Origin of the sequence: Hoylesella pleuritidis, from assembly GCF_963541955.1 — a bacterium.
GTDB classification, from domain to species: domain Bacteria; phylum Bacteroidota; class Bacteroidia; order Bacteroidales; family Bacteroidaceae; genus Prevotella; species Prevotella pleuritidis.
Window position 1 is genome coordinate 1 of the sequence record NZ_CAUTUT010000002.1, and the last position, 115,343, is coordinate 115,343.

The 115,343-nt window shown below is 47.2% G+C and carries 88 protein-coding genes, 3 tRNA genes and 2 pseudogenes (1 of these 93 running past the window's edge); 52 read left to right on the plus strand and 41 right to left on the minus strand.

The genetic code is table 11. The features are described 5' to 3' along the window. From RWY97_RS00765 to RWY97_RS00800, 9 genes and pseudogenes are all read left to right on the plus strand, one after another. Window positions 1-566: pseudogene (locus RWY97_RS00765) on the plus strand (hypothetical protein); the annotation flags it as partial. Window positions 567-693: 127 nt separating this feature from the next. Further along, the gene (locus RWY97_RS00770; protein WP_036931361.1) at window positions 694-1,755 is read left to right on the plus strand and encodes a DUF2931 family protein; all 1,062 of its coding nucleotides are present in this window, start codon (window positions 694-696) and stop codon (window positions 1,753-1,755) included. Window positions 1,756-1,759: 4 nt separating this feature from the next. Continuing rightward, window positions 1,760-3,244: a T6SS phospholipase effector Tle1-like catalytic domain-containing protein gene (locus RWY97_RS00775; RefSeq protein ID WP_315564990.1), complete on the plus strand. Its 1,485-nt coding sequence runs from the start codon at window positions 1,760-1,762 to the stop codon at window positions 3,242-3,244. A 57-nt stretch (window positions 3,245-3,301) separates the two neighbouring features. Beyond that, window positions 3,302-4,021, plus strand: a complete 720-nt coding sequence (locus tag RWY97_RS00780) for a hypothetical protein (protein WP_315564991.1) — start codon at window positions 3,302-3,304, stop codon at window positions 4,019-4,021. 2 nt (window positions 4,022-4,023) lie between these two features. Beyond that, window positions 4,024-4,443 carry a PAAR-like protein gene (locus tag RWY97_RS00785; protein ID WP_315564992.1) on the plus strand — a complete coding sequence of 140 codons (420 nt, stop codon included), beginning with the start codon at window positions 4,024-4,026 and terminating at the stop codon, window positions 4,441-4,443. A 211-nt stretch (window positions 4,444-4,654) separates the two neighbouring features. Continuing rightward, window positions 4,655-5,053: a DUF2931 family protein gene (locus RWY97_RS09895; protein WP_390883238.1), complete on the plus strand. Its 399-nt coding sequence runs from the start codon at window positions 4,655-4,657 to the stop codon at window positions 5,051-5,053. A 52-nt stretch (window positions 5,054-5,105) separates the two neighbouring features. Then, a complete protein-coding gene (locus RWY97_RS00790) occupies window positions 5,106-5,300 on the plus strand; it encodes a hypothetical protein (RefSeq protein ID WP_315564993.1) in 195 nt (64 codons plus the stop codon). Window positions 5,301-6,056: 756 nt separating this feature from the next. After that, window positions 6,057-6,515 (plus strand): type VI secretion system contractile sheath small subunit, encoded by a 459-nt coding sequence (locus tag RWY97_RS00795; protein ID WP_024991364.1) that lies wholly within the window; start codon window positions 6,057-6,059, stop codon window positions 6,513-6,515. Window positions 6,516-6,533: 18 nt separating this feature from the next. Then, window positions 6,534-7,916, plus strand: coding sequence for a DUF5458 family protein (locus tag RWY97_RS00800; protein ID WP_315564994.1), 1,383 nt, complete (start codon window positions 6,534-6,536; stop codon window positions 7,914-7,916). Between the two features lie 106 nt (window positions 7,917-8,022). On the opposite strand, the gene RWY97_RS00805 is transcribed toward RWY97_RS00800, so the two are convergent. Together RWY97_RS00805 and RWY97_RS00810 are read right to left on the minus strand one after the other, a co-directional pair. Continuing rightward, window positions 8,023-9,249, minus strand: a complete 1,227-nt coding sequence (locus RWY97_RS00805; protein ID WP_021584912.1) for an anaerobic sulfatase-maturation protein — start codon at window positions 9,247-9,249, stop codon at window positions 8,023-8,025. Window positions 9,250-9,264: 15 nt separating this feature from the next. Next, the gene (locus RWY97_RS00810) at window positions 9,265-9,732 is read right to left on the minus strand and encodes a nucleoside deaminase (RefSeq protein ID WP_024991367.1); all 468 of its coding nucleotides are present in this window, start codon (window positions 9,730-9,732) and stop codon (window positions 9,265-9,267) included. 647 nt (window positions 9,733-10,379) lie between these two features. Here RWY97_RS00810 and dapB point away from each other — a divergent pair. The 4 genes from dapB to RWY97_RS00830 all read left to right on the plus strand — a co-directional run bounded on the left by dapB (window position 10,380) and on the right by RWY97_RS00830 (window position 13,870). Continuing rightward, entirely contained in the window at window positions 10,380-11,135 is a 756-nt protein-coding gene (dapB, locus tag RWY97_RS00815) for a 4-hydroxy-tetrahydrodipicolinate reductase (RefSeq protein WP_315564995.1), read from the plus strand. Between the two features lie 103 nt (window positions 11,136-11,238). Beyond that, window positions 11,239-12,684, plus strand: a complete 1,446-nt coding sequence (gene lepB / locus RWY97_RS00820; protein WP_315564996.1) for a signal peptidase I — start codon at window positions 11,239-11,241, stop codon at window positions 12,682-12,684. 77 nt (window positions 12,685-12,761) lie between these two features. After that, complete coding sequence (gene lepB / locus RWY97_RS00825; RefSeq protein WP_315564997.1) at window positions 12,762-13,229, plus strand: signal peptidase I; 468 nt, start codon at window positions 12,762-12,764, stop codon at window positions 13,227-13,229. Next, window positions 13,220-13,870, plus strand: a complete 651-nt coding sequence (locus tag RWY97_RS00830) for a WbqC family protein (RefSeq protein ID WP_273176511.1) — start codon at window positions 13,220-13,222, stop codon at window positions 13,868-13,870. Before lepB (RWY97_RS00825) ends, RWY97_RS00830 begins: the two co-directional genes overlap by 10 nt. Window positions 13,871-14,041: 171 nt before the next feature. Here the strand turns inward: RWY97_RS00830 and rnc are convergent, their stop codons facing one another. The 4 genes from rnc to RWY97_RS00850 form a co-directional block, all read right to left on the minus strand. Continuing rightward, window positions 14,042-15,085 carry a ribonuclease III gene (gene rnc / locus RWY97_RS00835; protein WP_315564998.1) on the minus strand — a complete coding sequence of 348 codons (1,044 nt, stop codon included), beginning with the start codon at window positions 15,083-15,085 and terminating at the stop codon, window positions 14,042-14,044. After that, window positions 15,075-16,337 (minus strand): beta-ketoacyl-ACP synthase II, encoded by a 1,263-nt coding sequence (gene fabF / locus RWY97_RS00840; protein ID WP_315564999.1) that lies wholly within the window; start codon window positions 16,335-16,337, stop codon window positions 15,075-15,077. Before fabF ends, rnc begins: the two co-directional genes overlap by 11 nt. A 107-nt stretch (window positions 16,338-16,444) precedes the next feature. Continuing rightward, entirely contained in the window at window positions 16,445-16,681 is a 237-nt protein-coding gene (locus RWY97_RS00845) for an acyl carrier protein (RefSeq protein WP_021584835.1), read from the minus strand. Window positions 16,682-16,930: 249 nt separating this feature from the next. Further along, window positions 16,931-17,962, minus strand: coding sequence for a lysophospholipid acyltransferase family protein (locus RWY97_RS00850; RefSeq protein ID WP_315565000.1), 1,032 nt, complete (start codon window positions 17,960-17,962; stop codon window positions 16,931-16,933). On the opposite strand from RWY97_RS00850, the gene RWY97_RS00855 reads away from it, so the two are divergent. After that, window positions 17,945-18,208 carry a hypothetical protein gene (locus RWY97_RS00855; protein WP_021584825.1) on the plus strand — a complete coding sequence of 88 codons (264 nt, stop codon included), beginning with the start codon at window positions 17,945-17,947 and terminating at the stop codon, window positions 18,206-18,208. The genes RWY97_RS00850 and RWY97_RS00855 overlap by 18 nt on opposite strands. A gap of 90 nt (window positions 18,209-18,298) precedes the next feature. Here the strand turns inward: RWY97_RS00855 and RWY97_RS00860 are convergent, their stop codons facing one another. Further along, complete coding sequence (locus RWY97_RS00860) at window positions 18,299-19,492, minus strand: FprA family A-type flavoprotein (RefSeq protein ID WP_315565001.1); 1,194 nt, start codon at window positions 19,490-19,492, stop codon at window positions 18,299-18,301. 309 nt (window positions 19,493-19,801) lie between these two features. On the opposite strand from RWY97_RS00860, the gene RWY97_RS00865 reads away from it, so the two are divergent. From RWY97_RS00865 to RWY97_RS00880, 4 genes are read left to right on the plus strand one after another with little or no spacing between them, the layout of a single operon-like run. Next, window positions 19,802-21,121, plus strand: a complete 1,320-nt coding sequence (locus RWY97_RS00865; protein WP_315565002.1) for a hypothetical protein — start codon at window positions 19,802-19,804, stop codon at window positions 21,119-21,121. A 54-nt stretch (window positions 21,122-21,175) separates the two neighbouring features. After that, window positions 21,176-22,183, plus strand: a complete 1,008-nt coding sequence (locus tag RWY97_RS00870) for an SPFH domain-containing protein (protein ID WP_315565003.1) — start codon at window positions 21,176-21,178, stop codon at window positions 22,181-22,183. A 25-nt stretch (window positions 22,184-22,208) separates the two neighbouring features. After that, on the plus strand, window positions 22,209-22,499 hold the full coding sequence (locus RWY97_RS00875; protein WP_021584913.1) for a hypothetical protein: 291 nt from the start codon (window positions 22,209-22,211) through the stop codon (window positions 22,497-22,499). Beyond that, on the plus strand, window positions 22,489-23,742 hold the full coding sequence (locus RWY97_RS00880) for a M16 family metallopeptidase (RefSeq protein WP_315565004.1): 1,254 nt from the start codon (window positions 22,489-22,491) through the stop codon (window positions 23,740-23,742). Before RWY97_RS00875 ends, RWY97_RS00880 begins: the two co-directional genes overlap by 11 nt. Before the next feature lie 511 nt (window positions 23,743-24,253). On the opposite strand, the gene RWY97_RS00885 is transcribed toward RWY97_RS00880, so the two are convergent. Together RWY97_RS00885 and RWY97_RS00890 are read right to left on the minus strand one after the other, a co-directional pair. Beyond that, window positions 24,254-25,153, minus strand: a complete 900-nt coding sequence (locus RWY97_RS00885) for a helix-turn-helix transcriptional regulator (protein ID WP_315565005.1) — start codon at window positions 25,151-25,153, stop codon at window positions 24,254-24,256. 19 nt (window positions 25,154-25,172) lie between these two features. Further along, the gene (locus tag RWY97_RS00890) at window positions 25,173-25,967 is read right to left on the minus strand and encodes an ADP-ribosylglycohydrolase family protein (protein WP_315565006.1); all 795 of its coding nucleotides are present in this window, start codon (window positions 25,965-25,967) and stop codon (window positions 25,173-25,175) included. A 288-nt stretch (window positions 25,968-26,255) separates the two neighbouring features. Here RWY97_RS00890 and RWY97_RS00895 point away from each other — a divergent pair, with 288 nt between their 5' ends. The 4 genes from RWY97_RS00895 (at window position 26,256) to RWY97_RS00910 (ending at window position 34,435) form a co-directional block, all read left to right on the plus strand. Then, window positions 26,256-29,417, plus strand: coding sequence for a SusC/RagA family TonB-linked outer membrane protein (locus RWY97_RS00895; RefSeq protein WP_315565101.1), 3,162 nt, complete (start codon window positions 26,256-26,258; stop codon window positions 29,415-29,417). A 23-nt stretch (window positions 29,418-29,440) separates the two neighbouring features. Then, on the plus strand, window positions 29,441-31,168 hold the full coding sequence (locus RWY97_RS00900; RefSeq protein WP_315565007.1) for a RagB/SusD family nutrient uptake outer membrane protein: 1,728 nt from the start codon (window positions 29,441-29,443) through the stop codon (window positions 31,166-31,168). A 91-nt stretch (window positions 31,169-31,259) separates the two neighbouring features. Next, a complete protein-coding gene (locus RWY97_RS00905; RefSeq protein WP_273176529.1) occupies window positions 31,260-32,297 on the plus strand; it encodes a DUF5017 domain-containing protein in 1,038 nt (345 codons plus the stop codon). A 326-nt stretch (window positions 32,298-32,623) separates the two neighbouring features. Further along, entirely contained in the window at window positions 32,624-34,435 is a 1,812-nt protein-coding gene (locus RWY97_RS00910) for a DUF4955 domain-containing protein (RefSeq protein WP_315565008.1), read from the plus strand. Between the two features lie 16 nt (window positions 34,436-34,451). Here RWY97_RS00910 and RWY97_RS00915 read toward each other — a convergent pair. Continuing rightward, window positions 34,452-34,523, minus strand: a tRNA-Arg gene (locus RWY97_RS00915). Between the two features lie 150 nt (window positions 34,524-34,673). Between RWY97_RS00915 and RWY97_RS00920 the strand changes: the two genes are divergently transcribed. From RWY97_RS00920 to RWY97_RS00930, 3 genes are read left to right on the plus strand one after another with little or no spacing between them, the layout of a single operon-like run. Further along, window positions 34,674-37,379, plus strand: a complete 2,706-nt coding sequence (locus tag RWY97_RS00920; protein ID WP_315565009.1) for a calcium-translocating P-type ATPase, PMCA-type — start codon at window positions 34,674-34,676, stop codon at window positions 37,377-37,379. 17 nt (window positions 37,380-37,396) lie between these two features. Further along, window positions 37,397-38,323, plus strand: coding sequence for a bifunctional riboflavin kinase/FAD synthetase (locus RWY97_RS00925; RefSeq protein ID WP_315565010.1), 927 nt, complete (start codon window positions 37,397-37,399; stop codon window positions 38,321-38,323). An 11-nt stretch (window positions 38,324-38,334) separates the two neighbouring features. Further along, window positions 38,335-39,180: a CPBP family intramembrane glutamic endopeptidase gene (locus tag RWY97_RS00930; protein ID WP_315565011.1), complete on the plus strand. Its 846-nt coding sequence runs from the start codon at window positions 38,335-38,337 to the stop codon at window positions 39,178-39,180. Window positions 39,181-39,249: 69 nt separating this feature from the next. On the opposite strand, the gene RWY97_RS00935 is transcribed toward RWY97_RS00930, so the two are convergent. Both RWY97_RS00935 and RWY97_RS00940 read right to left on the minus strand, forming a co-directional pair. Next, complete coding sequence (locus RWY97_RS00935) at window positions 39,250-39,663, minus strand: Hsp20/alpha crystallin family protein (protein ID WP_273176542.1); 414 nt, start codon at window positions 39,661-39,663, stop codon at window positions 39,250-39,252. 545 nt (window positions 39,664-40,208) lie between these two features. Beyond that, a complete protein-coding gene (locus RWY97_RS00940; protein WP_315565012.1) occupies window positions 40,209-42,251 on the minus strand; it encodes a TonB-dependent receptor in 2,043 nt (680 codons plus the stop codon). A gap of 306 nt (window positions 42,252-42,557) precedes the next feature. Here RWY97_RS00940 and RWY97_RS00945 point away from each other — a divergent pair, with 306 nt between their 5' ends. The 3 genes from RWY97_RS00945 to RWY97_RS00955 all read left to right on the plus strand — a co-directional run bounded on the left by RWY97_RS00945 (window position 42,558) and on the right by RWY97_RS00955 (window position 48,585). Beyond that, window positions 42,558-45,950, plus strand: coding sequence for a SusC/RagA family TonB-linked outer membrane protein (locus RWY97_RS00945; RefSeq protein ID WP_021584854.1), 3,393 nt, complete (start codon window positions 42,558-42,560; stop codon window positions 45,948-45,950). Between the two features lie 13 nt (window positions 45,951-45,963). Continuing rightward, entirely contained in the window at window positions 45,964-47,877 is a 1,914-nt protein-coding gene (locus RWY97_RS00950) for a SusD/RagB family nutrient-binding outer membrane lipoprotein (protein WP_021584865.1), read from the plus strand. A gap of 243 nt (window positions 47,878-48,120) precedes the next feature. Further along, window positions 48,121-48,585: a MaoC family dehydratase gene (locus RWY97_RS00955; protein ID WP_021584918.1), complete on the plus strand. Its 465-nt coding sequence runs from the start codon at window positions 48,121-48,123 to the stop codon at window positions 48,583-48,585. Between the two features lie 138 nt (window positions 48,586-48,723). On the opposite strand, the gene rnr is transcribed toward RWY97_RS00955, so the two are convergent. From rnr to RWY97_RS00970, 3 genes are all read right to left on the minus strand, one after another. Continuing rightward, entirely contained in the window at window positions 48,724-50,919 is a 2,196-nt protein-coding gene (gene rnr / locus RWY97_RS00960; protein WP_314738909.1) for a ribonuclease R, read from the minus strand. Window positions 50,920-51,123: 204 nt separating this feature from the next. Then, on the minus strand, window positions 51,124-51,861 hold the full coding sequence (locus RWY97_RS00965) for a NigD1/NigD2 family lipoprotein (protein WP_273177775.1): 738 nt from the start codon (window positions 51,859-51,861) through the stop codon (window positions 51,124-51,126). Between the two features lie 149 nt (window positions 51,862-52,010). Further along, window positions 52,011-52,358: a DUF1893 domain-containing protein gene (locus tag RWY97_RS00970; RefSeq protein WP_024991393.1), complete on the minus strand. Its 348-nt coding sequence runs from the start codon at window positions 52,356-52,358 to the stop codon at window positions 52,011-52,013. A 580-nt stretch (window positions 52,359-52,938) separates the two neighbouring features. Here RWY97_RS00970 and RWY97_RS00975 point away from each other — a divergent pair. Next, window positions 52,939-56,178, plus strand: a complete 3,240-nt coding sequence (locus RWY97_RS00975; protein WP_315565013.1) for a S41 family peptidase — start codon at window positions 52,939-52,941, stop codon at window positions 56,176-56,178. Window positions 56,179-56,391: 213 nt separating this feature from the next. Beyond that, window positions 56,392-57,912: a 2,3-bisphosphoglycerate-independent phosphoglycerate mutase gene (gpmI, locus tag RWY97_RS00980; protein WP_315565014.1), complete on the plus strand. Its 1,521-nt coding sequence runs from the start codon at window positions 56,392-56,394 to the stop codon at window positions 57,910-57,912. Between the two features lie 206 nt (window positions 57,913-58,118). On the opposite strand, the gene recO is transcribed toward gpmI, so the two are convergent. Next, a complete protein-coding gene (gene recO, locus RWY97_RS00985) occupies window positions 58,119-58,844 on the minus strand; it encodes a DNA repair protein RecO (protein ID WP_315565015.1) in 726 nt (241 codons plus the stop codon). 343 nt (window positions 58,845-59,187) lie between these two features. Between recO and RWY97_RS00990 the strand changes: the two genes are divergently transcribed. The 5 genes from RWY97_RS00990 to RWY97_RS01010 all read left to right on the plus strand — a co-directional run bounded on the left by RWY97_RS00990 (window position 59,188) and on the right by RWY97_RS01010 (window position 63,192). Next, window positions 59,188-59,259 (plus strand) — tRNA-Glu (locus RWY97_RS00990). Between the two features lie 26 nt (window positions 59,260-59,285). Further along, window positions 59,286-59,540, plus strand: a complete 255-nt coding sequence (gene rpsT, locus RWY97_RS00995; RefSeq protein WP_021584922.1) for a 30S ribosomal protein S20 — start codon at window positions 59,286-59,288, stop codon at window positions 59,538-59,540. A gap of 191 nt (window positions 59,541-59,731) precedes the next feature. Beyond that, window positions 59,732-61,705, plus strand: coding sequence for a DNA topoisomerase (ATP-hydrolyzing) subunit B (gyrB, locus tag RWY97_RS01000; protein ID WP_315565016.1), 1,974 nt, complete (start codon window positions 59,732-59,734; stop codon window positions 61,703-61,705). A gap of 197 nt (window positions 61,706-61,902) precedes the next feature. Further along, entirely contained in the window at window positions 61,903-62,568 is a 666-nt protein-coding gene (gene ung, locus RWY97_RS01005; protein WP_315565017.1) for a uracil-DNA glycosylase, read from the plus strand. 3 nt (window positions 62,569-62,571) lie between these two features. Next, on the plus strand, window positions 62,572-63,192 hold the full coding sequence (locus RWY97_RS01010) for a DUF3109 family protein (RefSeq protein ID WP_314078322.1): 621 nt from the start codon (window positions 62,572-62,574) through the stop codon (window positions 63,190-63,192). A 276-nt stretch (window positions 63,193-63,468) separates the two neighbouring features. Here RWY97_RS01010 and RWY97_RS01015 read toward each other — a convergent pair whose 3' ends face one another. Both RWY97_RS01015 and RWY97_RS01020 read right to left on the minus strand, forming a co-directional pair. Continuing rightward, window positions 63,469-64,374, minus strand: coding sequence for a ComEA family DNA-binding protein (locus RWY97_RS01015; RefSeq protein WP_315565018.1), 906 nt, complete (start codon window positions 64,372-64,374; stop codon window positions 63,469-63,471). 47 nt (window positions 64,375-64,421) lie between these two features. Further along, a pseudogene (locus tag RWY97_RS01020) lies at window positions 64,422-64,642 on the minus strand (sodium-dependent transporter); the annotation flags it as partial. Between the two features lie 891 nt (window positions 64,643-65,533). Between RWY97_RS01020 and sucC the strand changes: the two are divergent. From sucC to RWY97_RS01060, 8 genes are all read left to right on the plus strand, one after another. Beyond that, window positions 65,534-66,673, plus strand: coding sequence for an ADP-forming succinate--CoA ligase subunit beta (sucC, locus tag RWY97_RS01025; RefSeq protein WP_021584903.1), 1,140 nt, complete (start codon window positions 65,534-65,536; stop codon window positions 66,671-66,673). Window positions 66,674-66,714: 41 nt separating this feature from the next. Then, a complete protein-coding gene (sucD, locus tag RWY97_RS01030) occupies window positions 66,715-67,584 on the plus strand; it encodes a succinate--CoA ligase subunit alpha (RefSeq protein ID WP_315346704.1) in 870 nt (289 codons plus the stop codon). Between the two features lie 94 nt (window positions 67,585-67,678). Then, window positions 67,679-68,629, plus strand: a complete 951-nt coding sequence (locus RWY97_RS01035; protein WP_314739111.1) for a glycosyltransferase family 2 protein — start codon at window positions 67,679-67,681, stop codon at window positions 68,627-68,629. A gap of 488 nt (window positions 68,630-69,117) precedes the next feature. Next, window positions 69,118-70,398 (plus strand): peptidase U32 family protein, encoded by a 1,281-nt coding sequence (locus RWY97_RS01040; RefSeq protein ID WP_315565019.1) that lies wholly within the window; start codon window positions 69,118-69,120, stop codon window positions 70,396-70,398. Between the two features lie 18 nt (window positions 70,399-70,416). Next, window positions 70,417-70,893 carry a SufE family protein gene (locus tag RWY97_RS01045; RefSeq protein ID WP_314078312.1) on the plus strand — a complete coding sequence of 159 codons (477 nt, stop codon included), beginning with the start codon at window positions 70,417-70,419 and terminating at the stop codon, window positions 70,891-70,893. A 1-nt stretch (window position 70,894) separates the two neighbouring features. Continuing rightward, entirely contained in the window at window positions 70,895-71,434 is a 540-nt protein-coding gene (locus tag RWY97_RS01050; protein ID WP_024991396.1) for an RNA methyltransferase, read from the plus strand. 125 nt (window positions 71,435-71,559) lie between these two features. After that, on the plus strand, window positions 71,560-71,985 hold the full coding sequence (locus RWY97_RS01055) for a PIN domain-containing protein (RefSeq protein ID WP_315565020.1): 426 nt from the start codon (window positions 71,560-71,562) through the stop codon (window positions 71,983-71,985). Between the two features lie 74 nt (window positions 71,986-72,059). Further along, window positions 72,060-73,886 (plus strand): ABC transporter ATP-binding protein, encoded by a 1,827-nt coding sequence (locus tag RWY97_RS01060; RefSeq protein ID WP_314738921.1) that lies wholly within the window; start codon window positions 72,060-72,062, stop codon window positions 73,884-73,886. Between the two features lie 246 nt (window positions 73,887-74,132). Here RWY97_RS01060 and RWY97_RS01065 read toward each other — a convergent pair whose 3' ends face one another. The 16 genes from RWY97_RS01065 to rsmH form a co-directional block, all read right to left on the minus strand. Further along, window positions 74,133-75,011: a helix-turn-helix domain-containing protein gene (locus RWY97_RS01065; protein WP_021584892.1), complete on the minus strand. Its 879-nt coding sequence runs from the start codon at window positions 75,009-75,011 to the stop codon at window positions 74,133-74,135. A 51-nt stretch (window positions 75,012-75,062) separates the two neighbouring features. After that, complete coding sequence (locus RWY97_RS01070) at window positions 75,063-75,986, minus strand: alpha-L-rhamnosidase N-terminal domain-containing protein (protein ID WP_315565021.1); 924 nt, start codon at window positions 75,984-75,986, stop codon at window positions 75,063-75,065. Then, window positions 75,983-78,373 (minus strand): glycosyl hydrolase family 95 catalytic domain-containing protein, encoded by a 2,391-nt coding sequence (locus RWY97_RS01075; RefSeq protein WP_315565022.1) that lies wholly within the window; start codon window positions 78,371-78,373, stop codon window positions 75,983-75,985. The genes RWY97_RS01070 and RWY97_RS01075 overlap by 4 nt, the downstream gene beginning before the upstream one ends. 340 nt (window positions 78,374-78,713) lie before the next feature. Then, complete coding sequence (locus RWY97_RS01080) at window positions 78,714-79,169, minus strand: GatB/YqeY domain-containing protein (protein ID WP_315565023.1); 456 nt, start codon at window positions 79,167-79,169, stop codon at window positions 78,714-78,716. Window positions 79,170-79,265: 96 nt separating this feature from the next. Then, entirely contained in the window at window positions 79,266-80,597 is a 1,332-nt protein-coding gene (gene ftsZ, locus RWY97_RS01085) for a cell division protein FtsZ (RefSeq protein WP_021584887.1), read from the minus strand. A gap of 14 nt (window positions 80,598-80,611) precedes the next feature. Beyond that, complete coding sequence (gene ftsA, locus RWY97_RS01090) at window positions 80,612-82,039, minus strand: cell division protein FtsA (protein WP_021584897.1); 1,428 nt, start codon at window positions 82,037-82,039, stop codon at window positions 80,612-80,614. 28 nt (window positions 82,040-82,067) lie between these two features. After that, entirely contained in the window at window positions 82,068-82,868 is an 801-nt protein-coding gene (locus tag RWY97_RS01095; RefSeq protein WP_021584832.1) for a cell division protein FtsQ/DivIB, read from the minus strand. Next, on the minus strand, window positions 82,869-84,245 hold the full coding sequence (gene murC, locus RWY97_RS01100; RefSeq protein WP_315565024.1) for a UDP-N-acetylmuramate--L-alanine ligase: 1,377 nt from the start codon (window positions 84,243-84,245) through the stop codon (window positions 82,869-82,871). A 157-nt stretch (window positions 84,246-84,402) separates the two neighbouring features. Then, on the minus strand, window positions 84,403-85,503 hold the full coding sequence (gene murG, locus RWY97_RS01105) for an undecaprenyldiphospho-muramoylpentapeptide beta-N-acetylglucosaminyltransferase (RefSeq protein ID WP_311441526.1): 1,101 nt from the start codon (window positions 85,501-85,503) through the stop codon (window positions 84,403-84,405). Window positions 85,504-85,961: 458 nt separating this feature from the next. Next, window positions 85,962-87,215, minus strand: a complete 1,254-nt coding sequence (locus tag RWY97_RS01110; RefSeq protein WP_021584826.1) for an FtsW/RodA/SpoVE family cell cycle protein — start codon at window positions 87,213-87,215, stop codon at window positions 85,962-85,964. A 29-nt stretch (window positions 87,216-87,244) separates the two neighbouring features. Further along, window positions 87,245-88,576, minus strand: a complete 1,332-nt coding sequence (gene murD / locus RWY97_RS01115; protein WP_273175099.1) for a UDP-N-acetylmuramoyl-L-alanine--D-glutamate ligase — start codon at window positions 88,574-88,576, stop codon at window positions 87,245-87,247. Window positions 88,577-88,583: 7 nt separating this feature from the next. After that, a complete protein-coding gene (gene mraY, locus RWY97_RS01120; RefSeq protein ID WP_021584801.1) occupies window positions 88,584-89,852 on the minus strand; it encodes a phospho-N-acetylmuramoyl-pentapeptide-transferase in 1,269 nt (422 codons plus the stop codon). A gap of 117 nt (window positions 89,853-89,969) precedes the next feature. Then, on the minus strand, window positions 89,970-91,424 hold the full coding sequence (locus tag RWY97_RS01125; protein ID WP_315565025.1) for a UDP-N-acetylmuramoyl-L-alanyl-D-glutamate--2,6-diaminopimelate ligase: 1,455 nt from the start codon (window positions 91,422-91,424) through the stop codon (window positions 89,970-89,972). A 23-nt stretch (window positions 91,425-91,447) separates the two neighbouring features. Continuing rightward, complete coding sequence (locus RWY97_RS01130) at window positions 91,448-93,610, minus strand: penicillin-binding transpeptidase domain-containing protein (RefSeq protein WP_314078305.1); 2,163 nt, start codon at window positions 93,608-93,610, stop codon at window positions 91,448-91,450. Beyond that, window positions 93,607-94,110 (minus strand): FtsL-like putative cell division protein, encoded by a 504-nt coding sequence (locus tag RWY97_RS01135; RefSeq protein ID WP_315565026.1) that lies wholly within the window; start codon window positions 94,108-94,110, stop codon window positions 93,607-93,609. Before RWY97_RS01135 ends, RWY97_RS01130 begins: the two co-directional genes overlap by 4 nt. Then, entirely contained in the window at window positions 94,107-95,021 is a 915-nt protein-coding gene (gene rsmH, locus RWY97_RS01140) for a 16S rRNA (cytosine(1402)-N(4))-methyltransferase RsmH (RefSeq protein ID WP_315565105.1), read from the minus strand. The genes RWY97_RS01135 and rsmH overlap by 4 nt, the downstream gene beginning before the upstream one ends. A gap of 729 nt (window positions 95,022-95,750) precedes the next feature. On the opposite strand from rsmH, the gene RWY97_RS01145 reads away from it, so the two are divergent. The 8 genes from RWY97_RS01145 (at window position 95,751) to RWY97_RS01180 (ending at window position 103,703) form a co-directional block, all read left to right on the plus strand. Continuing rightward, the gene (locus tag RWY97_RS01145; RefSeq protein WP_315565027.1) at window positions 95,751-97,847 is read left to right on the plus strand and encodes a glycoside hydrolase family 97 protein; all 2,097 of its coding nucleotides are present in this window, start codon (window positions 95,751-95,753) and stop codon (window positions 97,845-97,847) included. A gap of 426 nt (window positions 97,848-98,273) precedes the next feature. Further along, on the plus strand, window positions 98,274-99,530 hold the full coding sequence (metK, locus tag RWY97_RS01150) for a methionine adenosyltransferase (protein ID WP_315565028.1): 1,257 nt from the start codon (window positions 98,274-98,276) through the stop codon (window positions 99,528-99,530). Window positions 99,531-99,546: 16 nt separating this feature from the next. Next, window positions 99,547-100,542: a DUF4271 domain-containing protein gene (locus RWY97_RS01155; protein WP_315565029.1), complete on the plus strand. Its 996-nt coding sequence runs from the start codon at window positions 99,547-99,549 to the stop codon at window positions 100,540-100,542. A 9-nt stretch (window positions 100,543-100,551) separates the two neighbouring features. Beyond that, entirely contained in the window at window positions 100,552-101,301 is a 750-nt protein-coding gene (locus tag RWY97_RS01160) for a uroporphyrinogen-III synthase (protein WP_021584855.1), read from the plus strand. 12 nt (window positions 101,302-101,313) lie between these two features. Continuing rightward, window positions 101,314-101,730, plus strand: coding sequence for a ribonuclease P protein component (locus tag RWY97_RS01165; RefSeq protein WP_315565030.1), 417 nt, complete (start codon window positions 101,314-101,316; stop codon window positions 101,728-101,730). After that, entirely contained in the window at window positions 101,721-101,972 is a 252-nt protein-coding gene (yidD, locus tag RWY97_RS01170) for a membrane protein insertion efficiency factor YidD (protein ID WP_036931348.1), read from the plus strand. The genes RWY97_RS01165 and yidD overlap by 10 nt, the downstream gene beginning before the upstream one ends. Before the next feature lie 192 nt (window positions 101,973-102,164). Beyond that, a complete protein-coding gene (gene tyrS / locus RWY97_RS01175) occupies window positions 102,165-103,463 on the plus strand; it encodes a tyrosine--tRNA ligase (RefSeq protein WP_315565106.1) in 1,299 nt (432 codons plus the stop codon). Window positions 103,464-103,632: 169 nt separating this feature from the next. Then, window positions 103,633-103,703 (plus strand) — tRNA-Gln (locus tag RWY97_RS01180). 369 nt (window positions 103,704-104,072) lie between these two features. Here RWY97_RS01180 and RWY97_RS01185 read toward each other — a convergent pair. The 3 genes from RWY97_RS01185 to ychF form a co-directional block, all read right to left on the minus strand. Continuing rightward, window positions 104,073-106,496, minus strand: coding sequence for a glycoside hydrolase family 2 TIM barrel-domain containing protein (locus RWY97_RS01185; RefSeq protein WP_315565031.1), 2,424 nt, complete (start codon window positions 106,494-106,496; stop codon window positions 104,073-104,075). 65 nt (window positions 106,497-106,561) lie between these two features. Beyond that, complete coding sequence (gene lgt, locus RWY97_RS01190) at window positions 106,562-107,410, minus strand: prolipoprotein diacylglyceryl transferase (RefSeq protein ID WP_025064942.1); 849 nt, start codon at window positions 107,408-107,410, stop codon at window positions 106,562-106,564. A 165-nt stretch (window positions 107,411-107,575) separates the two neighbouring features. Beyond that, window positions 107,576-108,676 (minus strand): redox-regulated ATPase YchF, encoded by a 1,101-nt coding sequence (gene ychF / locus RWY97_RS01195; RefSeq protein WP_315565032.1) that lies wholly within the window; start codon window positions 108,674-108,676, stop codon window positions 107,576-107,578. Window positions 108,677-108,884: 208 nt separating this feature from the next. Here ychF and RWY97_RS01200 point away from each other — a divergent pair, with 208 nt between their 5' ends. Then, complete coding sequence (locus tag RWY97_RS01200; protein ID WP_315565033.1) at window positions 108,885-109,817, plus strand: acyltransferase family protein; 933 nt, start codon at window positions 108,885-108,887, stop codon at window positions 109,815-109,817. A gap of 521 nt (window positions 109,818-110,338) precedes the next feature. Here RWY97_RS01200 and RWY97_RS01205 read toward each other — a convergent pair. The 4 genes in view from RWY97_RS01205 to RWY97_RS01220 are tightly spaced (at most 5 nt apart) and all read right to left on the minus strand, a layout consistent with a single transcriptional unit that may run on beyond the window. Then, entirely contained in the window at window positions 110,339-111,544 is a 1,206-nt protein-coding gene (locus tag RWY97_RS01205; protein ID WP_315565034.1) for a glycosyltransferase family 4 protein, read from the minus strand. 4 nt (window positions 111,545-111,548) lie between these two features. Beyond that, window positions 111,549-112,322, minus strand: coding sequence for a lipopolysaccharide kinase InaA family protein (locus RWY97_RS01210; protein WP_315565035.1), 774 nt, complete (start codon window positions 112,320-112,322; stop codon window positions 111,549-111,551). Further along, complete coding sequence (locus RWY97_RS01215) at window positions 112,322-113,899, minus strand: S41 family peptidase (RefSeq protein WP_315565036.1); 1,578 nt, start codon at window positions 113,897-113,899, stop codon at window positions 112,322-112,324. The genes RWY97_RS01210 and RWY97_RS01215 overlap by 1 nt, the downstream gene beginning before the upstream one ends. Before the next feature lie 5 nt (window positions 113,900-113,904). Next, window positions 113,905-115,343, minus strand: the 3' portion of a protein-coding gene (locus RWY97_RS01220; protein WP_021584810.1) for a DNA topoisomerase IV subunit B. Its footprint extends 529 nt past the window's final position; the window shows 1,439 of its 1,968 coding nt (coding positions 530-1,968); the start codon falls outside the window, past its right edge — the gene reads right to left on this strand; it ends in the stop codon at window positions 113,905-113,907.

A 115,343-nucleotide genomic window follows, 5' to 3' on the forward strand; every position in this document is an offset into this window, starting at 1 on the left:
CGGGAAGACCTTATGTGATGGGAAGTCTGTTTAATGGTACCACCGCGGGAGGGGGATTTGCCGAAAATCACAAGAAAAGCCTTACGACCCGAAGCGGCTCTACGATCACTTTTGACGAGACAGCTCATACAATCCTTTTGCAAACGACACACGCCAATAAGATATTCATAGACGAGAAATACGGTACGATCTCTATCTCTTCAGCTGAGGAAGTGAATGTCAACACGAAAGAAGTGAACATCAATGCTTCCGAAAATATGAATGTGAATGTAGGAAAGAATTTCAGTATGTCAGTTGGAGAAGATGCAAATGTAAGTATTGGTGGTAATGCATCCATTAGTGTACAGGGAGGACTGACATCCGATGTCTCTAAGGACCTCAATTCAAGAATAGCTGGAGATGCTGTTCATCATATACAGGGAAATTTGGAAACTGTCTCAGAAAGACACATCAATATACATTCACTGTCGGAAATCAATATGGAGTCGGATGGTGAGACAAGTATCGCTTCAAAACAAAATATGTATATAAAAAGTAATGTCAAGGTTGATATCGCAAAAGGGTAAAAGATAGATAAATAGGAATATGAAAAAAGGAAGTATGCTGAAAGCTGCAATATTCTGTTTGGTAATATTTATAAATCCGTTTTATAGTTGTTCAAGCAATAGAAATTCAAATAGTAAAGATAAAAGTATGGATACAACTTTTTGTTGGGAACCACTCATTGCATCTCCCAGATTCTATCCGATGGAGACGAAATATGCAAGGGTCGGGATTGGCAATAGTGGAAATTGGGTGAGTGTTATGGAGAAATTTACGGGTATGGGTCTTGGTAATGCCGATGGCACCATCGATATGAGTAGTGTGACAGAAGATGGCAAGCTCGAAGTCCCGAGTAGCATTGATGTACTTTGGCTTTCCTACACGGAAAAGAAATTCTATCGAGTCAAGGCACAACTTCCACTGTATTTACAAAGTAAGATGCTAACGATGTTTAGAACGGGATACCGCCAGACGCGCCCCGAAGAACATTTGACGTATGATGGTTTCGTTATCAATATGTTGCCTAAGGGGCGTGTCTGGCTATATCTCACAGGAACAGGGCGTAGCGAGTTGGTCTGTGATTCCTTGCAAGGGGAGGAAGTACAGATGTCTCTGAAAGATTTTGATGAGGAGGGTTATGAATATCACAAAACTTTGGATGCTTTTTGCAAAGGAAGACTTTCTGATTATCCTGATGCCGTCGTAGAGAGTCTGAAGAGAAACGGTATTCCTGAGCATCTTTGGGAACAATACAAGTTAAGATATTCCTATAATATCACTTATTTTTTTGAAAATGAAAAGACGGTATTGGGGAATGACTATCTTTATCGTTTTCTTACCGGAGAATATTTCCATAGGGATGATAATGTAAAGCATCCAACATTGCCTTGCGTAAGGGAAATCCAATGTATTTGGAAAGTAGGAACAACAGAATATGACGGGTTTTTCTTTTTTGATGAGAACGAGATTATTAAGAAATATGCAGAAGCTTTCGGTTCTACGGAAAAGAAAGGAGAACTGGTAATTCATATCAGCAAATATAACAATAAGTTTGATATCTTCCTGCGTGTGGATGGCAAAAAATACCCTTTACAGAAGACAATGATTCACGTATTCCGTGATACACCGCAGAAACTGAAAGAAGATGATGAACCTTTTTATAATAATCATCGAGATATCTATTCAGGAGACATTCATTATATCGGAGAATAAAATTATGTATGGATATACAAACAGAAAATGCACGGTAGGATTAAAATCAAAGGATCAAAAACGTGAAAGCAAGAAGCTCTCTCTTACAGTCGGTGTTTTCTTCGACGGTACAGGTAACAACAAATATAATGTGAACTTTTGGGAAGAAAGGGAGCATATCCCTAAATCGGACAAAGAGAATTATACAAAATACCATAATATGGTTACTCCAAAGTGGTGGCATAGGGTTACTCCGAATGTTTTACACCCAACTTATGACAGCTATAAAAAAAGTACCAGAACGAATATTGCAATTCTATGGTACCTCTATAATACGTTGAAAATGCCTGACGCCATTAAGGTTTATGTCGAAGGTCCCGGTACAAATCGTCCGTCTGAAAAAATCAAACAAGGTACACGCTACAATGACGAAGAAGGGAAAGTCTCATCGGGGAATGCAGATAATGACAGTAACAGTGCATTCGGGAATGGGGGAACCGGAGTTAATGCAAAAATAGAGACGGCCTGTAAATTAAGTGCACAAAAGATTGCTAACGAAATTAGAAAAAGAAATCTGATTCCCAACGAACTATTCCTTACATTTGACGTTTTTGGCTTTAGCAGAGGGGCGGCAGAAGCCAGAAGTTTTATCAATAGAATGTTTTTAGGGAGAGTAAAGAATGATAAGACGGAAGGTCGAAATGTATGTCTGGAAAAACATCTCATAAAACATGGCATCAAATCAATATGTCCCAAAATACATATGAATGTCCGTTTTCTCGGCATATTTGATACAGTATCATCTTATAGTCCAAATTTTTCGATCAATCCTGATTTTAGTAATGATGTACAGGAGTTGGCTCTGAGAATCCCCAGTTATGTAAGGCAGAGCGTTCATCTGGTTGCTGCCGACGAATACCGAATCTATTTTGCGTTGACCAATGCTAATTCCGCGAGAGGCAGATGTAAAGAAATTATCTTACCGGGAGCACACAGCGATATCGGGGGAGGCTACTTACCCATAGAAAAGGAAGAAATAATGATGAATGGGGAATCTTACGGTCCGAGACAATGTAGAGGATATAAATCTTTAAAGGAGTTATATGACGAGAAATGGATATCTGAAATATGGTATAGGGAAAGAGACACTTATTTAAAGCGACTGGATAAAGGGACGATTCGTGAGGTCAAAGGGGATTACTCTAAGATACCCTTATATATTATGGGAGAAAATATCAAAAACGGTGGAATATCATTGAAAGAAGATGTATTTAAAACTTTTTCATCCTTATCGGGTAAAAATATAAGTCCCAAACTAAAAGCATTAAGACAATTATTGTTATCAAAGAGATTATATCATTTTGAGAATGGTAAAATAAAATTCTCAGGAACGCCTAATGATATGAAACTGATATATGCTGTACGGGCGGAATATATACATTTGTCCGCACACAAAGGAATTTCCAGTTCCGCAACTAAAAATAATGTAAGAATCGTATATAATGGATAGCAGGTTTTATCTTAACAAATATAACCGGTAACACTGTTGTATAGAAATAGTATGACAATGGACATTTATGGTGGAGTATATACTTTTTTCTCGGAAATCTTTTTCCCTAATGGACATAAATTTACTTATTGTAAGGATATAAGAATATCTTTCACTAAACCAAATAAAGGATACCGAACTTTGATTATAGACAAAGTGGCGGCAGAATATATTAACGGAGAGCTACCACAAGACTTCGATTTCGTAATGTCTTGGTTAGGTAATGTGCTCTACCCATTAAATATTGAGATATCCCCTACCGGCACTCCCAAAAGCATCGTTAACTTTAATGAAGTACGGAAAAGATATTCGGATGAAGGACAGCGAATAATGGCACATTACGAGCAGGCTCCACTTATAGTTCAATATGTTGAAACCTGTCTTGAAAGAGTCAGAGACGAGAAACTGTTCTTGCAACATATCGGCCAAAGCAATATATACCAGCTGATGGTATTGTGTATGGATATTTCTGGTCATAGTTATCAATTGTCAGATTTCCCTTTTACAAGAGATTCCCTTACTTTTCAATTTGTCATAGAAGATGAGAATGAAACGGAGTTATTACTGACTGTTCCAGAAATCAAGACGGAGCGCAAGTTACTCTCGCACGAGAGCAGAGCATATGTACATAAGACAGGTATGGGGACTTTCGACCATATACAATTTATATTGATCGTAGAACTTGAAGGCGATGGATATTATACAAGAAGACTGGAATTGAAACGAATAAAAGAATAGCGATGAAAGATGAATATGTAGTAAACGGAGCGATATGTCTCTGCAAATTCGGTACGACACCGGGCTTTCTAAAAGTGATGGACAATCAGGTTGTCTATATGAATGGCAAATTGGCAGCCACAGATAAGACATTGGGCAACCCCTTAGAAGCTCCCGGCTTTTGCCAATGCAAGAAGTCGTGGCCTCCAAAACCCTGCACTCCGTCTCTCGTGAAATGGACAGGAGTATACGACGGTGTGAGTATCAATAGCTCTTCGTCCCCGTTATTGGGAATAAGCAAGGGCACTTGTATCTTGGGCTGTCAGGATTGTATCTCTTTCCAAACGACAGGCCAGATTGCCATACCGGGGACGTCTCAAATAAGCAATTCTGCACTCTGCTTACAGGCAGATATAAATCCATTAGGGATTGAATTCCCTTAAAGGTCAGATAACTTTTAAACAAAAAACTGAATGCTCATTCATACGATAATGTGAATATAGAGTTAAATGAAAAAGATGGTTATCACATCATAGGAACGGATGAATATTAAAAGTAAAGATTAAGTTGATATTGCAAAGGGATAGAATAATGAAACAGTTGTTTGCACTAATATTATCAATCGTATTTTTTCTTATTATGATTTCTTGTACAATGGACAACAGCTCGAGAACAAAATTTCCTTGGGAACCTGCCGTCGCTGCTCCCATAAATTACCCAGTAGAAACTCAATACACTCTTGTAGGTTACGGGACAAATGGGCGGGAGCTATCCGTAATGGAACAGACTCCAAGAAGCGGCATAAGTGATCCCAGCGATGGTGCCGGAGTTTTGGAAGACGATCCAGGTTTCGATCTTCCCAATAGTCTAAGCATACTTTGGCTGTCGTGCACAGAGCAGAAGTTCTACAAAGCAGATATCAATTTGACTGGTCGGTCGGTGATACACTTTATACAGGTAACTTTTTCTTTAATGAGGTTGAAGTTGTCAGGAAATTTAAAGAAGCTTTCGGTACAGACCATAAGAGAAAAGGTGAATTCGTCGTACGGGTAAGCAAATACAACAACTGGTTTGATATCTTTTTATATGTGGAAGGAAGAGAATAATGGCTAAAGGGAAAAATATATACTTTATGGATAATAACGGCATTCATTTTAGTGGAAATAACGAGCTAAAAGCACAGATTTTAAATGTAAGAGCAGAATTTATTCATTTATCCGCTTACGATTCAGGATGGACCACTTTCTATGCTCATGAGGCAACCTCCAACAATAAACGTATCATCATTTATGATAATTAGTAAAAAACGGAGATATCTTATGTTATCTCTGACTTCTCCACTGAAAATGAGACTTGTTCTCTTGTATTCCAAATAGAGAAAGAAAATTGACAATCTGTCAATCTGTATGAATGGAAAACTAACCGCCACAGACCAAACATTGGGAAATACGTTTGAACCGTTTTCATCAATGGGGCCTCTGTTCCCTCGTTAGAAACGAGTAAGGGAATTTGTGCATTAGGTTGTCTTGATTGCATCTCGTTTCAAACATCAGGTCAGATTCCAGTTCCCAACAGCAAACAAGTAAGAGAAGCTGCAATGGCTTTGAAAACGATATTAACCCGCTATTGTAAATAAAATTCGCATACATTTTCTTCACCAAGAATTTATTTTGTTGGCAGAGAAAATTTAGGTATCTTTGCAGGGTATATAAACCACTGATTATTAAACAATTAAAACAATAGGAGAATTGAAATATACATTCACGCTCAAACCTGCATTAAAGAACTCGTTTCGGGCCGCCAACTTGAACTATTTACACCAGAGATAGGGATAGCAGAACAGAACAGGCCCCGCAAAGCGGTCGACGAGCTTCAGACCGACCGGTGAAATAGACTTACAGATGTGACCGAATATCATTACGGACAATATGATAAGTTGTAATTTTTTATTCTAAGCAGCCTATTTTCGAATTTATTTTCATACCTTTGTAGGCAATGTGTTGCGTTGTATAAACGAAAATATAATAATATATAACTTAAAAGAAAGTATGTAATTATGGCAATCTATGATTATGGAGTTGGCGGTAATGAGGTAAAAGTTGATGCCAACGAGTCGATAGCGGATATTCCTTCCAACCGAACGTTGTTGGTACAGAAACTTACGGACGATGCCCCCGTCAGCCCCGAAGCAGTTTACGGTCTGCAAACGGTAGAGGATGTTTTCGAACATTTTTCACCCTCTGTCGAGCTCGAGATGCAGAATGAGAATGGAGAGGATGTCAGCGAAACAATGGCTTTTAAGAATCTCGGCGATTTCGATGCTAAAAGTATGATGGAACGCAGCGAGTTTCTCAGTAAGCTCAATGTAGAGAAAGAACAGAACAGAAAGATTGCTCGACAGCTGTCGTCCAATAAGGCTTTGCTGAAAGCTTTGGAGAATCCGGAGAAACGGCAGGCCATTATCGATTTATTGGAAACTTCACTTGAAGAAATCAAAGGCACAGATGCCAAATAATCTCTTAAATTCAGAACAATGGAAAACGAAATAAAAGCAAAAGAACAGCAGCAGACCGTCGTAGCCAGTAAATCGGCGGTAAGAAAAGACGCATCGGCAGCCGCTTCTTCGTTAGACAAGCTGAAAGAATACGGCGGTTTTGCATTCTTAGAAAATATTATCGACGGTTTCTCGAACCTGAATCCTACGCGTAAGGCGCGCCGCAACATCTTCTTGACAGACGAGCAGTGGGCGGGCGAACGCAAAGTGCTGGCTAACAGGCTAAGCGTGTGGTTGGAACTACTTAGAACGGGCGAGTCGGCCGAGAAAATGAGAGACAGAGCCAAAGATAAGGCTCAAAGCGTAGAGGATCTGCTTTACAAGAATCTGCACACGGCACTGAACCGGGTCCACGAATTAGAGACGGCCTACCGTTCGGTTGCTCTTTTCTATAAGAATACGGAAAGCAGCAAGGTGAAGAACGTGACGATCGTCAATGCGGATATGGCACAACTGAAAGATTTGGATAACACGCTCTTCATCGATTACATCGGTAACGAGCTCAGCCAGAACTTCGATCGCCTGGATCTGCGCCGCAACTATTCGATTCTGATCATTCCTGGCTACTTGGGATCTAATGCCGTGCTCGACAAATGGGCTAAGCTGGCACATAACAACAAGGTAATGCTTGTGACAGACTTCCAAGACTTGGAAACTCCGGACGATGTCGTCGATATCTTCTTCAATGCCGACCATACAGGTGGCGACGTATATAAATCGAACGTAATTATGACCTGTAACTATCTGTTAGGTCGTCCGCGGGTGGCAGAAGTAGGCGAGGAAGAGAATCTGTATGTTCCCGGTTCGGGTGCACTTGCTGGAAAGATATACAGCACGTTGATGTCGCAGGTAGTTGCCGGAAAGAAATTCGGTAGTCTGAATGAAGTGGAAAGCGTACGCTTCGACTTAAAGAAAAGCGAAATTTCCGAGCTCGAACGAATGGGACTTGTGCCGATGGTGAACGAGTATAGCAAAGTAATGGCTTTCTCGGCTAAGACACTTTTCAACGGCGATAACCTCGGTCTGCAAACCTACTCCGTCGTACGCGTATTCGACTACATCTCCAAGGTGTTGTTCGATTTCCTCAACCGACGTGCTTTCGAAAACTGGACGACGCGCACGGAAGCCGATCTGAGGAGTCAAATCGTGAGATTTTTAGACAGCATTCAAGGTCCGACGCGCTTGATCGAAAAGTTCAAAGTTATCAGAATCGAGCAAGATCCTAAGCAAAAAGATCGAGTACTATTAGATATTCACCTTACGCCTTACTTCCCCGCAAAGAGCTTTGTCATTCAGTTAGAGGGTCGCAAGGGCGACGCTCCGGAAGAAGCTAACTGGGAGAGTCAATACAACCAAGAATAAAACCATAGGCTATCGCCGACTTATATTTATTCCGATTAAAACGAAATGGCAGGGAAACATTTCCCTGCCATTTTTTTATCGCCACATAATAAAATACCAATGCTTTTTACATTCGGGGTCGGAAAGCCTGCATTACATTAGCAGGCGGGCGGCCGTTGAGTAGCTCACGTTTCATAAAATCCATATAAGGAGCTGCGTGTTTGAAGAATCTGAAATACCCTTTACACAAATAATTCAAGCCGGGTTGCCCGTCGGCGGTCACAGCAAAACGATTCTTGGGACATTCGCCATTGCAGGCAAAGAGGTATTCGCACGCCTTGCACTGATCGGGTAGACTGTTTCGCTTCATTCGCCCGAAAGCTTTCTGTTTCTCACCATACAGCATTTCGACCAACGTTTGTTCGCGAATATTACCGAGTTTGTATTCAGGAAAGACAAAATGATCGCACGAATAGACATCGCCGTTGAACTCCATCACCGAAGCGTGACCGCATTCTCGCGCGTACACACACACTCCGGGCTGCTCTCCCACCCAATTAGCCAGCGTACTGTCGAATAGCTGTATATAATAGTTTCCGACATCATTACGCACCCATTCGTCGAAAATCGTACAGAGAAAATCCCCCCATTGCTCGGGTGTTACGGAGAAATCGGCCACGGAACAGTCGGTTTTGTCCTGCAAATTGGCCAGATGTCGACCGTCGTCGTGCGGCACGAAACGTTCTACAATAGGAGTAAACTGGATGTAATGGCACCCTATCTCTTTAAAAAAACGGTAGAAATCGAGCGGATAATCGGCATTGAAATCATTGACAACAGCCATTGCATTCCATTCCACACCGTATTTATTCAGGAGTCGGATGCCCTGCATCACCTTGACAAACGAGGGTTTCCCCGACTGTGTTCGGCGATATTCGTCGTGAAACTCCTGCGGTCCGTCGATGGAGACGCCCACTAACCAGCCGTTCTCTTTCAGAAAACGACACCACTCTTCGGTAATCAGCGTGCCGTTGGTTTGTATTGCATTGTCAATCTGTCGACCTCGGGCATATTTCCGTTGCAACTCTACCGCCCGCCGATAAAACGACAACGGCCGCATAAACGTCTCCCCCCCGTGCCACGTAAAGAGCACCTGACTCATCGTTTGAGCCTCGATATACTCACGAACAAAACGTTCCAGCATCTCATCCGTCATCACGTGACGCGGCACTTGGTCGTAAAGTTTGGCCTTTTCAAGGTAATAACAATACTTGCAAGCCATATTGCAATGGGCCCCGATGGGCTTCAGCATTACGTAAAGTGGGCGCGAAAAAGGCGCAATCGTAGCGGTCATAGGTCGTGCGTGCAATCAATAAGCGGTCTTGTCGATCCGTTCTTCCCACATCCGAAAGGCGCGGACAGCCTCTTCGGGCAGCAAAATCGTCATCTGTTTGCTACGGTTTTCGGGGTTCAGGGGCATTTCCTGATAAATAAAGTCGTCGTCGAATCCAATACGGGCGGCATCCTTTCGGTCGTTGGCATAATATATTCTATCAAGCCGGGCCCAGTAAATCGCGCCGAGACACATCGGGCACGGTTCGCAGGAAGTATATATTTCACACCCCGAGAGGTCGAAAGTGCCCAAGTGGGCAGCAGCTTGTCGAATGCAGTTTACCTCAGCGTGCGCTGTCGGGTCGTTGTCGATCGTCACGCTGTTGGATGCTTCAGCCACGATTCTTCCGGCCTGGGCGATGACCGCTCCGAACGGTCCGCCGCCGCGGCTGACGCTTTCTTCTGACAGTGCGATGGCCCTACGCATCAATTGTTCATTATTCATCTTTCTGATTTCAAAATACTTTTTCATTGCAAATTTAAGTAAAAAATCCGAATCACAACGGCTTTTCAAGATGGAAAAGCAAAAAAAAGGAAGCGTAGAAAAGTCTTGGATAAGAGGGAAGTAAATCGAAAGAGAAGGCTCCAAAACCGTTTTTATCAAAGCCAACCGGAAACGGCTGTCGGCAAACGAACGGCATCCCGATCCCAACTGATGGTTAATCGCACGGTGAAAAGCCATTAAACAAAGCATCATTAACCATTAATTACCTTGCATTTAACGGCTTTTCATCGTATGATTAACCGTTAATTGCGAACTAATTTGTATACGTTTGATTTTCAGCGAGATACAAGCTTTATCATTTTTTTGCTCTATTGTTTTCCTATTTGAGCCGCAATGGGCTTGTATCTCTTTGTGGGCCGATACACCAAGAGGCCCTTACAAGGGGACATCGGGTGTGTTTTCATTCTTTACTTATGTTCTTTTTTACTATTATTCAAATTGAAATGAGTTTTCGTTCACATACCCCACCACCATAACTTAGAGAGCTATGGAAAGGGGGTAATGAGACAAAAATATATTATTTTATATAAAACGGAATGTATTCTGCCAAAAATCAGTATCTTTGCAATATTTTTAAAACGTTCAAGATGAAGATAGCGCTAATCGGATATGGCAAGATGGGGCGGATGATCGAGCAGACAGCGCGCAGCCGCGGGCACGAAATCGTATGCATCATCGACGTAGATAATCAGCAGGACTTTGACAGCGAGGCATTTGTTTCGGCTGATGTGGCCATTGAATTTACCACACCCCAGGCGGCATTCGGCAATTATCTGCGGGCTTTCAAGCACAATGTGAAAGTGGTAAGCGGATCGACGGGCTGGATGAAAGACCACGGTGCTGAGGTCAGAAAGCTGTGTACCGAGGGTGGGCAGACGTTGTTCTGGGCCTCGAACTTCTCTATTGGTGTGGCTATTTTCGGTGCATTGAATCGTAAGTTGGCACAGATTATGAACCAATTTACGCAATATGACGTGCGAATAGAAGAGACGCACCACGTGCATAAACTCGATGCACCTTCGGGAACGGCCATTACGCTGGCCGAAGATATCATTGCTGAACTCGACCGCAAGGATAAATGGGTGAAAGGCGTGCAGCAAATGGCCGACGGAACTGTGTCGGGAAGTAATGCTGCTGACCCCGATGCGCTGCCCATCGAGAGTATTCGCAGGGGCGAGGTGGCGGGTATTCACTCCGTCATTTACGACAGTGAGGCCGATCAAATCACGCTGACACACGACGCACATAACCGCAAAGGTTTTGCATTGGGTGCCGTATTAGCGGCCGAGTACACCGCCACGCACTCGGGATTGCTCACTACAAGCGATCTGTTTCAGTTTTAACCGAGCGGTTTGCAATCGCAATCGGTGACTTCAAGTGCTGCCCGACAATGCCGGAACGACCCGTAGCAGGCATAAAATTTGACAAAGAATAAAATCCGAAAAGATGATAGACAAAGAGAAAGCAAAGAGGAATCCCAAGGTACAATGGGCCAAATTAACCTGTGTTTTGGTGCTATACCTGCTCTTCCTGTATTGGGTCGGGAGCTGGTGGGGGCTTATTGTGGTTCCGTTTATTTATGACGTATACATCACCAAACGCATTCGTTGGCAGTGGTGGAAGGATGCCGAGGGGCCCGTTCGCTTCATAATGAGCTGGGCCGATGCACTGGTCTTTGCATTAGTGGCCGTTTATTTCATCAACCTTTACTTCTTCCAGAACTATGTAATACCGTCTTCCTCGCTCGAAAAATCATTGCTCACGGGCGATTATCTCTTTGTGAGCAAGGTAAGTTACGGTCCGCGGATTCCCGAAACACCGCTCACGATGCCGCTCACACAGCACACGCTGCCTTTGATCAATGTGAAGTCGTATATCAATTGGCCGCATTGGAACTATCGAAGGGTGAAAGGTCTGGGGAAAGTCAAGCTCAATGACATTGTGGTTTTCAACTTCCCTGCGGGCGACACGCTGGTAAACGAACCGCAATGGCAATCGAGCGATTATTATCAAATGGTTTATTCGTTCGGCAGTCAGCTCTATACACAACAGCAGCCCACCGTTGATCCGGCTACGCTCAGTCCTGAGGCGCAACGCGATTATTTTGCGAATATCTATGCACTCGGCCGCAAATACATCGCAGATAACCCCAACGAATATGGCGATATCATCTATCGGCCTACTGATCGACGTGAGAATTACGTTAAACGTTGTGTCGGGTTGCCGGGACAGACACTGCAAATCAAAAACCGAATCGTTTATCTCGATGGCAAGCCCAACAAAGAACCGGACAATGCTCAGTATTTTTATTGTGTGAAATTAAAGCAGACTTTGCCCGAAAGTCTTATCGACCAGCTCGATATAACGATGGAAGATATTATGAATCTCAATCAAACCGGCTGTATGCCTCTCACTGCTTCGGCTCTCAAAACGCTGCAATCGCGTAAAGATATCGTGGCTTCTGTGACGCCCAATACGGATGCATCGACTGAGAAACTCTATCCGCTCAATCTCGTAACAGGTTGGACTTGTGATAACTACGGCCCCATTTGGATTCCCAAGAAAGGGGAAACGGTGAAGTTGGATATGCGCAATCTGCCTCTGTATGAGCGCCCGATACGTGTGTATGAGCACAATCAGTTAGACGTAAAAGGGAAAACGATTTTCATAAACGGTAAAAAGGCCGACCGATATACGTTCAAAATGGACTACTATTGGGTGATGGGCGACAACCGACATAACTCTGCCGACTCTCGCTATTGGGGCTTTGTGCCCGAAGATCACATTGTGGGCAAGCCGATATTTATATGGTGGTCGCACTCGCCCGACCGCAAAGGGTTCGGCGGAATACGTTGGAACCGACTCTTTAAGTGCGTGGATCATATTAAGTAAAGGTGTAAAAAAGAAAAAGCTTTACCCCTAATCTCTTTCCAAAAGGCGAGGGAAGCAATTCGTAATGACAGGTAGATATGATAAGAAGAAGATCGAAACACGTTGCTCCCCTTGCCTTTTGGAGAGGGATTGGAGGTGAGGTTTTCTCTTTTCTTATCGTTCTCGTAATTGCCGTTGCAGTGATGTGGGGTGTCCGAACTTATCTTTTCACCATTTACACTGTGCCTAAAACCGTTGTTGACCAGCATTTACGGGCCGGTGATCGGGTGTTGGTGAATCGGCTTTCTCGTACTGATTTCACTGTGGGCGACCGTGTTGTCTATGGCGACAAGAATCAGTTTATCGGACAAATAGTTGCCGTCCCGGGTGATACCGTCCGTATCGGGCGGGTCCATTATCGTTTGCCGCAACATTGTTGCACGCGTTGCGGTTGTCCGAATTGCCGTTATTACCTGATAGATGCAGGTCGTTCTCAGGTGCTCGTACACCGACATAGCATCCAAGGACGGGCTGTTCGCCTTTTCAATTTTCGTTTATGGCAGTAGCACTTTTGTCTTCTGCCTATTTCGGACCGGTGCAGTGGTATCAGAAACTCAACCGATTCGAGAATTGCTTGATAGAGTGTTACGATCATTTTATCAAACAGACCTATCGCAACCGATGTGTAATTGCCACGACAAATGGGCTGCAAACGCTCTCCATCCCTATCGAAAAGTACGACGGACAGAAGTGTCTGATGCGTGATATCCGTATTAGCGACCACGCCAATTGGCGCCGGCTCCATTGGAATGCACTGCTTTCAGCTTATGGCGAAAGCCCCTTTTTCGATTTCTATGCGGATGATTTGCATCCTTTCTTTACGCAAAAATGGGACTTTCTTTTTGATTTCAATCTTGCGATTACGCATAAGATGTGCGAGCTTTTGGATTTAACGCCGCACATCAAGCTCACTGATTGTTTTGTTAAAGTTGCTCAGTCGACGGATATCACTGCTTTACCAAAGGAAGAACGGGGTAATATTTATGATTTCCGCGATGCCATTCGACCGAAGCATCCGTTATCCGATGCGACCTTTCAAGCTCGCAGATACTATCAGGTTTACGAACAGAAGCACGGCTTCCTGCCTAATCTGAGCATTCTCGATCTGCTTTTTAATCAAGGTAACGAGTCTGTTTTGTATCTATAAAATCTGTTCCCGGTGGGGAACTCAGGGATAAATAATAAACAGTCTCACCCCTAATCCCTCTCCAAAAGGAAAAGGGAGGATTATGTTTTAGCATTGTTTACATTATATTCAACAGCTATTTCATTTTCCTCTCTTCTTCTTTTGGAAAGGGATTGGGGGTGAGACTGGTTCTCATTGATCACCCTCTTCAAAGGCGGCAGCCTCTGCAGCAGCGATGATTTCTTCTCGATCCATATCGTCCTCGGTCTTAACCGCAATGTCGCTCAGATCGAAATCAGGGTCTTTGGCAATGGAATCGACTAATGATACAGGTGTCTCAGTCGATTGTTCTTCGCACGGAGCAGACTCAGAAACTGTTGAGTCGGCAATTGGCCGAGGAATAATAAAGTCGTCTTTGGCCTCTGTCTCGGGCACGATTTCAACCGGTTCTTCCTCCATCTTGGTACGTTCGGTCTTGGCTGCAAATACTTCGTCAATGAATTGTGGCTCTCTTTTCAAACGCTCCAAGGTGAGTTTAGAGGCCAACTGTTGGCTTTCTTTCTTGCTGAATCCGCTTCCTTCGCTGCATCTGACAGTTTCCAACACCACGGCAAACTTGAAAACAGGACTCCCCTGCGGGTCTTTCTCCTGCTTGATCAGCTCGAATCGCATCTTGATTCGGTTCTTCTGACACCACTCGATCAACTTACTCTTGAAGTTAACTTCCTTATATGCCACGCGATCGATATTGATCATCTTGCCGAGAATGCGTCGTTCAATGAATCGCATACAAGCATCGTAGCCTCGGTCAAGGTAAATGGCGCCAACAAGAGCCTCGAACGCATTTCCTCCCATATAGCTGTTATGAGAAGAACTGCGCCCGGATGACATTATTAAACGGTTTATACCCATCTCGTTGGCTAATCGATTGAGTGTCTCGCGTTGCACAAGTTTACTGCGTGTATTGGTAAGAAAGCCTTCGCGTTTGCCCGGAAAATGTCGGTAAACGATATCGCCCACAGTGGCATCAAGGATTGCATCGCCGAGAAATTCAAGTCGTTCGTTGTTCAATGGCTTGCCTTTCTTGTTCCGATGCATTACACTCTTGTGCATCAAAGCCAACTTATAATGGCTGATATCGTGCGGATAAAAGCCGATTACATTGTATAGAGACAAATAAAGCTCCTTATCCTTGCGGAAAGGGAGCCTTATTCTGTCGATCAAATCATTGAGCATACTTCTTGAAGATAACGCAGGCGTTGTGTCCTCCGAAGCCAAACGTATTGCTTAAAGCAGCACGCACTTCGCGCTTTTGAGCCTTGTTGAACGTGAAGTTCATCTTGTAGTCGATCTCCTCATCGATATCTTCATCGTTGTGATTGATAGTTGGCGGAATGATATCATTCTTTACGGCCAGTACACAGGCCATAGCCTCTATGGCACCGGCAGCTCCGAGGAGATGACCGGTCATCGATTTGGTAGAGCTTATATTGAGTTTATAGGCTGATTCGCCGAAAACATCCTTGATAGCTTTGGCTTCTGAGATGTCGCCGACGGGTGTCGATGTGCCGTGAACATTGATATAGTCAATATCTTCGGGCTTCAAACCGGCATCTTCGAGGGCGCGTTGCATCACGAGTTTGGCTCCGAGACCCTCTGGATGACTTGCCGTGATGTGGTAAGCATCGGCACTTGCGCCCTCGCCAACCATCTCTGCGTAGATCTTTGCACCGCGCGCTTTGGCGTGTTCGAGCTCTTCGAGGATCAGACAACCTGCTCCTTCGCCCATCACAAAGCCGTCTCGGCTTGCGCTGAACGGTCTCGAAGCGTGCTCGGGGTCGTCATTGCGGGTCGAGAGAGCGTGCATTGCGTTGAATCCGCCCACTCCGCAGGCGCAGACTGCAGCTTCGGCACCGCCTGCAACGATGATGTTGGCCTTGCCCAAACGTAACAAATTGAATGCGTCTGCCAATGCATTGCTTGACGAAGCACACGCAGATGTCGTGGTGTAATTGGGGCCATGGAATCCGAAATGGATGGAAATCTGTCCCGACGCGATGTCGGCGATCATCTTCGGAATGAAGAAAGGACTGAACTTCGGGCCTTCGTCAATATGCTGACCATAATAAGTCACCTCATCTTCAAAGGTTTTGATTCCGCCGATACCCACTCCATAGACCACGCCAATACGTTCTTTATCTTCTTTTTCCAAGTCGATGCCACTGTCTTTTACGCCTTGCATTGCCGAGATTAACGCCAACTGCGTATATCGGTCAAGCTTTCTGGCTTCTTTACGATCGATGAAATCGTTCACATTGAGGCCTTTCACCTCGCAGGCGAAGTGTGTTTTAAACTTGGAGGTATCAAAATGCGTAATAGGTGCAGCACCGCTTTTGCCTGCAACGAGGCTCTGCCACGTTTCTTCGGGCGTATTGCCCACAGGAGTAACGGCACCTAATCCTGTTACGACTACTCTTTTTAATTCCATTCTGATTGGTTTAGATAAAAAAGACTGATGAGTGTTAGTTGTTCCTTTTGACATTGATAAAAAACGGAGCAACTAACACTCGTCAGTCGCGAGTGATTGTCGGAGACTTACTTTGCGTTCTCCTCGATGTATGCGATAGCATCGCCGACGGTCTGAATGGTCTCTGCCTTGTCATCGGGAATAGAGATTCCGAATTCTTTCTCGAACTCCATAATCAGTTCAACCGTATCAAGCGAGTCAGCGCCAAGATCGTTTGTGAAACTTGCTTCGGGCTTAACTTCAGCCTCATCAACACCGAGTTTGTCTACGATAATAGCCTTTACCTTTGATTCAATTTCTGACATAATCTTTCTTTTTAAATGGTTTGTAAATCGTTTCAATGTTAAAAATTCGGCTGCAAAGAAACGAATTTTTATTCATTCACGCAAACTTTTTCACTAAAAAAGCGCTATTTATTGCACATTTACCCTGCAATTGTGCAATAAATGAGCTGTTTTGGAGAAGTAAACGAGTGAATGAGTTGACGAGTAAACAAGTAGGAGAGCAGACAAGTGAACGAGTAGACAAGTTGATAAGTAGCCTCGTTTATTTGTTTACTCGTTCACTTGTCTACTCTTCCTCGCATTATATTCTTCGTGGGTACGTTTCCATCGGTTATGACTCCACAGATAATACTGTGGCGCTTTGCGGATTGTCTCTTCGAGCAAAACGAAGAAGCGACGTGTAATTTCGTGCTCAGGAAGTGCGTTTGGTGTCTTGGTGATGAGTCGGTAAGTGCAAGTGTAGTAGCCACGGTGCGGTCTTGACATCTCGACATAGTAAACGGCGTTGTTCATTTTGCGCATAATTCGCTCGGCACCGGTAAAGACCGGCGTATCGTGATGCAGAAAAGGAACCCACAAATGAATATTCTCCCAACGCGGAGTTTGGTCGGATATATAGCCGAAAATACTCATCAAGCCTCGCCGACGATAGTCGATAAGGTAACGAAGGATGTCGTTCTTGGGCACGGGAATGCCTCCCACGCGCGAGCGAATAGCCCGGAAAAGCGCATCGAAAGCCCGATTACGGAGCGGTTTATAAATCAGTCCGGCCCGCGTAGCACTTGGAAGATCAATGCCTACACACGAGAGCCACTCCCAATTGCAGTAATGTCCGAGAATGGCAGCCACGGATTGGCCTTCGCGAAAACATCCCACTATGTCCGAAGAGTTGCTGATAGTAAAGCGTCTGCGCAGTTCTTCGTCGCTGATGGTGAGCAGTTTGACAGCCTCGAAGAAGTAATCGCAGAACCAATGATAGAATTTTCGCTCGATGTGTTGTATCTCTTCGGTAGGCTTTTCGGGGAAAGCGCCGGTGAGATTGGCCCTCACTATGTGCCGGCGATATCGCAGAACTCTGTATATAATAAGGTATTCAAAATCGGAAATAACATAAAGCAGACGCAGTGGTAGGCGCGAAAGGAGGCGGAAAAAGCTCAGAAGCATCTTCCCGAATATCCAAGTCGCCCACCCGTTGCTCTTCGAAAAGGAAGAGAAAGTCTCTCTCCGACTCTCTTCGAAAGAGGGAGAGAGACTCTTTTTCGACATTCCCTGAGAGGGAGTTGTATGTCCGTTTGTTCTCATTCCGTTCTTATTTTCATTCGTTTTCTCCCTTTCTGCGAGAGAGAATTTTATCTTTTCGGTCACCCATATACCACTTCTGTCGGGGTGCGTCGGCGTATTCGCCTGCACGTGCAGAGACGTTTCTTACCGTATTTCGACATCGCCTGCGGGTGGATATGCAAACACCTCCCGACAGCCAAAGAGAAGAAAGTCTTGCAGAAAGTCGTTAATCGGTGGACGATTAACGGTTGGTTGCTTGACAACTAACAGTTAAATACACGGCAACTAACGGTTAATTGCGCGCCGTTTAATGGCTTTTTGCGATGCGTTTAACGGTCTTTTTCAGATAGATACGACTTATTTCCGGTCGGCAATCAGCCGTTCGGCCATTGCTTTTCCTAATTCGCTGCATTGTGCGGCGACGTCAGCCGTAAGGGCTTGTCTCATCTCTACGGGTTTGCCTACGGGCTCGAAGTGCAGTTGCGTATCGTTCCATTCCTTGATTTTAGCTACTGCCTTGCCGGCCCATCCATAGCTTCCGAACCATCCGAGATAGTGATTCTTGATGTCGCGGTTGGCCAGTTCGCTCAGCAGTACGTCCATTTCGTGGTAGAGCCCGGTGTTATACGTGGGGGCGCCAACAATGAGTCCGCGATAGCGGAACACGTCGCGGATGATGTAAGAATGGTGTGTCTTCGACACATTGTGCATTACAATGTTCTTGATTCCTGCCTGGCTGGCTGCGCGTGCAATCACTTCGGCCATCCGTTCGGTGTTGCCGTACATTGTTCCGAAGCAAATCACGAGCCCTTCTTCGGTTTCATAACGGCTCATTTGGTCGTAGAGCGCCACTACTTTATTAAGGTGCTCGTGCCATACAGGGCCGTGCGTAGAGCAGATGTAATCGAGTGGGATGCCGGCGAGCTTTTTCAGGGCGTTCTGAACGGGTGTTCCGTACTTTCCTACAATGTTGGAATAGTAGCGAATCATCTCCAGCCAGAAGTCGTCGCAGTTGATTTCGCTGTCGATCAGACCGCCGTTCAAGGCACCAAAGCAGCCGAATGCGTCGCCCGTGAAGATGATGTTGTCGGTTACATCGAGCGACATCATCGTCTCAGGCCAATGCACCATCGGGGTGAGAAAGAATTGTAGGGTGTGGTGTCCGAGTTCAAGCGTGTCGCCGTTTTTCACTTCGTATTCGCCGCCTGATATGCCGTAAAAGCCCCGCAGCATATCGAATGCTTTCTTGTTGCTTACGACCTGTATGTCGGGATAATATTTCCGCATCAGCGAGAGCGACCCGCTGTGATCCGGTTCCATATGATTGATGACGATATAGTCTATCGGACGATCGCCGATCACTTCGCGGATGTTTTCGAGAAATTGCGTAAAGAAGTCTACTTCGACGGTATCTATCAGGCAGATTTTATCGTCGTCGATGAGGTAAGAGTTGTAAGACACACCGCCGGGAAGCGGCCAAAGCCCCTCGAAGAGTGTTTTTTTGCGGTCGTTGACGCCTACATAGTAGACCTTATCTTTGATTTCTGTCATAGCGTTTGTTTGTTAATGAGCCATTCATTCCGTTCCTTTTCACGCTGCAAAGGTCTGTAATTTTAAGCAGAAAACAAAGCAAACTTACACATTTTTTATAATTCATAGTTAACAATTGACTAAATGCCGAGCCCCGTTTTATTATTTGTACTTGTTTCTTTTATCATCTATTCTTTTCGTGTTCTCATCTTTTCACCTTTCCATTTTTCTACCTTTTCACCTTTAAAAAGTATGTTTATCCGAAGAAAAATATGTATTTTTGTGCGCGTTTCGGTCTCAAATGAGGCTGAAATAACCTGTAAACAAGCGATGAATAAGCGTATTAAAGTGATCAAATGCCCGCAATGCGGGAGTACGAAAATAGAAGAAATCAAGCCGGAACACTATCGATGCAAGTCGTGTTCGAGTGAATTCTTCCTTGATAACGACGATATTACCATCCATCATCGGTACGAAACGCCTGGGTTGGAGCAGATACTCGGTAAGGGAACAAAGGCTATTCTCGCCGCGATTGTAGGTATAACGGTGTTTGTTTTCGTTGCAATAATGGGCGGGTTCAGCCATACCGGTACTCAGCATAACGACACAACGCCGACAGTAGACATATCAACTGCCAAAGAAAACGAGAATTTCCGAATCGAGAAAATCGTCCCGTTTACCGGAAAAGAAGGTCGAGCAGTCGTCGCAGTATTTGGTATGTTGAGCACAGGCGACTATCAAACCCAAAGCCAAAGCTACGTAATGCGACTCTATGATGTGGAAAAACAGGAGCAACTCTCAGACTTAACGCTTCCCGTTGACAAGTTAGATAATGTGAGTTATAAACTTTTTGAGGACGGAACACTCAACATCCTGATCAACAAAAACAAGTGGTTTGAGCTGGATAGAACCACCTATGCGCTGCGGGAAGTAACCTTGTATAAAAACGTTTCGGCATTACGCGACGGTTTTGCAACCATTGAATTCATCGGCAAAGACGATTCCGACGGGTTCAAGATTATGACGAATCTCGGCAAAGAACGGTATTATCTGCCTATTATTAATAAGGTATATACACAGCGACAGTACTTCAATGCAACCGCCGAAGCGCTACCCAACCCCGTGATTCGCACCGCATTCAACTTCTCCCATCCCACGCACGACTACCCGGAAGAGCCTATTCAGCTTATCAAATATACGCAATACTGGCAGGTCGGATATCCACACGACGACTATTGGTCGTTTGGCTGGTGTCGCGATTTCGGTGAGAAAGCGGGTATTTCCTTTGGAAACGCAGGCTCGAAAAAGGCTTTTATCAGCACGTTCGGCCGTAAACAGGCTCGCTTAATCAAGTATTCCGACTTCACACCGGGTGCTCATTACTTCGATGCGAGTGTGCTTTGGTTCGACAACAAACAGCTACTCATTCGCTATAAACCCACAGCAGCACCCGATATAACCTTTGTTTACCAGCTATTGGACGCCAAAACGGCCCAACGTAAATGGTCAGTCCGTGCGCCGGAAACGTTGAAAGAAGAATTCATTGCCCCCATAGTGAAAACCGCGCAGGGTTTTCTCATCGCGAATTTCGATACCGTTTGGTTCCTCGGTAACGACGGCAAGACACGCAGCATATTCTCACTCAGGTAGCAAAAGACGAGAAAATGCGCTGAAACTCATAAAAAATTACCAACTCATCAACTTATGTCCATCAGTAATCTATTTCACAATCAGTTGTCGACTGTCATTCAATGGCACGACGACAACCCGCAAATCGTCTGGTATAAGCACCCTTCCCGGCACGACGAAGTCATCAATGCGAGCAAGCTTATCGTTGCTCCGGGCCAGGGAGCAGTGCTCGTTTACGAAGGCAAAGTGGCCGATGTGCTGACCGATGAAGGCATATTCAATCTGAAAACAGCTAACGAACCTTTCTTCACGAACCTCATAAAGCTGCGTCAGGGATTTGAAAGTGAGCACAAGCTTTGCATCTATTTCTTTCGCAAAACGCAAATAGTCAACCAGCAATGGGGTACTGCCACGCCCGTGAAATTCATCGACTCGCAATACCGTCTGCCCGTAGAGATGGGCGCTTACGGCACATTCTCGTATCGTATCAGCGACGTTTCGTTTTTCTTCAAGAATATTGTGGGCCCGCAACCTGTCGTTGGCAGCGAGTCTGTTCGCGACTTGTTGCTCGATCGTTTGTCGCAGAACATCGTCTCGGTATTGCACGGATTGGGATATGCTTACACCGAAATAGACGGCCATCTCGCTGAGATCGGCGAGGCGCTTACCACACAATTCAACGGCGAATACGAAAAGCTGGGTTTCACTTTGACCGATTTTCGTATCAACGGCACGCAATTCGATGAGCAGACACAGGCCCGTATCGGTAGGATTGCTGATGTCTCGGCCGACGCACAAGCCGCAGCAGCAGGTGGACTCACCTATACCGAGCTCGAAAAACTGCGTGCCTTGCGCGATGCCGCACGCAATGAAGGCGGGCTGGCAGGCAGCGGTTTGCAAATGGGTGTAGGTCTCGAATTGGGCAAACAGATGGGAGCCGCCACGCAGGCAATGACTGAAAGCCGCGGTAGTGACGACGATTTGACCAAGCGTTTGACGCGCCTGCGCTTGCTGCGAGACGAAAACATCATTACCGAAGCTGATTACGAGCAGAAGAAACGAGAGCTGCTCACCGAACTGTAAATCGCTCATTGCATAGCATACAGATATGAAATACATCAAAGGAATCGCTTGGAGCATCCTCCTGCTTATCTTGCTGGTCATCGTTTATGCCGTGATCAACGTTTGGAATATTGCGTTGCCTGAGGCATGGCAACTGTCGCGTGAAACGCTGAACCACATCATTCTCACCGTGGGACTGATTGATCTGGCAGTCATTGCACTGCTCATCTTCATCCCGTTCCTGCTCGGAAACCCCGCCAAAGGCTACAACCCGAAGAGCGGCAACGTAGCACAACGCAAGCAAGAAGAGCAGGAAGGAGCGTGCAGTGACGTATAACACGGCGACGCTTCCCAACGGATTGCGCATCATTCACCGACCGTCGGCATCGCCGGTGGTTTACTGCGGGTATGAGATCTGCGCCGGAACGCGCGACGAAATGCCCGGAGAAGAAGGCCTAGCACACTTTTGCGAGCACGTGACTTTTAAAGGAACGGAGCGCCGAAAGGCGTGGCACATCCTCAATTGTCTTGAAAGCGTTGGTGGAGACCTCAATGCTTTCACGGGGAAAGAGGACACGGTGTTCTACGCCGCGATATTAAAGGAACATACGCCGAGGGCCATTGACCTGCTCACCGACATCGTTTTCCACAGCCGTTATCCGCAAACCGAAATCGATAAAGAGGTGGAAGTGATCTGCGATGAAATCGAGAGCTATAACGATTCGCCTGCGGAGCTGATCTATGACGAGTTTGAAAACATCCTCTTCGATCATCACCCGCTGGGGCATAACATCTTAGGCAAGGCCGAACGGCTGCGCACTTACGTTACCGAAGACGCCCTGCGCTTCACCGGCAAGCACTATCAGCCGCACAATGCCGTGTTTTTTGCCTATGGCGATATCGATTTTTGCCGCCTCGTCAAGATGTTACGGCGGGCCACGGCAACCTTTCCTCGTCACGCGCCGACAGTGTTTTCGTCTGCCGGCGAGCCGTCAGCAGCACCCTCTAAGACCGCTCTGCCGCTTTACACTCCGCGTGAAATCATCCGTGATATGGGCACACATCAGGCCCACGTGATGATCGGAAACCGGGCTTACGGTGCCCATCATCCCGACCGAATAGCCCTGTACTTGCTCAATAACATCCTCGGCGGACCGGGGATGAACGCTCGCCTGAATCTCGCTTTGCGTGAACGTCGCGGACTGGTTTATACCGTTGAGAGCTCGATGGTGAGTTACGGAGACACCGGTGTGTGGTGCATCTACTTCGGGTGTGACCCCAAAGACACGATGCGTTGCCGTCGGTTGGTGGCCCGCGAGCTCGATCGCGTGATGCAAAAGCCCCTTACTGCCACCCGCCTGAATGCCGCGAAGAAACAGATTAAAGGGCAAATCGGCGTATCGTGCGATAACCGTGAGAACTTTGCACTCGATTTCGCAAAGAGCTATTTGCACTATGGGCGTGAGAAAAATGTGTCCGATCTTTTCCGCTATATCGATGAAGTAACGGCTGACCGACTGCAAACCGTGGCCCAAGATTTGTTCAATCCCGACCGGTTGACAACCTTAATTCTGCACTGAAACACCGCATTGCGTTTTGAAACATAAAACAGCGCAACGCTTACAGCGTTGAATAAAGCGGCGCCCAACCAGGCACCGTTGTCCGCTTTGCTCCCAACAGTGCCCTGACAACAGCGCATCCGCTACACGGATGAAGACAACGCACAAAATAACTTGCACCCCTGTGAATACGGTTTATATCGCATTCGCTACGCGGATAAATAAAGGAGTTACTGCCAATGCAAATCATTGGTTATCAGATAAATATCTTCGGACGGAGCAATTTATGGTTAATGGACGTGCATTTAAGCATCAAACGGCGTGCGATTAACGGCTTTTTGCCGCGCATTTAACCGTTAAACGCACGGTGATTAACGGTTAATTGCAGAGGACTTCCTATCCCGTTGATTTTCAATGGGATAATTGTTGCCTATCGAGAGAGCTCTGACCTGTTCTTATGCGTTTGTGTTCTTCCGTATGAATCACGATCAACCGATTTCCAATTGTCAATTCTCAATTGTCAATTCTCAATTCAACAGTCTTTGAAATGATTGATTTTCGCTTTCAGATAGGCTTTGAAACCAGCGTCGCCCAAGACCTCGATATCGTCGTAAAGACCTAAGACGAAACGGCCGATGCCCGTGTAGCTGCACACGTCTATGTGCAAATGCCAACGTGAGTCGGCAGCAGGAGCAAGACAATCGGCGGCCTGTGGGTACTCCTCGGCAAAGAGATTGCGCGACAATTGACCCAATAATAGGTCGATGCCGAATTGCTCTTCGCCACTGAACATAAACACATCGGTAAACACGCGGCGGTGTTTGGCTTCGTTACCCCACGTTGCATCGACCGGCTCTACATCGCCCATACGCGCCACTTTGAATGTTTTGTTCATCCCGGAAAGTATTTCGTAGCACCGCACATCATTGTTGCCGTTCATCAGTTCGAACGGTTCTACAAAACGGTCGGTAACTGTGTGGCTGTGCGGCGACGAGTAATTGTGCAGCAGCACCACACTTTTGAATTTGATGGCATCTATAAGTTTCTCGACATTGTGGGCCAGGCGCGTTTGCAAATGCGGGTCGTTGGTGATTCGGAAATCGTAGAATCGATCGAGTTTCGCTTTGAGATGAGGTACGAGCGGATTGTTTTCGTCGGCACGTTCGAGCAGACGACGGATGAAAACGGCTTCGTTCTCGGTGAAATCGATACCTTCACGCAGTCGTGTGAAGAATCGGGAGCGTCGCCCCAAGCGGTAATAATAGCCGTGCTTGATGACTTCGAATCCCGCATATCGCAGAAAATCAAGATAGTAATAAAGGTTACGGCGAGTTACGCCGAGCTTTTCGCACAGGTCTTGTGCCGTGTAATCGGCATTCCGGGTGAGCAGAATGATCAGTTCAAGTTCTCTTCCTAATTTGTCGTGTCGCATCTCGATGTCTTTTATTCGGTTATAGTTTGACGCCCGTTTCGATTTTGTTATAAAACCGTTCCAGCACCGAGAGCATCTCTACGGGCAGTCGGTCGCAGGCTTGTTCGATAAGTTTCTCGGGCACATTATAATGCGCTTCGGCCACAGAACCGGTGATGGCAGCTTTCGTGTCGGTGTCGCCGTCGGCCAGAACAGCCAGCCGAACGGCGTCTTCAAAGTTCTCGCTATGGAGGAAACAGCGCAGAGCCATCGGCACGGTTTCTTGACATGTGGCATCGAAATGGCCTTCGCTGCCGATCTTGTAGACATTGCGCAGGGGTGGAATGTCATAACCGAAACGACGACCGACAGCCTCTTCCAGTTCGTCTTTGGACACACGGCACGTGCGGAGCCAGTAAATGGATGCGGCAATGCACTGTGCTCCCTTGATGCCTTCGGGATGATTGTGACTTACTTCGGCCGAACGTCGGGCCTCGTCAAGCACTGCGTGAAAATCGTTGAATAGCCACCCGATGGAGCTGACACGCATTGCTGACCCGTTGCCGAATGAGTTTGCGGGTGCGGAGTCAGGCGATCGGAGCCACGACTCGAATCTGCTGCCGTAGCCGCCCATCGGTTTCGGATAGCGGGCACACCATTCGAGAAGCGATTCTTTGTAGCTTCGCTCGTTGAGAACAGCATCGGCAACGGCAATGGTACAGACGGTGTCGTCGGTGAAACTGCACTCATCTGTGAATAATTCAAATCCCTTTCGCGGGGCATTTCCGAACTCGAAACGCGACCCGATGATGTCTCCGATAATTGCTCCTAACATAGTTATGCAGATTTTTAAAGGTTTATACTTGACACAAAGATAGTAAAGATTTTGCAAAAAGGCCGATTTTTGCGTAGAAAATAAAGTTTATCGGCGATTTGTTGACGTTGTTTCGAGGATGTAAATTGTACAAAAACGGTATTCTTTTGTACAATTTGGGTACTCTATTTTTTATTTCATGACATAATTTTGCACATCTAAACCTCTTATTGGCTATTAAGCTGAACAAAGTAAAAAATAAACCGACAATTTATGTATAGACAGAATCCAAACTCATCCGGTTGTAGGATGTTCGCTCTCTTTTTAATATTTTGGATGGCAACGGCGGCTGCCTTTGCCCAGTCCGCGGTGAAAGGGGTGGTGAAAGACGAGAAAGGAGAGACGATGACGGGTGTCAGTGTGACCGTAAAAGGCGCGAAAGGCGGTACGATTACCGGCCTCGACGGGTCGTTTACACTGAATATCGGTAGCAAGAGTGCTGTATTAGTCTTCTCGTTTATCGGCTACGAACGCGTAGAAAAGACTGCTACGGCAGGCAAAGATGTCGTTGTGGTGATGAAAGAAGACAACAAACTATTGAATGAAGTGGTCGTGGTGGGCTATCAAGAGATGCGCAAACGTGACCTGACGGGCTCTGTAGCCAAGGCTGATATGAAAGATTTGCTCAGTACACCGGTAGGTTCTTTCGATCAGACTTTGGGCGGACGCATTGCCGGAGTGAATGTGAGTTCGGGTGAAGGGATGCCGGGGTCGCAAATGAATATCGTCATTCGCGGTAATAACTCGCTCACACAAGACAACTCTCCATTGTATGTTATAGACGGGTTTCCTGTTGAAGATCCGGCTGTCGGAGCATCGATCAATCCGTCGGACATCGCTTCCATCGATATTTTAAAAGATGCTTCGGCTACGGCTATATATGGAGCACGCGGCGCTAACGGTGTCGTTATCATCACAACCAAGAGCGGACGGGAAGGTAAAACCAAAGTGCGCTACGACGGAAGTGCAGGTGTGCAGAACGTGACTCGCACTATCCCGATGATGAATGCCTATGAATTCGTGAAGCTGCAAGCCGAAATGTATCCCGATCGGATGGCTTCTACTTATTTCGCTAACCACGAAGGTAAGCAATGGACACTTGATGACTATCGCCATATACCGCAATATGACTGGCAGGATATGATTTTTCGCACAGCGCCGACACAGAGTCACAATGTCGGTTTGACCGGTGGCAGCAAGGGAGTACGTTATAATGCGTCGGTGTCTTATTATGATCAGGACGGTATTGTGCTCAATTCTAATTACAACCGACTGCAAGGCAGATTGGGAATGACCGTTACCAAGAAGAAGCTGCGCGTGAATCTGAACGTCAATTACTCTCATTCCACCCAGACGGGAGCATCTCCGTCGCAACAGAGTTACAGCGGAATGAATAACCTCTTTTACAGTGTCTGGGGCTATCGGCCGGTTACACAGCCGGGTGTTCCGCTGAAATCGTTGGAAGAAAACCTGACGGACGATGACGTGAATTGGACAAGTGACTATCGTTTTAATCCGATTATGTCGCTCAATAATGAGTATCGGAAGCGCTATGCGAACTATTTTCAGTTCAACGGATACCTTGAATACCAGCTGATGGCAGGTCTTCGACTGAAAGTTTCGGGTGGTTACACCACGGATTATCGGCATAATGACACATTCAATGGGTCGAAAACGCGCTACGGAGGACCTAAATCGGTCGAAAAAGTGAATGCGCAGGTAGTTCATTCAGAACGTACCACATGGCTGAATGAGAATACATTGACTTATCAGACCAATATCAGCAAGCGCCATTTCTTTAATACACTCTTGGGATTTTCATTGCAAAACTCGGACTATAATTATTATTCGATGAAGACGATTCAAATTCCGAACGAGTCGCTCGGTATGGCAGGGATGAGCCAAGGGACGCCAAGCACCAATGAATCGGTGAAATCTTCGTGGGCGATGATGTCGTTCTTCGGCCGCTTCAACTATAATTATCTGTCGAAATATTATGCTACTGCAACATTCCGTGCAGACGGATCGTCTAAGTTCCGAGGCGCTAATCGATTCGGATATTTCCCTTCCGGTTCATTGGCTTGGAACTTTACGGAAGAGAATTTGATGCAAGAGCTCCGGCCGGCTGTATCTACTGGTAAGCTGCGTTTGAGTTGGGGACTTACAGGAAACAACCGTGTGGGCGAGTATGATTCATTCGGACTCTATGAGCTTTTGAAAGACCGGCGTGGCGATCTCATCTCACCGGGATCGATTCCCGGTGGTGTTTACCCGTTGAATAACAAACAAAACAATGTCGGGATGGTGCCGACGTCGATTCCGAACAAAGATTTGAAGTGGGAGACTACTGAACAATGGAACTTAGGTTTGGACCTTGGACTGCTCAATGACCGCGTTAATATCACGGTCGATCTGTACCGGAAGATCACCCGCGACCTGCTGTTGATGTCGTCTTTGCCCTTGTCTTCGGGTTTCACCGGTGCTATCAAGAACATTGGAAAGATTCGGAATCAAGGTGTAGAGTTTACTTTGAGTACGACGAATATCAAGACCAAGGACTTTGAATGGAAGTCAAACTTCAACATTGCATTTAATAAAAACAAGGTGTTAGAGTTGGCCGAAGGTCAAGTCAGTTTGCTAAGCACAGCAATGTTTGACCAGAATTATAATTCGCAAACCAGTTATATAGCCAAGAAAGGGTATTCTATGGGAATGATGTATGGCTATATTTATGATGGAACTTATAAATATGAAGATTTCGATAAATCGGGAAATACATACACATTGAAATCTAATGTGCCTCGTTTCTCATCGGAGTCGAACACCCAACCGGGTATGCCGAAGTATCGAGATTTGAACGGCGACGGTGTCATTGATGATAATGACCGCACGATAATAGGCCGAGGTCTTCCTAAACATACGGGTGGTTTCACGAACAATTTCAAGTACAAGAACTTCGATCTCAATCTGTTCTTTCAGTGGTCTTACGGCAATGATGTGATGAATGCCAATCGGCTGTTCTTTGAAAGTTCGTTCAACCGTTCTCGCGACCTTAATCAATACGCCAGCTATGCAGGTCGGTGGACGCCCGAAAATCCGCAGAGCGACATTCCTCGTGCTACAAGTTCCAGTTCTAATAAAGTTTTCTCATCGCGAATTATCGAAGACGGATCGTTCCTTCGACTGAAAACCGCAACGCTGGGTTACTCTTTACCGAAGGCACTTTTGCTGAAATGGCGTCTTGATGAAGCCCGAATCTACGTAGCAGCACAGAATGTTTTCACCCTCACCGGCTATAAAGGTTATGACCCCGAGGTGTCCGTACGCGAAGGAGCACTTACGCCCGGGCTCGATTTCTCGGCTTATCCGCGTGCCCGTGTGTTTACAGTCGGTATCAATTTAGGTTTCTAATCACGTAAACAAGACCATTATTTATGAAGACAATCAGAATATTTATCCTGTTGACGGCCGTTCTTGCCGTAACATCTTGCAGCTTCCTCGACAAAGAACCTACACGAACCACGTCGGGAAGTTATTTCAAAAACGAGTCAGAAGCAGAGTCGTTCTTGCGCGGTGTATATGCAATCCTGACGCAAACGGCCTTTTACGGCGGCGAATATTTTTACTTGACGGGCGGCGATGATACCGAACATTACGGCGGACCGGGCCGTTCTCCTTATAGTAAAGGATTGATTTGCAATAATGCCAACACCGGAGATCCTGACGTGGCAGCCTTTTGGTACGTGCTGTATTCAGGCATCAATCGAGCCAATATTCTGTTAGAGAATATCGATAAGGTACCTGGAATCGGCGAGGCTAACCGTAAGTTGTACACGGCTGAGGCTCGTTTCCTGCGGGCTTTCTATTATTTCAACCTTGTTGAATGCTGGGGCGACGTACCGTTTCGCACGAATTCCACGCAGAGTGTTGTAGGATTGCCTATCAAACGTACGCCGAAAGAGCAGATTTATGATTTTATCGTCAAGGAAATGGCAGAGAGTTCCGAGGGATTGAAGTCAGCTTCTGACCTCGGTTATCAGCCGGGCTCGGTATCGAAGTCAGCTGCTTGGGGCATCTTAGCACGTGTTTATATGTTCCGTGCAGGTGAACATTTCCGCGATAAGACGGCTGCCAATGAGGCGAAAAACAAAGAGTACTTCGCACAGGCGGGCTTTTATGCACAGAAAGTGATGAATGAAGGCCACGCGTTGGCGCCCCATTATTGGGATTATTTCATCGATCTTTGTGCCGATAAATATAACACCACAGCCAAAGAAAGCATCTGGGAGGCTGAGTTTACCGGCAATTATTCAACCGATACACGCACAGAAGGTCGTGTGGGTAATATCATCGGACTGTCTGCTCCCGACTTATCGGCGAAGGCGGAAATCATCGGCAAGGCCGATCCCGGATACAGTTACGCTTTCTTTTATTGCACACCCAAACTCTATGATCTATACACTGCCAACGGCGACAGCAACCGAATGAACTGGAATATTGCGCCATTCCAATATACGGAGTCGTCGACCGGAAAGGGTGTTGACGGCCGACTCTTCGAGAAAGGCAAACTTGCCGAAGTGAAAAATCAATATTATGACCGTTCTTACAGCTACGGAGACGCCGCTCCTTCTTCTAAAAAGGGCGACCGTGAAAAGACTGTTGCAAGCACTGATTTAGCCAGAGTGTGTGGCAAATATCGGCGTGAGTACGAGGCAGACAAGAAAAATAAGAACTTCACCGCTATCAATTTCCCCATTCTTCGCTATGCAGATATCTTGCTGATGATTGCAGAATGCGAGAACGAAATCAATAATGAGCCCACTGCATTGGCCTATCAGTGCATCAATGCAGTGCGTAAACGCGCCGGCATTAGCGAGCTGAGCAATCTCTCGAAAGATGAGTTCCGCCAGGCAGTCAAGGACGAACGTGCGATGGAATTGTGTTTTGAGTTCACCCGTCGGTTCGATTTGATTCGCTGGGGAGAATATGTTCAGAATATGAATGCACTCGTAGCGCGTGCCCAAAACGGCAGCGACTGGAAGCTCGGACCTGCAAACGTGTACACATATTTCCAAATTTCAGACACATATTATTATTTCCCGATACCCGCCAATGAGATGGCCGTGAACCATCTCATTACGGAAAACAATCCCGGATGGTAATTCTCTATGAGAGTTCGGGCATCGATGCTCCGAAAGCCGACGCCCAAACTCCTGTCCAAGAAACATAACGAATCAACGAATCGATATCGAAATGAAATCCTATCAATCACTTATAGCTTTGTTGTTCTGCGGTTTTGCCCTTGCATCCTGCGACAGCGAATTAGAAGAGAAAGTATCTCTGAACGTCGGTGTTACCGCCGACGGGAATGTCAAAACAGTCGGCGACACCGTCATTGTGAAGAAAGGAAAACCCGTCGAATTCCGATTGGGAGGTAATCCAGACTTTATTACCTTTTTCAGTGGTGAGCCCGGAAGCAAGTACGAGTATCGAGAGCGGGTAATGATCGATGCTGCCGATATAGCCTCCTCTCATCTGATGTTCTCCGTTTGGGAACAATATGGCAATGCAGCCAGTGCTGCCGGGGTGCTGAGTATGTATATTTCAGACAGTTTCCCGGGTCTGTATAAGAACAATTTCGCGGCCGATTCGGCATTGGTCGAAACCTCGTTATGGAAAGATTTAGTGCCACAGAGCGACCTGCCTCAGGCTCCCGTCTCTTCCGTTGCAGGCGCCAAGTCGTTCGATTTGGATATGAAGCCCTATTTGGGAAAGGCCATCACCATCGCCGTCAAGTACAAAGGGCAGAACAACTCAGCAGCACAGCCGCGTGTGAATTTTGTCAAGATGCAGATCGTCAACCGAATGAAAGACGGTACTTCGAGCACACTAATGGCCTCGAATATGGGATTCACGGCCGTCAATATGTGCAACCGACTACACTTGGAAGACCAAAAGTCGATGACAAACAACAGAGCTTACGGCACCGTAACCAATAATACGGCAGGCATTTGGAATCTGACGGGCGTGGCGAAAGGCAACTTTTTCATCCACAGCAGCAATGCGAAGCGGGCGCTGAAATACAGTTGGCTCGTGTCGAATCATATTCTTGTGAATGCTTGTACGCCTGATGTGGGTGTCAATATCAAGAACATCTCCCGGAATTTAGATGCTTATTCTTATGTGTACAACACGACGGGAACGTACAAAGCCACGTTCCTTGCAGTGAACGGGAACTACAAGAAGACGTCGTCCGTTATCCGACAAATGAACATAAAGGTAGTGGAATAGAGTCGGCAAGATAGCTCATAAAATGTCGCCCGGCACGAGCTGTCGACATAGAAAAACGGAGCTGTCGGACGCCCGATAAAGAAGCTCGTTTCCATTAACCGTTAATCACCGTGCAAAATGCCGTTGAATGCCGTGCATTCAGCCGTTAATCGCCGTGCAAGTAACGGTTAATCGGAAGCTCTTCTCGAATCACCTGTGGGAATAGGCATTCTCAGACGTCGTCTTAGTTGGCATTCTTCGCTTGAAAAAAATATAATACCGATGCCCGAATCGATGTCCAACGACGGAGCTATTCAGTTATATACGACCGTAAAAATCATTCAATAATGAACACGAAAACTTTTATCTCAATGATTGTCTCTGCCTTTGTCGCACTACCTGTACAAGCAGACGACAGCAGATTTTGTACTGCTTGGAACGCATTTGTCAAGCAGTCGGCAACCAATGTATTGTTAGATTTCTCCTATGCGGGTTACAACCACGGCGAAACGGCCCCTCCCGATGTCTCGACATTGGGTTATACCGTTTATGATGTGACCGATCCTGAGTTCGGAGCAGTGCCCAACGACGGTAAATCCGACCGCGATGCGCTTGTGCGGATTCTGAAAAAGATCGGCGCAGGAAAGGCTGATGCACGGGCGATAATCTACTTTCCCGCAGGCGATTACATTCTGCACACATCGGAAGATAATACGATCGGTGCCGACGGGAAAGCCCAATCTTCGGCATTGAATATCGTGATGGGGCACGTCATACTGAAAGGTGCGGGCCGAGACCTGACCACTCTGACGATGAAAGACCCCAACTTGCCGCGCAACAAGAACCTGTACAGCTCGCCGGTGATGATTTCCATTCGCAACAACGGCGAAAAGAATCCACCTGTTTGGGCGCAGATCACGGGGCGGGCACATAAAGGCGACTTTACCGTTGAGGCGGAAAACATCTCTCCTGACATCAAACCCGGTACTTGGGTAATGCTGAATTTGGAAAACAACGATGCCGCTCTTGTCAAGCAAGAACTGTTGGGGCACCGCTTGTCTAGCACGATGACCAACCTCAAAAACGATGGCGTACAGGTACGCGACTATCATCAGGTGAAGTCGGTAAGCAACGGTCGTATCACGTTTTACGAACCTTTGATGCACGATGTAGACCCACAATGGGGTTGGAAAATTGTCAGATATAGACATTATGAGGGCGTGGGTATAGAAGATCTCACGTTTGTGGGCAACGCAAAAGACCATTTCAAGCACCACGCAACGTGGCAGGACGATGGCGCTTACAAGCCTTTGGATATGGTCCGAATGACCGATTCGTGGATGCGACGCGTGGGATTCCGCAGCGTCAGCGAGGCTTTCACGATGAGTTTGTGTGCCGGTTGTTCAGCATACGATATCACCATCAGCGGTCGCCGCGGGCATTCGGCCATTCGTGCACAGGCCTCTTCACGCGTATTTATCGGCAAAGTGTTTGATCATTCCGATGGATATTACAACGATGATCAATCTCGTTATGCCAAGAATGTGGGTCAATATCACGCCTGCGGCGTGTCTAAGCAAAGCATAGGCTGTGTTATTTGGGACTCGCAATGGGGTGTTGATGCTTGTTTCGAGGCACACGCCACGCAGCCGCGAGCCACATTGTTCGATGTCTGCAAGGGCGGATTTATGCAGTATCGGATGGGAGGCGACCGATCGCAGTTGCCCAATCATCTCGATGATCTTACGCTTTGGAATTTCAATGCGACCAATATCTCGTCCAAAACACAGCTTCCTTTCGTCTGGTGGGACGACAAACAGATTTGGTTTAAGACGTTGCCGCCTACTATCGTAGGCTTTCACGGCGATGCGGGCGTTACTTTTGTAGCCGGTCAAACCAAACTCGATGCCGACCACGGACACGAAGTTCTGCCGCGTTCGCTGTATGCCGCTCAGTTGGAAAAGCGTTTGGGAGCCGTTCCCGCGTGGTTGAAAGAATTGGAAAAGGTGAACGATACAACTACGGGTATCGTCCGAATACCGCAGAAAGCACCGTCCGATAATCGGATATACAACCTCAACGGGCAGTATGTGGGTACAGATTCGCACGCCTTACGGCGTGGAATCTATATCCGTGGAGGTAAAAAACTAATAAAATAAAAGGGTAAAAAAGAAGTACTCCCACCGGGAATCGAACCCGGATCAAAGGTTTAGGAAACCTACGTTCTATCCATTGAACTATGGGAGCAGACCTATTCGGTGATGCAAAGATAATGGTTTTTCTTGATTGAGCGAAATAAATGCAAGGCGATTTTTCTGCAAAAAACGTTAGGAATAGACAGAATTCAGTTGTCGTTCGACGATTTTTGACTACCTTTGTGGGCTCAACAAGACATTTATGAATGTATCAGACTTTACGACAAAAACTGTCGACGGCGGTCTCACGCAGCCGGAAGTAGAGGCCAGTAGGCGTCTGCATGGCAGCAATATACTTACACCGCCGCGCGGTGTATCGCTTTGGAAGCTCTATCTTGATAAATATCGCGACCCGATGATCAAGATTTTGCTTCTTACGGCATTTGTTTCGCTCGTGCTGGCGTTTATCGAAGGCGACTTCATCGAGACCATCGGTATCTTCGTTGCGATATTCCTCGCCACGACGGTAGGCTTCGTTTTCGAGCGCGATGCAGCCCGAAAGTTCAGTGTACTGACGTCGCTTGATGAGGAACAACCCGTTAAAGTGAAACGCGACGGTCGTGTGCAGGAGATTGCCCGACGTGATGTTGTCGTGGGAGACATCTTGATTATAGAGGTGGGCGACGAGATTCCGGCCGACGGTCAGTTGCTCAGCGCCGTGGATTTGCAGATTAACGAGTCGTCGCTTACAGGCGAACCGATGGTTACGAAATATGCAGACGCCGCAGGGCAACACACCGAAGGCGCTTATCCTGCCGACCAAGTGTTGCGCTCGACGATGGTAATGGGCGGCCGCGGTGTGGCTCGTGTTACGGCCGTGGGCGATGAAACGGAAATCGGGAAAGTGGCTCGCAAGTCGACGGAAACCACCGGCACGGAGACGCCTCTCAATCAACAGCTTGGTAAACTGGCCCGATTCATCAGCAAATTGGGCTCGTGCGTGGCCGTGGTAGCTTTCGTGCTTTTCCTCGGTCACAGTATTTTGACCGATACGGTGTGGCGTTCGGGCGATTATCTGCGGATGACCGAGCTCACGCTCAACTATTTTATGATGGCCGTTACACTCATTGTGATGGCCGTTCCCGAGGGACTTCCAATGGCGGTAACGCTGAGTCTGGCCCTGAATATGCGCCGAATGTTGCGCAGCAACAATCTTGTTCGCAAGCTGCACGCCTGCGAAACAATGGGCGCAGTTACCGTTATATGCACCGATAAGACCGGAACGCTGACGCAAAACCGGATGGAAGTGCGCGAGATGGTTCCCCTTTCTGATGACGACCGATTGCTGGCCACAGCCATTGCTGTGAATACCACGGCCCATCTCGATACCGATGATGGGCGCGGGATAGGTAATCCCACTGAGATTGCACTGCTGACGTGGGCCCAAAAGCACAGCTTTGATTATCACGAATTGCGTGAGCGAGCCGACATCGAGGTGCAACTCCCGTTCTCAACAGAGCGAAAGCTGATGGCTACCATTGCCCGTGTCGAGGGGCGCCGTTATCTTTTCGTCAAAGGAGCACCTGAAATTATTCTGGCGATTTGCCGTCTTTCGCCCGACGAAAGACCGTTACTTGCACAGCGTTTAACGGCTTTTCAGCAGGCCGCTAACCGTACTTTAGCGCTGGCTTATCGTGAGCTGCAAGATACCGAAACAGATATTGCTTCATTACTTGCTCCCCTCTCCCAAGGGAAAGATACCGGGGATGAGGCTGCCGAGCTATCGGATGCGCTGCTTACACTACAATCCTTGGTTGCCATCAGCGATCCGTTGCGTCTCGATGTACCGTCGGCTGTGGCCGAATGTCGGCGTGCCGGCATTACGGTAAAGATCGTTACGGGCGACACTTCGGCCACAGCCATTGAGATTGCGCGGCAAATCGGTATCTGGACAGCCGATGACGACAAGGTTGAAGCTGCCCATCCGAACAGTCGACACATCACCGGCACCGACTTTGCAGCCCTCAGCGATGAGGCGGCTTACGCCGAAGTGGAGGGGTTGAAAGTGATGTCGCGGGCCCGACCCGACAACAAACAGCGGTTGGTTCAGCTATTGCAGCGCCACGGCGAGATTGTGGCCGTTACGGGAGACGGCACCAACGATGCGCCCGCACTCAATTATGCGCACGTGGGCTTGTCGCTCGGCTCGGGTACGAGTGTGGCTAAAGAAGCGTCGGATATGACTCTCTTGGACGACTCTTTCGCGTCGATCGCCCGCGCGGTGATGTGGGGTCGGTCACTATATAAGAACATTCAGCGGTTTCTTTACTTCCAGTTGGTGGTCAATTTGGCTGCTCTATTGCTCGTGCTTTGCGCCTCACTGGTGGGTATGGCGATGCCGCTCACCGTCACCCAGATATTATGGGTCAACCTGATAATGGATACTTTCGCTGCGATGTCACTGGCTTCGCTGCCGCCTTCGCACGAAGTGATGAACGAGAAGCCGCGTCGCAGCAGTAATTTCATCATTACGCGTGCAATTGGCCGTAGCATTTGCATAGGTAGTGTGGCGCTGTTTATACTGATGTCGGGCCTGCTTCTGTATTACGAATACGATTCCGACCCCGGCATCCAACTGCACGAACTCACGATATTCTTCACTGTTTTCGTGATGCTTCAGTTCTGGAACCTCTTCAATGCGAAGTCGCTCGGCTCGCATCATTCGGCTTTCCGTCATTTCTTTTTAGATCGGGGACTCATCCTTGTGCTGTTGATCATCCTTGGCGGACAATGGATTATCGTGACGTTCGGCGGCAAAATGTTCCGTACCGAACCGCTTTCGGCTGTCGAATGGTTGTTAATCATTGCCTCAACTTCCGTCGTTCTTTGGGCCGGCGAGTTGTGGAGGTGGAGCAAGAGACGAGGAAATAAAGTAGTAAGGGAGCAAATAATAAGTGATAAGGAGTAGGGAATAAGTAGTAAGTAATGATAATAGTGGATGAAACAACAAGGCCGTTGCCTCCTGCGGCAGCAACTATCGGGTTCTTCGATGGCGTGCATTGCGGTCATCGATACCTTATCGGGCGTGTGATCGACGAGGCCCGAGCCGACGGGTTGGCATCGATGGTCATCACGTTTGCCCGTCATCCGCGCCAGGTCATCGATACCCACTATGTACCTCGGCTGCTTTCGACCCCCGAAATGAAGATAGAGCGACTCGCAGAAACAGGTATCGACCGCTGCACCGTACTCGACTTCGATCGCCGAATGGCTGCGCTCACGGCCCGCGAGTTTATGATACACATCCTCAGTAGTCGCCTTAACGTACGCAAACTCATTATAGGCTACGACAATCGATTTGGTCACGACCGCTCAGAAAGTATTGACGACTATTGTGCTTATGGCCGCACGCTGGGCATTGAGGTCGTGGAGAGCTGCGGAATTACCGTAGATGGTATCCGTGTCAGCTCTTCGGTCATTCGCAATGCCATTGAACGTGGCGATCTGACAGAGGCCAATCGCTGTTTAGGCTATGCTTATACGCTGTCAGCACACGTGTCGCACGGCTTTCGCAACGGGCATCGCTTAGGCTTTCCCACGGCCAATCTCGATATGGATGAGGTGTGTCAGCTGCTGCCGCAGATAGGAGTCTATGCCACACGAGTGCGCATCGAGGGCGAGTGTGAGTTGTACCCGGCAATGACGAGCGTGGGAACGCGCCCCACTTTCGACGGAACGCGCCTGTCAGTAGAGACCTATATCCTGGATTTCGACGCCGACTTGTACGGCCGGAAGATTGAAGTGGCATTCCTGAAACGCATTCGCGGCGAAAAGAAATTTGCTGACTTGCAACAGCTTCGTACGCAAATGGCCGATGACGAACGCCATATTCGCGAATTGAATCATCTTTAACCGACATATAAATGACAACAACGACTAAAAACATTCTCAACATCTTATGGTTCATTGTAGTCTATCTACTGGTCCAAGTCATTGCTACCGTCATCGTGGGTATGGCTTTCCTGATGGCTCGCGGATCGTCGATTCCCGAAGCACTCGGTTCACTTTCCGGTGGATTCTTGACGGAACCAACGGCCATTATTGTGCTGACCGCAGTTGCAAATACAACTCTTATCCTGCTGTTTCTCGGCTTCCGATGGGCACCGGTGTCGTATTCCTACCTGCGGACTCGACCTTGGCGCGCCCTCAGTTGGATTGCATTGCTCGGTTTGTTCACCGTGATTCCGTCTGTATGGATGATCGAATGGATCGATGCCGATGTCCCCAATGGTATAGAAAAGGTGTTGAGGGCTTTGATGAGCGATGGCTTCGGCTATTTATCCGTAGGTATTCTGGCCCCCATTGCAGAAGAGATTCTCTTTCGCGGAGCTATTCTCCGCTGTTTGTTCACACTTTTTTCAAAGCGTATGCATTGGTTGCCCATCGTGCTGTCGGCCCTGATCTTCGGTCTGGCTCACGGCAATATGGGTCAGGCTCCGCATGCTGTGGCGCTCGGTTTGCTGTTAGGCTGGATGTATTACCGCACCGGCAGCATCATTCCCGGCATCGTCTTGCATTGGGTGAACAATTCGGTTGCTTTCGCAGTCTGTAATTTGTGGCCCGGATCGGAAGACTACAAGCTCATCGATTTATTCGGGGGCAATGCGTGGGCAATGTGGTTGAGTCTGGTATTCTCTATGCTCCTCACCATTATTTGCCTGTTACAGCTGACGCGAATATTGAAAAAGGGCAAGCGGACAAGCCGTTGATGCTTACGAAAAGGGCCCCTCGATTCTCGCGAATGAAGGGCCCGTGCATATATGATACCTATTGAGAGACTACTCTACTGAGATTTGACGACTTGCGCTTTGCACGACTTGTGACAGCTTAGGAAGTACTACCGTGAGCACGCCGTCGTTGACTTTGGCTGCGATTTTATCCTTATCTACGTCATCGGGAAGCAGCAATGTCTGCTCATATTTGGAGTAACTGAACTCCCGGCGCAGGTAATGTGTCTTCTTGTTTTCCTCTTTATTCTCCTGCTTCTGCTCCATCTTGATGGTTAGATTTCCGTCGTTGTTGATGTTGACAACGAAGTCTTCTTTCTTCAATCCGGGTGCGGCAAGCTCTACAACATAGTCTTTTTCGTTTTCGATGACATTGATGGCGGGTGCCGTTGCATTAGCGCGGGGCATAAAGTCTGTGTTGAAAAAGTCGTCGAATACACTCGGTAACCACGAATTTCTGTGCATAATTGGTAACATAATCAATCCTCCTGTTTTTTTAATTTGTTTCTGTTTCAACTTCATTGGTTGAAATGCAACAAGCATACCAATAAACTTTTGTGCGTCAAATTGACATACTTATATGCCGATTTGGCTGTTCTGTGGCGTCGGTAGGCCACTCATTCCCAATGTACATTATCTGATACGATGTCTGCTCTATATATAATTGAATATCAAAGAATTGAGATTCGCATCCGATTCTCGGTTGTTTAAAAACGACCTCATCTTTCGACCCTGTCTTATTTGTAATAAATTGCCTTACAACTAATGGTAGATCGTACGCCGTTTAACGGCTAATTGCGGTGTAATTAGCCGTTAAACGGCGTGCGATTAATTGTTAGTTGCAGTGCAAATAACAGCTAAATGAGAAATAACTTATATATTACTGTAAATCAATGACATACAAACCCTTTCCCATTTATATTCTTTTAGTTTTCTGTCTAAAATAAAACCAACCTTCACTCACAGTCCATAACTCCCCCAGCTTAGGAGATTAAGGTGGAAGTATTATCCTATTTCATCACTCCCGAATCTTGATCTCGGTTATTCATCGAGCGCTGCCCGGCGGCGTACTTGCGACCTTTGGACAGACGCCACGTGACACTCAGACTCAGCATATTGCCCATATCCCGATTGTGATTGGTGTAAACATTGTGTACGAATCGGTTGAGCAGTTCGCTTCTTTGCATCAACGGATTGCTTTGCAGACAGTGTTGATAATACAAAGAGATGTCTGCACGCCCCCATTTATAAGCCGCCGTAACATAATAAGCCGCTCCCTGACGCCCCTTACTCTCTCCCTCCAACCACCGATAACCGTTATCTGCATCGGCAGCAAGCGTCAGCCGACCGAGATAAGCCGTGAGATGAACACTCCCATTGAATGAAGTGTAATGGTGTTTATACGTATTTCCGTAATTAAAACAGCGATAAATACCGCTCGAAGCACTGACCGAGAGCACCTCGGGAATGATGTCCCAATTGGTATAATTCTGTATATAGAGCAGATTGCAATGCTTTTGGTTGGTGCGAGTATAGATAAATGTGTCGCCGTCTCGCTGAATATCCTGCATCACGGCGTGGGTGTTGATGCGATAATAGGTATCAATGTGCGTATAGAGTCGGGCATTTTTATACGATAAAATCAGCTGATGTTCGGTGCGACGGTTGGGTTTCAAGGCCGGGTTTCCTTTGTAGACAGCAAGCGAATTGCTCTTGATGGCAACGTCGCTGAGATGTTCCGGACGTGGCGGAAAAAGGCTGATGCCGAAGTCATATTTAACGATGAAATCACGGAAAATCGCTTGTGAGAGGGTCAGTTTGGGTCGGACGAGCCAATAATCGTACTGATGCGTACCCTGGCTGTAGTATTGTCGCCTGACACCTGATCCCAACAGATAGCCCAACTGCCCCAACCGACCTTTGATTTGAGCAAAGAGATAGAGGTCGGATGTGCGATAATCGACGCGTGTCTGCACATCTCCCGCATACCTGACCGCCACGTATTTCTGCGCAGATTTCAGTCCCGAGGAGAATGTGAAAGGCTTCAACGTATTTTCATAAATGATTTCTCCAATAGCAGAATAGGTGCTCCCATCGGTGCTATGACTGTAATTTTTGCCCATTTCATCGAGAGAATAGCCGTATTTCGAGCTGATGTATGTACCCACTCCATTGCAAGTCAGCGACTGATGCGAACCGAATCGAGCTGCGAAATAGAGATCGATGCCGGGAGAAACGGATTTACTGTCATACGAACTGCGACTCTCCGAGACAGCGCCTTGCCACGCAGTGCAATAGCGGGAGATATTATCAGGCGAGCGATCGTATGTATTCGAGAAAACGGCTTGCAAGACATAGCGGTCTGAATCGGCCCGATTGTAGCGGAGTTTAAGTTCGTGCGACCGATTTTTATCGAGTATATACGTACTATTATCGGTCTTGGTCAGAACACGATTATCAGACATTCGATAATCGGTTATTTGCAAGGTGCGCTGCCCGTCCATACGGGCGTGCCCGAAATCATAATCTACTCCCCACTCATTTTTTCCCCGATTGAATCGCACATAACCGCCATATTTGCCCCTGTTCACCGTCAACGACTGCATCAGATGGCTCCCAACGGTGTACCCACTGACAGCTCTCCGGGTGATAAAATTGATGACACGGGCAATGTTCTGCCCGTATCTTACCCCCGGATTGCTGATATAATCCACCCGGACAACAGCATTCATATCCAATGCAAGCAAGTCTTCGCGGCTCGCAGGGATATCATTGATGCGTGTTTGTACATCACCGAGATTGCCCGTGACAATGATGCTGTGCGCAATTTCATCCACTTTGATATTCGGGAGTGCCAATTTGGTCAGCAGATGATAGCCTGATGCGGAAGTCTCTTTCTGTTTTCGAGTGGGGAAAATCTGCTGTCCTTCGGGCGTATTCACCACCTTTGCACCGTTCACCGTAACCTCTTGAAGATTCACTTCTCGCTCAGTCTGCGCCGAAATCGGTATCAACGGCGCGACCAATAGCCACAAAATCCATCGTTTTTTCATCTTTTTCTTCGGTAAAATGGTTATTTTCGACAAAGATAAAGCCCTTTTACGGAATCTCCGTTTACAGCTACCTGACATTTGCCTGACAATGCAGCACGGCGAAAAAGCATAGAAACGAAACTTTTATCAAGATTTTTTTGGAGGGTAGTTTGTTTTTTATTAAATTTGCATTTCAAAAGAGAGATTAAGGAATTGAATGCTAACCGCAAATAGAAAGACAATACTCATTTATTGATTTTAACACGGTTTGGCTGATAATCCGATCTCGATCGAAAACCAGTTTATTAAATCTTAAATGTAACAAGAATGAGAAAAAAGACGAAAACGATGCACTCGGCATTGCGTATGTGCGTAACTGCGCTGCTGATGTTGCTGTCAATGAGCCTCTATGCACAGGATCTTACGGTAACGGGAACTGTGAAAGATGCACAAGGCGAGCCCGTTGTCGGAGCCTCGGTAGTTGTACAGGGCCGGAAAACAGGCGTTATTACCGATGTCGACGGCAATTACACCATTAAGTGTTCGCCACGGGCAACACTGCTGTTCAGCTATGTCGGCTATAAGAACAAGAGTGTGGCCGTGGCCGGAAGGACGCAAATCGATGTCGTGTTTGAAGACAACGAAAATGCACTGAACGAAGTAGTAGTAACCGCATTGGGCATCAAACGCGAGGCCAAAGCATTGGGATACGCCGTAACGGAAGTAAAAGCCGCCGAATTGGAGCGGGCTAACACCATCTCGCCTGTATCTGCCTTGCAAGGCAAAGTGGCCGGAGTCGAGATCAATCAGTCGGACGGCGGTATGTTCGGATCAACCAAAATACAGATCCGCGGAGCCTCGACGCTGAGCAAAAACAATCAACCTATCTTCGTAGTCGACGGCGTAATACTCGATAATGCGACGAGTAGCTCGGGCGATGCAGACTGGGACTCGAATATAAATGACTACGGAAACCAATTGAAAAACCTGAATCCTGACGACTTTGAGAGCGTGAGTGTGCTCAAAGGAGCAGCTGCAACGGCGCTCTATGGGTCGCGAGGCTTAAACGGAGCAGTGGTTATCACCACCAAGAACGGCCGTGGCGGCGGTGGCGTTACGATACATTTCTCGCAGACAGTAGGGCTTGAGACGGTGTATAAATCACCTGATTTACAGAACCGTTACCTGCAAGGTCGCTGGCCGGGAGGCGTTACTTACGGTAAGGCTTATACCGAGAAAGGCGACCGTTGGGCCGACAATATGTCGACCTATTCCACAAACAACGATGGCAAATACTCAATGATAGCCCAGAACGACAATGCAAGCACCGGCTGGGGACCCGATGTTAGCTGGGCCAAAGGCAAGCAGTTCGAGCAGTACGACGGCACAATGGGCGAGAATCGGATATTCAAAAACAATTACAAAGATGCCTACGACACGGGTATAAACACAAATACCAACATCTCATTGCAAGGTGGAAACGATCGCACTACATTCTATGCATCGGCTTCTTACAAGTATAACAAGGGGACAACACCGCGCAATACCTTCAACAGATTCTCTTTCTTGGGCAAGGCTTCACAGAAAGTAGGCAAGTTGGTAACGGTAGATTTCAGTATGAATTTTGCACAGTCGCAGCCGCGCAATGCGCAACAGAACATCGGTGAATTGTTTGCTACAGGCGCATTCCCGCGCGAATATGATGTCAAGAGATATAAACATCTATATAAAGGTACGCACGGAGGATTGGCCGATGCCGCTTACGGCGATCGGTATCGGTCGGTTCCGGGTCGCGAATTGTGGTGGGACATTTACGAAAACAGCTATATACAAACGGAAACGATGGTTCGGCCTGTACTCAATCTCAACATTCAGGCCACACCTTGGTTGCAGCTCACTGTGGGCGGAAGCCTCAATTATTATTATATTGACGTTGAAGAAAAGTATCCGGGAAAAGGTTATGCCAACGAAGGAGGCTCCTATAAGCTCTCGCATAAAAGCACGATGCAGGAGAATATGTATATAGCGGCCAACATAAACAAGCAGATCAACGACGACATTGAGGTGCACGGATTCCTGCGCGAAGAGTTTTTCAACCAGCACGCACAATACAATGCCGAATGGACCAACGATGGATTGATCGTGCCCAATCAGTTCTTTATCAAGAATTCAAAGAAACAAGCAGGTCTCGATGGTTATAAATTCAACACCAAACGCATCGTTTCCACCATCTTTGCTGTGGGCGGAAGCTGGAAGAATCAGCTCTTCTTAGATGTTACAGGGCGTAATGACTGGTCGTCGTCATTGGTTTACAGCTACGGACGCGGCAATTTCTCGTACTTCTATCCGTCGGTTTCGGGATCGTGGATCATCACCGAGAGCTTTAAGAATCAACTTCCCGCGTGGGTGACTTTTGCCAAAGTGCGCGCCTCTTGGGCACAAGTGGGTAACGATACGTCGCCTTATTATATTAACTCGGGTTATGAGTTGAAGACCTATTCAAAAGGAGACAACAAGGTATATGGACTCTCTTTGGATGACCAACTTAAAAGTACGAACCTCAAACCCGAGCGAAAGAATGCATGGGAAATCGGTTTTGACTGGCGATTCCTGAACAGTCGGGTCGGACTTGACTTCACTTACTACCGCGAGAACACGCGAAACCAGATTATGTCTATCAATGTTCCTTACTTCTCGGGCGTCAAAACCGAGCTCATCAACGCCGGAAACATCCAAAACGCAGGTATCGAACTCGCGCTGAATACTACTCCAATCAAGAACCGCGATTGGCAATGGGACGTGAACTTTACCTATACCCGCAACCGCAATAAGATTGTTTCGCTGAGCAATGACGTGGCTTCTTATGTCGTACTCGACGGTGATCCTGCTTACGGAAACTACCGAATCGGGTCGGTGGCAAAGATCGGAGCCAACTACGGAACATTGATGTCAGACTCTTGGATCAAGAAAGATGAAGCCACAGGAAAGGATGTTATCGGCTTCACAAACAATTACCACACAGCTTATTACAAGCGCGGCGGAACCGTAAAAGAGGTTGGTTCGATGTTGCCCGACTTCCTCGGGTCGCTCAACACCACACTCCGCTACAAGAGTTTGAGCCTCTATATGCTTTTCGATGCACGTTTCGGAGGCTATGTGGCATCTTATAACTCGCGTTATGCAACAGCTTACGGCTTTTCAGGTGCATCTGGAAAATATCGCAAAGGCATCGAATGGGTCAGCCAATATGCCGACACCAAGGGCCGCACTTTTACCGACGGATTCATTCCCGACGCTGTGTTCGACAAGGGAACAATCGTTACCACGCCCGCAGGGAAACAGCAAGACGTAAGTGGAATGACCTACCAAGAGGCTTACGAAAAGGGCTATGTAGAGCCTGCTCATATGCAGACGACAACCTATTTCAAGAACAGTTGGGGTAACGGCGTTATCAACAGCGACTGGTTTAAGAAGCTGAACTACATCTCACTGCGTGAAATCACCATCGCGTACGCATTCCCGCAGAGCATCTATCGGCACTTAGGCGCTAAAGCACTCTCGGTAAGTTTCACCGGACGTAACATCGCTTACTTGCTCAACACGGCACCCAACCACGAGAATCCCGAATCGATTCGCGGTACGGGAGCATCCGCTTTCCGTATGCGTTCATTCGCTCCTTTCACGGCAAGTTATCTTTTCACTATTAACGCAACATTCTAACGAGAAACCGATTATGAATCACAAGAATATCATCAAGGTCTTTGCGGCTATGCTGTTGACGGCTCCGCTCGTGTTCACTGCAAGTTGCAGCACGGACGAGTATGCCAAACTCAACACTAATCCGGCAACTATCAATAAGGCAGATATCAAATACCTCTTCACCCAAGAGCAGATTTCCTATCAGCCGTTCGACTATTTGCTTTGGTATTATGATGCCAATTATACGTCTCACTTCGCCCAAGCCTATACGCCGGCAGGCAGTTTCAGCGACCTGTTTAATCAAATAGGCGCGCTGGGTGGCGCTGGTTCACGTTTCGTTGAAGTGAAGAAGTATGAGAACGAGATTAATAAAACCATCGCTGAAATGGATGCCGAGAAGGCCAAAGGTTATCAAGACATCAAGGCAATGGCCAATGCACTCTCGGTGTATATGGCTCTTTACGACTGCGATATGTATGGTTCGATGCCGTATAGCGAGGCTGTACAGTTCCGTTATGGCGGTACTCTCACGCCGAAATACGATTCGCAGAAAGAGCTTTTCACGAAATGGATTGAAGAAATCGATGCCGACATCAAAGTGCTGAGCGCTAAATTAGAATCGCAGGCATCGCTCGGCAACAACGATTTGGCCTATAATGGCGACGCAGCCAAGTGGCTTAAGTTTGCCAATGGTGTGAAGTTGAAACTCGCCGTACGCTTGTTGCACCAGAATAAAGCACTGGCCATCAAACTGGCTGAGCAAGTTGGATCCAATGACAATAACGTGATGAGCGCTATCGAAGACGATTATGTATATAATAAAGGTACTGGCGGCGACGGCGGTAACAACACCTACGGAACCGATAACAGCGTAAGCCTGGGCGCATCGAGTAAGAATGTACTCGACTTTATGAAACGAAACCACGACCCCCGAATGCTGGTGATGTTTACCAAAAATAGTTATAGCTCGGAAGTTATTCAAGCTTTCTTCGACGCTCAAGCCAAAGGCAACACTAAATGTGCCGTTCCCAAGTATATTCTTGACAACGTAAACTACACTACTGACGCGTCGGGCCACAAACGTTTTGTCAATTGGAAAGGCGACGGTGAACCTTGGGTACGCTACTATGGCATACCTATCGGACTCAAACTTAGCGATGATAAGAACTACACCGGCGACAACAACTACTTCATTACCACACGTTGGGAAGTGACAGACGGTGATGCTTCCAAAACCTATCGCCCCTACTCTACTTTTAACGAAGAGCTGGTGCGTGGCCGTGTAGACTTCACTTTCCCCACAGCACCTAAGGGAAAGGTAGTGCAAGACACCGAAGACAACCCGCTTTATGAGATGACTTTGAGCACGGCTGAGGTCAACTTATACCTCGCCGAATTCAAATTACTGGGCGCAAATCTGCCTAAGTCGGCTGCCGCTTACTTCAAAGCAGGTGTGGAAGCATCTGCAAAGGCATACAACCGACTGGCAATGCTCAACAAAATACCCTATTATGACAAGGAGCATTGCAACGACCCATTCGACAAGCCCGTTACTTACGGTGACAAGGAAATCGAAAATATGATGGCTAATGCAGACTATCAGCTGACCGGCAACAGAGCTTCCGACCTCGAAAAGATCTACATCCAGCTTTTCTTGCACTTCTATTATCAGCCACTCGAACAGTTTGTCACCGTCCGTCGGTCGGGTGTTCCAAAGGTGGGTAGCACACTGATACCGTGGGTAAAACTGACAGAGAATACCAATATACCGCGTCGTTTCTACATCACCGAGCCCAAAGACTTCGACAAGATGAAACCATTCATCATCGCGGCAGCCAAAGAACAAGGGTTCACATTCAGCGACGGACAGAACCCTTCGCTGCTCAACACCGAGCGAGTATGGTACGATAAAGGTGCACCTAACTTCGGCGAGGGACCTAACTATTAGTCCTCACGCCCTTGTTTGATACAATCAGAAGGAGAGACAGACAACCGATCTGTCTCTCCTTTTTATTGATAACTGAATAATTATGCCTTAAACAAAAGGCCGAAAAGGTATAAAGAACAGATAAATAACACCTGCCATAGCCCACAAGGCGGCCTCCTACTTTACGGAAAATATCTGTCCGGTTCTTGCAAAACTCCTATTTTTTCGCTAACTTCGCAGCAAATAGCAATAAAATAAGACAGAATGGAAAGATTAGTAATTAACTCTTACGAAGAGTTTGCGGCCCACTTGGGCGAGGATTTGGGTGTTTCGGAATGGTTGAAGATTGATCAGGAGCGCATCAATATGTTTGCCGACGCCACGCTTGACCATCAATGGATTCACGTAGACACTGCACGTGCCCAGCGAGAGAGCCAGTTTAAGAGCACGATTGCACACGGGTATCTCACACTTTCGCTGTTACCTTACTTGTGGGATCAAATCGTTGAAGTGCGGAATATCAAGATGTTGGTCAACTACGGGATGGATCAGATGCGCTTCGGACAGGCTGTCGTCACAGGTAGTAGCGTACGTTTAGCCACTAAATTGCACGCCATCAGCAATCTGCGGGGCATCTGCAAAACCGAGATTGCATTCAAAATCGAAATCGAAGGGCAACGAAAACCGGCGCTCGAAGGTATCGCAACATTCCTCTATTACTTTGAGTAAGGAGTTTGGTAAAAAGTAATAAGAAGCTTTGGAGTAAGTAGTAAGGAGAAAGTAATCAGTAATTCAAAAAGAAATTAAATACAGGTTATTCTCTCCTTACTACTTACTCCAAAGCTTCTTACTACTCACCCACCACCACTAATCTACCAACGCAAAATCCAACTGCTTCTTTTCTAAGTTAGCTTGCGCCACTTTGATACGCACGGCATCGCCAAGCTGATAGCGATGATGATGTCTTCGCCCCACGAGACAATAGTTTTTCTCGTCGAACTCATAGTAATCGTCATCGAGATCACGCATCGGAACCAGTCCCTCACAATGATTTTCATCAATCTCGCAATAGATTCCGAAAGCCTGAATTCCGCTGATATGGGCGTCAAACTCTTCTCCGAGCTTATCGCTCATATACTCTACCATCTTGTATTTTATAGAATCGCGCTCCGCATTCTGAGCCACTTGCTCCATATCTGAGCAGTGTTCACACAGCTCTTCATAATGATCCTTATTCGCACTACGTCCGCCGACGGCGTAACGCGTGAGTAAACGATGCACCATTAAATCGGGATAACGACGAATTGGAGATGTAAAATGGGTGTAATAATCAAATGCCAAGCCGAAGTGTCCGATGTTATGAATAGTGTAATGAGCTTTCATCATCGCCCGAAGAGCTACCATCTGAATCAGATTTTGCTCATTTCGGCCCTCGCATTCACTCATCAGTTTGTTGAGACTGCGCGCTGTTTCGCCCTTGGTTCCAGCCGTTTTTATTTTGTAACCGAACTTAACGACAAACTCGCGAAGTGTTTCCAACTTTTGCGGATCAGGTTGGTCGTGCACGCGGTAAGGCAAAGTTTTGGCCATTTTACCGCGTTTCGCCTTGCCAATACTCTCTGCCACGGTGCGATTGGCAAGCAACATAAACTCTTCGATAAGCTTATTGGCATCCTTTGAACGCTTGAAATAACAGCGAACAGGGCGCCCTTGGTCATCAACATCGAAGTGAAGCTCTTCGCGATCAAACTTCACTGCACCGTTTTTAAACCGTCGTTCGCGCAGTTTTTTAGCCAATTTGTCAAGCTGAATGAGCGCTGCTGCGTTTTCGCCTTGGTATCCTCCGCGGGGCGCCGAAGGTGCAGGCTTGCCCGTTCCGTCAACTACTCCGTTTCGCTCCAACAGCTCCTGAACCTCTTCGTAGGCGTAACGGCGATCGCTTTTAATTACCGTATGCACGATGCGGAAGCTCTTTACGTCGGCATCCTCATCGAGATTGAAAACCACACTATATGCCAGTTTCTCCTCATTGGGCCTTAACGAGCAGATGAAATTGCATAAACGCTCAGGCAACATCGGTATCGTACGGTCTACGAGATAAATAGATGTGGCGCGTTTCACGGCCTCTTTGTCTATAACCGACCCCTCGGCAACATAATGAGAAACGTCGGCGATATGCACGCCAACCTCCCACGTGCCATCCATTAGCCGTTTAATCGAGAGCGCATCATCGAAGTCTTTCGCGTCTTTGGGGTCTATCGTGCAGGTGAATGTAGTACGGAAGTCTTCCCGCTGGGCCAAATCCGCCGGCGTGACAACACCCGAAATCTTCTCAGCTGCATCTTCCACAGCTTTTGGATAGTAGTAGGGCAAACCGTATTGGGCTAATATCGTGTTCATTTCTACATCATTATCGCCCGACTTCCCGAGTATATCCACCACCTCGCCGATAATATTTTTATGGTCGGCATCAGGCCATTGGGTCACCTTTACCACGGCTTTGTCATCGCTTTTACCGCCTTTCAATTTGCGTTTGGGTATGATAATATCGTGTACATAGAGGTTTTCCTGTGTTACGAGAAAGGCTATATTCTTGTCCACTCGCAGTCGGCCGACAAACCGGTCCTTCGCTCTTTGAAGGATTTCAATAACTTCTCCCTCGCGGATATGATTCCTTCGGCGCGCCATAACAGATACTTTCACGCGGTCACCATTCAATGCCGACATCGAATTTCGCTCTGAAATGAACATCGGAGAGCCCCCTTCGTCGGGTATGAAAACATTTTTGCCGTTGGCTTTACGCATAAACCGCCCTTCGGCCACTTGTTGCATACGGCTGAGTCGATAAGCGTTGTCGCCCACTTTGGTGAGCGCATCGTCCCAGGAGAGCTCTTCCATCGTATCGATGGCCAGCATTTTGAGCGGATGCGTATTGAGTTTGAGCGATCGGAATATGTCTTTGAATGTGAAAGTTTTATCAGGTTGCGACTGAAAAAAACTCATCAACCGGTCGGTCAACTGTTGTTTATTCATCCGTTTGCCGCCTTTTTTCTCTTTTCCCATCGTATGATTGTATGTTAATATGTTGATTTTATTGCTTCCGATGCTGCAAAGTAACAAAATAAAAACGATAAACCGCCGTCTCGTTACAATTATTTTGCATTAAAAAACGGTGCTGTTCCCCCTATCGCAAAGGCGAATTGACAGGGAACAGGTTATAAAATAAAGCGCGATGTCCGTACAATCGACAGACATCGCGCCATTGGTTTATTCTAAGGTTTTGACAAATAAGCCTGTTGCAATTCGTTTGTTGTTGTTGCTTGATTTACGAGTGCAGTAATCGAATGTAGTAGATTTCTCTCCGCTATACGACATCCACCGTAGTTTGAGCTTGACAGTCTTGCCCTTGGTATCGGGCAATGAGGCGAGTCTGAACGCTACAACAGCATCGCCCACAGAACTTTGTACATCGCCGTTAGCATTGTGATAGAACACCACTTCATACGGGTTCTTAGGATTCGAGCCTGCAACAAGATTCACTTTGTGCTTTACCACGCCCCCCCAACGTGTGCGGAAGCGCAGCGTCAGGTATCCGTCTTCGGCAATAGTTACCCAATCATTAATGATTTCCACAGGGTCTTTGCCATAGGTTTCGGCATTTTTGTTACCTAAGTTCGGTGCTGTTCGTTTGGTCAGAATACTGTCAATCCAGTTCACCCGTACCGGATAGTCACGCTTGTTGTGTCCTGCTTCAGTCACACTGAAATTCACAAAGGCTCTCACTTCCTTATCACCGTAAGGCGATTTCGTCATATTGACCGGTCTCAATACGGTCGAATCGTCTAATTGCAGATAAAAAGGCGTCTTAGCAGTGGCCGGTTTCACCGTTACAATGGCATTAGGAAGGGCAGAACGGTCGTTATCGTCTTCGTTGAGACACGAGGTTAAACTCACGCTACATAGAGCCAGGCAGATGCCGCAAAGGGCTAAAAATGATTTTCTCATAACACTGATTTTTTTATTGTCTGTCTACTTCTTAAATTCCAAATTACGAAAACATTGCATCCGTTAATACATTTTTTTTGTAGACATGCAATAAAAAACTCAGAAAAAGAGTGCCTATTTTCGGTACTTTCTTACGGAAAAAGACGGAATCAATCGGTTATTTCGCCTAATTTCTTCCATATATTCAGGAAGTCCTGATGACTTACTTTGTTGCCGTAAGTCACTCTGATACCGGCATCTTCGAGTGCAGAAAGGGCCTGTTCACTGATGATATCGGCATACACTTCACACACACCGCCTTCAGCCATCATCCTTGCTGCGGTGCGACCTACGGCTTTATCAGCCAACTTAGCATCCAATAACACTTCGGGTTCGTTGGTCATCAGATCATAAAGCGTGCGCACCCCGCGCCCGTCGAACGTGCGAATATTTCCCTCGTGCAGTACTACCAGCGAGCACTGTTCGCTGTGGAGCTTGTCTTTCAGTTCGTCCATCATAGTCTGTTCCTCCGTTAATAGCTGTTCGTAACAGGCCGAATCCAACTGTCTGTCACTTCGCAAAGATAGGCAAAATACTTGAAAGCGCCAAGTATTTTACACAGAAAAAAGGGAAATGCAGACCAAGAACTCTTTGTTTTAATTCTTTACTTATTCGCTTAGATTGTGTCGGAGAAAACAGAGCGAAATATGCATCGACTACCACTTCATACTTCACTGATAATCAATCACATATAGTTCCCCTTGCAATTGACCGTTAAACGGCGTGCGATTAATGGTTAAACACACTGCGAAAAGCTGTTAAACGGAGAACAATTAACCATTAATTAAAAGCGGGTTATTATTTACTTGCAGACGAATAGGTCTACCTGCCCTTGACAACGATGTCTTTTGCTCTTCTGAATGGATGAACTTGAAGAACGGACAAGCACTGTTTCACCCCTTATTTATTTGTCTTGCAAACAATACAAAAATAACATTTATCTATCAAATAATAAAAAATTGTATATTTTCTGCCCCCAACCCAACCGGTATTGACAATTATTTCGTATATTTGCAAACAGTTTAACCCATAACTCAAATGATAAAACAACTACTTACCTTAGCTGCTTTGACATTTTCATTGTCGGCAAGTGCACAGACACATCCGCTGTGGATGCGTTACAGTGCGATCTCTCCTGATGGCTCAACCATCGCGTTTTCTTACAAAGGCGACATCTACACCGTTCCTGTCGGAGGCGGGAATGCCCGCCAACTGACGTCCAACGCGGCCTATGATGCTTATCCCGTATGGAGCCCCGACGGGCAAAACATCGCCTTTGCATCGACTCGCGAGGGCAGTATGGACATCTATTTGATGAACCGCAACGGCGGTGCGCCCAAACGATTGACTACCGACAGCGGCGACGAATACCCTCAAACGTTCCGCGACAACACGCATATCCTGTTCTCAGCAAACGGTATGCCCACGCAGAAATCCATCATTTTCGCAGGCGGATCGTTCCCGCAGGTGTATGAAGTAGGCACTAACGGCGGTCGGCCCAGGCTCTTTTCGGGTCTGACAATGCTCAATATCAGCATCAACCAGCGTGGAGACATTCTCTATCACGACCAAAAAGGCTATGAGGATCCGTATCGGAAGCACCACCAGTCGCCGATAACGCGCGACATTTGGCTGTTGAAGAACGGCCGATATACACGGCTTACCACCTTCAAAGGCGAAGACCGCAATCCAGTTTGGGCGCCCGACGGCACGCACTTTTATTATCTCAGCGAGACCGACGGTACGTTCAATGTCTACAAACGCAGTGCCGACGGAGCCGAAACAACGCAACTCACGCACTTCAAAGGCAATCCGGTGCGCTTCCTCACGGTGTCGAACAACGGAACACTCTGCTTCGGTTACGATGGCGAAATCTATACCTTGCGTGACGGCGGACAACCGCAGCGGGTGAATGTAAGTGTTGTTGCCGACCGCAGCGATATCGAACTGCAACGGCGAAATTGGACTTACGGCGCCTCGGAAATTAAAGTTTCGCCCACGGGTAAAGAAATAGCATTCGTTCTTCACGGCGATGTCTATGTAACATCTGTGGACTATAAGACGACGAAACAGATTACCGACACGCCCGAACAAGAGCGAAACATCGACTTTTCACCCGACGGCAAGAGTCTTGTCTACGCTTCAGAGCGCAGCGGCTTGTGGCAAATCTATATGGCAAAGCCCAAGAACAGCAATGAGAAAAACTTTACTTACGCCACCGACATCATTGAAGAGCAGTTGGTAAAGTCGGCTAAAACCTCGCAGATGCCGCAATTCAGCCCCGATGGAAAGAGCGTAGCCTTCTTTGAAGATCGCGGTGATCTCCGCGTGATCGACATCAAAACAAAGGCTGTTCACACGGCAATGGACGGCAAATATATCTATTCTTACAGCGACGGCGACATCTGGTTCGAGTGGAGTCCGGATAGTAAATGGTTGCTTTCTGCCTATATCGGCAACGGCGGTTGGAATAACCGTGACATCGCTTTGGTCAATGCGGCCGGCACGGGAGAGATTCACAACCTTACGCAGAGCGGTTACAGCGATGGCAATGGCAAGTGGGCATTGGGCGGAAAAGCAATGATTTTCAGCAGCGATAGAGCCGGATACCGCAGCCACGGCAGCTGGGGTACCGAGGAAGATGTATATATTATGTTCTTCGATCTTGATGCTTACGACCGCTTCCGGATGTCGAAAGAAGAGCGGGAATTAGCCGATCAGATCGCAAAGGACAACAAACCCGTTGCCCAGACGAAGAAGAATAAGAAAGGAAAGAAGAAAGACAAGGCTAAGAAAGACGACACATCGAAGTTGCTCCGGTTTGATTTTGCCAACTGTCGAGACCGTATCGTGCGGCTCACTGTTAACTCTTCGCATCTCGGCGATGCCGTTCTCAGCCCCGGAGGAGACACCTTATATTATCAGGCTGCATTCGAAGGAGACTATGATTTGTGGAAACACGACTTGAAAGAGAATAAAACCGAGATTGTGTTGAAAGGTGTCGGAGGCGGCGCTTTACAGCCCGACAAAGGATTTAAGAATCTTTATCTGTGTGCTTATCGAGGCATTAAGAAGATCGAAATCGGCTCAAAAGCCATTAAAAACATCGACTTCGAGGCTCGGTTTAACTATCGTCCGTATGCGGAACGCCGTTATATGTTCGACCATATATGGCAACAAGTGAAGGATAAGTTCTACGATCCTAAGCTACACGGCGTCGATTGGGACGGCTATCGCAAGACTTACGAACGCTTCTTGCCGTATATCAACAACAATTTTGACTTTCGTGATATGCTGAGCGAGATGCTCGGCGAGTTGAATGCATCTCATACAGGCGCCCGTTACTTTGGTTATGGAACGAATTTACCTACGGCTTGTCTCGGAGTTTTCTATGATCAAGACTACAACGGAGACGGGCTCAAAATCGCAGAAGTCATCAAACGTAGTCCGCTTGCACTCCAAAACACGAGTGTGAAGGCCGGATGTATCATCGAAAAAATCGACGGACAGAAGATCGTTCGCGATTCCGACTACAACTATATGCTTGACGGCAAGGTCGGAAAGCCCGTTCGTCTCTCCGTGTTCAACCCTCAAACGAACAAGCGTTTCAATGTAACGATACGCGCTATCAGCAAATATGCACAACAAGAACTGCTTTACAAACGGTGGGTTGACCACAACCGCCAACTTGTAGACAGTCTTTCAGGTGGGCGGATTGCCTATGTTCACGTGAAGGCAATGAACAGTCAGAGCTTCAGAACGGTGTATAACGAACTGCTGAGCGATAAGAATCGTAATCGTGAAGCTGTCATTGTAGACGAGCGTCACAATGGAGGCGGCTGGCTGCACGATGATCTTTGCACGCTGCTCAGCGGCAAAGAGTATCAGAAATTCATTGCACACGGCAAGTATATCGGACGCGATCCGTTCAACAAATGGGTTAAACCGTCGTGTGTTTTGATATGTGAAGACGATTACAGCAACGGTCATGGCTTCCCGTTCGTGTACAAAGAGTTGGGCATCGGCAAGCTGATTGGCGCTCCGATAGCAGGTACGATGACCGCCGTTTGGTGGGAATCGCTCATCGATCCGACAATGGTCTTTGGCATTCCGCAGGTCGGTTGCCGAGATATGCACGGCAGATGGGGAGAAAATACGCAGCTGAATCCTGACATCGAAGTATATAACTCGCCCGAGGATTACCTCAACGGCAACGACCGACAGATTGAAAAGGCCGTCCGAAGTTTCAATCTTGCGCCGCTATCTTCGTCTAAATAAGACAAGGAGTAAGTGTACACCATCTGAATGACGGATTCGAGACACAGCCTGTCGGAGTCTCAATCCCGCATTTGAAAATGGTCGCCGGGTGGATATTCTATTGTCGAATATCCACCCGGCGCTCGTTTTTTGTTCCCCTGAAATCTGTCTTTCGGAAAATAATGGCTACCTTTGCACACGGAACATTATGATGATTAAACAAATAAAAACATTATGGCAAAGAAAGCTTTATTGATGATTCTCGACGGTTGGGGAATCGGAAAACACGGTATCGGAGATGTAATCTACAACACACCGACACCTTATTTGGATTATCTCAACGCCGTTTCAGCTCACGCTGAACTGCAAGCCTCGGGCGAAAACGTAGGTCTTCCCGACGGGCAAATGGGTAATTCGGAAGTCGGTCATCTCAATATCGGTGCCGGACGCGTGGTCTATCAGGATTTGGTAAAGATCAACCGGGCTTGCAAAGACGGTTCTATCTTACAGAATAAAGGCATCATCGAGGCTTATACTTACGCCCGAGAGTCAGGCAAAAAACTACATCTGATGGGACTGACCAGCAACGGAGGCGTGCATTCTTCACTCGATCATCTCTTCAAACTCATTGAAATTTCTAAGGAATACGGATTGAAACGCACATTCGTTCACTGTTTTATGGATGGCCGCGACACCGATCCAAAGAGCGGAGCGGGCTTTATCCGCGAGCTCACTGACTGTTGTGCGAAGAACGATGCAGCCGTTGCAAGCATCATAGGACGCTTTTATGCAATGGACCGCGACAAACGTTGGGACCGCGTTAAAGAGGCTTATGACCTCTTGGTTAGGGGAAAAGGCGTACAGACCGACGATATGGTGCAGGCCGTAGAAGCCAGTTATACCGAGGGAGTAACCGACGAATTCATCAAACCCATTTATAATTCGACGGTCGACGGGACGATTCAGGCCGGCGATGTCGTCATCTTTATCAACTTCCGCAACGATCGGGCGAAAGAGCTTACACAGGTACTCACCCAACAAGATATGCCCGATGAGGGGATGAATACCATCAAAGACCTGCACTACTATTGTATGACGCCTTATGATGCAGCCTTTAAAGGCGTGGGAGTTTTGTTCCCCAAGGAGAACGTTCAGAATACACTCGGCGAATATCTCAGCACCCAAGGCAAGCGTCAACTGCACACGGCAGAGACCGAAAAATATGCACACGTCACATTCTTCTTTAATGGTGGACGTGAGACTCCGTTTGAAGGAGAAGACCGAATACTTGTTCCCTCGCCCAAAGTAGCCACTTACGACCTCCAACCGGAGATGAGTGCCTACGAAGTGAAAGACAAATTGGTGGGCGCCATCAATACACAGGAATATGATTTCATCGTTGTCAACTTCGCCAATGGCGATATGGTAGGACACACAGGCGTGTATAACGCCATCGCCAAAGCCGTTTATGCCGTAGACAATTGCGTGCGCGAGGTCATCGAAGCTGCCCAAGCTAACGACTACGAGGCACTGATCATTGCCGATCACGGCAACGCCGACAACACAATCAACGAAGATGGAACGCCCAATACGGCACATTCGCTGAATCCGGTACCTATTATTTATGTGACAAATAATAACAGTGCGACGATTCGCAACGGTCGTTTGGCCGACGTAGCACCCTCTCTTCTCCACATAATGGGGCTCGAACAGCCTGCCGATATGAACGGAGAGAATCTGATTTCAGATAATTAAAAGTTTTCCAAGCTCCCTAAGTTAGGGGATCGGAGAGCTGTGAACGAAGGTTGGTTTTATTTTAGACAGAAAACCAAAAGAGCATAAGTGAGAAAAGATTTGTATATTTTTGTAAATCAACAACATACAAATCTTTTCTCACTTAACTATTATTCGTACTGCAACTAACAATTGATCGCACGCCGTTTAGTCATTACTTACTACTATTATGAGAACAATTCTCGCACTACGGAGAGCGACTTGAGCTCAGGAAAATTAGGCAGATGCAGGCGATAATAGGCCGTGATGAGCTCTATACAGCGGTTGCGCTCGGCACGGGACATCGCAAAAAGGTGCATCGTTTCATAGTTCATCCGCATCAACAGGCTGATTTTGGCAGCCTCATCAGGGCACAGAAAGTCAGCGTGCAACGGCGGTTCAGGCGTAAAAATGCTGTTACGTAGATCGAAAAAATCGCCTTCCTGATAACCGTCAAGATTGGGATAGAAGCCCAAGAAACGTGAGAGCCGCATCATAAAGACCAAATGGAAGTTGGAAAAAGACTTGTGTGCACCGTCTAACCAGGCCAGACTGTTCACTACATAGCTGAACAAAGGCAAATCAGCTTGCTCGCTTCGGGTGGCGTAATAAAGAAATTCGGCCAGGAAAAGCGATATCGACAGCTTGTAAGGTTCAAATGGAATGGAGGCGAAAGGCAACGCAATGGTCTCCTCTTTAATGTGCTGCAAGCGCACACGTTGCCGATAATCGAACGTGATTTCCACAACGGTCATCGGCTGAAAAAACGACTTTCGTACCCGCGAACGGGCCGACTTTGGTTGCCGACAGATGAAAGACAGCCGCCCCGACTGCTCGGTTAGGAAGTCGACAATACGTTGCGACTCGCCGAATTTAACGGAGTTGAGAACGATGGCACGTGTCTTGATTTGCATTTCGCTATATGTTGATATTCAATTAGTTACGAACAGACTTACGAAAAGCCGTTAAACGGCGAGCAATTAACCGTTAAACGACGCGCGTTTAACGGTCTTTCGCAGTGCATTCAACGGTTAATCATTTTGCAAACGAATCATACGCTCAAACGCACTGCTTGTCGGCCGCCGGATAACCGTCTTCTTTCGGCGCGGCATTCGGATATTAAGTGCCGACTGTCGAGCATTGTTTTATTTTCCACAAAAATACGAAAAATCAGCAGATTAACGAAAAAATATATCAGAAAATTTGGTCGGTTAAACAAAAACTTGTACCTTTGCACCCGCAAAACAAGTAGGTTTCGGTCCCTTCGTCTATCGGTTAGGACGAGAGATTTTCATTCTCTAAAGAGGAGTTCGACTCTCCTAGGGACTACTATTGAATAAAAACAGAAAACGAAGATGGCAAATCACAAATCATCACTCAAAAGAATTCGTCAGACGAAAACGAGGACGTTGCACAATAAATATTATGCAAAGACGATGCGTAATGCCGTTCGCAAACTCCGCGCTATTACCGACAAAGAGGAAGCAGTGAAGCTGTATCCGACGGTACAGAAGATGTTGGACAAGCTCGCTAAGACCAATATCATTCACAAAAACAAAGCTGCCAACTTGAAATCAAGTCTCTGCCTGCACATCAGTAAGCTGAGTTAAGGGCGGCGTTTTCGGCTAAGACATCTGGGGTCACATCCTTTCGGGGATGCGGCCTTTGTTTGTTTATCCCCCTTATCGTATCGAACGACTGGCCGAAGGACGGTAGTTTTACACATTTTTAGTAGCCGAAGATTTTCGTATTCGGCGTTTTTTTCATATCTTTGCACGGTATATTATGTTCTGAAACGAAAATGGCAGAAAAACAAAACAACGAGAATAATTACTCGGCCAGTAACATTCAGGTACTCGAAGGACTTGAAGCGGTTCGCAAAAGGCCCGCAATGTATATCGGCGATATCAGCGAAAAGGGACTCCATCACTTGGTCAATGAGACCGTAGACAACTCTATCGACGAGGCAATGGCGGGCTATTGCACCGACATTGAGGTTACAATCAATGAGGATAACTCCATTACCGTGCAAGACAATGGCCGTGGAATACCCGTAGATGAGCACAAGAAGCTACACAAGTCGGCCTTGGAAGTGGTGATGACAGTGCTCCACGCCGGCGGAAAATTTGATAAAGGGTCTTACAAAGTCAGTGGAGGACTCCACGGAGTAGGTGTCAGTTGCGTCAATGCATTATCTACTCGGATGCTGTCTCAGGTGTTCCGCGATGGCAAGATCTATCAACAGGAATACGAACAGGGTCGACCGCTGTACCCGGTAAAAGTTATCGGCGAGACGACTCTGCGCGGAACACGCCAGCAGTTTTGGCCGGATCCGTTGATATTTATCACGACTGTCTATAAATGGGACATCATTGCGAGCCGTATGCGAGAACTTGCTTACCTCAATGCAGGTATCAGAATCACGCTGAAAGACCTGCGTCCGGACGATGAAGGCAAGACAAAGACCGAGGTTTTTCACGCCAAGGATGGTCTGAAAGAGTTCGTTCGCTATGTCGATCGGCACCGTACGCACCTCTTCGATGATGTCATTTACTTGAAGACTGAAAAGCAAAGCATCCCCATTGAGGTTGCCATTATGTACAATACAGACTATTCCGAGAATATCCATTCATATGTCAACAACATCAATACGATTGAAGGCGGTACACATCTCACAGGTTTCCGCATCGCATTGACACGTACTTTGAAAGCATATGCAGATGCAGATCCGATTATTTCGAAACAAATCGAGAAGGCAAAGATAGAGATTGCGGGCGAGGATTTCCGTGAAGGACTCACTGCTGTGATATCAATTAAGGTGGCAGAACCGCAGTTCGAGGGACAAACCAAGACCAAGTTGGGCAACAGCGAAGTGGCAGGCGCCGTGCAACAAGCCGTCGGTGAGGCGCTTACTTATTATTTGGAGGAGCATCCGAAAGAAGCAAAACAGATCTGCGACAAGGTAATTCTCGCAGCCACTGCACGTATCGCGGCTCGCAAGGCACGCGAAAGCGTACAACGAAAGAACCCGATGTCGGGCGGAGGATTGCCCGGTAAGCTGGCCGATTGCTCCAACAAAGACCCCAAAGCGTGTGAAATCTTCCTCGTAGAGGGTGACTCTGCGGGTGGATCCGCTAAGCAAGGACGAGACCGTTATACACAAGCCATCCTGCCATTAAAGGGTAAAATCCTCAACGTTGAGAAGGTTCAGTGGCACAAAGTGTTTGAAGCGGAGTCGGTAATGAATATCATTCAAAGCATAGGTGTACGTTTCGGAGTCGACGGTGAGGGCGACCGCGAGGCCAATATCGATAAACTAAGATACGATAAGATTATTATTATGACCGATGCCGACGTCGATGGGTCGCACATCGACACGCTGATTATGACGCTGTTTTATCGTTTTATGCCCAAGGTTATTCAAGACGGACACCTTTATATAGCTACTCCGCCGCTCTATCTCTGCACCTATCGCAATAAGGTTAAAGAATACTGCTACACTGATCAGCAGCGACAGGCGTTCTTAGATAAGTACGGCGAGGGCGTAGAAGACGGTAAGAACATCCACACCCAGCGCTATAAAGGACTCGGAGAGATGAACCCCGAGCAGCTGTGGGAGACCACAATGGATCCTAAAACACGATTATTGAAACAAGTAAATATAGAGAATGCCGCTGAAGCTGATGAGATTTTCTCGATGCTAATGGGCGATGACGTAGAGCCGCGACGTGAGTTTATCGAGGCAAACGCAACCTATGCGAACATCGATGCATAATAAATAATCCCTTGCGGACAGGCTAATCGAAGTCTGTCCGCAATTGTTTTAATACCCGAAATATTTGAAGCGGAGATACGGAAATACGAAGAAGTGCGGCAGAAACATTTCTGAATGCAGCTTCATTAAATGTCTGTCCGATTTGTTTTGCAGTCATTTTGTTTTTCCTTATCTTTGCATTCACAACCCCCAAAACGATGAATGTAAAGATCGAAGAATCTTGGCGACAACACATCGGAGCCGAGTTTGACAAGCAATATTTCGTAAATCTGACTGCGTTTGTACGTCAGGAATATACCCATTATACCTGCTTTCCGCCTGGAAATAAGATTTTCAACGCTTTCAATCTGTGCCCTTTCGACCAGGTGAAAACAGTGATTATAGGGCAAGATCCTTACCACGAGCCGGGCCAAGCACACGGACTCAGCTTCTCAGTCAATGCCGGTGTGCCCTTCCCTCCATCCTTAGTGAACATCTTTAAAGAGATAGAAATGGACTTAGGAACGCCTATGCCCGTCTCAGGCGACCTTACTCGATGGGCCGAACAGGGCGTTTTGCTACTCAATGCAACGCTCACCGTACGGGCGCATCAGGCCGGAAGCCACCAGCGGAAAGGGTGGGAAGAGTTTACAGATGCCGCCATTCGGGCCCTGAATGCTGATCGCGAACACTTGGTTTTCATTCTTTGGGGTAGCTATGCACGGTCGAAAGTCTCGCTCATCGACAGCTCCCGACACTTAGTTTTACAGTCGGTTCACCCCTCACCGTTGTCTGCCAGTCGTGGCGGATGGTTCGGAAATCACCACTTCTCACGGTGCAATGCTTACTTGGAGCAGCACGGTGAGAAGCCCATTCTGTGGTAAACGATGAACAGGGAGATAATGCCGATCATTCAAGTAGGCAACGTACTCCTTTCGTCCGATATCCTGACAGAGCGTTTTTGTTGCGATCCGGACGCCTGTAAGGGCATCTGCTGCATAGAAGGAGATGCCGGAGCGCCCGTCACTACGGACGAAATCAGCGGTATAGAGGATGCACTCGATGCCGTCTGGAACAATCTTTCGGCCTCGGCTCAAGCCGTTTTAGACAAGCAAGGAGTAGCGTATACCGATCGCGAAGGCGACTTGGTAACGAGTATTGTGGGCGGAAAAGACTGCGTGTTCACGTGTTATGAGAACGGCATCTGCCTCTGCGCGTTAGAAAAAAAATATCGAAGAGGAGAGACGAAGTTTTGCAAACCCATCTCGTGTGCCCTCTATCCCATTCGTGAAAAACGGTTCGGTGAAGGCTTGGTGGGGCTCAACTATCACCGTTGGAGTGTTTGTAAGGATGCCGTTAAAAAGGGAAGGAAGTTGGATTTACCGTTATACAAGTTTCTGAAAGCCCCACTCATCCGTCGATTCGGTAAAGAATGGTATCACGAATTGTGCGAAGTGGCAAGAGAATTGCGCGTGGATAACGGAGCAGTTGATAATCGAGAGGAATAGCGGTAGTAATGATTTGATTATCAAAAAGATACAACTTTAAAATCAAATTACGGTCTATTACGTTACAATAAGCCGTTAAACGCGCGACGTTTAACGGCTTTTCGCACGGTGTTTAACCATTCATTGCGCTGCGTTTAACCATCAATCGTAATACATCTCATAAACAACTGACAATCAACTAAATACAAACGACATAACCGGCTCATCTCCCTTGGGAGAGGGATCGGGATGAGACTAAGATTATTTAGGATCAGCTCTATCTCCCTTTCATCGTTTTCAAAACTCAACATAAGGCTCCAACCGTTTGAAATCTGCCGCTGTAAAGTCGGGCGACAGACGTAGATCAGACAGAGAATGGAGTTGACCTTTCAGGCGACGATAATCGATAATGGCACGTGCTTGATAAAAATTGATGTACGGATGACGCTTCAATTGATTAAGCGTAAGGCGATTTAGATTGAGTTTTTGCAGGTTTTCGTCGGGAATAATGAGATATTTCAGCGCCTCTTCGGGGAAATCTTCGATTTCAGTCAATTGTCTCAGCGAGTGGAATCCGCCCAAACGCGTGCGATAATTCACGATTTGTCGGGCAAAGTAACTGCCTATTCCGGGCACCTTTTTCAATTGAGACGTATCGGCAATATTGACAGCAAGGCGGTCGGTCGGACGTAGTTTAAGGGGGTGTTTGAGCGTATCGTACTCGATGAAATGGGCATTTTTCATCTCTCTGAACAGTTCGGCGGCCGGTCGGTAATCGTCACCGATACGGATATAAGGAGCTAATGAACGATATTGTCCGCGCGTAAGTCCGTACAACCGGGCAAAATCTGCTGGGCGACGAAATATACCTCCGTGTGCGCGATACTTGTAAATGGCACGTACTTGCCACGGTTTGAGTCCGAGACGAAGCAATTGCGTGCTGTCGGCCGTATTGGGATCGAAAGCAAAACGTTCTGTTTTCAGTTCACCGGCCTGTGCATATCGGTAGTCGTTCGGATAGAAATTTCTCGATGAAATGGCTCTTTTCTGCATACCGAGGCTATCTTTTACATCTGCGATGGCATTACATTCGTTGCCTCGAATACCGAAAATCAGCAATATAATTCCTACAATCGCGATGAGAACGACGATAAGTACCGAGCGATCCGACTTGGGGAGATAGAAGAATTCTTTAAAAAGCATAGGTCTTGTATTGATAAATAATACGATAGAATGGTTCTTTTTTCGCGCTAAATGACATCGAATTGGTGTAAGAAAAAGACCAAGATACAAAGCGGACAGACGTAACAAATGAGTGGAAAAAGGCTCCGAAGAGGCTCAAACCAGCCGTTCCCCAGTTCGTAAACTCGTCTTTCATCACCTGTTTAGGTATATATCGCCCTAAGAACAGGCAGGTGAGAATGCCTTCGATGGGTAAAAAGATTTGCCCGGTAACGAAATCGAAGACGTCAGGAGTCGTGATGAAGATGAGCAACAGACCACTGTCGAGAATGATTCCGAGCTTACTTCCGAAATGAACTCTTTCTTTTTGGGCCATATTTCAATACTGATCCGATGCTGCAAAATTATAAAATAAATTCCGTTTTTGATGTAAATGTATCGATAAAGGCGGCTAATTTTTATGGTGACAGCTCCTATCAGTAAGACCGAAAAGAGCCTGTTTCTCATCACTTTGCATTCTAATGCAATAAAGATAACGAACAGAGACCGGAAAAGTAAATATTCGAAGATGCTTTTTCAACATTCTCCCGTTTCCCGAAATGCGTTTGATACGAGGCCGAATATCAACGATTTTCGATGCAAATTCGGCTTTCTAACACTGCTTGTCGGCCTGTTTCAGAATGCAGATTCTCACTCAATGTCACAGGCTTGAACAAAGAAAGGTCACAGATTTATATCTTTCTGATTATCAAACACATACGAAGTACATTCTGATTAACGGTTAAACGCAATGCAAGTAACGGTTAAATACAGTGCATTTAGATGCTTTTCATAAGACAAATAACTGTTAATCGCACGACGTTTAACGGTTGGCTATAAGTTTACTTATATCTATTTGAATATCAGTTAGATACAAATAAAGATCTCACTCTATACCCTTCCCTTAGAAAAAAGAATCTTATGTGCAATTCATTCTGTTTCATCCGTTCTTTGTTTTCGTCCTTTTATTTCTTGATTTGAAAACAAGACTCCTTTTGTCTAAATTCTCTTCGGTGATGAAATAACATTTTTTTATGCCCGGCCATAGAAAAAATGTCATACGATTTGCCCCTATTGGAAAAATTATCTATATTTGCAGCACTGATTTAAACATTTAAATTTTAAACTAATTTGATTTACTATGAAAGTCTATGAGTATCAGGCAAAGGCCTTTTTTGCCAAATATGGCTTGCCGGTGGACAACAGTTTGGTGTGCCACACGGCAGAAGAGGCTGTCGAAGCTTACAGAAAACTGAGGGTAGAACGCGCTGTCGTAAAAGCCCAAGTACACACAGGCGGCCGAGGAAAAGCCGGCGGCGTGAAGCTGGGTAAGAATGAAGCCGAAATCAAACAGTATGCAACACAGATTCTGGGGATGGATATCAAGGGTTTCACTGTTGACAGAGTGCTCGTCGGCGAGGCTGTTGATATCGCATCGGAGTATTATGTAAGCATCGTCATCGACCGTAAATCGAAGTCGGCCATACTGATGCTCAGCCGCGAAGGAGGTATGGACATCGAGGCGGTAGCTAAGGATACGCCCGAGAAAATCATCAAAATACCCATCGACCCGCTGTTAGGGCTGCCCGATTACAAAGCTCGCGAGGCCGCATTCACGCTTTTCGACGATATGGCTCAGGTAAAACAAGCCGTTCCTTTGCTGCAAAATCTTTATCGACTGTTCAAAGAAAAGGATGCGTCTCTGGCCGAAATCAACCCGCTTGTACTGACAGGCGACGGCAAACTGAAAGCCATCGATGCCAAGATGACATTCGATAACAATGCCCTCTTCCGCCATCCCGACGTGTTCGAATTGTTTGAACCCACGCCCGAAGAGCGTAAAGAACAAGACGCTAAGGATAAAGGTTTCAGCTATGTAAACCTCGGTGGCGAAATCGGTTGTATGGTCAACGGGGCCGGTTTAGCAATGGCCACGATGGATATGATTAAACTTTACGGCGGAAATCCGGCTAACTTCCTCGATATTGGCGGTAGTTCCAACCCCACGAAGATTGTAGAAGCAATGAAACTGTTGCTCTCTGATAAGCACGTAAAGGTAGTTTTGATCAACATCTTCGGTGGAATCACCCGCTGCGATGATGTGGCTAAGGGGCTGATCGAGGCGTTCAAGCTCATCGATACCACGATGCCGATCGTGATAAGACTAACCGGAACCAACGAGAAAGAGGGCCGAGAGCTACTCAAAGGCACCAAATTCAACGTGGCGCACACGATGGGCGAGGCCGGAAAGATGGCTGTAGAACTGGCTGCCAAATGTTGAACCGATAACCGAATAGTCGTAACTTAAAAACCGAAAACAAAATGAGTATATTGATAAATAAAGATACACGACTGATCGTTCAAGGCATAACGGGTCGTGACGGCGCATTCCACGCAACGAAAATGAAAGAGTATGGCACCAACGTTGTAGGCGGAACGTCGCCCGGGAAGGCCGGACAAGAGGTTGCAGGGATACCTGTTTTCAACACGGTTAAGGATGCTGTGAAGGCTACTAACGCCAACACGTCTGTAATCTTCGTACCGGCTGCGTTTGCAAAAGATGCGATGCTCGAGGCTGCCGACGGCGGCATTAAGCTCATTATCTGTATCACCGAGGGCGTTCCGACGCTCGATGTGGTAGAGGCTTACCGCTATATCCGTGACAAAGGGGCCAATCTCATCGGTCCGAACTGCCCCGGACTCATCTCACCTGATGAGAGTATGGTGGGCATTATGCCAACAAACATCTTCAAGAAAGGACACACCGGCGTAATCAGTCGCAGCGGAACGCTGACTTACGAGGTCGTAGCCAACCTTACGGCAAACGGTTTTGGACAGTCAACTGCTGTGGGAGTAGGCGGCGATCCCATCGTAGGCCTCTACTTCCAAGACCTTCTCGAACTGTTCCAAAACGACCCGGAGACCGACAGTATCGCACTAATCGGCGAGATAGGAGGCGATGCCGAGGAGCGCGCTGCTGATTATATCAAACGCTGTGTGACCAAACCCGTAGTGGCATTCATTTCCGGTCGCGAGGCACCCAAAGGCAAACAGATGGGTCACGCGGGTGCAATCATCTCCAGCGGATCGGGTACTGCGGCCGAGAAAGTGGCTGCTTTTGAAGCTGCCGGCGTACCGGTTGCACGCGAAACGAGCGAAATTCCCACCCTATTAAAAGCTAAAATGAAATAAGGCTGACAGTTTGAAATGATACGAAAAGCCTCTATTCGGGATGCCGAACATCTCGGATAGAGGCTTTTTAACCACCCCCCATACGCTAAAAATGATGAAAATTTATATTGTTATTCCGTGTTACAACGAAGAGGAAGTGCTCTGTTGGGCAGTGGATAAGTTGCAGACAGTGGTCGATAGGCTGCGAGACGAGACGGCAACAGAGGCTCGTTTAATGCTTGTCGACGATGGAAGCAGTGACAAGACGTGGCCTTTGATTTGTCAACTCACCGAGAAATTCGCTAACATTTCAGGTATCCGACTGTCTCATAATGTAGGACATCAGCGCGCATTGTGGGCCGGATTGGAGCAGACTGTCGACCAATGCGATGCTGCTGTATCGATAGATGCCGACCTGCAAGATGATGAGAACGCCATTATCGATATGGTTAAGCAAGTCAAGCAGGGCTGCGACATCGTCTATGGCGTGCGTAAAGAGCGCAAAACAGATGCGTTCTTCAAACGCTTTACGGCACAAACTTTTTATCGACTAATGCGTTCCGTGGATCAGGAAATGATTTATAACCACGCCGATTACCGAATGATGACCGCACGGACTGTACGTGCACTGCTGGCGTTTCCAGAACGGAATCTCTTTCTCCGAGGCTTAGTTCGTCAGTTAGGATTCAATGAAGGTTTCGTGTTTTACAATCGGACTGCGCGCACGGCAGGGCAATCCAAGTATCCGTTGCATAAGATGCTCAGCTTCTCTGTCGACGGAATAACATCGTTTTCGACAGCTCCGCTCAAATGGATTACCGTCATCGGGCTGCTGATGACATTGGTTTCGGTTGTGATGATTGGTTTTGCGTTGATCGAATACGCCCAAGGCAATACGATACAAGGCTGGACTTCTACCCTCACTTCACTTTGGTTTATCGGCGGCGTAGTAACGACCGGCGTCGGAATCACCGGTGTTTACGTCGGAAAAATATACACCGAAGTGAAACGCAGACCACGATACTTCGTGATGGAAAGACGGAACGGAATAGAAATTAATCACTAAGAATTGAGAGATTGAGCCTTAGATAAAAAGAAAAAGGAAATTCGACAGGAAATCATTTATATCTTATTGATTATCAACGAAATAAAGAGTACTCAATGATTGACGGTTAGTTGCACTACATTTTACTATTAATTGCGCTGCGTTTAATGGTTAATTGTACAGCGTTTAACTGTTAGTTAGCGCGTGATTAACAGTTAATTGAAAAAGGTTATGTATTTAACTGGGAATCAGAAAGATACAGAACAAAGTATGGAGTTATTCAAAATAAACAATAGTCTTGCCCTCAATAAACGGAGCCTTACCTCCGGTCTTTCTCCAAAAAAGGAGAGGAAGATTATCTAATAGCTATTAAATAAAATAGGTATAATGTCAAAACATCTTGCTCCCACTCTCCTTCCAAAGAGGAGTTGGGGTAAAGCTCTGTCTCATTAATAATAAATTGTGCTGCGGATTTGGGCGAATGTATAAATTACAGTAACTTTGCAGCGATGAACAAGGACATTAATGAATTTGAGATAATGGCTCCGGTGGGCTCGAGAGAGAGCTTAGCGGCAGCCATACAAGCAGGTGCCGGGTCAGTATATTTCGGTGTGGGACAGCTCAATATGCGGTCGCACTCAGCCAACCATTTCACTATCGACGATCTGAAAGATATTGCCGCAACGTGTCGGGAGCACGGGATCAAGACCTATCTCACGGTGAACACCGTGATTTATAACGACGATTTGCAGGCGATGCGCGATATTATCGATGCGGCAAAAGCAGCCAATATATCGGCTGTTATTGCCAGTGACATTGCCGTAATGATGTATTGCAGAGTGGTAGGTGTGGAGGTTCACCTCTCCACTCAGCTGAATATATCCAACATCGAGGCACTGAAATTCTATGCGCAGTTTGCCGATGTAGTTGTGTTGGCACGCGAATTGAATATGGATCAGGTAGCGGAGATTCACCGACAGATCGCAGAACAGCACATCACAGGCCCCGGGGGAGAAACGGTTCGCATTGAGATGTTCTGCCACGGAGCGCTGTGTATGGCCGTCAGCGGCAAGTGTTATATGAGTCTTCACGATGCAAACAGGTCGGCGAATCGTGGTGAATGCGTGCAGATCTGCCGTCGGTCGTACACGGTTACGGATAATGAGACGGGCAACCAACTTGAAATCGACAACAAATATATAATGAGTCCGAAAGACTTGAAGACCGTGCGCTTCATCGATCGGATGATGGATGCAGGCGTGCGGGTATTTAAAATCGAAGGCAGAGCACGCGGACCGGAATATGTTTATACCGTGGTGAGATGTTATAAAGAGGCCATTCGGAGCGTGGTCGATGGCACTTTTACCGACGAAAAGAAAGATGCGTGGGACCGACAGTTGGCTACCGTCTTCAACAGAGGCTTCTGGGACGGTTACTATCAGGGTCAGACGATGGGCGAATGGACGAAGAATTACGGCAATAAAGCTACCGAGAAGAAAGTCTTAGTGGGCAAAGTGGTCAAGTATTTCTCACGTTTGGGCGTGGCCGAATTGGCTGTCGAGGCATCCGAGATTACGTTAAACGATCGATTACTCATCACCGGTACCACTACGGGTGTACTGTATTTCGATGCCGCAGAGATTCGTTATGAATTACAACCGGTGCCGAAAGCCGAGAAAGGTTGGCACGTTTCGATTCCCGTTCCGGGGAAAGTGAGACCGGGAGATAAGGTGTTTAAAATCGTGAGAGCGGCCTCCCCTGCTCCCTCCAAAAGAGGGGAAACCCGATAACAGATAAAGATTTGAAATATGAACAATAACGAATATAACGACGAAAAGTCTTTTTCCTCAGAAGGAGCTAAGGGAAGCCAGTCGATTAATGACCTTCAAGACGAAGTGATTGAGGAGTTTTCCGCGTTCACGGATTGGATGGATAAGTATCAGATGTTGATCGACTTGGGAAACGAATTGGCCCCATTGGACGAGAGATATAAAACGGAAAGCAACCTGATCGACGGCTGTCAGAGTCGTGTCTGGCTGCAATGCGACCTGCACGATGGCCTTTTGGTATTCACTGCCGACAGCGATGCGCTCATCACCAAGGGCATTATCGCCTTGCTGATTCGCATAGTCAGCGGGCACACTCCACAGGAAATCCTCGACACCGAGCTCTATTTCATCGACCGTATCGGCCTGAAAGAACACCTGTCTCCTACTCGTTCCAACGGTCTGTTATCAATGGTGAAGCAGATAAAGATGTATGCGCTGGCACTGAAAAAGAGTTGACATGCGCAAACTTCGTACCATAGAGATGCACCGTTTGACGGTAGAAGAATTTAAGGAAGCCCCGAAGCTGCCGCTCATTGTCGTGCTCGACGATGTCAGGTCGCTGTATAACGTTGGTTCGGTATTTCGCTGCTGCGATGCATTTCGTGTAGAGGCAGTGTATCTTTGCGGTATAACAGCCACCCCGCCCAATGCAGAGATCCACAAAACTGCACTCGGTGGGGAGGAGTCTGTCGACTGGTTGTATTTCGACAGTGCCGATGCGGCCGTCAAACAACTTCATTCCACAGGCTATTTCGTATATAGTATTGAGCAGGTTGAGGGTTCGACGTCATTAGAAACACTCGTTTTGGATCCCCGAAAACAATATGCTGTGGTCTTGGGTAACGAGGTAAAAGGTGTTCAACAGAGCGTTATCGATGCGAGCGATGGCTGTTTGGAAATTCCGCAATTCGGTACCAAACACTCCATTAATGTATCGGTCGCTGCCGGAATCGTGGTTTGGGAGTTTGCCAAAAGTCTGTTGTTACCGGGCAAATGAGGCGGAGAGAAACGTTAATTATCCTCATTTCTCGGTTTAATATCTTGTGATTCTCCACAAGAATTTATATCTTTGTCCTCACACTTCGCAAATAAACTCAAAACGATTTACGGGAAGAAATCAATATGGAGACGACAGTTTCACTTGACAATGTATTGGATTTCATCAATTTGATGTCGCTAAGCCATCAGCATAAACGCTGGCTTGATGGAGTGGCAGGGCACATCAGACGCGTCGGAGTGAAGCATTGCTGTATCTCGAAGATCACGATTGCCGAACTGTTATACGGTACCGCTTGGGGCGGGCACAAGGAAAACCGAAAAGAAGTAGGTGTAATAGCCAAACTGTTCGATGTCATTCCAATATCCTCTTCTTTGTCAGTCTTTGCCGAGATGAAGGCTTCTCTGCGGTATAAAGGTATTCCCATCGATAACTTCGATTTGTTAATCGGAGCGTCTGCCTTACAAAATCATTGTGTGATGGCTACCGATAAAATCAGCCATTTTAATCATATTCCAAATATAAAAATAGAGAATTGGGTACAAAGATAGTACAAACGAGTACGGTGAAAGTTTACTTTCAAATTGCAGCATGCAGCCCATTTTAGTGCAAAGACAATCATTCAATGAAAGAATTCATACAAGTTCTCAGGCGGTTTGTGCCTCCTTATAAGCGGTATTTGGCGCTGTCGGTAGTGTTCAATATCCTTTCGGCTATGCTCAATATCTTTTCTTTTGCCGCCCTTATACCTATTTTACAAATCCTGTTTAATACAAACGGCGCCGCAAAAGCCAGCCAACTGATGGCGTGGGATTGGCATAACCTGAAAGAAATAGTTACCAACAATGTCGACTATTACGTACAGATGCTGATCAATCAAATGGGAGCTACGGGCACATTACTTGCCATCGGCCTCTTCTTAGCATTGATGACGTTTCTCAAAACAGGTGCTTACTTCCTCTCTTCGGCCACAATCATCCCCATCCGAACAGGTATTGTGCGCGACATTCGCAATCAGTTATACCGCAAAATTACATCACTCTCGATCGGCTTTTTCTCTGATGAGCGTAAGGGAGATATCATCGCGCGGATGAGTGGCGACGTACAGGAAATCGAAAGTTCGATTATGTCGTCGTTGGATATGCTTTTCAAGAATCCCGTTTTAATCATCGCTTACTTCGTTACGCTGCTCGTCATTTCGTGGCAGCTCACACTTTTCACGATCATCTTTGTCCCAATCTTCGGTTGGTTTATGGGTTTCGTAGGCCGAAAACTCAAACAGAAGAGTATCAAAGCACAGTCTTTGTGGAGCGATACCATCAGTCAGGTGGAGGAAACGCTTACCGGTCTGCGCATCATCAAGGCGTTCTGTGCCGAAGAAAAGATGAATGCGCGCTTCGATCGAGTGAATTCCGACTATCGCAATAACCTGTTGCGGGTGAACGTCAGACAACAAATGGCTCACCCGATGAGTGAGTTTCTCGGCACGGTAATGATTGTTGTCGTGCTGTGGTTTGGTGGAACGCTCGTGTTGAACAACCACACACTCGACGGTCCTACGTTTATCTATTACTTAGTAATGCTTTACAGCATCATCAATCCGCTCAAAGAGTTCTCCAAAGCAGGGTATAACATCCCCAAAGGATTGGCTTCGATGGAGCGTGTGGATAAGATTTTGAAAGCCGAAGTAGAGATTCACGATGCCGAAAAGCCCGTTCCACTCAACGGCTTCAACCACTGCATCGAGTTTCGCGACGTGTCTTTCCGCTATGGAGAACAATGGGTTTTGCGCCATATCAACCTCAAAATAGAGAAAGGAAAAACCGTAGCCCTCGTGGGACAAAGCGGCAGCGGGAAGTCGACATTGGTCGATTTGATTCCCCGTTACTATGATGTGCAGGAGGGTGAAATACTCATTGACGGAATCAACGTACGTGATATGCGGCTCCACGACCTGCGTCAGCTCATCGGAAACGTCAATCAAGAGGCCATCCTTTTCAATGACACGTTCTTCAATAACATCTCATTCGGCGTAGAAAATGCAACTATCGAACAGGTAGAACAGGCCGCTCGCATTGCTAACGCGCACGATTTCATTATGGCGACAGAACACGGTTACGACACGAATATCGGCGATCGAGGCGGCCGTTTATCAGGAGGGCAACGCCAACGAGTAAGTATTGCCCGTGCGATTTTAAAGAATCCGCCCATCCTTATACTTGATGAAGCAACCAGCGCATTAGATACTGAGAGCGAAAGATTAGTGCAAGACGCTCTCGAAAGACTGATGAAGACACGCACAACAATTGCCATTGCTCACCGACTGTCTACAATCAAGAACGCCGATGAAATCTGCGTGCTCCACGACGGACGCATTGTGGAACGCGGAACACACGACGAACTGATGGCGCAAAACGGTTATTACCGAAAGCTTCACGAGATGCAACAATAGGAATCCACTTCTCCCAGACTCTCTTCAAAGAACAAAGAAAATGTAATTAACGGTTAAACACTCTGCAACTAACCGTTAAACGCAAAGCAATTAACCATTACTTGCACGACATTTAACGGCTTTTCGCAGTGCAATCAGCCGTTAATCGCAGTACGATTTGTATATAGCTGATTCTCAGTAAAATACGGAATCATTTTTGATTAACCTTCATTTCTCCTGGAAAAGGAGTATGGCAAAGCATTCGTTTCAGCTTCTTCGATATTCTGTGGGTGACATTCCGACATGCTCTTTGAAGTATTTCCCGAGGAAACTTTGATTGGGAAAGTTCATCTCTTGCGTGATTTCCTTAATCGTTTTGGTCGAGTTTTTCAAGAGAACACGTATTTCCAATGTCACGTATTTATCAATCCAAGCATTCGGTGTGCGCTTACTGACCTGCCGGATTGTCTCTGAAAGATACTTTGGTGTAATGCAAAGCTGCTGCGCATACCAACTAACACGACGCTCATTGCGGAAGTTTTGTTCCACCAACTTGATGTATTCGGTGAAGATTGCTTCACCTCTCGACCGCCGACTGTCCGTCAAATTCTGGATACGATAGATGCTGTTGCTGATGTCATAAATCATTGTTGCGATGAGTGAACGCACCGTTTCTTTACGGAAATGGTGTTCGCGCTCATCTGTTTTCTCCTTGATGATGCGCAGATAACTGATGATTGTCCGTACGTCTTCGGGTCGCATCGGACATACGGGATGGTTTCTCGCGAAAAGAAATAGCGATGAAAGCTCGTGAACTTCTTTGACTATCTCATAGAAAAAGCCGTAAGACAGGACGAGTGTCATCAATTGGCAGTCGGGACTAAACTGATGGTTGTCCAGCACTTTGCCTTCACTAATGATGATGATATCATTGGGTTGCACTCGATATTCAATCGTATCGAGAGAATAACGGGCCGTTCCTGCCAAGCAAATACCCAGCACCAGGCATTTCATCCGATGCGGTTCGTCGGGCAGGGGAACGTTCCTGAATGTGTCGTAAATAATGAAATCGGTGCCGATACTGCTGCCTTCATGCGCAGCAAGCATTGAACCGACGGTGATTTCGCTTAGTAGTTTCTTAGTCATTGCATTACGATTTAGAATGCAAAGATAATGAAAAATGTTGAAATTACATTATTAACGGAAATAACTTCGACATTGCTCGGGGGCAATTTCGATGGCTTCTACTTTCTGGATCTGCTCTCTTCGGAAGTCGGAATCGCCGCAGATGAGTACCCGCCGATGGACAGCGATGGTGAATTTTTGGCACGCCTGCTCATCGATCTCACCGTTGCAGATATACGTCAAACCGTCGATCGAGATTCGTTCGCCAGCTTTTGCGCCTCGCAACGTTACCCGAATCCATCCCCGAAAGGGCTTGCCGAAATCGTAATAGACGCTGTCTCCCACGACGTCGAAGCTCTGTTGCTGTCGGATTTTGTACACTTTCTCTGCCTCTTCATCAGCCCCTTGTACTGTGATGGGAGGGGAATCGCCGAGCGAAACAACGGCGACATTCGTCCAACCGACGACCGGTGCATCGGCCGCATTCCACTTCGGGCACTTCCGGGTGCCGTCGATCGTCTCGCCGCCGGCCATTGTCAACCATCTGTTCGACTTGCTACAAAGCCAGTCTTCGCCAGCTCTGAATGCGAAAGGAGTGCCGTTTCGCAGTCTGCCGTAATAGGAAACGGCGAGTTGACGGGTGTTGCGGTGGGGCCAAGCTGGCGAATACCATACTGCAATCGTATTGCTGTCGCGCTGCAAAAAACGGCTGATATCATAGGTAATCGCAATGGGACGATCGTCGAAAGACCTGCGACAAGGAATCAAAACACGCGTACTTACATTCCGTTGATTGACAAACAGATCGAAAAAGCCTGTCGATTCCACCGTCACAAAGGCCTGTACGGGGCGGCCTCGACTTACATACGTATGGCGAAACCAGATCTGCGACGTGTCGTCGAGTGCCGGATCGCAGATCCATTGCGTGCCGAATCCTTGTGCAATAGCCCCTTGCCAGCTTACGACAAGCAGTAAAAACATAGCCCATCTGCTCATTTCAACATTGCTTTTTGTCCTTTTCTAAGCGTCAGTGTCACGCTTTTTCCGTTGTAAGAAACCGTTACCCGTCCGCCCGCTTTGCTCTTGACGACGGCCGAAACGACCCGACTGCCTTTCCAAGTCATTGCAATTTCGTAACCGCCTCGGGCACAAATGCCCTGTACCTGACCGTCTTTCCAAGCGTCGGGCAAGGCTGGCAGCAGGTCGATACGCTGTCCGTCGCTCTGCACAAGCATCTCGCATACGCCCGCGGTACCGCCAAAGTTGCCGTCGATTTGAAATGGAGGATGCGCGTCGAAGAGGTTAGGATAAGTGCCACCGCTACGTCTTCGGTCGGAGCCTTGGTAGCAATCGGGCGACACATAGGTCAAAAGTGTGCGGTAAATGGCGTACGCTCGTTGTGCGTTTCGCAGTCGGGCCCATAGATTGATACGCCATCCTGTGCTCCATCCCGTGGTTTTGTCACCTTTGATTTCAAGCGAACGGGCACACGCCTGCGCCAATTCGGGCGTACCGTCGACCGTGATTTGATGCCCCGGGAAGAGCCCGATGAGATGCGATTGATGGCGATGCTGCGGGTCGAAATCATCCCAATCATAGTACCATTCATTCAAATCGCCTTGCTTTCCGATGCTATATGGATGCAAACGGGGCAAAACGGCACGGAGCTTTGCTTGCAATGCCGTATCGGTTTGCAGCAATTCGGCCGCGGATAACGTGTTCCGGAACAGCTCGCGGATAATAGCGAGATCGGCAGTAGCGCCATAACACGTGGTACCGTGGTATCCTTTGTCGGTGATATATTCGTTTTCGGGCGACGTACTGGGTGCTGTAAAAAGCTCACCGGGCTTGAACGGGTTCTCGACTAACCATCGGAGCATAAACGCCGAAGCCCCTTTGAGCAGCGGGTAAGCCGTAGTTCGAAGATAATTGTGGTCTTGCGTGAAAGCGAAATGCTCCCAAAGAGCCTGCGAAAGCCACGCTCCGCCCATATTCCAATTGCTCCATTCGGGGCTTTCTTGTTTCTCTCCGACCGGATTTGTCATAGCCCAGAGGTCGGAATTGTGGCTCGAACACCAGCCCGAATCAATGCCGTAGTAGTTGCGAGCGGTGTATTTCCCATTCTCGGCGAGAGCTTGTACAAATGCGTTCAGCGGCATTGTCATTTCCGAAAGATTGCTGACTTCGGCAAGCCAATAGTTTTCTTCAAGGTTGATATTCACCGTGTAATTGCTCCGCCAAGGTGCTTTCACATAGGGATTCCATAGTCCTTGCAGGTTGGCCGGCACTCCCGCAGTACGCGAAGAAGTAATGAGCAGGTAACGACCGAACTGCATATAGAGTGTCTCTAAATAAGGATTGGAGCGTTCGGGATGGTCAGTATAATCGCGTAATTGCTGTTCTGTAGTGCGCATTGCATCGTATTCGGATGCGCCCAAAGTGAGAACGAAGCGCCCGAAAAGGCGTTGATAATCTGTAATATGCCGCTTACGAAACAGCGAATAGGTGCCGCTCATTGCGTGGGCAATATCGTTTGCGGCCTGCTCCGAGTACGGAGCACCCTGCGTGACGGGGTGTTTGTCGAAGCCGTTGAAACTCGTTTCATTGACGAAATATAGTTCGGCATCGCTCACTCCGTGCAGATAGAGCGACGAGTCGGCTGCCGTCACCGTTCCGTCTGCGGTTTTCACCCGCAGAACAGAGCAAAAATGAATGCTGTTTTTAGGGTCTCCCACGGCATTTCCGGTCATTATCAGCTGACCATCTGAGGCTTTCACGGAATGCGGAATCAATGCCGTGAGCGTCAGACGACAATTTATCGCACTGCGTTTGTCGGCTCTGAGTCGGACGGCGATGAGTTTATCGGGGTGTGATGCAAAGTATTCGCGCGTGAAAGTAACGCCGTTTCGCACGTAAAAATCGCGACACAGCGCACTGTCTAAATCCAATTCGCGCCGGTAACAGCTTGCACCACCACCGCTGTTATCAATGATATGCAGCGTGGCCAACGGCTGATAATAAGCCGAATTAGGGCCCTGTACGTGTAATTGCAGCGAATCGGCGAGCCGATAGTCTTCTTTGAACAGTGCCTCTCGTATCTTCGGAATCCATTGATGGGCATCTTTGTCGAGGTTGTGGTCTACGGGTCGGCCTGTCCATAGCGTGATGTCGTTGAGCAAAATCACGTTATCGTCGGTTCCGCCGAATACCATTGCGCCCATCTTTCCATTGCCGATGGGCAACGCCTCTTCAAAAAACGTAGCGGGAGAATCATACCATAATCGCAGCGGTAACGGCCTCTGCGCTGCCGAGAATAATGCAAACAGACAGAGAATTGCTGCTGATAGTAGCCTTTTATTCGTTAATGGTTGCTCAGTTTTCATTCGATTCCTAAGTAAAAGGTGATTGCTTCCGGATAGGAGTCGCTCGTTTTTCAAGCAGAAAGCAGTTGTTTCCGAACAGAAAAGCAAAAGAATAGAAAGAGATTCGTATTTGATTGATTCTCAGAGATATACAAAGTACTTCCCGATTAACGGTTAAATGCAATACAAGTAACAGTTAAACGGCGTTCGATTAACGGTTAATTACCGTGCGTTTAACGGCTTTTTGTGATGCAATCAGCCGTTAATCGCAGTCACGTTTGTATATAACTGATAATCAATTATGTACAAATCATTCACTATCTTCTCTCCTTAGGGAGAAGAGCCGGTAGTGAAGCTGCTCTTAGGAGTTACCCAAAAGCTGTTTAACTACGGCCGAGATAGCACCGCCGTCGGCCTTACCGGCCAAGCGTTTGCTGGCTACGCCCATCACTTTCCCTATCTCTTTGATGCTTGTTGCACCTGTTTCGGCGATGATGGAGCGTACAATTTGCTCGATTTCTTCGGCTGAGAGCGGTTTCGGAAGGAATGTCTCGATAACGGCAACCTGGGCCAATTCGTCATCAGCTAAGTCTTGGCGACCTTGCTGTACATAGGTTGCAGCTGACTCTTTACCTTGTTTTGCGAGTTTCTGTAACAGTTTGAGAGCTGCCGAATCATCCAAAGTATCGTTGGCTCCGGGTGCTGTCTTAGCCTCTAAAAACACTTTCTTGATGTTGCGCAAGGTCTCTAAGCGCACCTTGTTACGAGCTTTCATCGCCTCTTTGATATCATTGCTGACTTGATCGAATAGTGACATATTTTGTGAGTTTGTAAGTTTACGAGTTTGTGAGTTTATGAGTTCTTTGGTTTATGGGCTTATGTGATGCGCGAATTATCAATTACTCATTTTCCGTTAGGCAAAACTTATCGTTCCCTGCACAGGTTCGGGCTTATCTGATTCGGCATCGACGGCAATGTTTCCAGCAGCCTGTTGACGGATTTCTTCAAGCATTTGGCGCGTGCGTTTATACGTTGGCGTGTTCTCAACAGCCAAGATAATGTCTTCGTTATCAAGGTCTTCGGGGCGGAACAAGAAAATATGCGGGCGCCGTTTATACTGTGTGTGGTTGCTGTCTTTACCATAATAGCGGTCGAGTCGTTCTCTCCGCTCGGCCCGTTTCTCCTCTTCTTCGGCCAGACGGTTGGCTTCTTCCTCGGTATGTTTTTTGAGATGGGTGTTCATTCCATCTACATTCTCTACGCCAAAGCCGGTTGCCAGAATCGTAACTTTTATCTTGTTGCCTAACTCCGGGTCGACAGCCAGGCCCCATTTAATCTCAAAGTCGTCTCCGAACTTAGACATAAAGTCGTTGACATCATTCATTTCCTCCATCATTAAGCCCTGATTGTCTTTCTTTTCGCTGGCAAAAGCGATGCTGAGCAGAATCTTCTTGGAGTTGAACACGTCGTTATCATTGAGCAGTGGAGAGTTGAGTGCGTCGTCGATAGCTTTCTTTACGCGGCCTTCTCCTTCACCGTAACCAGTGCTCATAATGGCTACTCCGCCGTCTTTGAGCACTGTTTTCACGTCGTTGAAGTCGAGATTGATAAGGCCATGAACGGTTATAATCTCTGCGATACTCTTTGCAGCGACGCTCAAAGTGTCGTCGGCCTTGCCGAAAGCATCAAGCACTGCAAGCTCGGGATATATCTGGCGGAGACGCTCGTTGTTGATAACCAGCAGCGCGTCTACGTGTTTCGCCATCTCTTCGACGCCATCCAAGGCCTGATCTATCTTCTTCGGACCCTCAAAACGGAATGGAATCGTAACGATTCCGACAGTGAGTATGCCCAATTCTTTCGATATTTGAGCAATCACCGGGGCTGCTCCCGTTCCCGTTCCACCACCCATTCCGGCCGTGATAAACGCCATTCGGGTACCGTCACTCAACATATTTCGGATGTCATCAAGGCTTTCTTCGGCTGCCTGTCGTGCCTTTTCGGGTTTGTTTCCGGCCCCAAGTCCTTCCTTACCGAGCTGCAAGTGCACGGGCACGGGCGAATCATTGAGAGCCTGGTTATCTGTATTGCAAAGCACGAAAGTTACGTCGTGAATGCCCTCTCGATACATATGGTTGACGGCATTACCGCCACCGCCACCCACGCCGATGACTTTAATGATGCTGTTTTCTTTCTCCGGATCTCCGAAATTCACGATACCGGGTCTGTAATTGTTATCTTTCATAATTTCAATTGATATCACTCTTCCTCTTTAATCATCTTTTCGCCGAACTCTTTGAGCTTTCGGAAGGTTTTATTGAAGAAACTGTTACGACGCTGTTCGGCCTCTTTCTCTGCAAGGGCAGCCTCTTCGGCCTCTCGTTTTTTGCGTAATTCTTCTTCGGCTTTCAGCTTTTCGGCCTCGGTTTGAACCACTCCTCGTCCCGTCGTTTCATTGATAGGCCGTGGCGTTTTGTGCAGATCAGCTGTGGTAACAGTGGTCTTCGGGGTGGTCTCACCGAACAAATCGTTGGTGATTTCATCGCCTGCACAGTTCTCATCTCCCTTTACCAAGAGGCCCAGGAGAGTGTTCATCGTTGCGTCGTGAGCGGTTATATCCTCGCTGTTTGAGTTGATGGTAGGCGTCACAAACTTAGCTGTTCGCACCTTTTCAATATGTGTGAACTTGGCCAAAGCACGCTCAATGTCTTTCAAATTAGAGCCGCCTCCTGTGAGAATAATGCCGCCCAAGAGTTTGTCTACATACTCGTTGGGCACTTGATACCATACATTCTCGATGATTTCCTGCACTCGTCCTTCGACAATCTCAATAAATTTGCGGCTTTCCACCGTGCGTTCCGCATCGATGGGAAGCATCTGTGTATTGTCGATATCATCGTTATCGGTGAACGCACAAGCATATTTCAGCTTCATATTCTCGGCATCTTGCTCTTCCATTTGCAGTGAAGCAATGTCTTTTGTGATGTTATTGCTGCCCAACGGGATAACGGCCAGATGGCGAAGAATGTTCTTTGCGTAGACAGAAACGGTCGTTGTGTCGGCTCCTAAATCAACAAGCACACAACCACTGCGACGTTCTGCCTCGGTAAGAACGCTGTCGGCGAGGGCCAACGGAGCCAAATACATCTCGGCAATAGCGATTCCTGCATTGTCGAAACACTTGTTCAGATTGCGGTAAAAGGCCTTACGCCAAAGGATATTAAGGAAGTTTCCTTCGAGCCTTGAGCACTGAATGCCCACCGGGTCGAGTTGAAACTGGTTGTCAACTTTATACTCTTGCGTGGCAGCATCGAGTATTTCCTGATCCAAATAGGTCATTGTGCGGTTGGCATCCATCAACTCATTCACCATATTTTGCGTCACAAGCGTGTCTGCGGGCAGGTCTTTCACGATGACATTACGCACACTTCGAATCGACTGTCCACCCACTCCGACATACACTTTGGCAATTTTCGTTTTGAGATTGGTTTCTAATTTGTTCACAATCGAGGTTAAAGCCTGCACCGTTTTATCAATATTGTAGACCACACCTTTGCGTATGCACGAAGCAGAATCTTCTTTGACGATAGACAAAACAGTGATACTGCCGTCGAGATTCTTCGTTCCGGCGATGCCTGTCAACTTTGAAGAGCCCAGCTCAATAGCTACTATAAAATCCTTTGTCATATACTTTTATCTTTTCATTCTTTATCACTTATTCTGTGGGTTGCGATCTCCTGCGACATATAATTTGATTGTCGAATTCGAGATTGATATACGAATAGAGGTTCCAACCTGCTTGGGAGAGCCCGTATTTATAGAATTTTTCGAGGCGAGTCATCTTCTTTCTCACGAAATCTGACACTAATTTGCCGCGTTCACTCTTATATTTGGTCTCGGGCAAAGCCCCTATATAAATAATATGTTCACCCACCCGAGGCACCAATTCGATACCATAATCAGGCAGAACATTGATTTGTTCGATCTGATTTCGCCACAAATCGTCGGCCATCAGCGCGCTACTCAGATAAGAAATATAATTCTTTGCGAACCACTTCGATATGTGTCCGGTGGCGATAATGAGGTCAGACGTATAATGAGAGTTAGGCATCACGCAGTTGTTATCATCTATATAGTAGTCGTCTCCATTGTCGGCTTTGATCCGAACGATGGGCATTCGTTGCGTGATATTGATGTTTACGTGTCCGTTTTCGGTCTTATAACACTCGGCGGTTTTCACAAATGGACTCTCTTTCAGCGTTTCCTCGATGCCTCGTGCATTGACAAATCGCATTGGTTTAGCCAATGGATAGAGGCGGCTCCGCTCTAAACGGGCCTTGATTTCCTGTGCATTGATAAAGCCGTTAGTAGCTTCATCCTGAATGTTGATGCTCGTTTTGGTGCACACGCGAGCCGTTTCATCGGGCTTGTTAAAGGCCGTGAACGCTGCAACAAGATAGCCCCCGAGGGCCAAATCGAGCACAATGAGAGTTGTTTTCTGCCAGTTGACGTGCATTTATTTCGTTTCCAATATCGCCTTTATTTGCGGAACGTAATCGTTTAAGTCGCCGGCGCCCAAGATGATGAGTACATCCGAGTCATGATTTCGTACCCAGTCGGGCACGTCTTCTTTGTGAATCAGCTCTTTCTTCACGCCGGGCGCAAGCTGATCGTATATCAATCGGCTGGTCACTCCGTGTATCGGTTGCTCTCGAGCGGGGTAAATATCACAGAGAATCACCTCGTCTAACAGGCTCAAAGCACGTGCGAAATCGGCGTAGAAGTCGCGAGTGCGGGTGTAAAGATGCGGTTGAAAGATGGCCGTTATCTTACGATCGCGATACAATTCACGAATACTCTTGGCGCTTTGCAGTATCTCTTGCGGGTGATGTGCATAATCGGAGAGCAGCACGTGACGGTTGTTGCGAATCTGAAAGTCGAATCGTCGCTCTACACCAAGGTACGTTTTCATTCCTGCACGCAGCTCATCGGCGGTGCAACCGTTAAGTTGTGCCATCGCCATTGCAGCCACTCCGTTCTCGATATTGATAGGAACGGGCTGACCGAGAACCACTCCCGGCACATTCTCTAACGGTGAAACGAAGTCGAAAGAGATTTCGCCGTCGGCTATCTTGATGTTTTCGGCGTAGAAATCGCCTGCATCCCGACTGTACGTAAACGTGCGAACATTGGCCCCGACATTAGCTTTCATCTCCAAATCGGTATGGATTATCAATGCACCTCCGGGCTGAATGAGCGTCGTGTAATGGCGGAAACTCTCCAAATAGGCCTCTTTCGTGCCGTAAATATCCAAGTGATCGGGATCCGTTGCGGTGATAACCGTCATCCAAGGACGCAGCCAATGGAATGAGCGATCGTACTCATCAGCCTCTATTACCACGTAATCGCTGTGGCTACTCAGTATATAATTCGTACCGTAATTCTTTGAAATACCGCCCAAAAAGGCGTTACAATCGATGTGACTCTCGTGCATGATGTGTGCGCACATTGTCGAAGTAGACGTCTTTCCGTGTGTTCCGGCCACGCAAAGTCCCTTGTGTGAGCGTGTGAGTGTGCCCAAAACCTGTGCCCGTTTTTGTATTTCGAAGCCTTGCCGGCGGAAAAATGCCAGCTCTTTGTGTGTTTCCGGCACGGCAGGCGTATAAATAACAAGGCACGACTGAACGTCTTTACAGGCTTCAGGAATGGCTTCCACATCCTCATCATAATGAATCGGTATTCCTTCTTGTACTAATTCTCGAGTCAACGGAGTGGGAGTCTTGTCATAACCGGCTACCACCCGCCCCATATGCAGGAAGTAACGGGCCAGCGCACTCATCCCGATTCCGCCGGCACCGATGAAATATACGGCTTTGATATGTTGTAAATCCATTTGAGTTTTTAAGTCTATAAGTTTTTGAGTTATTTCGTTTTGTTTTGAGTTCCTAAGCCGATGAATTCCTATGTTGATGCCGATTCGGTTCGTAAATCGGCCTGTCTGCTAATCTGATATAGACCGGATGAACCGAAAAATTCATCGACTCGCAGACTCATAAACTTAAAACTTCGTCTGCAATCATCGCTGCCGAATCTTTCATTCCTAACGTCTTGATGTGCTCACTCAGTACATTGAGCCGCGCATTATCGGTCACGGTCTCGACGGCCAACGGCAAGAGACGTTGCGGCGCATCGGCATCCGACACGTAAAGAGCGGCTTCTCGATTGACCAAAGCCATCGCATTCTTAGTCTGATGGTCCTCGGCCACATTCGGACTCGGCACCAATATTACAGGTTTTCCAAGCAAACAGAACTCCGAAATGCTGCCGGCGCCGGCCCTACTGATTACCAAATCGGCGGCGCGATAGGCTGCCCCCATATCCGAAATAAAGTCGGTTACGCACAACATCGGCATCGGCGCGTGCCTTTTCAGCCGTTCGGCAATGTCTGCCTGATAATATTTCCCTGTCTGCCAAATGATTTGTATGCCACTCTTTGCAATCAAATCCAACTGGGTCAGTACGCTTTCGTTGAGTGTACGGGCACCGAGACTGCCGCCGACGAGCAGTATAACCCGCCGCGAAGGATCGAGACCAAAACTGCGAACAGCCTCCTCCCGTGTGGCGGTTGTCTCTAAAAGAGACTGCCGAACAGGATTACCCGTCATCACAATCTTGTCTTTCGGGAAGAAGCGTTGCATTCCTTCATAAGCCACACAGATCTTAGCCGCTTTCTTGGCAAGCAGTTTATTCGTAACGCCTGCATAGGAATTCTGCTCCTGAATGAGGCAGGGGATGCCCATTGCAGCACACTTATTAAGCGTGGGACCACTGGCATAGCCGCCCACTCCGACTGCAACCGTGGGCCGAAAAGCCTTGATTATCTTCGTCGCTAACCGCTGACTTTTCCATATTTTGTAAAGAACAACGACGTTGCGAAACAGATTCCGTCGGTCGAATCCACATATCGGGAGTCCTTTTATCTCGTATCCCGCAGCCGGAACACGCTGCATTTCCATCCTCCCTAACGCCCCCACGAAGAGGATTTTGGCATCAGGGCACTTAATCTTGATAGCATTTGCAATAGAGATAGCAGGAAAGATGTGTCCTCCTGTGCCGCCACCGCTGATGATAACTCTCACTTCTTTGTCCATCACCACAAATAATTTGTTTATTGACAGTGCCTTGCAAAGGTAATCAAAATATTTAGTTTTTATACGATTTTACCTGAAAATTATTTGCCGATCGATACAATCTATACTACGACCACATAGCAAGCGTTTTCCAATTAATCGTTTTTTATAATACAAATTAGATGATAGTTCAAGATAAACACAACTCTTTGTAAAGGCCAAATCGGAATATCTGCTACTCGGATGATGCGGCAATATTTATGTGTATGTATTTTTCTGGGAATCAATGTGTTATAATTCATCTTGCAATTAACGGTTAATTGTATGGTGATTAACCATTAATTGTGCGCCGTTTAATGGTCTTTTGCCGGGTATTTAACGGTCAGTTGCATACCGTTTAACCGTTTATTGCAGCTCTATTCGTATGTGATTGGAAAACAGGGAGTTATAAGATGATTTGTCAGGGAATGATTTACTCATCAACCGAACTGCCTATCCGCTGGCTCACTTGTCTTTTTTGCGGATCGGCTGATGCTGAGAATGGCCCCGATGTAGATACAATTAATGATGGTAGAAGTACCGCCTTTGCTTACCAATGGTAACGGTTGACCGGTGACGGGAGCCAGACCCACGGCCACGCACATATTGAAAATGGCTTGCGTTACGAGTAATAACGCAAGGCCCATGGCCAAGAATGCGGGGAAGGTATTCTCACAACGGTGGGCGATTCGACCTGTCCTGAATAAGAGAATAATGTAGAGTATGGCCACGAAAAACGCTCCTTCGATGCCCATTTCCTCAATGATAATGGCGTAAATAAAGTCGGAAAAGGCCTGCGAAAGGAAGTCGCGCTCGTCTGAATTACCCGGACCTTTGCCCACAACGTTGCTTGATGCGATGGCAATATTGGCGTGAGCTATCTGCGCATCTTTGTCTAAATCGACATCTTCGGGGGCAATCTGTTTCTTGTCTGCAAATTTATTGATGCGCGATTTCCACGTGTCGAAGCGATGAAAGACTTTCTTGATACCGGTGGTTTGTTGCTTGACGGTATCTGTCTGTTCGGTCATTGTCTTGCCGGCGACGGCTTCTCCGTGGTCTTCTCCCACCAACATTACAAGCGCAAAAAGGCACACAACAAGCAGGGTAGCGATGCCCAAAAGTCGGCCTAACTGTCGGAAAGACACGCGTCCGATAATCATCATCATAAAGATGATGGCACAAAGCAACACTGCTGTTGACAGATTCTCAAGCATAATGAGGGGAATAATGAAGAGACAAGTAATGAGCACGTATCTGAATGCATTCTTATCGGCTCCGTTTTCGGTCTGCATAGCGCTCAGTATCTGCGCCGTGGCAAGCACCATCGTGCCTTTTGCAATCTCGGAAGGCTGAAACTGTATGCCGATCAGGCTGATCCAGCGTTGTGCTCCATTGGTAGACTGGCCGGCAAAGTAGACCCATATCAGCGTCAGAAATGACAGAATGAGTAGGAACGGGGTAACGATTTTAAAGTATTTGCATTTGATATTGAGTGTTACTACCATAAAGAAGATACCCAGGAAGAGGATTCCCACGTGCTTGAGAACGGGTGCCAGGTAGCTGCCTCCTTTGTAAGTGAGTTGTGACGAGGCCGAATAGACCTCGACGACACTGATGATGCAGAGGAAGAAAAACACCATCCAGATTACCTTGTCGCCCTTGAAGATATTGCTAAGCGTTTGATTGTTCATTGCCGTTGGTGATGGATTGCAAAGCCTGTTTATAGAGATCTGACTAAGGTTTTGAATTGTTGGCCGCGGTCTTCCATATTTTTGAAGAGGTCGAAGCTGGCACAACAAGGACTCAGTAGCACTGTATCGCCGGGCCGGGCCATCTCGTAGCAGGCCCGTACACAGTCTTTCATACTGTGGGTATCGCGTATGGGGATGCCTATTCCATCGAAGAAGCGGTGCAGTTTGGTGTTATCGGCACCGAGATAAACCAATCCGGCGCATTTCTCCTGCACCAAAGGCTTGATCTCATTATAGTCATTGCCCTTGTCTTTACCGCCCAAAATCAGGATGACGGGCGTTTTCATACTTTCCAAAGCATACCAACAGGCATCGACATTAGTAGCTTTCGAGTCGTTGATATACTGTACGCCGCCCACCTTACAGACTTTTTCTAAGCGGTGTTCGACGCCCGGAAAGTCGCCGAGACTTTTACGAATGGCTTCTTTTTTGATACCGGCAATGTCTGAGGCGATGCCTGCCGCAAGCGAGTTATAGATATTATGCTTGCCCGTCAGACTCAATTCTTCTTGCTCCATATTGAAAGGCGTAGGCTCCTCGATGGTGTATTGGCCCTCTTCTATGTATCCGATGCTGCCCGATTCTTTGAGTTCGGAGAACGGATATTGTACGGCGCGGATGTCATATTTGGCCAATTCGCGCTTGATCACAGGATCGTCGTTCCAGTAAATGAATGAGTCGGCCGGCGTTTGATTCTGAATGATGCGCATTTTAGCATCTACATAGTTTTGCATACAGTTGTCATAGCGATCCAAATGGTCGGGAGTGATGTTGAGCAGAATGGCTATGTCGGCCCGGAAGTCGTACATATTGTCCAACTGAAAGCTGCTGAGCTCGATGATATAATATTCGTGCGGGTCTTCGGCTATTTGTAAAGCCAGGCTCCGTCCGATGTTTCCGGCGAGTCCGACATCATATCCTGCGGCCTTGAATATGTGATAGATGAGCGATGTGGTGGTAGTTTTTCCATTGCTTCCGGTGATGCAAATCATCTTAGAATGCGTGTAACGGCCGGCAAATTCTATCTCGCTGATGATATGAGTACCCTGCTCTGAGAGTCTCTTTACTATCGGAGCTTCTTTCGGAATGCCCGGACTCTTGATCACCTCGTCGGCATTCAGAATCTTCTCCGCAGTGTGCTGGCCTTCCTCCCAAGCGATTCCGTGACTGTCCATCAGCTGCTTATACTTGTCTTTTATGGCCGACATATCCGACACGAATACGTCGAAACCCTGCTTTTTAGCCAATACTGCTGCACCGGCTCCACTCTCACCGGCTCCTAAAACTACGATTCTTTTCATCTCTTCTTTATCTGATCTTCAACGTAATGATGGTGAGTGCTACGAGGATTATCGTAATAATCCAGAAGCGAATGGTGATTTTCGACTCGTGAACAACTGTTCGCGGCTTAGTGACGAGGTATTTGCAGTCAGGGTCTAACTGCTCGTCTTGTGTGCGGAAGTTGTCGTGTATAGGCGTACGTTTGAATATTCGCTGCTTCACTCCGTGTCGTTTACCCAGCTTGAAGTACCAAACCTGCACGATAACGCTAAGACTTTCGACAAAGAATATGCCGCAAAGGATGGGTAAAAGCAGCTCTTTGTGAATGATGATAGCGCCTACCGCGATGATGCCTCCTATCGCCAGTGAGCCAGTGTCGCCCATAAACACCTGCGCGGGATAAGCATTGTACCAGAGAAAACCGATGAGTGCGCCGATAAAAGCACAGAAAAATACCACTAACTCTTGCGAACCGGGGATGTACATAATGTTCAGATAGGCTGCGAATTGTATGTGCGAGCTGACGTAAGCCAATATTCCCAGGGCCACACCGATGATGGCTGAGTTGCCTGCACACATCCCATCCATTCCGTCGTTGAGGTTAGCGCCGTTGCTGACAGCCGTTACTACGAAGATGGTCATTATCACAAAGAGAATCCATCCGGCTGCAACACGACGGTCGCCGAATACACTTGTCACGCGCGAATAGTCTAAATTGTGTCCTTTTAAGAATGGAATCGTAGTCTTTAACGACTTTCGTGGCTGGGTGCGATGCTTGACAACGGTCTCCTGTCCTTGCTTTTCGATGGCTAAGTTTTCGTTAATCTTTACGTCGGGAGCGGCCCACAGCGTTACGCCTACAATGAAACCGATGCCGATTTGACCGATAATCTTATACTTACCTTTTAGTCCTTGCTTGTTACGTCGGAATATTTTGATGAAGTCGTCCATACCTCCGAGGAAGCCAAGCCATATTGTCGTGACAATCATCAACAGCAAATAAATATTGCGCAAACGCCCCAACAGCAGCACGGGAATAAGAATTGCCACGATGATAATGATGCCGCCCATTGACGGGACACCGATTTTTTTCACCCCGAAAGGGTCTATATTGATATCGCGTTGTGTCTCGGTGATTTGCTTTTGCTTTAAAAACGCGATGAATTTTTCACCGAACCACGCCGAGATAACGAGTGAAAGGATCAGCGCCAACAATGCTCTGAACGATATATAGCCCCAAAGGTGAGACCCGGAGATGCCGTATTGTTCAAGAATTCTGAATAGATAGTACAGCATAATACACCTGTTTAATTCATAAATTTATAATACATAATTGGCTTAACACCAAACTTTGTTTCATAATCCGGACTTGTTGTGTGCCGAGGAAACAGTGGGCGACTCAACTACTAACTATCACTGATTAACCGCCAATTGCTCTACCACTTCCCGATCATTGAAGTGATGCTTCACGCCTTGTATTTCCTGATAGTCTTCGTGACCCTTACCTGCAATGAGAACAACATCGCCTTTGTGGGCCAACATACACGCAGTGCGGATCGCTTCACGCCTATCTACGATGCTGAGAACCTTCTCCCGCTGTCGCGAATTGAGGCCTTCGAGCATATCATTGATAATATCTTGCGGATTCTCAAAGCGCGGATTGTCGCTCGTAATAATCACTTTGTCACTTTGGCGTACAGCTTCTTGCGCCATCAACGGGCGTTTACCTTTATCTCGATTGCCGCCGGCACCGCATACGGTGATTACTTTTCCCTTACCGTCTAACACCTCGTGAATGGCATTGAGCACGTTGGCTAAGGCGTCGGGCGTATGCGCATAGTCGACGATTGCAGTGTAACCGGCCGCGCAATGTATCGGTTCGAGACGCCCCCGCACGCTATGCAGTGTGCTGAGAACCACAAGTACATCCTCGGGACGCTTTCCCAGCATCACGGCAGCACCGTAAACGGCCAGCAAATTGCTAACATTGAACTTGCCGATGAATTGAACTCCCACCTCACGACCGTCTATTTCGAGGTACATTCCTTCAAAGTGGCACTCCAATAGCTTACCTTTGAAGTCGGCGGCAACGCGTGTGGAGTAGGTCTTTACAGTCGCTTTGGTGTTCTGAACCATAATCATACCATTCCTGTCATCAGCATTCGTGATGGCAAAAGCAGTCTTTGGTAGCCCATCGAAGAACGATTTCTTGGCGTTTCGATAGTTTTCGAAGGTCTTGTGATAGTCTAAATGGTCGCGAGTAAGGTTTGTAAAGATGCCGCCGACAAATGAAAGGCCGCTGATCCGCCGTTGAGCAATAGCGTGCGAAGAACATTCCATAAAGGCATACTCACATCCTGCCTCGACCATTCGATGCAACAGCTGGTTTAATTCGATAGGATCGGGGGTGGTATGATCGGCTGCAATGGCTTCGTCTTCTATATAATTGCACACCGTAGAGAGTAGACCGCACTTGTATCCCATTGCTCTGAACATATTATATAATAAGGTAGCGACCGTCGTTTTGCCGTTGGTGCCGGTCACACCAACTAGCTTCAGCTTCCGCGAAGGGTCTTCGTAAAAGAGCGTAGCGACCTTACCCGCAGCGTCTTCCGTAGACGTTACCTGCACAAAAGTTACCCCTGCGGCCACCGACTCAGGCATATCTTCGCACAGAACGGCCGCTGCTCCCTGCTCGATTGCCTTCGAGATGAATTGGTGCCCATCTACTTGCGTGCCTTTCATAGCCACAAACAGCTGGCCCGCTGCTATCAGACGTGAGTCGATATTCACACCTGTTATCTCCGTATCGGTATCTCCCGTGATGCCGATTGGCTTGATATTCTTGAGCAACTCATTTAGTTTCATATCTCGTTTAGTTTTGATTTATCTTATTCCAACGTCAACTCACACACCTCTTTACGATTGATGAGATGCCCGGGAGGCAGACTTTGCCGCACGACTCGCCCTCGTCCGGACAGCCGAACACGTACACCACGACTCTCGATAAGGTAAACGGCATCGCGGGCACCCATTCCCACAACGTCGGGAACACGACTCCGGCCGTACATCTTCTCACGTTTCAGCACCACCATAGCGCTCCCTTGCCGTGTGGCTGTGCCCCAAATGGGATTACCGTCGGCGTAACTGCCACTCCAATCGGCATTGGTTTTGATGCCGAGATGCGTCAACACATAGTCAGCCGACAGTATATTACCGGCCTTCACATCAGGAACGAGGATAGAAGCAGAGTCTCGTGCGTCTTTGATATCCAGCTTGATGTCTTGCGCCATAATACCTTCGGCGATGTGGTGGAACACAACTCCGCTCATCCCTCCACCCGAAGCGGGCAGTCCCGACTTCTGAATGCACACGATACAACTGTAACGCGGTGCATCGGCAGGGAAATATCCGGCAAAGCTTAACAGATAATCGGTGGTTCCCGACTTATAACCTGCAGCGCCCTTAGACATCTGTGCCGTTCCCGTTTTACCCGCAACCTTGAACGAAGAAGAGCCGGCCTTCTTGCCAAGACCTTGACTTACGACGTGCTCTAATATCGTTTGAATCTCTTTCAAAGTCTTAGTCTTGCAGATTTGTTCGTGTCCCTTCACGGCTTCCGGTGGAAAATCCATCAGCACCTGACCGTTTTTCACAACTTCTTTCACAAACCGCGGACGCATCATTCGTCCGTTATTGGCTATTGCATTGTAGAAAGTCAGCGTCGAAATAGGCGGAACCTGCGTCTCATAGCCTATACTCATCCACGGCAAAGCAGTGTCGCTCCAATTCAACCACTGCCCTCTGGTGTTCTTTTTCGGCATTCGTATCTTCGCAGGCGACGACCCAAGGAGCGGTATTTGCAGGTCGGCCGCCAAACCGACACGATAGATTCCGCGGACAAATCGGGCCGGATCGCTGTGGTAATAATTGTCAATGATGCGGCTCACACCGATATTCGAGCTGTAAAGCAATGTTTGTGGCAGTGTCAACAACCCGTAGCCGCCCCGTCGCCAATTGTGATCCTTCATCTCTCTGCCGTACATCGGCCACACGCCTCCACCCGTTTCTACCCGGTAAGTAGTGTCGACCATACCGTCGTCGAGTGCTACCATAATGGAAGCAGTCTTGAAAACAGAGCCAGGTTCAAGCAAATCGCTCACCGCGTGATTCTTAACCTCACGGTATTTGCCGTCTACACACTTCTCCATATTCACGATTGCCTTGATATCTCCGGTGCGAACTTCCATCACAATGGCTACACCCACGTTGCCGTTGATTTCTTTCAGTTCGTCGAGTACGGCCCTTTCGGCCAAGTCTTGAATACCGACGTCGATCGTAGTAACGATATCTGCACCGTCAATAGGCGGTGTATCCATAATGTCGAGGAACTTATTGAGCACCTTACGACGATGGATTATGCCGTTCTTTCCACGTAAAATAGAGTCGTAAGAAAGCTCCAATCCGAAGCGGGCAGTATCTTTCGCACCAAACATATCGCCCACCGTGCGACCTGCCAAAGAGCCATACGGACGCTGACGGGCATTGAACTCTTCCGTATGAAAGCCGCTCTTATTCTGCGACAGACGGAAAACGGGCAGCAGCTTCACCTCGGAATAGATGTTATAATCAACCCGTCGCTTCCAGATAGGCCAGTGTCGGCTCATCTTTTTACGCCCTTCCGCGAACTGTCTTTTAAACTCTGAGGCTGTTTGTTCAGGAAAAATCTGACTCAAACAGCGGCATATCGAATCCTCTTTCACATTCCACAACGAGTCGGTATGTGAATCGTGAAGAGCCTGAAAATCCATATACAGCTTGAATTCAGGTAACGAACTGGCCATCAACTGCCCGTCGCAGCTCAGTATGTTACCGCGCAACGGCTTCACGCTAACGCTGTCTTTCTTCACCCGATCAGCCACTTTCATCCAATAGTCGCGTTTAGCGGTCATCAGATAAAGCGTTTTCGCGACGACAGCTACAGCCATCAGCGTCATCAAAATGGCGATGAAGCTGTAACGAGGCATTATCTTTTTATAATCGAATTTGCTCATTCCTCGGGCACGTTAATGATGAACGGCGGCTGATTGGCTATATGCAACACACTGTCTTTGTTATCTTTCAGCATATTGAGAACGTTGCTTTCGCGGCTCTTTTCCGTGATTTGGCTGCTCGTAGACAGTGCTTTGTAACGTGCATCCTGCAATTCTCGTTTCAGTTTATCTATCTCGATAAGGTCTTGCTGACAGCTGTATCGATTGGAAATATATATGAGCAGGATGAAAGCAATGAGCAAAAAGAGCCAGATCTGATGCCGAATGGTACTCGTGTTGAGAATGTCTCCACCCAAGATCTTACGCAAAGTAAAGTTGGCCGATAGTGGAGACTCGTCCTCAGTAGCCTGCTCTTTGATGACTTCCGTCAGCGTTTGCAGTTCCTCTTCGGGCGCAGATATAGTGCCGGTCACTGTTTCCGGTGTGGAGTTGGACTGTTGCGGATCGGCCTTCTCGGTGTCCGCGGCAACATCGATTACTGTTTTTTCATCCTTGTTCATTTCTTTTCTGCAATTCTCAATTTGGCACTTCGGCTACGCGGATTGCGCTGTTGCTCTTCCGTGTCAGGCACAATCACTTTGGTATTGACCGCTTTCAGGGGTGTTTCTGTGCGTCCGTAGAAGTCTTGTTCAACCTTTCCGGTGGCATTACCGGTCTTGATGATGTTCTTAACAATGCGGTCTTCGAGTGAGTGATAGGTAATAACGGCAAGTCGGCCGCCCGGTTTCAGCATCTCGATAGCCGCTGCCAGCATCTCTTTCAGTGCTTCCATCTCGCTGTTCACTTCTATTCGGAGAGCCTGAAAGAGTTTAGCCATCTCCTTTTTTTCGCGTTCACGCTTGAAGAAAGGCTCAACGGCGGCAATGAAATCGCGTGTAGTAGTAATCGGCTTCAGTGTTCGCGCCTTGACCAAAGCTGCTGCAATGGGACGCGAATTGCGCATTTCACCGTAGAGATAAAATACGTCTGCCAATGCCGCTTCATCATATCGATTCACGATATCAGCCGCAGTTGTCGGCCCATTTGCGTTCATCCGCATATCCAATGGGGCATCGAAACGAAACGAAAAGCCGCGCTGCTCATCGTCGAAGTGGTGCGATGACACACCAAGATCGGCCAACAGACCGTCGATTTGCGCCGTTTCGTAATACCGCATCCAGTTTTTGAGGTAACGAAAATTGGTTCTCACGAACGTAAAACGCTCGTCTTCCATCGTGTTCTGTGCAGCATCGGCATCCTGATCGAAACCGAAGAGCCGGCCAGTGGAATCCAATCGGGCAAGAATCTCACGCGAATGGCCTCCCCCACCGAATGTAGCGTCTACGTAAACGCCGCCTTTTCGGAGGTTCAGTCCATCGATACTCGCCTCTAAGAGCACCGGAATGTGATAGGCTTCTGCCGTTTTGATCATATCGTTAAATCCCGTTTCCCGCCGTTGTTGTCCGTTATCCGTCAGTCGGATAAACATCACTCGTTTTTATCGAGCGTTTTATCGAATCGGACCTCCCTGTTTCGGGCGTCTCATCTATCAGTGACAGACCTTTCGATCCAACAGAAATTACGGTGCCAAAGGTACACAAATTTCCCCATACTTCACCACTCTTATCCGCAAATTTTATAATAACTGTCGATATCTTGATAATTGATAATCGGCCGATTGAATTTTAGACAAGAAGTATAAACGTATCACTTGTAGGGGCAGAGCGATGTATCTACCTTTCTTAGTCCCTAAGTTAGGGGGATTTGAGTATATGGATAGAGATTGGTTTTATTACAGGAGGAAGAACAAAAGAACATAAACGGAAAGGAAGTTTTATGTTACTGATTATCAATTATATACAAACTGTCTGTCAATTAACGGTTAGTTGCTTTGTGATTAACGGTTAAACGGTGGGCGTTTAACCGTTTTTCGCACGGCGATTAACGGCTAATCGCAGCGAGCTCCATATCTATTTGATATGCAGCTTGTTATGAGCTATGGAAAGCTATGTTGATTATTATTTTGCAAGATATGCCCACAAAACGTATTTTTTTAGTATTTTTGCAGCAGACTCACAATTATTCTGCAAAATAACAAGGTTTTGACGGAATTACGCTTCTTTATCAATAACAAAACGATAACACTCAAATGAAGATAACAATGAAACGATTTCTTTTAACGGCCGGCCTTTTCTTAGGGTTGGCTTTCACCTTGAATGCAGCCGAAATGGCCTCCCCAAACGGAGCGATAAAGGTGAATTTTGAACTCAATAACGGTGTTCCGACTTACAGCGTAGCCTTTCGTGGCAAGATGATGATTAAGCCCAGCCGACTGGGTTACGAGCTTTCGGGAGCTGAAAACCTGCTCGACGGCTTTACACTTTTGGGTCAGGAGACAGCCCGACAAGATGAAACCTGGAAGCCGGTATGGGGTGAAAACAGCGAGATTCGCAATCATTACACCGAACTTTTGGTGAAACTCGTTCAGCCATCTACCGATCGTTATATGAACATTCGGTTTCGGGTGTACAATGAAGGAGTAGGTTTGCGCTACGAATTCCCGCAAAAAGGCAAGCTCAATCACTTCGTCGTGAAAGACGAACGCACCGAGTTTGCAATGACAGGAGACCATATTGCGTGGTGGATACCGGGCGACTATGACACGCAAGAGTATGAATACACCCGCTCGAAACTGAGTGAGATACGCAGTTTGTTGACTAAAGCCGTGACGGATAACCTCTCACAGACCACCTTTTCGACCACAGGCGTACAGACATCGTTGATGTTGAAGACCGCCGACGGTATCTATATGAATCTGCACGAGGCTGCATTGATCAATTATCCGGCTATGCATCTCAATCTCGACGATAAGCAGATGGTCTTCACTTCGTGGCTGACGCCTGATGCACAAGGCAAGAAAGGCCACCTGCAAACGCCTCTCCGGAGTCCGTGGCGCACCATTATGATCACCGATGATGCCCGAAAAGTGCTGGCATCTAACCTTATTCTCAATCTTAACGACCCCTGTGCACTCAGCGATACGTCGTGGATTCACCCTGTAAAGTATGTCGGTGTGTGGTGGGAAATGATTTCCGGAAAGAGCGAATGGGCTTATACCCATCAATATCCGACGGTGAAACTCGGTGAAACTGACTACATTCACGCTGCTCCTTCGGGTAAACACGGGGCCAATAATGCCAATGTTCGCCGTTACATCGACTTTGCTTCGGCCAACGGTTTTGATGCAGTCTTAGTCGAAGGATGGAATATCGGCTGGGAGGATTGGGCCGGAAACTCCAAGGAACACGTGTTCGACTTCCTCACACCGTACCCTGATTTCGATATCAAAGCACTCAATGCGTATGCTCATTCCAAAGGAGTTAAATTGATAATGCACCACGAAACCTCGTCATCCGTTATGAACTATGAGAAGTATATGGACCGAGCTTATCAGCTGATGAATACTTATGGCTACGACGCTGTTAAGAGTGGATATGTCGGAAACATTATTCCGAGAGGCGAACACCATTACAGTCAGATAGAGATTAATCATTATTTGCACGCCATTAAGCGTGCAGCCGACTATCATATTATGGTCAACGCGCACGAAGCAGTGCGTCCTACGGGGCTGTGTCGTACTTATCCGAATCTGATTGGCAATGAAAGCGCACGCGGAACGGAGTTTCAGGCATTCGGAGGAACTAAACCCGGGCACACGGCTATATTGCCTTTCACACGCCTTCAAGGTGGACCAATGGACTATACACCGGGTATTTTCGAGATGGATTGCGCCAATGGGTCGCATTGCAATTCGACAATCTGCGGGCAACTTGCCCTTTATGTCACCCTTTACAGCCCGTTGCAGATGGCTGCCGACTTCCCTGAGAACTACGAAAAGCATCCGGATGCATTCCAGTTTATCAAAGATGTGGCCGTAGATTGGGATAAATCGATTTATCTCGAAGCCGAACCGATGGAATATATCACGGCGGCCCGCAAGGCCAAAGGTACTGATAACTGGTTTATAGGAGGCGTAACGGGAATGAAAGCACATCGTTCCGATATCACACTCAGCTTCTTGGACAAAGGTCGGAAGTATGAAGCCACAATCTATCGAGACGGTCCTGATGCCGACTATAAGACTCGGCCGCAATCTTACAAGATTGAGAAGCGTATAGTGACAGCCAAGACTAAACTCTCGATCAACAGTGTTCCTGGCGGCGGTTATGCTATTTCGCTGATTGCGAAGTCTGAATAATGCGATGCGTATACGGTACTATTGCATACGCATTCCATTGTAAATATTCTACCGATAATCATTCCCTGTGTAGGCAGTTCAACCGGTTTGTCTGCACAGGGATAATGACATTCTTTACAACCGACCGTCAGTTATTTTATAACTAACCGTTAAACGACATGCATTTAACGGTTAGTTGCAGTACCATTCGTATTTTGTTGATAATCAAATAAATAGTGAGATAGTATTACTTACGGGCTTTTGGGTCTTTTATATGAGATAGAATTTACTTCTCTTCACATACGATGATCTTCCCGACACAGGTCTTCTATCTCCCGACTGGGAAGATTCGGTCTTTCATCTTTTCACTTTTTCACCTTTAATATTTGTCCGTTCCCGTTATTTACAGTACCTTTGTACATCTTAACATCAGGTAAAATAAAGATTATGGCATATTTATTCTCATCTGAATCAGTTTCGGAAGGACATCCCGATAAGGTGTCCGACCAGATATCCGATGCTTTGTTGGACCAGTTTTTGGCGTATGATGATCAGGCACGGTGTGCTATCGAGACTTTCGTTACTACCGGACAGGTAATCATTATGGGCGAAGTGCGCTCCAAGGCGTATATCGATTTGCAGACTATTGCACGCGAAACCATCAAGAAAATAGGCTATACCAAGTCGGAATATCAGTTTGACGGTGATTCGTGCGGCGTGCTGGCGGCTATCCACGAACAGAGCGATGACATCAATCGAGGCGTTGACAACGGTACGGTTGATGATCAAGGGGCCGGCGATCAGGGAATGATGTTCGGTTATGCAACCAATGAGACGGAAAGTTTTATGCCTGTTTCATTAGACTTGTCGCATCTGATCGTGCGCACATTGGCCGATATTCGTAAGGAGGGTAAGCAGATGACATACCTCCGTCCGGATGCAAAGAGCCAGGTAACAGTGGAATATAGCGATGATAATATACCTCAACGGATCGATACGATAGTTGTAAGTACGCAGCACGATGCATTCGATGATGACGACGCTCGTATGCTTTTAAAAATCAAAGAAGATGTAATAGGCATCCTGATACCGCGTGTCAAGGCTCAATGCGGCGACAAAGTTCTGGCTCTTTTTAATGAAAATATCAAGTATTTGGTCAATCCCACGGGTAAGTTCGTTATCGGAGGACCGCACGGAGACACCGGTCTGACGGGACGGAAAATCATCGTCGACACTTACGGTGGTAAAGGAGCGCACGGCGGTGGTGCGTTTTCGGGTAAGGATTCGAGTAAAGTTGACCGCTCGGCAGCTTATGCAGCACGTTACATTGCGAAGAATATGGTGGCCGCAGGAGTGGCTGATGAGATGCTCGTTCAGGTGAGTTATGCCATCGGTGTGGCACGTCCGGTAAACATATATGTGAATACTTACGGTCGGCGCAACGTCAAGATGGGCGACGGTGAGATTGCGCAGCGTATCGAAAAACTATTCGATCTGCGGCCGAAAGCTATCGAACGCAAATTCAATCTGCGACAACCCATTTATTTCGAAACTGCTGCTTACGGGCATATGGGTCGTAAAAGCGAGATTGTGGAGAAGACTTTCACCAGTCGTTATCACGAGAAAAAGACGGTGAAAGTGGAACTTTTCACGTGGGAAAAACTTGACAGTGTGGAGCTGATCAAGCGTGAATTCGGACTATAATATCATTGGTTGACAGATGTTTCAGGAAGACTCTTTATCTGTTCGGCCTTCAACGGTGCGGCATTCTGGGCAGCTGACGCCTCAGCAAGTGTTGAGTCAGTTGCCCGGAAATGCTACCCCTGCGCAGCAAGATTCGGCAATTCAGCAGCACATCAAGGCTTCGCCGATACACTGGAGCAATCGACCCGACACGTTGCATCTGCCCGGACAGCCTGTGGGTAAGAGTTTTCGCAATATCGATTTGCCGAAATACTATAAGGAATCGTTCTTTTCCGGCGATTCGCTTTTCCATCCCGAATTGCCCGGCGGACGTCGAGGTGTGGCGGGAGATCCCATTCCCTACTCCATCTCCGGCGATAACTTGATTACGTCTTTGCTGCTGGGCTGTTTCGTTTTGGCGATGATTGCCTTTGCCAATTCGCGTCAGTTCATCATCCGACAGGTTAAAACTCTCTTCTATGTACCGCGTGAAAACACCACGATTGCTACCGAGACGGCGAGCGAACTGCGGTTTCAGCTGTTCTTGGTGTTACAGACCTGTCTGCTGTTTTCCATTCTTTACTTCTTTTATATACGTGCTCACGTATCTGCAACATTCATCATTGAGCAGTATGAAATCATCGGAATCTATGCCGGAATCATAGCAACCTATTTCTTGGTAAAGGCCATTACCTATGGGATAACAGACTGGGTGTTTTTCGACCGACGCTCGAATGGCCGATGGATGAAGTCCTTTCTCTTTCTCATTTCAGCCGAAGGCGTGCTCCTTTTTCCCGGGGTGATGCTCCAAGCTTACTTTAATATGTCGTTAGATAGCGTGATCGGCTATGTAACCGGTGTTGTCATTTTGTTCAAATTGCTCTCGTTTTACAAGACTTATATTATCTTTTTCAGGCGAAAAGGCCTTTTTCTGCAAATATTTTTGTACTTTTGTGCGCTCGAAATCCTGCCGTTACTCTCTCTCTGGAGCGTCTTGGCAATGGTCACGAGCTATTTGAAGATAAACTTTTAGGCCATTAAAATGATAAAGAAAATCTTGGTTTCACAGCCTAAACCGACGAGTGAGAAGTCTCCATACTTTGATATTGAAAGAGAGTTTGGTGTGGAGTTTGTGTTCCGTCCGTTTGTAAAGGTCGAAGGATTGACGGCAAGAGAGTTCCGACAACAGAAGATTAGTCTCCTCAATTACACCGCAGTGGTGTTCACTTCACGACATGCTATCGACCATTATTTCACACTTGCCAAAGAGCTTAGGGTGACAATTCCCGAGGAGATGAAGTATTTCTGTGTCACGGAAACCGTGGCTCTCTATATACAAAAGTATGTTCAGTATCGCAAACGCAAGGTTTTCTTCGGGTCGACAGGTAAAATTGACGACCTCGTTCCTATGATGGCGAAGCACAAAACAGAGAAATATCTCGTGCCGTTGAGCGATGTTCACAACGATGATGTAAAGAACTTGCTTGACCAAAAGAAGCTGAAACATACCGAGTGCGTAATGTATCGCACCGTGAGCAACGACTTTACGGAGGACGAAATCAAGCATTTCGACTATGATATGCTGGTATTTTTCAGTCCAACCGGTGTGAAAGCGTTGGCTAAGAATTTCCCCTCTTTTGAACAAGGAGACCTGAAAATCGCTACGTTCGGCCCCGCAACGGCTAAGACTGTGGCTGATGAGGGAATGCGACTCGACCTTGAAGCGCCTACCAAAGAACATCCGTCGATGACTGGTGCACTGAAAGCTTACTTTGAAAAGCTTAGGAAATAAAGGACGAGAAGAATGTCCGGAGCGTTCGGTTTGGCAAAAGCAGAGCGGATATGTAGCCGAAAACTCATAGAGACTCTGTTCAACAGCGGTGCAGGAAAGTCGTTATCGGCATTTCCGTTGAGGCTTGTTTATATGCCGATAGAGCGTGATACAATTGCTGGATTGATACCTCCCGTGCAGGCACAGATGATGGTTAGTGTGCCGAAAAGGTATTTTAAGCGTGCCGTGAAACGCAATCGTGTGAAACGACAAGTGCGTGAAGCCTATCGGAAAAATAAACAATTGGTGCTCTCGCAGTTGTTGGATACACCCGACAAAGCTGTTGCAATGGCGTTTATTTGGATGGATGGAAAGCTGCAAGACAGTGCTTTCGTAGAGCAACGGATGATTAATCTCTTGGCACGTCTTGGTGAACGGTTATGCGAGTGATGCTTACCCTGTGGCGTGGAATATCGTGGATGCTGACCCGGTTGCTGCTTGTGCCCATTCTGTTTTATCGGCAGTTTATCTCTCCTTTCACGCCGCCTTCGTGTCGATTTACACCCACTTGCTCTGAATATGCGCGTCAAGCGCTGATCAAGCACGGCCCCATCAAAGGCCTTGCACTTTCCGTTTGGCGAATATTGCGGTGTAATCCGTGGGGCGGAAGCGGGTATGATCCGGTACCATAAATCCGCTCTTAGTCTCCTAAGTCAAAGGATTGGAGGAATGGACAAGTAAGTTTATCCTTGCAAAAGATTAAACATATAACTTTCATTTATTGTTTAAAATAAAAGCAATATATCTATTTCGGGGTATAAGTTTCCGTTAAAAGACAGCCCCCCAACCTTCTGTTTCAGGGGGCTTAAATATAAAACAGAATGATGAAAAACTTTGTTGAAGAACTGAAATGGCGTGGTATGCTGGCGCAAATAATGCCGGGTACTGAAGAACTCCTGCAAAAGGAGATGGTAACTGCATATTTAGGAACTGACCCGACAGCTGATTCGCTGCACATCGGACACCTTTGCGGCATTATGATGCTGCGTCACTTGCAGCGCTGCGGACACAAACCTATCGTCTTGGTAGGTGGTGCCACGGGGATGATTGGCGACCCTTCGGGCAAGAGTCAGGAGCGGAACCTTTTGGATTCGGATACGCTTTATCATAACCAAGAGTGCATTAAGGCGCAGGTTGCCAAGTTTCTCGACTTTGAAGGAACCGCTCCCAATGCCGCCGAAATGGTCAATAACTACGACTGGATGAAAGATTTCACCTTCTTGGATTTCGCTCGTGAGGTGGGAAAACACATCACCGTAAACTATATGATGGCTAAAGATAGCGTGCAAAAGCGGCTCAACGGCGAAGCTCGAGACGGTCTTTCGTTTACTGAATTCACTTATCAGCTCTTACAGGGATACGATTTTCTGCATCTATATAAGACCAAAGGATGCAAGCTTCAACTTGGAGGTAATGACCAATGGGGTAATATGACCACCGGATCCGAGCTCATTCGACGTACTCTGGGAGGTGAAACTGAGGCCTTTGCATTGACTTGTCCGCTCATCACTAAGGCCGATGGAAAAAAGTTTGGAAAGACAGAGAGCGGCAATATCTGGCTTGATTCCAAACGCACAACGCCTTATGCGTTTTATCAATTCTGGTTAAACGTGAGCGATGAAGATGCCGAACGCTATATCAAAATATTCACAAGTCTGGATAAAGAGATTGTCGACGCTCTCGTAGAAGAACACAAACAAGATCCCGGTCGCCGTATCTTACAGCGCAGATTGGCCGAAGAAGTCACACTGATAGTACATTCTCGCGAAGCGTTGGATACCGCCATAGAAGCCTCAAATATTCTTTTCGGCAAAGCAACGAAAGAGAGTTTGCTGCGATTGGACGAACAAACGCTGCTCGATGTGTTTGAAGGTGTGCCCCATTTCACGTTAGCCAAGACCGACCTGGGCTTACCGGCTGTCGAACTCCTTACCCGCGACGATGTAAAAGTTTTCTCGAGCAAGGGCGAAATGCGTAAAATGGTACAGGGCGGAGGCGTTTCTCTCAACAAGGAAAGGCTGGAATCGTTCGACCGTCTCATCACTTCCGACGATTTGATCGATGGTAAATACCTGCTTATTCAGCGCGGAAAGAAAAATTATAATCTGTTGATAGTAGTGTAAGTTAGTAAGTTTATGAGTTTCTAAGTTTGTGAGTTTTGTTGCGAGAATTACCGATTGAAATGCTCAAAGACTTAAAAATAAACTTATGAACTTTAAAACTTATAGGCTAAAAAACTTACAGAAATATTTGGTAGTGGGCTGAAAAACCACTATCTTTGCACCCGCTTATTGTCCTATGGTGTAATGGTAGCACAACAGGTTTTGGTTCTGTTTGTAGTGGTTCGAATCCGCTTAGGACAACAGAAAAGGAGAAACAGTATATAAATAGCTGTTTCTCCTTTTCGTTTTTGATAGCCTTTGGAGGTAAAAGAGAGATTATTCTTTTATTGAAAAAAGATTTTATCTACATTGAAGAAAAGTTCGATGCCATTTTGTTTATATTTTCTCAGGAATTTTGTTATATCTATTTGATATTTCTTATGTATCTAATTGAAAATCAAGTGGATATAAAATGGTCTGCAATTAACTGTTAAACGCACAATGATTAACGGTTACTTGCACGCCAAGTAACCGTTAAACAGCGTGCGATTGACCGTTAATCGGCGTGCAAGTAATGGTTAATCACAGGGCCGTTGAATATCTTATGATGAGAGGGTAGGGGAAAACAGGCTATTTACGGGCTTTTATCCGAATCGGGACTTGCTTGATATTGATGAGTTGCAATATACCTGTGAGATGATGGCGGGCATCTTTTGCTTTGACAGTGATACTGCCTTCGTGCTCCGAACTCTGCACGGTGAGTACTAATTTACCGTGGAAAAGACGCATCTGAGGCGTAGTGAAAGACTCCAAAGAAGTAGCATCGCCATTGCAGACAGCGCGGAATGAACCGGCTCCGGACACCTCGAAGCTGATCAAATCGTCTGCATCGGGACACTCGTTGCCGTCTTCGTCCACCATCGTTACGGTGATATAAGCCAGATCTTCGCCGTTGGGGCTGAGTTGTTTGCAGTCGGTTTCCAAGCGCAATGCAGCTGGTTGGCCGGCCGTTCGGATGATTTTTTCGGCTGCTTTTCGGCCATCAGCATCATAAGCCACCACTTTCAGTTCGCCCGGTTCGTAGACAACGTTGTTCCAACGCAATCGATAGCGATCTAAACGTGCCGTGTCGCATTTGGCGATTCGGCCTTGGCTGCGGCCGTTTACAAAGAGTTCGGCCTGCGGATAGTCTGTATAGCAATAGACAGGTGTGGTTTTTCCTTCGCGCCCCGGCCACGTCCAGTGGGGCAGGAGATGCAAAGTGTGCTCGCGTTTATTCCATTGTGCGCGATAGAGATAGTATCGATCTTTGGGCAATCCGGCCAGATCTACGGCGCCGAAATAGCTGCTTCGAGAGGGCCAATACGAATAATAGGGCGTCGGTTCGCCCAAATAGTCGATGCCGGTCCATACGAATTGGCCAATGGTCCACGTGCGGTCGTCTTGCATCCGCATATCATCGTCGGGTAGATTGCTCCATCCGCAGCACTCCACATCATACGAAGAGCACTGTCCATCGGGGTAAGTGGCCATCTTTTTGGTCTCTACGGGGAATTTGTAAACGCCTCGGCTACTTACCGTAGACGTGGTTTCGGTACCCAGGATGAAGCCCTGCGGCTGACGATTGATGAGTTCATCGTAGAGAAATCCACGATAATTGAAACCCGGAACGTCTGTTGCGGCATAGAAACCGCAATCTGTACAAGCTTTGGGATTATCTCCTCCGGCCGTTACCGGACGTGTATTGTCGAGGCTGTGACAGAACTCCGTCATCTCCTTTGCACGTTGGGCGCCTTCCGTTTTCCATTGTTCGGGAATCTCATTGCCGATACTCCACATCACGATCGAGGGATGATTGCGGTGACCTTTGATGAGATTGGTGAGGTCTTTGCGCCACCATTGGGTATAGAAACGGTTGTAATCGTTCTTCACTTTGGGCTCAGCCCAGGCGTCGAAACTCTCTGCCATTACCATCATTCCCATCGAGTCGCACACTTCCATTTGCATTTGCGAGGGCATATTGTGTGAAGTGCGGATGGCATCTACGCCCATATCTTTCATCAGACGTATCTGTCGGATGATGGCCGACTTGTTGACGGCGGCGCCGAGTGGGCCTAAATCGTGGTGGAGACATACGCCTTGGAACTTCCGCGAGAGGCCGTTGAGGCGGAATCCGTGTGCTCGTGACACATCGATGGTGCGTATACCGACGCGCTGCGAAGTGCGATCAAGATGCTTGTTGCCGTCTTTGACGGTGGTGATAAGTGTGTATAGGGTGGGGGATTCGGGCGACCAAAGTTGCGGGTGAGCCACATCAAGGTTGAAAGAAGCGCGTCCTTGTGCGTCGGGTGATGCCGTTTTTTGCGCTACAACGCGTCCGTCGGCATTCTTGATAGTAACTGTCGTCTTGATATTTTTCGTACTTTTAGCGCCTTTGATTTGCGTGTTTACGGAAACGTTGGCGTTGTTTGCATCGACCGAAAGCGTGCGGAAGAACGTTTCCCAAGGGTCAATGCGGATGTCGCCGGTGAAGATCAGCCTGACGGGACGATAGAGTCCGGCACCCGGATACCACCGACTGCTTTCCTCGACGTTGTGGAGTCTCACCGTGATTTCATTGTTCTCGCGTCTGAGCAGCTGCGTAATGTCGAGTCGGAAAGCATTATAACCATAGTTCCAACGGCCTGCTTTCTGTCCGTTTACATACACAACGGGTTCGCTCATAGCCCCATCGAAGTAGAGTTCGGCTCGTTTTGCACCTTTTGGAACCGTGAAAACCGTTCGATATCGACCCTCACCGAGCCAGGGAAGAGCCCCCGAACGGCCAGTATGATCGATGGCTTTGTTTTGTCCGTCTTGTGTTATGGCAAGGTGTTGAATATCCCATTTCCTGTCGAATGGGCCGTTGATAGCCCAGTCGTGAGGTACACTGACCTGCTGCCATACCTTTCCGTCGCGTGAGAATTGCCACGTTTTGAGGTTTTGTTCCTGTCTATTCTGCGCCCCGCATACCACGGATGCGGTGAGGAAAAGCGCCAAAAGGCTTTGTTTCATCGTGAGTTTTTATGTTTCTGAGTTTGTGAGTAGGGGAGGGATTGAAGGTTTTCGGTATCCTCATTTCATTTTGCTCCGATCTTTTTCATCCATTTTCCGCCTGTCATACAGGCAATACCAATGATGACAAAGGGGATGCTTAGCAGCTGACCCATATTGAGAAACATTCCCGATTCGAAGTCAACCTGAATGTCTTTGGTATATTCTACGAAGAAGCGGAACGTGAAAATCAATGTCAGACAGAGGCCGAAGAAGAAGCCTGTGCCTACTTTTTGCGGCTTGTGTCGATATAAATACCATCCCACGAAGAAGAAAACGGCATAGGCGATGGCTTCATAAAGTTGGCCGGGATGGCGCGGAACTTTGTCTACTTTCTCGAAGATAAAAGCCCAAGGAACATCTGTAACTTTGCCGATAATCTCTGAATTCATCAGATTTCCGAGGCGAATGAAGCACGCGGTAATGGGCGTTGCGATGGCGATATTATCAAGAACGATCCACAGATTGAGGTGTGTTCTGCGATAATAAAGATAGAGTGCGATTATCAGTCCGATGGTTCCGCCGTGCGAAGCGAGCCCTTCGTAGCCCACATACTTCCACGATCCGTCGGCCATATGGTGCATCGGAACGATCATTTCGACAGCATGCTCCCACGAACTAAGGAAATATTCGGGTTGATAAAACAAGCAGTGACCCAATCGGGCACCTGCAAGGATTCCCACAAAGCAATATAAAAGGAGCGGATCGAAGTACTCATCCTTAATCTTCTGCTCTTTATAAAGGCGGCGAACAAGGATGTATGCCAATGCCAGTCCGATGCCCCAGCACAGCGAATACCACCGAATACCAAAGCTTCCGATGTGGAATGCAAAGAGATTGGGGTCCCAAATGATGTAGGATAGAAGGTGTTCCATTTTCTATTATGATGATTGATGAATGATGAGTTGTGAATAGTTGCCTGATAAGTAAGCGTTAATCGTCGTGCATTTGACCGTTAATTGTCGTGTAATTAACCGTTAATCGGTGCGCGATTGATGCTCAATTGCAACGCAACTAATGGTTAGTTGTAATCTTTGGGATCACACATTGAATCTGAAATGCATAATATCACCGTCCTGTACAACGTAGTCTTTGCCTTCGACTCCCAACTTGCCGGCCTCGCGAACGGCTGCTTCCGAACCGTATTGAATATAGTCTTGGTATTTGATTACCTCTGCTCGGATGAATCCTTTTTCAAAATCCGTGTGGATAACACCCGCACATTGCGGAGCCTTCCACCCTTTGTGATAAGTCCAAGCCTTAACTTCCATCTCGCCGGCAGTGATGAATGTCTCTAAATTCAGCAGCGAATAAGCCTTTTTGATGAGTCTGTTTACACCGCTTTCTGCCAATCCTAACTCGTCGAGAAACATCTTCTTGTCTTCGTAAGTTTCCAAAGATGCAATGTCTTCTTCGGTCTTTGCGGCGATGATCAGTACCTCGGCACCCTCCGTTTGAGCTGCTTTCTCCACGCATTTGCTGTACGTATTGCCCGTCTTTGCAGCTGCTTCGTCTACGTTGCAGACGTAAAGCACGGGCTTGGAAGTAAGCAGAAATAGGTCGTGTGCAGCCTTTTCTTCTTCCTGGGAATTGAAAGTTACGGTGCGTGCATTGCGCCCCTCGTCAAGTGCTTTTTTGTAAGCAGTGAGCACATTCACCATCACTTTTGCCTCTTTATTGCCCGCAGCGGCCGTCTTTTGCTCTTTACCCAATCTACTTTCGATGGTTTCAAGATCTTTGAGTTGTAGTTCAGTGTCTATGATTTCTTTGTCACGGATGGGATCGATCGTGCCGTCTACGTGTGTGATATTATCGTCATCGAAGCACCGGAGGACGTGAATAATGGCATCAGTCTCGCGTATATTGCCGAGAAACTTATTACCTAAGCCCTCTCCTTTGCTTGCTCCTTTCACCAAACCAGCTATGTCTACGATCTCGCAAGTGGCCGGAACGATGCGCCCCGGATGAACAATCTCGGCCAGACGAGTAAGTCTTTCGTCGGGCACCGTTATCACTCCGACATTCGGTTCGATTGTACAGAACGGGAAATTAGCAGCCTGCGCTTTTGCGCTTGATAAACAATTAAACAACGTAGACTTGCCAACATTAGGCAACCCCACGATTCCGCACTTTAAAGACATAATCTTATCTCAAATTAAATAGTTGTTGCAAAGATAGTGGAAAAATCTAATAAAGTGCTCATTCGTAATAAGATATTTAGCAGTGGGGTTCTCCTTGTTTGTTTATTGATCTGTTTTTTCTGTGTTTTCGGTTTGGTTTTGATCAGGATTTTGACTATTTTTGCCTTGGATTTGATTTCTTTCAGCAAATTCAACTGACTAAAACAAGATGAAGAATTATCGTGAAATCGATTTTGTTCGATGCGTGTTGATTATATTGGTGGTGCTCGTTCACATCGTCAACTTCGGTAATCGCTATCCCGAAATCAAGGCATCCGTACTTGCTTTCTTAATGCCTACGTTCTTGTTCGTAACCGGTTATCTCGTCAATATCGACAAGACACCGCGCCGATTCGGACTTTATTTATTGCAAATTATTGTTCCTTACGTGATAATGACAGTCGGTTTTTCCGTGCTTTCTTACTATTTGCCAGTGCGTGGTGGCCTTACCCATCTCACGATAGAGGCTGTCTGCGAGAAAGTTTTCATCACTTCCATTGGTCCATATTGGTTCTTTTATGAAATGATAGGTTGCGGTGCGGTTTATTATTTCAGCTTTAAATGCCTGCCGTTTGTGTGCAATCGTATATCAAAATTCGCCGTTTTCGGCTTCATTCTCATCCTTTCCTCGCTCGTTTTGCCTGTGATGACACTGCAAAGTGTGATCTATTATTTCTTGGGAACGGTGTTGCGACAGTGCGGTTGCGATTTTCAATCCCTCTTTAAACCGTCTTTCTATGCGCTATTTCCGTTTGTTGGCATTATCGTTGGGCTTGGTTGTCAAGATTGGGGGAGTGTGTTGATAATGGCATCCGTAGTTTGTGCGTTGTCGTTTATGAGTTGGATGTATTGCCGTGTACCTGCGAAAGTGCGTCGTTACGCTGTATATATCGGGATGAATACATTACCGATCTATCTCTTTCATCCCGTTTTCACAATGTCAGCAAGGTTTTGTCAGCGTCTTTTTACGTGGGATTCGTCTGTTCTGTCGTTTACATTTGTTACGCTCATCATTAGTGTTTTCGGTTCGTTGGCATTGGCGTGGCTGTTAGATCGGTCTCATTTCTCTTACCTCTTTGCCCGTTCCCGCTTTCTCAGATGATGGTGAATTGAATAAAGTATATGGCTGTTGATTACTGAATCGGTAATAAATTGTATGTCAAACGAATGTATATTGAGGTTACAAAAGGCATTTATCGACTGCTGAAAAGGTGTTATTTGTGCATTATTTCGTGCTTAAAAGCACGTCCATTAACCATCAATTGCTCCACCCACAGATATTTATTTGATAGTCAATAATTTGCAGTGGTAACGTTTCCTGCTTTCATCCGCATAGCGAATGATGCGGACTCATTCACGCTCTGTATTTACCTGAAAATCAATAAAATACAAACTATCCTGCGATGAGCGATTCATCGCTCGCCGTTTAATGGTTGATTGCACGCCGATTAACGGTTAAACGCACTGCAAGTAACGGTTAATCGCGATGCGTTTAACGGTTAGTTGTAATGAATCTTATATTTTATTGATTCTCAATTATATACACAAATTATACGATGGAACAATAAGGGTGATAACGATGAGGGATGAATAAACAAATGCCGAATTGTCAATTCCCGATGATTAATGATCAATGATCAATCGAGTATACACTTCCAGCATCTGCTGTGCAATGTCTTCGTTCTCAAAACGACGGATATAGGCACGAGAGTCAGCTATGCGTTGCGAACGGCCGGATGCTCCGATGAGCGATTGTTGCAGGGCTTCAGCCATTCCACGAACATCATCTGGAGCTACGTATAAGCTCGAAGGGCCACCCGCTTCTTCAAGACACGAACCCGTGCAGGCAACCACAGGCAGACTGCTCTGTATGGCTTCGATGACCGGAATGCCGAACCCCTCGTAGCGGGAAGGATAAACAAAACATTCGGCTTGCTGATAAACGGCCAACAAATCGTCGTTGGAAATACCGCGAAGGAAGTGGATACGCGCCGCAAGATCGTGCTCGCGGGCATAGCGAAGGATGCGTTCGATATAGTCAGTAGGTCGTCCTACAACAACAAGATGCACCTCGCGGGGAAGCTGTGACAATGCTTTGACGGCCAAGAGCACGTTTTTACGCGCCTCGATGGTACCGACATTGAGGATGTAACGCTGCGGAAGATGTAACCGGCGGGCTGCTTCGGCGCACGCATCATCAGTCAACCGCTGCGTGAAAAGTGTGTCACAACTTTGATAAACGACATCGATACGGTCTTCGGAAACACCTCCATAGTACATCACATCACGTTTGGTGCACTCACTAATAGCAATAATCCGCTCCGCTTCACGGCAAGTGAGCCGGAATTTCAGTGCATAGATCTGCGCGTCCCACCAATGGTAATACTCCGGATGACGCATAAAGATAAGATCGTGAACGGTAACGACGGAATGAATCGGCGTCTTTCGGATGCCGACGGGCAGTTCGCCGGAGAGTCCGTGATAGATATTCACGTTGTCTTTGACTAAATCTTGGATAATGCCTCGCGTTCGCCAATAATCCTTGTAGAGACGAAACTGCGGGCCACGGGGATAAATCAAATGCACATTTTCACGTAAAGCGATCTGGGAACGCAGGCTATCGCGACCGCCGTCGGGGGCATAGAGCAAGAGATCGAGGTCGGAACGGACGGCCGAAAGCGAATTAATCAACGTACGACCGTAGTTTCCCAAGCCTGTTCCATTGGCCACAATGCGTTTCGCATCATAGCCAATGCGCAATCGGTCTGCATCTTTTGATATGCAGGAACAGGGCTCGTTCTGCGGTATTTCGTATTGATTCTTGCCCATATCGTTATAAATCCAATTGAAAAGAGATGTCGTGTCGGCAGCCGTATCGCTTCCAAAAGCGGGCCCGTTGGGCTAAAGCAAACTGTTCGGAAACCGTCGGATCGAAGCCGCGAAGCACTGCATAACGGTGCACAATAGCCGTAAAGAAGTGCTTGGGACCCCATAGCCGGCGTAGATTTCGCAATCCGTCGTGCATAGAAACGGGGCCGATTCGCATTCGGTTGATATCTATCACCGAGAAAGAATAGCCTTCGACAGTGGGGCTCCAAAGGATATTTCCGGGCGAATAATCCAAATGCAGGAAGCCCGCTTCGTGCATTCGGGCGGTAAAATCGGCCAACCCCGCAGCAATTCCAGCATAATCGTGCTCACCGGTTTCAACCATTTCGTACAGCATCCGACGCCCCGTGAGATGAGGAGTAACAAGATACGAATAGCCCAAAAGCCCCCAAGCATTCCGTTCCTCGAAATAAGCGAGACCTGCGGGGGTATCTATTCCCGCCGCCAAAAGCATTGCAGCATACTCGAAAGCACGTTTTCCCTTTGGCTTACGGATACCCCACGAATAGATCAGTCGGTTGAGATGGGTGGGCACGTGATAACGTTTCACATTCAGGAGAACACCGTTCGGAGCATTGAACACTTTGATTCGGTTGCGCGAATCATAGACCATTTCGCCCTCGGAATCGAAGATTCGGGGGATCGATGCAATGTAATCGGTCAGCGCTTTACCGCCGCCCAAGGTGCGAATAGCTTCAGAAGAGAGGGTTATACGCATTAATGCGACAATACTTCGAGCGCTTTTCGCACTACGTGATTTGTCTCGTTCATAATCTGGAAGTATTCATCCATATCCCAAAGATCACGAGCGACGAGGGCTTTGAGCTGTATTCGGAGCAAGGGAAGCGTGCGTTTGAGTTCTGCTTGGTCCTTCGGCTTGATCTGTTGAGCCTCACCCTCTTTCAGAATAGCATCAATCAGCGACTGTGGAACAGTGAAACGGGTATTGAAATCATCGAAAGTCTTGTAGCGACTCTTCAACGTTTTACGATTGTTATCAACGTAACGGAGATTGGCATTGATGATGATGCTCTTAGCATTGAGCATCCGATGAAACCGTGTAAACTGCAACGTGTCGAGCGGAACGAAGTAATCAGGCATTATTCCACCGCCTCCATAGACCGTGCGATGCTGTCGGAGAGTTTGGTATTTGAGTGAATCGGCAAAGTGAATGCTATCTGCACTGTATAGTTCTCCGCGTTTATAGCGGTTGTCAAGTTCACGTTCGTAGCTTTCAATATCCCCTTTTTGATAAGGCTTCTGAATGCAGCGACCCGACGGTGTGTAGTAATGCGCAATGGTAAGACGTATCATCGAACCGTCGCGGAACGGTATCGGACGCTGCACGAGGCCCTTACCAAAAGTGCGACGCCCCACAACCGAGCCGCGATCTTGGTCTTGAATGGCACCCGTTACAATCTCTGCGGCCGAAGCGGAGAACTCATTTACAAGGACTACTACTTTGCCATCGAGAAGCCGCCCGTTGCCGTTGGCGCGGAATTCATCACGCTTCGAAGCTCTACCTTGCGTGTAAACCACAAGATCGTTGCGCTTCAAAAACTCGTTGGCAACACCTACTGCAGCCATCAAATAGCCTCCGCCGTTGTCCTGTAAGTCGAGAACGAGGTCTTGCATACCCTGCTTCTTTAAGCGAGCGACACCTTCCATAAACTCTTGATACGTGGTAGCACCAAAGCTTCCGATACGAATATACCCCACATTAGGCCTGATCATATAGACAGCATCAATGGTTTTGACGGGTATTTTGTCGCGAGTGACAATGAAAACGAGCTTTCCAGGAATGCCGCGACGCACGATTCCGAGCCTGACTTGCGTGCCTTTCGGTCCTCGAAGACGGCGTACAACCTCATTACGGTCCATCTTTACGCCTGCGATTGCAGTGTCGTTAACCGACACAATACGGTCGCCGGGCAATATTCCGACCTTTTCCGAAGGTCCGTTCGTAATGGTTTGTATCACGAGCAACGTGTCTTGAACGATATTAAACTGCACGCCGATGCCTTCGAAAGAGCCTTCGAGAGGCTCGGTAAGGGCTTTTGTTTCCTTAGCAGTAGTGTAAGTGGAATGTGGATCGAGCTTTTCGAGCATTCCGCGAATGCCGTCTTCCACAAGCTTCGACTCATTAACAGAGTCTACATAGTTGTTTTTGATCATCGCTTCAGCTATTTGCAGCTTGATCAGCGGCGTCTCGTCGCTTTGTCTTTGATACTGTTGTGCCGAAACGGAAACAACCGCAAAGGCGAAGAACAGCGTAAGAATGTGTTGTTTTTTCATATTGTTTATTTGTCGGTGAGGTCGCCTTCCACCACTAAATTATCGATAATGAAGTTCTGCCTTTCCATTGTATTCTTACCCATATAGTACTCTAAGAGTTTCTGAACCTGGTCGGTCTTATGCAGCGTGACCTGCTCCAAGCGCATATCCGAGCCTATAAAGTGGGCAAACTCATCAGGACTGATCTCTCCAAGACCTTTAAATCGCGTGATTTCAGGGTCTGGTCCGAGACTGCTTACGGCCTTCCGGCGCTCCTCTTCACTGTAACAATAAAGCGTAATAAAGTCGCTTCGACGTTCGCCTTGCTGCAATTTGGCATCCGCTTCGGCAACAGTCTGCTTGTCTTTCACCTTCGTTCGCCGGTTGCGAACACGAAAGAGTGGGGTCTGAAGCACGTAAACGTGTCCTTTTTTAATAAGCTCCGGGAAAAACTGTAAGAAGAAAGTGATGATTAAAAGACGGATATGCATACCGTCGACATCGGCATCCGTGGCCACGATTACCTTATTATAACGTAGCGAGTCGAGCCCTTCTTCGATGTCGAGAGCGGCTTGTAGAAGATTGAATTCCTCGTTTTCGTAGACCACTTTCTTAGTCAATCCAAAAGAATTAAGCGGTTTTCCACGCAACGAAAACACGGCTTGGGTATTTACATCACGACTTTTGGTAATGCTTCCGCTGGCCGAATCGCCCTCGGTTATAAAGATAGCGCTCTCTTCTTTGCGGTCGTTTTTGACATCGGAGAAATGAATTCGGCAATCACGGAGCTTCCTATTGTGTAGGTTTGCTTTCTTAGCGCGCTCCCGGGCGAGCTTCGTCACACCCGCCATAGCCTTTCGTTCGCGTTCACTTTCAGTGATCTTGTTGAGCATTACCTCGGCAATCTCGGGGTGAATATGTAAGAAATTGTCGACGTTAAGCTTAATAAAATCGCCCACATACTTGTTAATGCTCTCGCCGCCGGGACCCATCGTGAGCGAGCCTAACTTGATTTTGGTCTGGCTTTCAAACATAGGCTCTTCCACATCGACAGCTATTGCGGCTACGATTCCGTTGCGAATGTCGCCAAACTCATAATTCTTGCCCGAGAACTCTTTAATAGTACGAGCTATGTGTTCCTTAAACGCACTTTGGTGGGTACCTCCTTGCGTGGTATGTTGACCATTGACGAAAGAGTGATACTCCTCTCCGTATTGGTTAGTATGCGTGAATGCGATCTCGATATTCTCACCTTTAAGATGAATAATGGGGTAAAGCCCATCGTTGGTCATCGTATCGTTGAGGAGATCTTCAAGTCCGTTGCGGCTCACAATACGCCTTCCGTTATACATAATGATGAGACCCGCATTAAGATAGGTATAGTTTCGGAGCATCGTTTCAACGATATCGTCGTGAAACTCATAGTTAACAAAAAGCGAATTATCCGGTTCAAAGAAGACGAACG

Coding starts and splice junctions, on each gene's coding strand:
- RWY97_RS00770 (WP_036931361.1), top strand. CDS start 694: ATGGATACAACTTTTTGTTGGGAACCACTCATTGCATCTCCCAGATTC.
- RWY97_RS00775 (WP_315564990.1), top strand. CDS start 1,760: ATGTATGGATATACAAACAGAAAATGCACGGTAGGATTAAAATCAAAG.
- RWY97_RS00780 (WP_315564991.1), top strand. CDS start 3,302: ATGGACATTTATGGTGGAGTATATACTTTTTTCTCGGAAATCTTTTTC.
- RWY97_RS00785 (WP_315564992.1), top strand. CDS start 4,024: ATGAAAGATGAATATGTAGTAAACGGAGCGATATGTCTCTGCAAATTC.
- RWY97_RS09895 (WP_390883238.1), top strand. CDS start 4,655: ATGGACAACAGCTCGAGAACAAAATTTCCTTGGGAACCTGCCGTCGCT.
- RWY97_RS00790 (WP_315564993.1), top strand. CDS start 5,106: ATGGCTAAAGGGAAAAATATATACTTTATGGATAATAACGGCATTCAT.
- RWY97_RS00795 (WP_024991364.1), top strand. CDS start 6,057: ATGGCAATCTATGATTATGGAGTTGGCGGTAATGAGGTAAAAGTTGAT.
- RWY97_RS00800 (WP_315564994.1), top strand. CDS start 6,534: ATGGAAAACGAAATAAAAGCAAAAGAACAGCAGCAGACCGTCGTAGCC.
- RWY97_RS00805 (WP_021584912.1), bottom strand. CDS start 9,249: ATGACCGCTACGATTGCGCCTTTTTCGCGCCCACTTTACGTAATGCTG.
- RWY97_RS00810 (WP_024991367.1), bottom strand. CDS start 9,732: ATGAATAATGAACAATTGATGCGTAGGGCCATCGCACTGTCAGAAGAA.
- dapB (WP_315564995.1), top strand. CDS start 10,380: ATGAAGATAGCGCTAATCGGATATGGCAAGATGGGGCGGATGATCGAG.
- lepB (WP_315564996.1), top strand. CDS start 11,239: ATGATAGACAAAGAGAAAGCAAAGAGGAATCCCAAGGTACAATGGGCC.
- lepB (WP_315564997.1), top strand. CDS start 12,762: ATGATAAGAAGAAGATCGAAACACGTTGCTCCCCTTGCCTTTTGGAGA.
- RWY97_RS00830 (WP_273176511.1), top strand. CDS start 13,220: ATGGCAGTAGCACTTTTGTCTTCTGCCTATTTCGGACCGGTGCAGTGG.
- rnc (WP_315564998.1), bottom strand. CDS start 15,085: ATGCTCAATGATTTGATCGACAGAATAAGGCTCCCTTTCCGCAAGGAT.
- fabF (WP_315564999.1), bottom strand. CDS start 16,337: ATGGAATTAAAAAGAGTAGTCGTAACAGGATTAGGTGCCGTTACTCCT.
- RWY97_RS00845 (WP_021584835.1), bottom strand. CDS start 16,681: ATGTCAGAAATTGAATCAAAGGTAAAGGCTATTATCGTAGACAAACTC.
- RWY97_RS00855 (WP_021584825.1), top strand. CDS start 17,945: ATGTCCGTTTGTTCTCATTCCGTTCTTATTTTCATTCGTTTTCTCCCT.
- RWY97_RS00850 (WP_315565000.1), bottom strand. CDS start 17,962: ATGAGAACAAACGGACATACAACTCCCTCTCAGGGAATGTCGAAAAAG.
- RWY97_RS00860 (WP_315565001.1), bottom strand. CDS start 19,492: ATGACAGAAATCAAAGATAAGGTCTACTATGTAGGCGTCAACGACCGC.
- RWY97_RS00865 (WP_315565002.1), top strand. CDS start 19,802: ATGAATAAGCGTATTAAAGTGATCAAATGCCCGCAATGCGGGAGTACG.
- RWY97_RS00870 (WP_315565003.1), top strand. CDS start 21,176: ATGTCCATCAGTAATCTATTTCACAATCAGTTGTCGACTGTCATTCAA.
- RWY97_RS00875 (WP_021584913.1), top strand. CDS start 22,209: ATGAAATACATCAAAGGAATCGCTTGGAGCATCCTCCTGCTTATCTTG.
- RWY97_RS00885 (WP_315565005.1), bottom strand. CDS start 25,153: ATGCGACACGACAAATTAGGAAGAGAACTTGAACTGATCATTCTGCTC.
- RWY97_RS00890 (WP_315565006.1), bottom strand. CDS start 25,967: ATGTTAGGAGCAATTATCGGAGACATCATCGGGTCGCGTTTCGAGTTC.
- RWY97_RS00895 (WP_315565101.1), top strand. CDS start 26,256: ATGTTCGCTCTCTTTTTAATATTTTGGATGGCAACGGCGGCTGCCTTT.
- RWY97_RS00900 (WP_315565007.1), top strand. CDS start 29,441: ATGAAGACAATCAGAATATTTATCCTGTTGACGGCCGTTCTTGCCGTA.
- RWY97_RS00905 (WP_273176529.1), top strand. CDS start 31,260: ATGAAATCCTATCAATCACTTATAGCTTTGTTGTTCTGCGGTTTTGCC.
- RWY97_RS00910 (WP_315565008.1), top strand. CDS start 32,624: ATGAACACGAAAACTTTTATCTCAATGATTGTCTCTGCCTTTGTCGCA.
- RWY97_RS00920 (WP_315565009.1), top strand. CDS start 34,674: ATGAATGTATCAGACTTTACGACAAAAACTGTCGACGGCGGTCTCACG.
- RWY97_RS00925 (WP_315565010.1), top strand. CDS start 37,397: ATGATAATAGTGGATGAAACAACAAGGCCGTTGCCTCCTGCGGCAGCA.
- RWY97_RS00930 (WP_315565011.1), top strand. CDS start 38,335: ATGACAACAACGACTAAAAACATTCTCAACATCTTATGGTTCATTGTA.
- RWY97_RS00935 (WP_273176542.1), bottom strand. CDS start 39,663: ATGCACAGAAATTCGTGGTTACCGAGTGTATTCGACGACTTTTTCAAC.
- RWY97_RS00940 (WP_315565012.1), bottom strand. CDS start 42,251: ATGAAAAAACGATGGATTTTGTGGCTATTGGTCGCGCCGTTGATACCG.
- RWY97_RS00945 (WP_021584854.1), top strand. CDS start 42,558: ATGAGAAAAAAGACGAAAACGATGCACTCGGCATTGCGTATGTGCGTA.
- RWY97_RS00950 (WP_021584865.1), top strand. CDS start 45,964: ATGAATCACAAGAATATCATCAAGGTCTTTGCGGCTATGCTGTTGACG.
- RWY97_RS00955 (WP_021584918.1), top strand. CDS start 48,121: ATGGAAAGATTAGTAATTAACTCTTACGAAGAGTTTGCGGCCCACTTG.
- rnr (WP_314738909.1), bottom strand. CDS start 50,919: ATGGGAAAAGAGAAAAAAGGCGGCAAACGGATGAATAAACAACAGTTG.
- RWY97_RS00965 (WP_273177775.1), bottom strand. CDS start 51,861: ATGAGAAAATCATTTTTAGCCCTTTGCGGCATCTGCCTGGCTCTATGT.
- RWY97_RS00970 (WP_024991393.1), bottom strand. CDS start 52,358: ATGATGGACGAACTGAAAGACAAGCTCCACAGCGAACAGTGCTCGCTG.
- RWY97_RS00975 (WP_315565013.1), top strand. CDS start 52,939: ATGATAAAACAACTACTTACCTTAGCTGCTTTGACATTTTCATTGTCG.
- gpmI (WP_315565014.1), top strand. CDS start 56,392: ATGGCAAAGAAAGCTTTATTGATGATTCTCGACGGTTGGGGAATCGGA.
- recO (WP_315565015.1), bottom strand. CDS start 58,844: ATGCAAATCAAGACACGTGCCATCGTTCTCAACTCCGTTAAATTCGGC.
- rpsT (WP_021584922.1), top strand. CDS start 59,286: ATGGCAAATCACAAATCATCACTCAAAAGAATTCGTCAGACGAAAACG.
- gyrB (WP_315565016.1), top strand. CDS start 59,732: ATGGCAGAAAAACAAAACAACGAGAATAATTACTCGGCCAGTAACATT.
- ung (WP_315565017.1), top strand. CDS start 61,903: ATGAATGTAAAGATCGAAGAATCTTGGCGACAACACATCGGAGCCGAG.
- RWY97_RS01010 (WP_314078322.1), top strand. CDS start 62,572: ATGAACAGGGAGATAATGCCGATCATTCAAGTAGGCAACGTACTCCTT.
- RWY97_RS01015 (WP_315565018.1), bottom strand. CDS start 64,374: ATGCTTTTTAAAGAATTCTTCTATCTCCCCAAGTCGGATCGCTCGGTA.
- sucC (WP_021584903.1), top strand. CDS start 65,534: ATGAAAGTCTATGAGTATCAGGCAAAGGCCTTTTTTGCCAAATATGGC.
- sucD (WP_315346704.1), top strand. CDS start 66,715: ATGAGTATATTGATAAATAAAGATACACGACTGATCGTTCAAGGCATA.
- RWY97_RS01035 (WP_314739111.1), top strand. CDS start 67,679: ATGAAAATTTATATTGTTATTCCGTGTTACAACGAAGAGGAAGTGCTC.
- RWY97_RS01040 (WP_315565019.1), top strand. CDS start 69,118: ATGAACAAGGACATTAATGAATTTGAGATAATGGCTCCGGTGGGCTCG.
- RWY97_RS01045 (WP_314078312.1), top strand. CDS start 70,417: ATGAACAATAACGAATATAACGACGAAAAGTCTTTTTCCTCAGAAGGA.
- RWY97_RS01050 (WP_024991396.1), top strand. CDS start 70,895: ATGCGCAAACTTCGTACCATAGAGATGCACCGTTTGACGGTAGAAGAA.
- RWY97_RS01055 (WP_315565020.1), top strand. CDS start 71,560: ATGGAGACGACAGTTTCACTTGACAATGTATTGGATTTCATCAATTTG.
- RWY97_RS01060 (WP_314738921.1), top strand. CDS start 72,060: ATGAAAGAATTCATACAAGTTCTCAGGCGGTTTGTGCCTCCTTATAAG.
- RWY97_RS01065 (WP_021584892.1), bottom strand. CDS start 75,011: ATGACTAAGAAACTACTAAGCGAAATCACCGTCGGTTCAATGCTTGCT.
- RWY97_RS01070 (WP_315565021.1), bottom strand. CDS start 75,986: ATGAGCAGATGGGCTATGTTTTTACTGCTTGTCGTAAGCTGGCAAGGG.
- RWY97_RS01075 (WP_315565022.1), bottom strand. CDS start 78,373: ATGAAAACTGAGCAACCATTAACGAATAAAAGGCTACTATCAGCAGCA.
- RWY97_RS01080 (WP_315565023.1), bottom strand. CDS start 79,169: ATGTCACTATTCGATCAAGTCAGCAATGATATCAAAGAGGCGATGAAA.
- ftsZ (WP_021584887.1), bottom strand. CDS start 80,597: ATGAAAGATAACAATTACAGACCCGGTATCGTGAATTTCGGAGATCCG.
- ftsA (WP_021584897.1), bottom strand. CDS start 82,039: ATGACAAAGGATTTTATAGTAGCTATTGAGCTGGGCTCTTCAAAGTTG.
- RWY97_RS01095 (WP_021584832.1), bottom strand. CDS start 82,868: ATGCACGTCAACTGGCAGAAAACAACTCTCATTGTGCTCGATTTGGCC.
- murC (WP_315565024.1), bottom strand. CDS start 84,245: ATGGATTTACAACATATCAAAGCCGTATATTTCATCGGTGCCGGCGGA.
- murG (WP_311441526.1), bottom strand. CDS start 85,503: ATGGACAAAGAAGTGAGAGTTATCATCAGCGGTGGCGGCACAGGAGGA.
- RWY97_RS01110 (WP_021584826.1), bottom strand. CDS start 87,215: ATGAACAATCAAACGCTTAGCAATATCTTCAAGGGCGACAAGGTAATC.
- murD (WP_273175099.1), bottom strand. CDS start 88,576: ATGAAAAGAATCGTAGTTTTAGGAGCCGGTGAGAGTGGAGCCGGTGCA.
- mraY (WP_021584801.1), bottom strand. CDS start 89,852: ATGCTGTACTATCTATTCAGAATTCTTGAACAATACGGCATCTCCGGG.
- RWY97_RS01125 (WP_315565025.1), bottom strand. CDS start 91,424: ATGAAACTAAATGAGTTGCTCAAGAATATCAAGCCAATCGGCATCACG.
- RWY97_RS01130 (WP_314078305.1), bottom strand. CDS start 93,610: ATGAGCAAATTCGATTATAAAAAGATAATGCCTCGTTACAGCTTCATC.
- RWY97_RS01135 (WP_315565026.1), bottom strand. CDS start 94,110: ATGAACAAGGATGAAAAAACAGTAATCGATGTTGCCGCGGACACCGAG.
- rsmH (WP_315565105.1), bottom strand. CDS start 95,021: ATGATCAAAACGGCAGAAGCCTATCACATTCCGGTGCTCTTAGAGGCG.
- RWY97_RS01145 (WP_315565027.1), top strand. CDS start 95,751: ATGAAACGATTTCTTTTAACGGCCGGCCTTTTCTTAGGGTTGGCTTTC.
- metK (WP_315565028.1), top strand. CDS start 98,274: ATGGCATATTTATTCTCATCTGAATCAGTTTCGGAAGGACATCCCGAT.
- RWY97_RS01155 (WP_315565029.1), top strand. CDS start 99,547: ATGTTTCAGGAAGACTCTTTATCTGTTCGGCCTTCAACGGTGCGGCAT.
- RWY97_RS01160 (WP_021584855.1), top strand. CDS start 100,552: ATGATAAAGAAAATCTTGGTTTCACAGCCTAAACCGACGAGTGAGAAG.
- RWY97_RS01165 (WP_315565030.1), top strand. CDS start 101,314: ATGTCCGGAGCGTTCGGTTTGGCAAAAGCAGAGCGGATATGTAGCCGA.
- yidD (WP_036931348.1), top strand. CDS start 101,721: ATGCGAGTGATGCTTACCCTGTGGCGTGGAATATCGTGGATGCTGACC.
- tyrS (WP_315565106.1), top strand. CDS start 102,165: ATGAAAAACTTTGTTGAAGAACTGAAATGGCGTGGTATGCTGGCGCAA.
- RWY97_RS01185 (WP_315565031.1), bottom strand. CDS start 106,496: ATGAAACAAAGCCTTTTGGCGCTTTTCCTCACCGCATCCGTGGTATGC.
- lgt (WP_025064942.1), bottom strand. CDS start 107,410: ATGGAACACCTTCTATCCTACATCATTTGGGACCCCAATCTCTTTGCA.
- ychF (WP_315565032.1), bottom strand. CDS start 108,676: ATGTCTTTAAAGTGCGGAATCGTGGGGTTGCCTAATGTTGGCAAGTCT.
- RWY97_RS01200 (WP_315565033.1), top strand. CDS start 108,885: ATGAAGAATTATCGTGAAATCGATTTTGTTCGATGCGTGTTGATTATA.
- RWY97_RS01205 (WP_315565034.1), bottom strand. CDS start 111,544: ATGGGCAAGAATCAATACGAAATACCGCAGAACGAGCCCTGTTCCTGC.
- RWY97_RS01210 (WP_315565035.1), bottom strand. CDS start 112,322: ATGCGTATAACCCTCTCTTCTGAAGCTATTCGCACCTTGGGCGGCGGT.
- RWY97_RS01215 (WP_315565036.1), bottom strand. CDS start 113,899: ATGAAAAAACAACACATTCTTACGCTGTTCTTCGCCTTTGCGGTTGTT.